Source organism: uncultured Roseivirga sp. (assembly GCF_963973945.1).
In the GTDB taxonomy this organism is placed as follows: Bacteria; Bacteroidota; Bacteroidia; order Cytophagales; family Cyclobacteriaceae; genus Roseivirga.
This window is the reverse complement of sequence record NZ_CAXBBV010000014.1, coordinates 1-95,606: the sequence shown is the minus strand read 5'-3', so window position 1 is coordinate 95,606 and position 95,606 is coordinate 1. Positions and strand designations below refer to the sequence as shown.

At 38.3% G+C, this 95,606-nt stretch carries 89 protein-coding genes, 1 tRNA gene and 1 other RNA gene; 47 read left to right on the top strand and 44 right to left on the bottom strand.

Annotation, left to right across the window (positions count from 1 at the left end; all coding sequences use genetic code 11):
• Positions 1 to 209: 209 nt before the first annotated feature.
• Positions 210 to 734, bottom strand: a complete 525-nt coding sequence (locus tag AAC026_RS17670) for an NAD(P)H-dependent oxidoreductase (RefSeq protein ID WP_062593864.1) — start codon at positions 732 to 734, stop codon at positions 210 to 212.
• A 161-nt stretch (positions 735 to 895) separates the two neighbouring features.
• Between AAC026_RS17670 and AAC026_RS17665 the strand changes: the two genes are divergently transcribed.
• Complete coding sequence (locus tag AAC026_RS17665; protein ID WP_339700842.1) at positions 896 to 1,714, top strand: purine-nucleoside phosphorylase; 819 nt, start codon at positions 896 to 898, stop codon at positions 1,712 to 1,714.
• A 139-nt stretch (positions 1,715 to 1,853) separates the two neighbouring features.
• On the opposite strand, the gene AAC026_RS17660 is transcribed toward AAC026_RS17665, so the two are convergent.
• Positions 1,854 to 2,168: a YbjQ family protein gene (locus tag AAC026_RS17660; RefSeq protein ID WP_062593868.1), complete on the bottom strand. Its 315-nt coding sequence runs from the start codon at positions 2,166 to 2,168 to the stop codon at positions 1,854 to 1,856.
• Between the two features lie 92 nt (positions 2,169 to 2,260).
• On the opposite strand from AAC026_RS17660, the gene AAC026_RS17655 reads away from it, so the two are divergent.
• From AAC026_RS17655 to gldG, 3 genes are read left to right on the top strand one after another with little or no spacing between them, the layout of a single operon-like run.
• Complete coding sequence (locus AAC026_RS17655; RefSeq protein ID WP_339700839.1) at positions 2,261 to 2,962, top strand: SDR family oxidoreductase; 702 nt, start codon at positions 2,261 to 2,263, stop codon at positions 2,960 to 2,962.
• Positions 2,963 to 2,985: 23 nt separating this feature from the next.
• Complete coding sequence (gldA, locus tag AAC026_RS17650; RefSeq protein WP_339700836.1) at positions 2,986 to 3,912, top strand: gliding motility-associated ABC transporter ATP-binding subunit GldA; 927 nt, start codon at positions 2,986 to 2,988, stop codon at positions 3,910 to 3,912.
• Complete coding sequence (gene gldG, locus AAC026_RS17645; RefSeq protein WP_339700833.1) at positions 3,896 to 6,301, top strand: gliding motility-associated ABC transporter substrate-binding protein GldG; 2,406 nt, start codon at positions 3,896 to 3,898, stop codon at positions 6,299 to 6,301. Before gldA ends, gldG begins: the two co-directional genes overlap by 17 nt.
• 46 nt (positions 6,302 to 6,347) lie before the next feature.
• Here gldG and AAC026_RS17640 read toward each other — a convergent pair whose 3' ends face one another.
• The 10 genes from AAC026_RS17640 to AAC026_RS17595 all read right to left on the bottom strand — a co-directional run bounded on the left by AAC026_RS17640 (position 6,348) and on the right by AAC026_RS17595 (position 17,568).
• A complete protein-coding gene (locus AAC026_RS17640; RefSeq protein ID WP_062593876.1) occupies positions 6,348 to 6,665 on the bottom strand; it encodes a rhodanese-like domain-containing protein in 318 nt (105 codons plus the stop codon).
• Positions 6,666 to 6,735: 70 nt separating this feature from the next.
• Entirely contained in the window at positions 6,736 to 7,311 is a 576-nt protein-coding gene (locus tag AAC026_RS17635; protein WP_339700829.1) for a bifunctional precorrin-2 dehydrogenase/sirohydrochlorin ferrochelatase, read from the bottom strand.
• Complete coding sequence (cobA, locus tag AAC026_RS17630) at positions 7,301 to 8,074, bottom strand: uroporphyrinogen-III C-methyltransferase (protein ID WP_339700826.1); 774 nt, start codon at positions 8,072 to 8,074, stop codon at positions 7,301 to 7,303. Before cobA ends, AAC026_RS17635 begins: the two co-directional genes overlap by 11 nt.
• A complete protein-coding gene (locus AAC026_RS17625; protein ID WP_339700823.1) occupies positions 8,074 to 10,218 on the bottom strand; it encodes a HEPN domain-containing protein in 2,145 nt (714 codons plus the stop codon). The genes cobA and AAC026_RS17625 overlap by 1 nt, the downstream gene beginning before the upstream one ends.
• 168 nt (positions 10,219 to 10,386) lie before the next feature.
• The gene (locus tag AAC026_RS17620; RefSeq protein WP_339606307.1) at positions 10,387 to 10,797 is read right to left on the bottom strand and encodes a response regulator; all 411 of its coding nucleotides are present in this window, start codon (positions 10,795 to 10,797) and stop codon (positions 10,387 to 10,389) included.
• Between the two features lie 6 nt (positions 10,798 to 10,803).
• On the bottom strand, positions 10,804 to 13,191 hold the full coding sequence (locus AAC026_RS17615) for a PAS domain-containing protein (protein WP_339700820.1): 2,388 nt from the start codon (positions 13,189 to 13,191) through the stop codon (positions 10,804 to 10,806).
• A gap of 143 nt (positions 13,192 to 13,334) precedes the next feature.
• Complete coding sequence (locus AAC026_RS17610) at positions 13,335 to 14,645, bottom strand: dihydrolipoamide acetyltransferase family protein (protein WP_339700817.1); 1,311 nt, start codon at positions 14,643 to 14,645, stop codon at positions 13,335 to 13,337.
• 76 nt (positions 14,646 to 14,721) lie between these two features.
• A complete protein-coding gene (locus tag AAC026_RS17605; RefSeq protein WP_339700814.1) occupies positions 14,722 to 15,969 on the bottom strand; it encodes a competence/damage-inducible protein A in 1,248 nt (415 codons plus the stop codon).
• Positions 15,970 to 15,978: 9 nt separating this feature from the next.
• A complete protein-coding gene (locus AAC026_RS17600; RefSeq protein ID WP_339606311.1) occupies positions 15,979 to 17,157 on the bottom strand; it encodes an aminotransferase class I/II-fold pyridoxal phosphate-dependent enzyme in 1,179 nt (392 codons plus the stop codon).
• 90 nt (positions 17,158 to 17,247) lie between these two features.
• Positions 17,248 to 17,568, bottom strand: a complete 321-nt coding sequence (locus tag AAC026_RS17595) for a hypothetical protein (protein WP_339700811.1) — start codon at positions 17,566 to 17,568, stop codon at positions 17,248 to 17,250.
• Positions 17,569 to 17,708: 140 nt separating this feature from the next.
• Between AAC026_RS17595 and AAC026_RS17590 the strand changes: the two genes are divergently transcribed.
• From AAC026_RS17590 to AAC026_RS17570, 5 genes are all read left to right on the top strand, one after another.
• The gene (locus AAC026_RS17590; protein WP_339700808.1) at positions 17,709 to 18,488 is read left to right on the top strand and encodes a DUF6503 family protein; all 780 of its coding nucleotides are present in this window, start codon (positions 17,709 to 17,711) and stop codon (positions 18,486 to 18,488) included.
• A 310-nt stretch (positions 18,489 to 18,798) separates the two neighbouring features.
• Positions 18,799 to 19,272, top strand: coding sequence for a nucleoid-structuring protein H-NS (locus AAC026_RS17585; RefSeq protein WP_339606314.1), 474 nt, complete (start codon positions 18,799 to 18,801; stop codon positions 19,270 to 19,272).
• Positions 19,273 to 19,343: 71 nt separating this feature from the next.
• Complete coding sequence (locus tag AAC026_RS17580; RefSeq protein WP_339606335.1) at positions 19,344 to 19,883, top strand: hypothetical protein; 540 nt, start codon at positions 19,344 to 19,346, stop codon at positions 19,881 to 19,883.
• Entirely contained in the window at positions 19,880 to 20,713 is an 834-nt protein-coding gene (locus AAC026_RS17575; RefSeq protein WP_339606315.1) for a hypothetical protein, read from the top strand. The genes AAC026_RS17580 and AAC026_RS17575 overlap by 4 nt, the downstream gene beginning before the upstream one ends.
• Positions 20,700 to 23,132, top strand: coding sequence for a hypothetical protein (locus tag AAC026_RS17570; protein ID WP_339700806.1), 2,433 nt, complete (start codon positions 20,700 to 20,702; stop codon positions 23,130 to 23,132). Before AAC026_RS17575 ends, AAC026_RS17570 begins: the two co-directional genes overlap by 14 nt.
• A 193-nt stretch (positions 23,133 to 23,325) precedes the next feature.
• On the opposite strand, the gene fabF is transcribed toward AAC026_RS17570, so the two are convergent.
• Positions 23,326 to 24,570, bottom strand: a complete 1,245-nt coding sequence (gene fabF, locus AAC026_RS17565; protein ID WP_339700804.1) for a beta-ketoacyl-ACP synthase II — start codon at positions 24,568 to 24,570, stop codon at positions 23,326 to 23,328.
• Entirely contained in the window at positions 24,567 to 25,172 is a 606-nt protein-coding gene (locus AAC026_RS17560) for a TetR/AcrR family transcriptional regulator (protein ID WP_339700801.1), read from the bottom strand. The genes fabF and AAC026_RS17560 overlap by 4 nt, the downstream gene beginning before the upstream one ends.
• 134 nt (positions 25,173 to 25,306) lie before the next feature.
• Here AAC026_RS17560 and AAC026_RS17555 point away from each other — a divergent pair, with 134 nt between their 5' ends.
• From AAC026_RS17555 to AAC026_RS17545, 3 genes are all read left to right on the top strand, one after another.
• Positions 25,307 to 25,852: a DsrE family protein gene (locus AAC026_RS17555; RefSeq protein ID WP_339700797.1), complete on the top strand. Its 546-nt coding sequence runs from the start codon at positions 25,307 to 25,309 to the stop codon at positions 25,850 to 25,852.
• Between the two features lie 77 nt (positions 25,853 to 25,929).
• The gene (locus AAC026_RS17550) at positions 25,930 to 26,472 is read left to right on the top strand and encodes a DsrE family protein (protein WP_339700794.1); all 543 of its coding nucleotides are present in this window, start codon (positions 25,930 to 25,932) and stop codon (positions 26,470 to 26,472) included.
• Between the two features lie 507 nt (positions 26,473 to 26,979).
• Complete coding sequence (locus AAC026_RS17545; protein ID WP_339700791.1) at positions 26,980 to 29,367, top strand: ABC transporter permease; 2,388 nt, start codon at positions 26,980 to 26,982, stop codon at positions 29,365 to 29,367.
• An 84-nt stretch (positions 29,368 to 29,451) separates the two neighbouring features.
• Here AAC026_RS17545 and AAC026_RS17540 read toward each other — a convergent pair whose 3' ends face one another.
• Positions 29,452 to 30,489 (bottom strand): zinc-dependent alcohol dehydrogenase family protein, encoded by a 1,038-nt coding sequence (locus tag AAC026_RS17540; protein ID WP_339700788.1) that lies wholly within the window; start codon positions 30,487 to 30,489, stop codon positions 29,452 to 29,454.
• A gap of 42 nt (positions 30,490 to 30,531) precedes the next feature.
• Between AAC026_RS17540 and AAC026_RS17535 the strand changes: the two genes are divergently transcribed.
• Positions 30,532 to 31,059, top strand: coding sequence for a cytochrome B (locus AAC026_RS17535; RefSeq protein WP_339606326.1), 528 nt, complete (start codon positions 30,532 to 30,534; stop codon positions 31,057 to 31,059).
• Between the two features lie 51 nt (positions 31,060 to 31,110).
• Here the strand turns inward: AAC026_RS17535 and AAC026_RS17530 are convergent, their stop codons facing one another.
• The 4 genes from AAC026_RS17530 to mscL form a co-directional block, all read right to left on the bottom strand.
• Entirely contained in the window at positions 31,111 to 32,568 is a 1,458-nt protein-coding gene (locus AAC026_RS17530; RefSeq protein ID WP_339700785.1) for a M20 family peptidase, read from the bottom strand.
• Between the two features lie 40 nt (positions 32,569 to 32,608).
• Positions 32,609 to 33,481 carry a cation diffusion facilitator family transporter gene (locus AAC026_RS17525; protein ID WP_339700781.1) on the bottom strand — a complete coding sequence of 291 codons (873 nt, stop codon included), beginning with the start codon at positions 33,479 to 33,481 and terminating at the stop codon, positions 32,609 to 32,611.
• Between the two features lie 6 nt (positions 33,482 to 33,487).
• The gene (gene rluF, locus AAC026_RS17520; protein WP_339606329.1) at positions 33,488 to 34,222 is read right to left on the bottom strand and encodes a 23S rRNA pseudouridine(2604) synthase RluF; all 735 of its coding nucleotides are present in this window, start codon (positions 34,220 to 34,222) and stop codon (positions 33,488 to 33,490) included.
• Between the two features lie 150 nt (positions 34,223 to 34,372).
• Positions 34,373 to 34,798 carry a large-conductance mechanosensitive channel protein MscL gene (gene mscL, locus AAC026_RS17515; RefSeq protein WP_053224599.1) on the bottom strand — a complete coding sequence of 142 codons (426 nt, stop codon included), beginning with the start codon at positions 34,796 to 34,798 and terminating at the stop codon, positions 34,373 to 34,375.
• Between the two features lie 320 nt (positions 34,799 to 35,118).
• On the opposite strand from mscL, the gene paaN reads away from it, so the two are divergent.
• Positions 35,119 to 36,780 (top strand): phenylacetic acid degradation protein PaaN, encoded by a 1,662-nt coding sequence (paaN, locus tag AAC026_RS17510; protein ID WP_339700778.1) that lies wholly within the window; start codon positions 35,119 to 35,121, stop codon positions 36,778 to 36,780.
• Between the two features lie 234 nt (positions 36,781 to 37,014).
• Here paaN and AAC026_RS17505 read toward each other — a convergent pair whose 3' ends face one another.
• Together AAC026_RS17505 and hemA are read right to left on the bottom strand one after the other, a co-directional pair.
• Positions 37,015 to 39,189 carry a WG repeat-containing protein gene (locus AAC026_RS17505; RefSeq protein WP_339700775.1) on the bottom strand — a complete coding sequence of 725 codons (2,175 nt, stop codon included), beginning with the start codon at positions 39,187 to 39,189 and terminating at the stop codon, positions 37,015 to 37,017.
• 109 nt (positions 39,190 to 39,298) lie between these two features.
• The gene (gene hemA / locus AAC026_RS17500) at positions 39,299 to 40,531 is read right to left on the bottom strand and encodes a glutamyl-tRNA reductase (RefSeq protein ID WP_339700772.1); all 1,233 of its coding nucleotides are present in this window, start codon (positions 40,529 to 40,531) and stop codon (positions 39,299 to 39,301) included.
• A 243-nt stretch (positions 40,532 to 40,774) separates the two neighbouring features.
• Here hemA and AAC026_RS17495 point away from each other — a divergent pair, with 243 nt between their 5' ends.
• The 3 genes from AAC026_RS17495 to AAC026_RS17485 all read left to right on the top strand — a co-directional run bounded on the left by AAC026_RS17495 (position 40,775) and on the right by AAC026_RS17485 (position 43,665).
• Positions 40,775 to 41,728, top strand: a complete 954-nt coding sequence (locus tag AAC026_RS17495; protein ID WP_339700769.1) for a helix-hairpin-helix domain-containing protein — start codon at positions 40,775 to 40,777, stop codon at positions 41,726 to 41,728.
• Complete coding sequence (locus AAC026_RS17490; RefSeq protein WP_339700766.1) at positions 41,725 to 43,233, top strand: NAD(P)H-hydrate dehydratase; 1,509 nt, start codon at positions 41,725 to 41,727, stop codon at positions 43,231 to 43,233. Before AAC026_RS17495 ends, AAC026_RS17490 begins: the two co-directional genes overlap by 4 nt.
• A gap of 96 nt (positions 43,234 to 43,329) precedes the next feature.
• The gene (locus AAC026_RS17485) at positions 43,330 to 43,665 is read left to right on the top strand and encodes a T9SS type A sorting domain-containing protein (protein ID WP_339606700.1); all 336 of its coding nucleotides are present in this window, start codon (positions 43,330 to 43,332) and stop codon (positions 43,663 to 43,665) included.
• Positions 43,666 to 43,759: 94 nt separating this feature from the next.
• On the opposite strand, the gene asnS is transcribed toward AAC026_RS17485, so the two are convergent.
• Positions 43,760 to 45,205: an asparagine--tRNA ligase gene (asnS, locus tag AAC026_RS17480; protein ID WP_339700763.1), complete on the bottom strand. Its 1,446-nt coding sequence runs from the start codon at positions 45,203 to 45,205 to the stop codon at positions 43,760 to 43,762.
• Positions 45,206 to 45,466: 261 nt separating this feature from the next.
• On the opposite strand from asnS, the gene rpoN reads away from it, so the two are divergent.
• From rpoN to AAC026_RS17465, 3 genes are read left to right on the top strand one after another with little or no spacing between them, the layout of a single operon-like run.
• Positions 45,467 to 46,927, top strand: coding sequence for an RNA polymerase factor sigma-54 (gene rpoN, locus AAC026_RS17475; protein ID WP_339606702.1), 1,461 nt, complete (start codon positions 45,467 to 45,469; stop codon positions 46,925 to 46,927).
• Between the two features lie 2 nt (positions 46,928 to 46,929).
• Entirely contained in the window at positions 46,930 to 47,547 is a 618-nt protein-coding gene (locus AAC026_RS17470; RefSeq protein ID WP_339700760.1) for a phosphatase PAP2 family protein, read from the top strand.
• Positions 47,548 to 47,550: 3 nt separating this feature from the next.
• Positions 47,551 to 48,330 (top strand): enoyl-CoA hydratase-related protein, encoded by a 780-nt coding sequence (locus AAC026_RS17465; RefSeq protein ID WP_339700758.1) that lies wholly within the window; start codon positions 47,551 to 47,553, stop codon positions 48,328 to 48,330.
• A 73-nt stretch (positions 48,331 to 48,403) separates the two neighbouring features.
• Here AAC026_RS17465 and AAC026_RS17460 read toward each other — a convergent pair whose 3' ends face one another.
• Positions 48,404 to 49,111 (bottom strand): porin family protein, encoded by a 708-nt coding sequence (locus AAC026_RS17460; protein WP_339606705.1) that lies wholly within the window; start codon positions 49,109 to 49,111, stop codon positions 48,404 to 48,406.
• A gap of 129 nt (positions 49,112 to 49,240) precedes the next feature.
• On the opposite strand from AAC026_RS17460, the gene AAC026_RS17455 reads away from it, so the two are divergent.
• The 9 genes from AAC026_RS17455 to AAC026_RS17415 all read left to right on the top strand — a co-directional run bounded on the left by AAC026_RS17455 (position 49,241) and on the right by AAC026_RS17415 (position 55,037).
• A tRNA-Arg gene (locus AAC026_RS17455) sits at positions 49,241 to 49,314 on the top strand.
• A gap of 141 nt (positions 49,315 to 49,455) precedes the next feature.
• The gene (locus AAC026_RS17450) at positions 49,456 to 49,872 is read left to right on the top strand and encodes a hypothetical protein (protein ID WP_339700755.1); all 417 of its coding nucleotides are present in this window, start codon (positions 49,456 to 49,458) and stop codon (positions 49,870 to 49,872) included.
• A gap of 59 nt (positions 49,873 to 49,931) precedes the next feature.
• Positions 49,932 to 50,474 (top strand): GNAT family N-acetyltransferase, encoded by a 543-nt coding sequence (locus AAC026_RS17445; RefSeq protein ID WP_339700752.1) that lies wholly within the window; start codon positions 49,932 to 49,934, stop codon positions 50,472 to 50,474.
• 123 nt (positions 50,475 to 50,597) lie between these two features.
• The gene (locus AAC026_RS17440; protein ID WP_339700749.1) at positions 50,598 to 51,284 is read left to right on the top strand and encodes a DUF2064 domain-containing protein; all 687 of its coding nucleotides are present in this window, start codon (positions 50,598 to 50,600) and stop codon (positions 51,282 to 51,284) included.
• Between the two features lie 166 nt (positions 51,285 to 51,450).
• Positions 51,451 to 51,786 carry an arsenosugar biosynthesis-associated peroxidase-like protein gene (locus tag AAC026_RS17435; protein ID WP_339700747.1) on the top strand — a complete coding sequence of 112 codons (336 nt, stop codon included), beginning with the start codon at positions 51,451 to 51,453 and terminating at the stop codon, positions 51,784 to 51,786.
• A 3-nt stretch (positions 51,787 to 51,789) separates the two neighbouring features.
• A complete protein-coding gene (gene arsS, locus AAC026_RS17430; protein WP_339700745.1) occupies positions 51,790 to 52,845 on the top strand; it encodes an arsenosugar biosynthesis radical SAM (seleno)protein ArsS in 1,056 nt (351 codons plus the stop codon).
• A gap of 3 nt (positions 52,846 to 52,848) precedes the next feature.
• Entirely contained in the window at positions 52,849 to 53,820 is a 972-nt protein-coding gene (arsM, locus tag AAC026_RS17425) for an arsenosugar biosynthesis arsenite methyltransferase ArsM (RefSeq protein ID WP_339700742.1), read from the top strand.
• Between the two features lie 136 nt (positions 53,821 to 53,956).
• On the top strand, positions 53,957 to 54,517 hold the full coding sequence (locus tag AAC026_RS17420) for an RNA polymerase sigma factor (RefSeq protein ID WP_339700739.1): 561 nt from the start codon (positions 53,957 to 53,959) through the stop codon (positions 54,515 to 54,517).
• Entirely contained in the window at positions 54,507 to 55,037 is a 531-nt protein-coding gene (locus AAC026_RS17415; RefSeq protein ID WP_339700736.1) for a hypothetical protein, read from the top strand. The genes AAC026_RS17420 and AAC026_RS17415 overlap by 11 nt, the downstream gene beginning before the upstream one ends.
• Here AAC026_RS17415 and AAC026_RS17410 read toward each other — a convergent pair.
• The 4 genes from AAC026_RS17410 to AAC026_RS17395 all read right to left on the bottom strand — a co-directional run bounded on the left by AAC026_RS17410 (position 55,024) and on the right by AAC026_RS17395 (position 57,129).
• The gene (locus AAC026_RS17410) at positions 55,024 to 55,734 is read right to left on the bottom strand and encodes an ATP-binding cassette domain-containing protein (protein WP_062300118.1); all 711 of its coding nucleotides are present in this window, start codon (positions 55,732 to 55,734) and stop codon (positions 55,024 to 55,026) included. The genes AAC026_RS17415 and AAC026_RS17410 overlap by 14 nt on opposite strands.
• A 3-nt stretch (positions 55,735 to 55,737) precedes the next feature.
• Positions 55,738 to 55,941, bottom strand: coding sequence for a hypothetical protein (locus AAC026_RS17405; RefSeq protein WP_053224804.1), 204 nt, complete (start codon positions 55,939 to 55,941; stop codon positions 55,738 to 55,740).
• A 52-nt stretch (positions 55,942 to 55,993) separates the two neighbouring features.
• The gene (gene fsa, locus AAC026_RS17400) at positions 55,994 to 56,650 is read right to left on the bottom strand and encodes a fructose-6-phosphate aldolase (protein ID WP_053224619.1); all 657 of its coding nucleotides are present in this window, start codon (positions 56,648 to 56,650) and stop codon (positions 55,994 to 55,996) included.
• A 116-nt stretch (positions 56,651 to 56,766) separates the two neighbouring features.
• A complete protein-coding gene (locus tag AAC026_RS17395; RefSeq protein ID WP_053224620.1) occupies positions 56,767 to 57,129 on the bottom strand; it encodes a hypothetical protein in 363 nt (120 codons plus the stop codon).
• A gap of 222 nt (positions 57,130 to 57,351) precedes the next feature.
• On the opposite strand from AAC026_RS17395, the gene ssb reads away from it, so the two are divergent.
• Positions 57,352 to 57,690 (top strand): single-stranded DNA-binding protein, encoded by a 339-nt coding sequence (gene ssb / locus AAC026_RS17390; protein ID WP_339700732.1) that lies wholly within the window; start codon positions 57,352 to 57,354, stop codon positions 57,688 to 57,690.
• Positions 57,691 to 57,921: 231 nt separating this feature from the next.
• On the opposite strand, the gene AAC026_RS17385 is transcribed toward ssb, so the two are convergent.
• Positions 57,922 to 58,428, bottom strand: a complete 507-nt coding sequence (locus AAC026_RS17385; protein WP_339700730.1) for a hypothetical protein — start codon at positions 58,426 to 58,428, stop codon at positions 57,922 to 57,924.
• A gap of 207 nt (positions 58,429 to 58,635) precedes the next feature.
• Here AAC026_RS17385 and AAC026_RS17380 point away from each other — a divergent pair, with 207 nt between their 5' ends.
• A complete protein-coding gene (locus AAC026_RS17380; protein ID WP_339700727.1) occupies positions 58,636 to 58,902 on the top strand; it encodes a hypothetical protein in 267 nt (88 codons plus the stop codon).
• Between the two features lie 358 nt (positions 58,903 to 59,260).
• Here AAC026_RS17380 and AAC026_RS17375 read toward each other — a convergent pair whose 3' ends face one another.
• The 3 genes from AAC026_RS17375 to ffs all read right to left on the bottom strand — a co-directional run bounded on the left by AAC026_RS17375 (position 59,261) and on the right by ffs (position 60,814).
• Positions 59,261 to 59,389 (bottom strand): hypothetical protein, encoded by a 129-nt coding sequence (locus AAC026_RS17375; RefSeq protein WP_260310861.1) that lies wholly within the window; start codon positions 59,387 to 59,389, stop codon positions 59,261 to 59,263.
• A 489-nt stretch (positions 59,390 to 59,878) separates the two neighbouring features.
• Positions 59,879 to 60,673 carry an MIP/aquaporin family protein gene (locus AAC026_RS17370; protein WP_339700719.1) on the bottom strand — a complete coding sequence of 265 codons (795 nt, stop codon included), beginning with the start codon at positions 60,671 to 60,673 and terminating at the stop codon, positions 59,879 to 59,881.
• Positions 60,674 to 60,716: 43 nt separating this feature from the next.
• Positions 60,717 to 60,814: signal recognition particle sRNA small type (gene ffs, locus AAC026_RS17365), an RNA gene on the bottom strand.
• 197 nt (positions 60,815 to 61,011) lie between these two features.
• Between ffs and AAC026_RS17360 the strand changes: the two genes are divergently transcribed.
• From AAC026_RS17360 to AAC026_RS17350, 3 genes are read left to right on the top strand one after another with little or no spacing between them, the layout of a single operon-like run.
• On the top strand, positions 61,012 to 61,182 hold the full coding sequence (locus AAC026_RS17360; RefSeq protein WP_339700717.1) for a hypothetical protein: 171 nt from the start codon (positions 61,012 to 61,014) through the stop codon (positions 61,180 to 61,182).
• Positions 61,183 to 61,191: 9 nt separating this feature from the next.
• The gene (locus AAC026_RS17355; RefSeq protein WP_339700714.1) at positions 61,192 to 62,895 is read left to right on the top strand and encodes an ATP-binding protein; all 1,704 of its coding nucleotides are present in this window, start codon (positions 61,192 to 61,194) and stop codon (positions 62,893 to 62,895) included.
• Positions 62,888 to 63,517: a response regulator transcription factor gene (locus AAC026_RS17350; RefSeq protein ID WP_339700711.1), complete on the top strand. Its 630-nt coding sequence runs from the start codon at positions 62,888 to 62,890 to the stop codon at positions 63,515 to 63,517. Before AAC026_RS17355 ends, AAC026_RS17350 begins: the two co-directional genes overlap by 8 nt.
• Here the strand turns inward: AAC026_RS17350 and AAC026_RS17345 are convergent.
• The 4 genes from AAC026_RS17345 to hemF are packed head-to-tail and all read right to left on the bottom strand — an operon-like array spanning position 63,514 to position 65,740.
• Positions 63,514 to 63,768 carry a hypothetical protein gene (locus tag AAC026_RS17345; protein ID WP_339700709.1) on the bottom strand — a complete coding sequence of 85 codons (255 nt, stop codon included), beginning with the start codon at positions 63,766 to 63,768 and terminating at the stop codon, positions 63,514 to 63,516. The genes AAC026_RS17350 and AAC026_RS17345 overlap by 4 nt on opposite strands.
• Positions 63,765 to 64,277 carry a hypothetical protein gene (locus tag AAC026_RS17340; protein WP_339606720.1) on the bottom strand — a complete coding sequence of 171 codons (513 nt, stop codon included), beginning with the start codon at positions 64,275 to 64,277 and terminating at the stop codon, positions 63,765 to 63,767. Before AAC026_RS17340 ends, AAC026_RS17345 begins: the two co-directional genes overlap by 4 nt.
• Positions 64,274 to 64,834, bottom strand: coding sequence for a phosphatase PAP2 family protein (locus tag AAC026_RS17335; protein ID WP_339700707.1), 561 nt, complete (start codon positions 64,832 to 64,834; stop codon positions 64,274 to 64,276). Before AAC026_RS17335 ends, AAC026_RS17340 begins: the two co-directional genes overlap by 4 nt.
• Positions 64,835 to 65,740, bottom strand: a complete 906-nt coding sequence (hemF, locus tag AAC026_RS17330; protein ID WP_339700846.1) for an oxygen-dependent coproporphyrinogen oxidase — start codon at positions 65,738 to 65,740, stop codon at positions 64,835 to 64,837.
• 128 nt (positions 65,741 to 65,868) lie between these two features.
• Between hemF and AAC026_RS17325 the strand changes: the two genes are divergently transcribed.
• Entirely contained in the window at positions 65,869 to 67,968 is a 2,100-nt protein-coding gene (locus tag AAC026_RS17325; RefSeq protein WP_339700705.1) for a thiamine pyrophosphate-dependent enzyme, read from the top strand.
• Between the two features lie 64 nt (positions 67,969 to 68,032).
• Here AAC026_RS17325 and AAC026_RS17320 read toward each other — a convergent pair whose 3' ends face one another.
• Positions 68,033 to 70,516 carry a BamA/TamA family outer membrane protein gene (locus AAC026_RS17320; protein WP_339700703.1) on the bottom strand — a complete coding sequence of 828 codons (2,484 nt, stop codon included), beginning with the start codon at positions 70,514 to 70,516 and terminating at the stop codon, positions 68,033 to 68,035.
• Here AAC026_RS17320 and AAC026_RS17315 point away from each other — a divergent pair.
• A complete protein-coding gene (locus AAC026_RS17315) occupies positions 70,507 to 71,244 on the top strand; it encodes an RNA methyltransferase (protein ID WP_339700700.1) in 738 nt (245 codons plus the stop codon). The genes AAC026_RS17320 and AAC026_RS17315 overlap by 10 nt on opposite strands.
• Here the strand turns inward: AAC026_RS17315 and AAC026_RS17310 are convergent.
• From AAC026_RS17310 to AAC026_RS17285, 6 genes are read right to left on the bottom strand one after another with little or no spacing between them, the layout of a single operon-like run.
• A complete protein-coding gene (locus AAC026_RS17310; protein ID WP_339700697.1) occupies positions 71,241 to 72,041 on the bottom strand; it encodes a queuosine precursor transporter in 801 nt (266 codons plus the stop codon). The two genes, AAC026_RS17315 and AAC026_RS17310, sit on opposite strands and share 4 nt — an antisense overlap.
• Positions 72,042 to 72,052: 11 nt before the next feature.
• Entirely contained in the window at positions 72,053 to 72,976 is a 924-nt protein-coding gene (locus AAC026_RS17305; protein WP_339700694.1) for a ribonuclease Z, read from the bottom strand.
• Between the two features lie 9 nt (positions 72,977 to 72,985).
• The gene (locus tag AAC026_RS17300; protein WP_339700691.1) at positions 72,986 to 73,369 is read right to left on the bottom strand and encodes an STAS domain-containing protein; all 384 of its coding nucleotides are present in this window, start codon (positions 73,367 to 73,369) and stop codon (positions 72,986 to 72,988) included.
• A 4-nt stretch (positions 73,370 to 73,373) separates the two neighbouring features.
• Positions 73,374 to 74,318, bottom strand: a complete 945-nt coding sequence (locus AAC026_RS17295; protein ID WP_339700688.1) for a phosphoribosylaminoimidazolesuccinocarboxamide synthase — start codon at positions 74,316 to 74,318, stop codon at positions 73,374 to 73,376.
• A gap of 42 nt (positions 74,319 to 74,360) precedes the next feature.
• Positions 74,361 to 75,677, bottom strand: coding sequence for a toxin-antitoxin system YwqK family antitoxin (locus AAC026_RS17290; protein ID WP_339700686.1), 1,317 nt, complete (start codon positions 75,675 to 75,677; stop codon positions 74,361 to 74,363).
• 54 nt (positions 75,678 to 75,731) lie between these two features.
• Complete coding sequence (locus AAC026_RS17285) at positions 75,732 to 76,910, bottom strand: acetyl-CoA C-acyltransferase (protein ID WP_339700683.1); 1,179 nt, start codon at positions 76,908 to 76,910, stop codon at positions 75,732 to 75,734.
• 329 nt (positions 76,911 to 77,239) lie between these two features.
• Here AAC026_RS17285 and AAC026_RS17280 point away from each other — a divergent pair, with 329 nt between their 5' ends.
• The 3 genes from AAC026_RS17280 (at position 77,240) to AAC026_RS17270 (ending at position 83,374) form a co-directional block, all read left to right on the top strand.
• Positions 77,240 to 81,784, top strand: a complete 4,545-nt coding sequence (locus AAC026_RS17280) for a PAS domain-containing protein (RefSeq protein WP_339700680.1) — start codon at positions 77,240 to 77,242, stop codon at positions 81,782 to 81,784.
• Positions 81,771 to 82,433 carry a response regulator transcription factor gene (locus tag AAC026_RS17275; RefSeq protein WP_339700677.1) on the top strand — a complete coding sequence of 221 codons (663 nt, stop codon included), beginning with the start codon at positions 81,771 to 81,773 and terminating at the stop codon, positions 82,431 to 82,433. The genes AAC026_RS17280 and AAC026_RS17275 overlap by 14 nt, the downstream gene beginning before the upstream one ends.
• Positions 82,434 to 82,591: 158 nt before the next feature.
• Positions 82,592 to 83,374 carry a hypothetical protein gene (locus tag AAC026_RS17270; RefSeq protein WP_339700674.1) on the top strand — a complete coding sequence of 261 codons (783 nt, stop codon included), beginning with the start codon at positions 82,592 to 82,594 and terminating at the stop codon, positions 83,372 to 83,374.
• A 4-nt stretch (positions 83,375 to 83,378) separates the two neighbouring features.
• Here AAC026_RS17270 and AAC026_RS17265 read toward each other — a convergent pair whose 3' ends face one another.
• A complete protein-coding gene (locus AAC026_RS17265) occupies positions 83,379 to 84,326 on the bottom strand; it encodes a hypothetical protein (RefSeq protein WP_339700671.1) in 948 nt (315 codons plus the stop codon).
• Positions 84,323 to 85,294 carry a VWA domain-containing protein gene (locus tag AAC026_RS17260; RefSeq protein WP_339608665.1) on the bottom strand — a complete coding sequence of 324 codons (972 nt, stop codon included), beginning with the start codon at positions 85,292 to 85,294 and terminating at the stop codon, positions 84,323 to 84,325. Before AAC026_RS17260 ends, AAC026_RS17265 begins: the two co-directional genes overlap by 4 nt.
• Before the next feature lie 329 nt (positions 85,295 to 85,623).
• Here AAC026_RS17260 and AAC026_RS17255 point away from each other — a divergent pair, with 329 nt between their 5' ends.
• The 8 genes from AAC026_RS17255 (at position 85,624) to AAC026_RS17220 (ending at position 95,289) form a co-directional block, all read left to right on the top strand.
• Entirely contained in the window at positions 85,624 to 86,076 is a 453-nt protein-coding gene (locus tag AAC026_RS17255; protein WP_339700668.1) for a hypothetical protein, read from the top strand.
• 340 nt (positions 86,077 to 86,416) lie between these two features.
• Positions 86,417 to 87,007, top strand: a complete 591-nt coding sequence (locus AAC026_RS17250) for a hypothetical protein (RefSeq protein ID WP_339608667.1) — start codon at positions 86,417 to 86,419, stop codon at positions 87,005 to 87,007.
• Positions 87,008 to 87,224: 217 nt separating this feature from the next.
• Entirely contained in the window at positions 87,225 to 87,686 is a 462-nt protein-coding gene (locus tag AAC026_RS17245) for a hypothetical protein (protein WP_339608668.1), read from the top strand.
• A 99-nt stretch (positions 87,687 to 87,785) separates the two neighbouring features.
• Positions 87,786 to 88,349, top strand: coding sequence for a hypothetical protein (locus AAC026_RS17240; protein ID WP_339608669.1), 564 nt, complete (start codon positions 87,786 to 87,788; stop codon positions 88,347 to 88,349).
• 625 nt (positions 88,350 to 88,974) lie between these two features.
• Positions 88,975 to 92,076 (top strand): SusC/RagA family TonB-linked outer membrane protein, encoded by a 3,102-nt coding sequence (locus AAC026_RS17235; RefSeq protein ID WP_339608670.1) that lies wholly within the window; start codon positions 88,975 to 88,977, stop codon positions 92,074 to 92,076.
• A gap of 9 nt (positions 92,077 to 92,085) precedes the next feature.
• Entirely contained in the window at positions 92,086 to 93,660 is a 1,575-nt protein-coding gene (locus tag AAC026_RS17230; protein WP_339700665.1) for a SusD/RagB family nutrient-binding outer membrane lipoprotein, read from the top strand.
• 12 nt (positions 93,661 to 93,672) lie between these two features.
• Positions 93,673 to 94,587, top strand: coding sequence for a hypothetical protein (locus tag AAC026_RS17225; RefSeq protein ID WP_339608672.1), 915 nt, complete (start codon positions 93,673 to 93,675; stop codon positions 94,585 to 94,587).
• A gap of 294 nt (positions 94,588 to 94,881) precedes the next feature.
• On the top strand, positions 94,882 to 95,289 hold the full coding sequence (locus tag AAC026_RS17220) for a TonB-dependent receptor plug domain-containing protein (RefSeq protein ID WP_339608673.1): 408 nt from the start codon (positions 94,882 to 94,884) through the stop codon (positions 95,287 to 95,289).
• The last annotated feature ends 317 nt before the right edge of the window (positions 95,290 to 95,606 follow it).

The following is a 95,606-nucleotide window of genomic DNA, read 5'->3' as shown; positions in this document are numbered from 1 at the left end:
ACTGCCTTTACCGGTGGGAGAGTAGGTCGCTGCCAATTTATTATCAAAAACCCCTTGCGAATAGCTTGGGGTTTTTTTATGACCTATTTTTTTGGGGGAGGGAAAGTAGAGCTTACTAAGTACTGATTCAGCATCAATACTCAATTGATTATTGAGCTACAATTTATTCACCGAATTGAGGAAAGTAAGAGGTTAGCATTAGAGTTTGTTTAGAATTCAATAAACTTATCTATTTGAGTATTAATAAGTTCGTTATATAGTTGGTTTATGACCTTTCCATTTGAGAAGTTTCTTTCAATACCGGCTAGTTTAGGTTTAAGAGCAAATACATGCATCCCTAAATAATTAAAAATGTCTGTGAGGTGAGACATGGCAAAAACTCCGCCTTGTACGCCTGAGGAAATGCCCACTAATGCAGCCTTTTTATCTCTAACTCCTTGAGGATATTTTAATCCATCGATGAATGTTTTAAGTATACCAGGGAAGGAACCGTTGTATTCAGGGACGATGAAAATTAGCTTTTTAGCACTTTGGACTTTATCTCTCATCGTATTGAAAATAGCGTTATTTCCATTGTTTTCGTAAAGAGCCGTTCCAGTGAAATCATGAGGTAAGTCAACGAGATCAACAATTTCGGCAGTAATGCCTTTTTCTTGAATAATGGATTGATAGTAATCTGCGACTTGTCTACTAACTGAATTAATACGATTGGTTCCTACTACAATTGTGATCATACTGTGATTTGATTTCAATTCGAAATTAAGGTCTTTGTCTGAAAGAGCATAGGACTATAAGCTTTTATAGAAGTATGATTATGGAATTAAGTTTTGACTTCTAAAGTTCCTCTCAAAATGAAATCTTTTGCATCTTTGAAATTGAATTAAGCATTGACACTATGGACTATACCAAACGAATTTTTGAAGCGCTTAACTACATTCAATCCGAAAATGATTTTCAACCTGAATTTGGTATCATATTGGGGACTGGTTTAGGGGCTTTAGTAGATAAGATTAGAATTGAGCATACAATTGAATATAGAGAGATACCTCACTTTCCCATTTCAACGGTAGAGAGCCATAGTGGTAGGCTGATTTTCGGAGAACTTTCTGGAAAGAAGGTTGTAGCTATGCAGGGGCGGTTTCATTATTACGAAGGCTATGACATGAAGCAGGTAACTTTTCCTGTCCGCGTATTGAAACTCTTAGGGATTAAGAAACTTTTTGTTTCTAATGCCGCAGGGGGATTGAACTTGAATTTTCAAGTGGCCGATTTAATGGTTATTGAAGACCATATTGATTTGGCTAAGGAGAATCCGTTAACAGGTGCTAACCTTGATGAATTTGGAGGACGCTTTCCTGATATGAGCGAGCCTTACGAACGTAATATGATCGATCAAGCTTTAGCGATTGCGAAGGAGGAAGGTATAAGATGCCATGAAGGTGTATACGCTGGGGTGAGTGGCCCTAATTTGGAAACAAGAGCCGAATATCGTTTTCTGAAAATCATTGGTGCAGATGCTGTAGGAATGTCTACTGTACCAGAAGTAATTGTGGCTCGACATATGAATTTGCCTGTATTTGCTATTTCTGCTATTACAGATTTGTGTGACCCAGATCACTTGGAAGTGGCCGAACTTTCTAAAATATTGGCAGCGGCAGCAAAGGCCGAAAAGGGGATGACTATTCTATTGCAGAAGTTGATTGCGCTACAGTAATTGTTAATTACTACGTTTTTCAAATTCTTCTCGATTGCGCTGATAAATTCTCTTATTAATACCGAAAGCTATTCTAACAGCGATTATAACCCAAAATGTAATCGCTGTCCAAATTATCAACTCGGCCATTTGAAGTAAATTATTTCAATTTGACTGCTGTTCCATAGGCAAGTATTTCAGCTGTTCCTTGCATAATCATAGCGGTTGTAAATCGAACATTGATAATAGCATCTGCTCCTAGTTTTTCAGCGTCCTTCGTCATTCTAAAAATTGCCTCTTCTCTTGATTCAGCTTGTAGTTGGGTATATTCATCAATTTCGCCCCCAACTAAATTTTTAAAGCCAGCGAAGATATCCCTACCTACATTTCTAGCTCTTACAGTACTACCTCTAGCAATACCTACGATCTCTATAATTTCTTTATTCGGAACAAAGTCTGTTGTTGATAGTATCATTTTCTTTTTTTTGAGAAGTTACTAAAAAATCGTTTTAAGATTAACATTGCTCTACAGTTCCATAATCAGTTTTAGCTTGTTAATTTCACACTATGGATATTCAAGGGAAAGTGGCCATTGTTACTGGCGTAAGTAAAGGAATTGGTTTGGAAGCGGTGAAGCAATTGTTGGAAGGTGGAGCCATTGTAGCAGGATGGGGAAGAACTTCACCCAAATTAGATGATCCTAATTTCCATTTTTTCAAGACAGATGTTTCTGATTGGGATAATGTTCAGGCTTCCTATAAAGCTACTTCTGATAAGCTTGGTAAGGCAAGTGTTTTGGTGAATAATGCTGGAATGGGTTATCAAGGGCTTATTCACGAAATGGATGTGGCCGAATGGAGAGAGATGTATGACATTAATGTTCATGGATTGTTTTATTGTATTAAAGTAGCCGTACCTAGCATGATAGAATTGGGAGAAGGTCATATCGTTAATATTTCTTCCATTGCAGGAACAAGTGGAATTAAAACAATGTCAGGCTATGTGGGAACAAAACATGCGGTTCGAGGAATTTCACATTCTATTTTTCAAGAGCTAAGAGAACACGGGATAAAGGTGACGACAATTTATCCAGGTTCAACCAATACCAATTTCTTCGATAGTATTGAATTGGCAAATGCCAACGATAATATGATGCGTCCGCAAGATGTAGCAAGTTCAATTGTTCAGTCTGTTCAAACTTTTGCAAATTACCATGTGGTGGATGTAGAAGTTCGCCCATTATGGCCAAAAGGAAAGCCCAATAAATAATATTAGGCCTCGTTAAGGATTCAATGTCGATACAGGTAAAGCAACTCACCAAAGTTTACGGACAACAGAAAGCTGTTGATGGAATCTCTTTTGAAGTAAACAAAGGAGATATTCTTGGTTTTCTGGGGCCTAATGGTGCGGGTAAGTCCACAACAATGAAAATTGCGACAGGTTACCTACCACCTTCCGAAGGCGAGGTAATTGTGAACGGGTTTGATATTGTGAAAGAGTCTAAAAAAGCGAGAGCCATTATAGGTTATTTACCAGAGCACAATCCGCTGTATTTAGACATGTTTGTTCACGAGTATCTGGCATTTATTGCTTCCCTTCATCAAATAAAAGGAGATAAAAGGAAGCAGCGGATAGCTGAAATGATTCGGCTTTGTGGTTTAACACGTGAGCAGAATAAGAAGATAAGCTCACTTTCAAAAGGGTACAGGCAAAGAGTAGGGTTGGCTCAGGCATTATTGCATGACCCTGAAGTGCTTATTCTCGATGAACCCACCACTGGCTTAGACCCCAACCAACTTGCTGAAATCAGAGGTTTAATTAAGCAAATCAGTAAAGATAAAACGGTAATTCTTTCGACTCATATTATGCAAGAAGTGAAAGCTTTGTGTAATAGAGTGGTGATTATAAATCAGGGTAGAATTGTGGCTAACGATTCGGTTGCTCATTTGACTTCGGGTGTAAAACAGGTTTTGCATGTGGAATTATCTAAACCAGTTGATCTTAAAGCTATTTCTGAAATTAAAGATTTTCAGTTTAAAGATTTAGGCGCAGGAAAATACCAGGTTACATCAAGGGTGAATAAAGATATTAGAGAGCGATTTTTTAAGCTGGCTTCGGAAAGAAACTGGGTGATTTTAGAAATGCAACTGATTGAGCAAGACCTAGAACAAATTTTCTATGACTTAACTAACCAACAGAGCAATGTGGGCGATTTATAGAAAGGAGGTTCAGCAGTTTCTGAATTCGTTGATCGCTTATGTTGTGATCGGTGTTTTTCTTACTGGTATTGGGTTGTTGATGTGGGTTTTCCCTGAAACCAGTGTAATTGATTACGGTTATGCCCAGCTCGATACACTATTCTCATTAGGCCCTTTTGTATACATGTTTCTTATTCCAGCCATTACCATGCGGATGTTGGCTGAAGAGAGAAAAGCAGGCACTTTAGAATTGCTGCTTACCCGACCATTAAGTGATTTTCAGATCATTTTTGGGAAATACATGGCTGCTTTTTCTTTGGTGGTTTTCTCTGTGCTGCCCACGTTGGTTTATTATTACTCGGTTTATCAGCTCGGAAACCCAACTGGAAATTTAGATACACCGGGCATTATTGGGTCTTATGTAGGTCTTATTTTATTAGGTGGTGTTTTTACATCCATTGGGCAATTTGCTTCGGCACTCAGCGAAAACCAGATAGTAGCTTTTATTCTAGCCGTGTTCTTTTGCTTTTTTATGTTCACAGGCATAAGTGCCCTGTCCGATATTTTCACTGGTCAAACTGCCCTTTACATTGATGAAATGAGCCTTTCATTTCATTATGACGCCATGAGCCGTGGTCTGATTGATTCCAGAAACTTAGTGTATTTCTTAAGTACAATCACTGTGGTTTTGCTGCTTACTTCGCTAAAATTTGCTGCGCGAAGAATGTCCTTCAAACCCCATAGAGTGAAGGCTATTAGGGTATTCGCACTGGGGCTTTTCATTGTATTTGCAGTTAATGTAGTTGCTGCCAACTTTTTTTGGAGGTTCGATTTAACAGAAGAAAAACGATATACGCTTCAAGATCCTACTAAGGAACTATTGGGAAAACTGAATCAGCCTTTATATGTGGAAATTTTATTGGGAACCGATTTACCAACCGAATTTCAGCGTTTTCAGAAATCCATTGTAGAAACTGTAGAAGAACTAGGTATTTACAGCAGTCAGCCTATTTACTATTCAGTTAATGATCCTGGAGCGGCTGATACTGAAAGCGAACGAAATAAAAACTATCAGGCTTGGATAGATGCGGGGCTTTCGCCTACCAGAATATTTGATAATGATAATGGAACAGATGTTCAGAAACTTATTTTCCCTTATGTGGTGCTTCGCTATGGAGATCGAACTTCGAGTGTATTATTGCTGAAAGGGAATCAAGGAGCATCATTTGAAATGAAGCTCAACCAATCGCTTGAGGGTATTGAATACGAATTAGCCACTGGAATTCAGCGCATTGCGGATGTTGACAGAAGGCGTATTGGCTTGCTTCAAGGGCATGGTGAACTTGACTCGTTGAACATCTATTGGTTTGCGCGTGATTTTTCTGAGGCATTTAATATTGTACCGGTCAACTTGAGTGAGACAACGGAGTTGAAAAACTTCGATGTGATTATTATGGCAAAGCCTACCAAGGCTTTTTCTAGGGAAGATAAGTTTAAAATTGATCAGCATTTGATGCATGGGGGCAAGGCTATTTTTATGGTAGATGCCCTCGGGGTAGACATGCGACAAGCAGGCGGAGTTGGTACTTTTGGCTTGCCCTACACGCTTGATTTGGATGATCTGTTTTTTCGTTATGGAATTAGGCTGAAAAATGACTTCATCTTGGATGTGCAAAATTTTGGTCGATACCCGGTAAGGATGGATGACTCTCAAACAATTACCAATTTACGCTGGCCATTTTTCTTTGGTGCTTCGTGGTTTAGCGATCATCCAATTACTCGTAATTTGGATGCCGTTTACACACGTTTTACTAGTACAATCGACACTGTTGCTGCTGAGGGAATTAAGAAAACTCCATTGATGTTTACTTCTCAATATACTCGAATTTTGAATGCGCCAGCACCTGTTTCGTTCGAAGAAATTGCAGCAGAGAATGACCCAAGTCTATATCAAGGAGGACAACACCCTATTGCTTATTTATTGGAAGGAGAATTTGAAAGCCTTTTTAAAAATAGAGTTTTACCGAAAGGAGGAGTGAATACCAGCGATTTTAAAGCCGATAGTCCCGATACGAAAATCATTGTGATTGGTGATGGAGATATAATCAGAAATGAAATGCAGCGAGGAGTACCGCTCGATTTAGGGTTTAATCCATATGCTGAAGGTGAAGAAAAAAAGGTGTTTGCCAATAAAGACTTTATGATGAATGCGCTGACTTATTTGATAGACGATGATGGGTTAATTCAGGCAAGAAATAAAGAGATTAAGCTACGGCCTTTAGATAGAATTCGAGCGCAAAAAGAAAAGTTGAAATGGCAGATGATTAACCTTGTTGGGCCAATTGTTTTGTTAGTGCTCTTTGGAGTGATTCGCAACTTTATTCGCGTTAGAAAATATAGCCGTTTCTAGGTTTTTCAGAAGGTTGAAGTTTATTCAACCTTCTGAAAAAATCAGCTTAATATTTCGTTAAGCTATTGTCAATTTCATCGGCATAGGCCAAAATTCCACCTTTAAGGTTATAGAGGTTTTCGAAACCATGGTTTTGCTCTAACCAGTTGATTACATCTCCACTTCGTTTTCCGCTACGGCAATGGATCACCACTTTTTTATCGCGACTAATTTTATCTACGTTTCCCGGAATGGTGTTCATAGGAATCAATTCTCCACCAATTTCGGCTATTTCAAATTCATTTTGTTCTCTTACATCAATCAACTGAAAGTCTGCTCCTGATGCTTTTAGTTCTGCTAGTTCCTTTACGGTAGTTTCTTTCATAACACTATTTAATATGGAATTGAAAATTAGTGAATTAACATTGAATATGAGGACTATGTTGCTAATCCTTTTATTTGCTTATCAGGTGTTCAGTTAATTTATTGAGTTCTTTTACTTTGTAGTCGAAATCTCCTTTCATGTTGTTTCGAACCATTTCCATGTTTCCGATCAGGGTGTCAATTTCATCTGGAAGTAAATCAGTGAAAAGCTCTCTTAATCGTTTGGCAATGGTTGGGGATTTTCCATTGGTTGAAATTCCAATTTTTAAATCGCCCTTGGTAACTATACTGCCCATGTAGAAATCACATAATTCGGGGGTGTCGGCTACGTTTACCAAAATGCCTCTCTCTTTGGCTTCAGCCTGTATAGTTTTGTTCAGTTTTTGATTTTCAGTTGCAATAATAACCAACTGCATTTCGGTCAAATCTTCATTAAAAAACTCTCGTTCTATTAGCTTTACATAAGGGTGATTTTGCACTGATACTTTTATTTCATTCTTTATTTCTTTTGCTACCAAAGTGACTTTAGCATTTGGGCTACTTTTTAGCAAGAAGCTTATTTTCTCTAGCCCAACCTCGCCTCCGCCAACAATGAGCACATCAAAAGCATGCACTTTAAGAAAAATTGGGTAGAGTTCATTGACCATGAGCAAATACTTGTTGTTGAATAGAAGAGAGCCTTTGGTCTTGACGAAGGTTTACAGTCTCCCCAATAACAATAATGGCAGGTGAGCCAATTTCATTTTTTTCAGCCTTTTCTTGAATGTCGTCAATTGTGCCTACTACAATTTTTTCGTTCGGTAATGTGCCATTCTGAATAATTGCAATTGAGGTGTTTCCCTTTTTCTCGTCTTGAAAAACTTGACAAATCTCGGTTAACTTTCTGGTACCCATTAGAATTACTATTGTGGCTGATGATTGGGCCGCAATGGTAATGTCTGGCGATAATTCGCCTGTGCTGGTAGTGCCAGTGGTTACCCAGTAACTTTGGTTTATGCCTCTAGAAGTAAGGGGAATGTTTTGTAGCGCAGGCACGGCATGAGCACTGCTGATACCGGGAACCATAGCGGTAGAGATGCCATGTTTTTGAGCATAGGCAATTTCTTCATAGCCACGACCAAAAATAAAAGGGTCTCCTCCCTTTAAGCGTACTACATGCCCTTTTTCTTGAGCAAAGTATACAATCAGTTCATTGATGGCATCTTGAGTGTGGCTGTGTTTTCCTACCCGCTTTCCCACATAGATAAGTTCTGCTCGCTTGGTGGCATAGGTTAACAACTCTTTACTGACCAACGCATCGTAAAGAATAACATTGGCATCGGCAATGGCTTTAATTCCCTTTACGCTGATTAAATCTGGATCGCCCGGGCCTGCGCCTACAAGGGTCAATTTTGGATGTATACTCTGCATTAGGCTTTATAGAAATCGGTGATTACGGTTTTGTCTACACCATTTGCATCAGCCAATTGCTGACTTCTGTAGGTGTTGGCTTTTATTAGAAATTGTTCTGAAGCATTGTAAAAGCTGTTGGCAAACTCTTCTGATGGTTCATTCTTGTTGATTTGGAGTACGAAATCTTCAAACGAAGGCTCAAACTGAAAAGGAGCTTTGGTTTGAAAGGTTTGATCAAAGCTCTGGAGAATACCAATTTGAGTGTTACAACTTACGTCTTCACTAAGCAACAGTGCCTTGGCCGCAATCACAAAGGCATTGTAGCTATTGTAAATGGCATCGGCATAAATACCTTCCTCTAAGCCTTCTTTAGACCAATCCAGTCTTTCTTTGGCTTCTTCAATTACCGTTTGAATTACGTCTAATGTTACGCTGGCGCATTCGCCCACACCAATTTCTGGACTAAAGCTTTCTGATTTCCCCCAATCTACATAGTCCGAAGCTTCGAGTGCTTGTACATCCGTCAATGGCTTGAGCAAATGATAGAAATGCATTTTCCCTAAACGTTGATAGAAGTCGTTAAAATATTCGCCTTCATTGGCTTTTTCTTCAAACTCATGAAGTATAAAAGATAGCGCCAAAGGGATTTTCTTAGTAGGTACTTTTATTACTTTTTCTGCAATAAAGCCTTCCCCATTAGGAGAAATACCACCACCAATAACTACTTGCATGGCAGGAATAACAAGTGCACCATTTTTTATTGAACTACCGTGAAAACCAATGTTAGCTGCCATATGCTGACCACAGGCATTCATACAACCACTGATTTTGATTTTGATAAAGGATTCATCAATCAAATGTTTGAACTCATTGTTAAGCATGTGTTCGAGGGTTGTAGACAGGGCGGTGCTATTGGTAACAGCTAAATTACAAGTGTCGGAACCGGGGCAAGAAGTAATGTCGTGCGTGGAATTGAACCCAGGTTTTGCTAGGCCGAGCTCAGTTAATTTTTGAAAGAAGAATGGTAATAATTCTTTCCGAACATATTTAATAAGTAAACCTTGGTTTACAGTAACTCTAATATCGTCTGCCGCATATTTTTGAACCAGCTTGGCCAATAGTTTAGCGGTAGAAGAGTGAATGTCTCCTAAAGAAACTCGTACCCAAATACCAAAATAGTCTGATTGCTTTTGCGGAAATGCATTGGTGCGTTGCCAGTCTTCAAACTGTTGCCAATCTTCAATAGTTACTTGTGGAATTAAGAGTTGGTCAGAAAGCGAGACTTTTTCATGGTCATGATTCACTTCAAATGATTTTACCTTTAATGCTTTTTGTTCTTCGGCCACAAGCTTTAACAATTGAGCAAAGCCAATTTTCTTCACCAAAAACTTCATTCTGGCTTTGTTTCGATTGGTGCGCTCTCCGTACCGATCGAATACCCGAATTACGGCTTCTGTAAACGGAATGAACTGATCGGCTGGCAGGAATTCATGCGCAGTTTGAGCGGTCATTGATACTGCTCCTAATCCACCTCCAAGCACTACTTTAAAGCCTTTGATACTTTGTCCGTTTTCTTCCTTCAGTTTAGGTATGAACCCTATATCATGAAAATAGGTGTAAGCAGAGTCTTTATCATCTGATGCGAAGGCAATTTTGAATTTCCTTCCCATATCTTGACAAATGGGGTTTCTAAGGAAATAATGGGTTAACTCATGCGCATATGCCGTAACATCAAACGGTTCGTTTGGATTGATGCCTGCGTCTGGCGATGCAGTTACATTTCTAACTGTGTTACCGCAAGCACCACGCAATGTAATTTGCTCTTCTTCTAATTCAGCCCATAGCGCAGGGGAATCCTGCATTTTAACAAAATGCAGTTGAATATCCTGACGTGTGGTTAAGTGTAAATTACCCGTTGCGTATTTATCAGATACCTCAGCAATTTTAACTAGTTGATTTGAGGTTACTTTCCCATATGGAAGTTTAATGCGCACCATTTGAACACCAGGTTGGCGTTGGCCATAAACGCCACGCGTTAAACGGAAGAGCTTGAATTTATCTTCTTCAATTTTGCCTTGTTGAAATCTTTCAATCTTTGCTTTGAGCTCAATGATGTCTCTTTTGGCGGCTTTGCTTACTTGTGTAGAAATGTTCAGATCCATACTTTGAGTTTTAGTGATTTGATTTCTGGTACAAAGAAAGAGAAAGAATATAAAATCTACCAAATTAGTAGGGTAATAATTTTAAAAAGATTTTGGTAAGAGGAAAGAAGGCCTGAAGTATTGAAATAAGAAAGCGGTGTTAGGGTGGTATAGATTGGCTAGTTATAGTTACTTACTGAAGTATTTCTCACGAATTTCTTCTAAGTACTCTGTAGTGAGCGGTTTGCTGGTGAATTCGCTTACCTCTTCCAGTTCGTTTGCTTTTTTTACATATTCTGGATTTTTGGAGGTAGATAACATTACTACAATGATGCGATCGTTTTTTGCTTTATCTAGTTTGGCATATTCTTGTAAAAATTCCCAGCCATCCATTCTGGGCATATTGATGTCTAGAAAAATTAAGTCTGGAGATGTTCTTTCACCTTTTAGGCTTAATTGAAGATATTCTAGGGCCTCTTGTCCTCCAGTTACTGATACTACTTCTTCTGCAAATTCAGATCTTCCTATTACAATTTCGTGATAGAAGTTATCCGCTTCATTGTCGTCAATTAATAAAATGCACTTAACTTTTTGTTTCATACCTATTTAGTTTGGGATAGAAAAATAAAATGTGCTGCCTTCATTTGCAGTGGATTCTACCCAGATTTTTCCACCATGCAGCTCTACAATTTTTAAGCATCGAGCTAGGCCTATACCAGTTCCTTCATACAAATCTTGACTATGAAGGCGTTGAAAAATAGAGAATATTTTCTCTTTATAATTTTCTTCAATGCCAATCCCATTGTCTTTTACCGCAAATACCCATTGCTTCTTTATTCTATTTGCTGAAATACTAATTTCGGGATTAGTGTCTGGTTTACAAAACTTTATGGCATTGGAAATGAGGTTTTGAAACAGCGAACGCAACTCATGTTCGTGCCCTTTAATTTGCGGCAGTTTCTCTATTTTTAGTATTGCTTTTTTCTCTGTCAGCTGTGCAGATAAGTCATTTTTTACCTGTTCAATAATATTGTTACAATCAACTTGAGCAGGGGGGGTATTATATTTCCCTATGCTGGTGTATTCCAATAGTTCATGCAGCAAATCTCGCATACGATCTACCGACCGTGTAATATAGCTGAGGTACAGATTGGCGTCATTATCAAGTTTGTCGTGATATTTCCAGTTAAATAGCTCTACATAATTAGAAACTGTTCTGAGTGGCTCTTGTAAGTCGTGTGAGGCTATGTAGGCAAATTGATTTAGTTCTTTGTTTTTTTGTTCTAGTAACTGGAGGTGGTGTTGGATAGATAATTCAGTTTTTTTACGTTCGGTAATGTCTTGAAATGTGCCTGTTACTTTTACAGTATTCCCGTTTTTAGTAATGGGTCTGCCACTGGCTCGAACCCATAAGTGATTTCCTTTTGCTGTTATAAATTTAACTTCCAAGTCAAATGGTTCTTTTAGGTGAATGGCGTTGTGAACAGCTTTTTCAATTTTAGGCCGATCATCAGGGTGGTAATATTTAATTCCTTCTGATAAGTCTGGTTTTTTATTTGGGTCTAATTCATAAATAAAGTATGTCTCTTCTGTCCAATCAATTACCAATGAGTTGACGTCTAGTTCCCAACCACCAATCTTTGCCGTTTCACTCATTCTAGCTAATAAAGCTTCATTTTTTCTGAGGTCTTCTTCGGCCAGCCTTTGTTTGGTAATATCATAAACAATGCCTTCGCGAAACATTACTTTTCCAGCTGTATTGCGTCTAATGTAGGTGGTGTCGAGTACCCATTTAATTTCCCCATTTTTAGTGATAAGCCTATATGGCTCATGATGGTACATGTTATTGTTGTTAACTGTATTGGCTTGAGATACCTCAAAACTGACACGCTCTCGATCTTCCGGATGGATAATATCATCATAACTAATCTGTTTGTTTAAAAAATCTTCAGTTGAGTATCCAGTAAGTTCCAAAACATTTTTTGACACAAAATCGACAGGTAGGTCTTGAATGTTTTCCCATCTGAAAACAACTGCTGGGCTCCGGTTAATTATATTGTAGGCATAGTTGAGAGCCGCCTCTGCTTCTCTGCGTTCTGTAATATCTTGCATGGTACCTCTAGAGCCGTTAAAGTTATTATTGCAATCGTACTTGGCTTCGGCTATGAGTTCTAGATGTAACCATTTTCCGCTGGTATGTTTGGCCCTAAACTCAAACTGAGTTTTTTCATCATTGACAAGTGACTGTACTAACTTTTCAAAAGATGGCTGATCTTCGGGATGAAGTAATTTGTAAAAGCTATCTCTCTGAGGTGTGAAGTTATCGGGGCTAAGCCCAAAAAGGGTGTAGAGCTCATTGGACCACCATATTTCTTTGGTTGAATGCGTAGTATCGAAACTACCAATTCTCGCAATTTTCTGTGCTTGGTTAAGATTGAATTCATTCTTTCTGAATTGCTCTTCATTTACAATGCTATCTTGGGCTTCTTTACTTCCAGTTATTTCAACTTGAATTGAAGTATATCCTTCTATCTTCCCTCGTTTGTTTTTAAATGGAATAATCGATGTTTGTACCCAGTAGGCCTCGCCCGATTTATTGAGGTTACAAATTTCGCCTTTCCAAGGCCTTCCATTCGAAATGGTCTGCCATAAAGATTGAAAGAAGTGGTCTGAGTGCTGTTTAGATTTAAGCAAATTGTGATTCTTGCCTAAGAGTTCATTTTGAGAATAGCCAGATATATTACAGAAGAGTGTGTTTACAAAAGTGATAATGCCTTTACTATCTGTGATTGAAACCGCAGCAGTGTAGTTTAAGGCTTCTATCAGCAAATTTTGCTGGTCGCCTTTTCCAATCTTTTCATTAACACTGTCAACTTTTGAAATCACTTTTAATACTCTATTATGATGTAGCTGTTTGAGGAATTTGAAATTATAATAGCTCGCTTGAATATTTAATGCTTCTGATAAGATACTGAAATATATACTAAAGACCATGTTGATCTCTTTATATCTACATTTTTAAGTAGAACAAGTAATGTTTATTATTTATAGTATAATGTAGTATTAAAGCAGAAGGGTGGAACGAAAAAAGCCCCAATCATTGCTGATTGAGGCTCCAAATTTATTTTAGATTGCTCTTACAAAGATTGCTTAGCATCAAATCTTTCCAAGAAATCGGCTACTCTTCTTACAAACATTCCGCCTAAAGAACCATCAACAACCCTGTGGTCGTAAGAGTGTGAAAGGAACATTTTATGACGTATGGCAATGGCATCACCTGAAGGTGTTTCAACTACAGCTGGTTTTTTAACTACAGCTCCCAAAGCCATAATAGCTACCTGAGGTTGCATAATGATTGGTGTTCCCATTACGTTTCCAAAAGAGCCTACATTTGAAACTGTAAACGTTCCGCCTTGTAAGTCGTCTGGTGTTAGCTTGTTTTCACGTGCTCTTTTAGCCAAATCATTCACTTTTTTGGTAAGCCCAGTCAAGTTGTATTGATCGGCCCTATGTATTACAGGAACAATAAGGTTTCCACTTGGAAGGGCTACTGCCAAACCAATATTGATGTCCTTTTTCTTGATGATTCTAGTGCCATCTACTTGCACGTTAATCATTGGATAATCCTTAATGGCCTTAACAATGGCCTCTATGAAAATTGGAGTGAAAGTAATTGGCTCACCTTCTCTTTCCATAAAGCTGTTTTTTACCTTGTTTCTCCATGAAACTACTCCTGAAACATCAGCTTCAACAAAAGAAGTAACGTGTGGCGAAATGCGTTTAGAATCTACCATACGTTCTGCAATCATCTTACGCATTCTGTCCATTTCGATGATTTCGTCTTCACCAGAAATAGAAACAGGCATTTGCTTAGGAGCAGATTGTACTGGAGCAGAGGCTGTAACCTGAACTGGAGCTGCAGCAACACCTCCTTGTGGCCTGTTTTTCACATAGGCTAGAATGTCTTTTTTAGTAACTCTATCCTCTCGGCCTGTACCAGGTACTCTCTCCAATTCGCTCATTGTTATCCCTTCTTCACGGGCAATATTCATTACCAATGGAGAATAGAATCTATCGCCAGCAGGTTTTTCTAAAACGGCTACGTGTCCATTTGAAGAAGAGTTAGCTGGTTTATCGTTGGTTTGATTATTTGAAGCTGTTGCTTTAGGTGCTTCTGCAACTGGGGCTGAATCTCCTCCAGCAGAGGCTTCGGTTTCAATTCTGGCAATTGGAGCACCCACAGGAACAACATCACCTTCCTTTACCAATATTTCTTTCAAAACACCTGCATGAATGGCAGGAACTTCAGTGTCAACCTTATCTGTGGCTACTTCAAGTACGGATTCATCGGCCTCAATTGTATCGCCTTCTTGTTTCAGCCAAGTTAAGACTGTTCCCTCCATTATACTCTCGCCCATTTTAGGCATCACCATTTCTACAAGTGCCATATTGTTAGTTTTTATAGATTAAAAACGTTTGCGTTCAAAGGACAAAAATAGCATTAAACCAAATATTATCAATGTCTTATTGGTTCAAACTTTTTCTAACCAAATTTAGTACTGCTATTTCTGTTAATTCGATATTTAATATTCTATTCTGTGTTAATTGAAGCCTTTTGGTTATGGTTTGTTTGTTGTCAGCATAAGCAATCCATACCGTACCAACGGGTTTTTCTTCTGAACCACCACCCGGCCCAGCAATTCCGCTACTGGCTATGCCGATATCGGAGTTAAATTTCTCCCTTACTCTTTCAGCCATTTCTGTCACACACTCTTCACTTACAGCTCCATGTTTTTCAAGAGTGGAAGCTTTAACACCTAACACATCAATCTTAAATTGGTTGTGGTAAGGTACAATTCCACCTTGAAAGTACGCGGATGATCCAGGGATTTGAGTGATTTTATGTTGAATAAATCCACCCGAACAACTTTCTGCCAAGGCAATTGTCTTCTTTTGAGCTAGAAGAAGTTGGCCAATGGCCTCTTCTAAGCTTATTTCGTCATAGCCATATATGTATTTCCCTGCCAAGGGAAGGAATACGTCAATCAATTGCTGTACTTCCTTTTCTAATAATCCTCGGTCTTCACCAATGGCGGTAAGCCTTAGTTTTACATGGCCGATACTCGGAAGGTAGGCCAAGCGAATGTGCGGAGGTAGGGCATATTCCCAATCTTTGATTTTTTCTGCTAAAAAAGATTCGCCTATACCGACTGTTTTTATCACTTTATGGTAGATGACGGGAGTTTGGAAGAATTCACGAATTTTCGGAATCACAAATTCCTTCATTATGTTCTTCATCTCATGTGGTACACCAGGCATGGAAACGAAAATTTTTCCATTTCTTTCATACCATGTACAAGGAGCTGTACCTAATGAATTATGAATTACTTCGGCAATTTCGGGCACTAGGGCCTGCCTCTTGTTCATTTCTGTAAATTCTCTTCCTCTTTTTTCGAAGAAGTCTTTTACATGGGCAAGTACACTTGGGTTTTCTACAATTTGGCAGCCAAAATATTTGGCCAAACTAGGCATGGTAAGGTCATCATTGGTTGGCCCCAATCCGCCAGTAATTAATACTAAATCTGCACGACCTTCGGCTTCTGTAAATGCGTGAAGAATGTCAGGTTCATTATCGCCTACGGTAGTTTTTCTTACCACTCTCACCCCTAGTTGATCTAGGGCGTAACTCATCCACTGGGCATTGGTGTCTAGAATTTGACCATAGAGAATTTCATCTCCAATGGTCAAAATTTCCGCAGTTATATTCTTCATGCTAAGAAACTATTGGGCGGCTTTTAAGGCTTGCTCAATATCTGTTATGATGTCTGTAATGTGTTCTAAACCTACCGAAACTCTAATCAGTTCCGGAGTAATTCCAACCTTCATTCTTTCATCTTCCGAAAGTTTTGCGTGCGTGGTAGAAGAGGGGTGGGTTACAATAGTGCGGCTATCGCCCAAATTGGCAGTAAGCGAACATGTTTTAATGTTGTTCAAAAATGTTCTTCCGCTTTCCAGCCCTCCTTTGATACCAAATGCTACCATTGCTCCGCCTGATTTCATTTGCTTTTTTGCTACCTCATACATGGGGTGCGACTTTAAGAAGGGGTATTTGACCCATTCCACAAACTCAGATTTTTCTAAAAACTCAGCTAATTTAAGCGCATTCTCAGAGTGGCGATCCATACGAATTGCGAGGGTTTCTAAGCTTTTAGAAATTACCCAAGCATTGAAGGCTGATAACGCAGGGCCAGTACTTCTACTAAAGGCGTATATTTCATCAATCAATTCTTTTTTCCCCACAGTAACTCCACCCATTACTCGCCCTTGGCCATCCATAAATTTGGTAGCCGAATGAATTACCAAATCGGCACCATATTGAATAGGCTGTTGTAAATAGGGAGTAGCAAAGCAATTGTCTACTACTAAAATGAGCTTATGAGTTTTGGCAAAATTACCTAGCCATTCTAAATCTATGATGTCTACAGCTGGGTTTGTAGGAGTTTCTATATATAGAATTTTGGTATTGGGCTGAACAGCTTTATCCCAATCGTTAGTGTTGTCAATGTCTACATAAGTAGTATCGATTTTCCATTTGGGTAGTATTTTACCAAAAACGGTATGTGTGGAACCGAATATGGAACGGCAGGAAATAATATGGTCGCCTGACGAAAGTAAGGCAGCGAAAGTTGAGAAAATAGCCGCCATTCCTGAAGCAAAGGCATAACCTGCTTCTGCGTTTTCCATTTTGCACACTTTATCTACAAACTCCTGAAGGTTTGGGTTACTAAAGCGGCTGTAAATGTACTTATCATTTTCACCAGCAAATGCAGCACGCATTTCTTCTGCATCCTCGTAGGTGAAGCTAGAAGTAAGATACATTGGAGTAGAATGCTCCTGTGCATGAGTGCCTTCAATTTGTGTGCGAATGGCCTCGGTTTCGAATTGCTGTCTGTCTTTCATTCAAATCATTTCTTGCCCAAATATACATTTCGAAACAGCTAGAGAAAAGAATTCTGACATTGTTTACAAAAGGAGCGAATAATGATTTTACTACTTGAGTTCTTTTCTCATCTGGTTCAATGCAATTTCAGCTAACATTGGCCATTTGTTTGCTTCCTCAAAGCTTATCACAAACCAGTCCTTCAGTGGAGGTTTAACCTTAAAAGGGTTGAGTAACTCATATTTATGAATACCTTCCGATTCAGGCTCAAAATCTCTTCCTAGCCTAACAGCAAGTGATTTTTTATAGAAAAAGGCAAAGTTTTTACCTTTCAATTGAATTCCAGGAGATGCCATCATTGTACCCTCAGTTACTTCTGCATGATTGGAAACGATGTTGTTTCGTACTTGACTGAATAGTTCTTCTTCCATAGCGAAATAATTTTGTGGCTCATATGATTCTGAATGCAGATTCTTATCATTCCTAACTAAGTAATGACTTTGGGTAAGCCAACTGACGTTGAAAATCTGTAAATTCATGAACTTTACCGTTGAATTTAATCAATCTGAAAATGAAAAAGTATCTAATAGTTTTCCTTATGACGCTTCTGATGGGCTGTGGAGGGACAAAAACTGAGAATAAAATTGAAGAAGTGAAAGTGACTCCTCCAAAAACGGAGCACCATTCGGCTAGTATCACTAAAGTTTTTGATGCTCATGGCGGTTTTGGCAATTGGTCTGAAATGAAACAGCTTTCTTATGACATGTCGAACGGACAGCATCATTTGATTGAACTTCAGAATAGATACACGCGAGTAGAGTCCGCTAAAGATACCGTTGGTTTTGATGGCAACGAAGTATGGGTTATGCCTGCTAGCGCAAATGCCACAAGAGCGCGAATGACCTATAATCTCTATTTCTATTTTTATGCATTCCCGTTTGTTGTAGGTGATCCTGGAGTTATCTATGAAGATGTAGAACCAATGGATATTCTTGGTACAACTTACAATGGCGTTAAGGTTTCTTATGAGAATGGAGTAGGTGAATCTTCTAAAGATAATTACATCATTTATTCCGACCCAGAAACGCATGAAATGGCTTGGCTAATGTATACGGCCACATTTGGCGGTGAAGAAGCCAGCGACCGCTGGAATTTGATTAAGTATGATCAATGGCAAACTATAAATGGAATTACAATCCCAAAATCTCTGCAATGGTATCAGTATAAAGATGGAGAAGTTGGTGGGATGAGAAATGAGGTGCTTTTCGAAAATGTAAAACTTTCGAAAGAAGCCCCTAGTATGGATGATTTTAAAATGCCAGAAGGCGCTCAAATTGCTCCAAGGGGATAACTTTTAAACGCCTTTTTTAGAAATGTCGTAAATGAGCCAGTTCATTTACGACATTTCTATTTATGCCCTGCGACCTTTTACCACAGGCTTATATAGAAATGACAAAGAGATGTGTCATTCTTTCCCCATATTTGTCCGCTTACAGGATTCTTGTTTTCATTTTGACAGCAATTTTCTCTATTCGAAAGTAAGGCCAAAACAAAAGTGACCTTAATTGCTGTTTTAAATAAAAAATATTGTTTTGGAACAGAACTTGCTCAATCGGAAAACGTTAAACGAAGCCATATATATGAAACCAAATTCACACAACATGAAAAGCATTTTTAAATTAGTGCCAGTCTTCTGTGCATTGCTGTTTGTTTTATCTTCTTGTAAGAGTCAGAAAGCAGTGGTTGATGCAAATCAAGAACCAGAAGAAGTAATTGAAGAAACTACACCAGAACCAACTCCTCCCGTAAAGGAAGAGCCAAAAGTTGACCCAGAGGCCGCAAATAGAGCGCTTGATGCTAGGCTGTCTAACTATTTTGGACAAATCGCCAATGCTTCTTCAGTTACCGCAGCAAATAATAATATCAGAGAAGCCGTTGGAATGTTTAGTAATGGAGAAGCTCCAGTACTGATTATTTTTTATGCAGCTAATGGAACAGAAGACTTTGATGAGCCAACTACAATTACCAAGTATCTTAATTATTTGAAGGACCTTAAGAAGGCTCCACACAAAGTGAAAGAAATGGTGATGGATTCTCAAGGCAGAATCAAAGAATTAGTATTGGTAAAGAAATAGTCGAAACACCCTAACACAAGAAAATTATGAACAATCAAATATTTAAAAGACTTTCTTACGTGGTTGCTATAATGGCGTTTTTTGCTATTTCAACCCAAGCCCAAAGTCCTGTAGACCCTAATCGCGAAAAAGCGATTGATTCACTAGCCTTAGAAAAAGTTAAAGACTTAGGTAAGTACATTGCAATTATCGGAAACAAAGACACTCCATTTTCAGAAGCGAACCGCGTTATGGACAGGGCCGAAGAATTATTCGCCCCAGGTAGCGAAATGGGCGTTTCATCGCTAGCTTCAGAGGAGATCAAGTACTACAAGGTACGCGAGTATTTCCAACGACTGATGGCACTTAACTATGATAAGGTAAATATTGAATGGTATGATGTTCAATACATATCTGATCTTGAAAGACAGCCTGATGGCCGATATGTTGGTGTAGTTACTATTTATCAGAAGTTTGAAGGAACCACAGCAGATAAAATGAGCTACAAGGACACTACTAAAAAGGATATAACCATTTACGTAGAAAAGAAAAAGACTCAGATTGCCGGCAGAACTATTGAGTTTTGGGATGTAATTTTGGGCGATATCCGAGTATCTGAAACTTCAGTATGAACCGACTAATTCTTCTTTCACTTTCATTCTTCTTTGTGTTTACTTCATATTCTTCTGCCCAAATTGTGGGCGAAAACTATGAAATCGAGCAGCAACTGTTGGCAAGCACGAAGCAACTCAACCAGTTTTTTAAGCGCTTTAATGGAGAAGAAGATGTAAAAGGAAGAACCTTTGAGCCTGATGATAGGCAATATCGCAACGAAAGATTGCGTAAAAAATACCTCAGTATCCTCTTCGATGAGGAGGATACTGATATTTCTTCTCAAACCAAGAGTGATTTTATTGAAAGAGTAACACGAGGTGATAACCCAGAGTTTTTGAATTTACATTCAAAAGATTGGTTTGCTGTGGTGAACACTACTTTTCTGTACAAGGGAAAAGAGCTGCCTCTATTGCTTTATATGAAAATTCAGCAAGAAGCACTTGGCTACGAATGGGTAATTGCAGACATCGCTTTTGAACCTTACAAAACGATGTTTGATAAACAAAGAGGCGAAACAAAAGTCTTTTTACACCCTATGAGCCATGAGCTTGACTTCATGAATTTAAGAAAGGCCCTCACAAAAGGAGGTGTTCCAGAATCATATACCTTGGCCGACTATAAGCCTGATTTATTGACCGTTTTTCTGTATGAAGTAAAAATGGGGACACTTCAATTTCAGACCGTAAACCGCATGAACTATCATTTCTTCGGTGTTGATGGCTGGTATTTCTCCCTCTCTAATTTTAACCGTGCCAACGACAATTCGGGGTGGCTAATTTCAGACTTGCTTCAAGTCAATGCTTCTCAAAAGGAAGATTTGTTAAAAATAATTTATGAGAAGAAATAGACTCATATTATTGCTGATTCTTTTCAGCACAAGTGCCACGTTGTTTGCGCAATCTCCTGTTTTACCCGACTCTGTGTTGGAGAAAAAGAAAGAGGGAGTGAAGGAAATTATTAGTGCGCTAGAATATTACCTCAATGTAATTGGTGCGGAACGCACTGCTGTAAGCGAGAAAGAAGTGATTATTAGCAGTAGCTATGCAAAGCTTTTTGTCGACCCTAAAGTTCAGGTGGAAGATGATTTGGAGGAAAATAGATCAACTCCAATTTTTAAGGACATTCAAGCCTATTTAAAAGACATTGATTTCTTTTTCAAGAATGTGGTTTTCGATTTCGAAATCGCAGAAATATTGGTAGAAACCAAAACTGATGGCACGCCCTTTTATAAGGCGGAGTTAATAAGAAATCTACAAGGAACTTCCCTAGGTGGAGAACCAGTAAACAGTAGTCAGAAGCGGTTTATTGAATTAAATTTAGATGCTAAAAAGAGCGAACTAAAAATAGCCAGTATCTACACAAATAAGTTGAGCAGAGATAAGCAGCTTAGAGAATGGTGGTCTTTGCTAACCTTAGGGTGGAAGCAAGTTTTTAAAGATAAAATCAAGTTTGAAGGCGACAGTATGACCAATCAGGATTTGGCTCGCTTGGCATCGATAGACTCTTTGGACTTATCGGGAAATGACTTTGTGCTCAACCTTGATCCCATTTATCAACTCACTAATCTGAAGTATCTAAAAATAAGCAATACATGGGTTAATGATCTAAAACCTTTGCGATCTATCAATACATTAAAATCGCTTGATATTTCTAATACTTCCGTTTTCGATCTTCAATACTTAAAGTATCACAACGAGATTGAATCACTTAATCTCTCAAATTGCCATGTAGAAGATTTCTCTTTACTAAAGTCATTCGAAAAGTTAAAAAAGCTGAACCTTTCAAGAATTAAGCAGATAGACTTGTCGTTTATCGGTGACCTTGTTTTTCTGGAAGAATTAAACCTATCGGAAGCAGAGCAGATAGGAACGGTAGACTTTTCTAGGTTAAGTAAGCTTAGGAAACTCGATTTGTCCGCAAGCGACATTACTGAATTAAAAGGCTTTGAATCCGCTTTGGCTTTACAGGAATTAAACCTTGAGCTAACCAATGTTAAAGACCTAACACCTCTTTCTAGCCTTGGCAAATTGAGTGTATTAAACATTACCAATACTAAAGTAGAATCACTTCAACCGCTTACTCAAGTTAGGTCTGTAACCAAAATATATTGTGATAATGCACCATTGGAAGAAGCGAGTTTAGAGGCTTATATGGAAGCTAACCCAAGTGTTTTGGTTGTGAGAAATACCCAACAATTAGAGCAATGGTGGGGAGCAATGTCGGATATGTGGAAAGGCGTATTGACTAAATACATGGATACGCCTAATCCAGGAAATGAAGACTTAATTCAGCTGCTAAGAATAGATTCTTTGAATTTCGAGGGGGCAGGTATTTCAACTTTGGCGCCATTGGCGCAATTGAAAAAAATAGCACATTTAAATCTAGACTCTAATCCGCTAAAAAATCTTCAAGGGTTAGAGGCATTGGAGCGATTAGAGACGCTAACCCTCAATAATACGGCTGTAGCTGATCTTTCACCTTTGTCTAATCTTTCGAACTTAAGGCATATTGAGGCGGAAAACACAAAAGTTAAGAATATTACCGATTTAGGTCGATTATCAAAGCTCAAGTACTTGAATGTGGAAGGAAGCAATGTAGATAAGACAGCAGTTTCCTTACTGTTAGATAAGAAAGAAGACTTAACTATTATTTTCCAGACCAAGGCCTTAAATGCTTGGTGGGGAATATTAAGTGAGCCAATGAAAAGAGCCTTTAAAGAGAATGTGGTAATGGCTGGTCAACCTACGGCTAAGCAATTACATCAGCTCGTTTCTCTTGAAAGGTTGAATATCCAAGGCTCATCTATCACCAGTTTGACTGAGTTGTCGGAGTTCTATAGATTGAAAGAACTAGGTTTGAACAGGCTTGGAATGAGAGATTTGAACTCATTGCCAGACCTAAAAACTTTAGAATCTTTGAGTTTTACGGAAATGCCGGTTGCAGACTTACTATCCATTTTGAAATTCAATAACCTTAAGTCATTGAACTTTAGCAATACAGCCATAGATGATTTGCGCCCGCTCACAACGATGACCAAACTAGAGCGAATCAATTGCTCTGGAACGAATGTGAGACGTTTTACGGGGCTAGAAGGACTATCTAACTTAAAGTGGATTGATTGTTCCAACACTAAAGTATTCAAGTTCGACCGACTGACTGAGCTCAAGAAACTAGAAACCGTGATTTGCTTCAATACCTCTTTGCGCAGCAATGATATTGAAAAGCTGAAAAGCGCTCTCCCGAATGTGGAGGTGGTGTTTTATTAACTTTGTGAGAAACTAGAGCTTTCCAAAAGTTTAGAACTTTTGGAAAGCTGATGAATTACTAAACTTCAGGTTGAGTTTGGGTCGAAAGAATAAGGTTTTGAAAAAAAAAAACTATCAACTCACTCATTTACAAAACGTTTCGCTCTAACATCTAACATCTAACATCTAACATCTAACATCTAACATCTAAGATTTAACCTTCAAACCTCTTAAACACGGCACTGGCCATATGCCCACCAAAGCCAAAAGTGTTGCTCAATGCATATTTCACTTCTCGTTTTTGTGCCGAACCGAGGGTAAACTCAAACTTACCGTCAAATTCTGGGTCTACATTTTTCGTATTAATCGTTGGTGGAATAATCCCTTCTACAATGGCCATCACACTTGCAATAGCCTCTATTGCGCCTGCTGCACCAAGTAAGTGACCTGTCATAGATTTAGTGGCTGAAATATTGAAGTCTGGGTTCGTTCCAAAGAGCCTTTCAACTGCGATCAACTCACTTGGATCACCAACGGGGGTGGAGGTGGCGTGCATATTGATATAATCAATGTCTTTTGGCTCAATACCCGCATCATTGAGGGCTTCTTGCATTCCTAAAAAGGCTCCTTCTCCTTCTGGGTGGGTTCCAGTTAAATGATACGCATCGGCTGCCATTCCACCACCCGCTACTTCCGCTATAATGGTAGCGCCTCTGGCGATGGCGTGTTCGTAAGATTCTAAAATTAAAGTACCAGCGCCTTCACCCATTACAAAGCCGTCACGACTTATGTCAAATGGCCGACAGGCAGTTTCTGGGTTGTCGTTGTTCATTGACAGTGCGCGAGAAGCTGTAAAACCACCCAAGCCAGCTGCGGTAATTGGGGCTTCCGATCCACCCGTAATAATCATGTCGGCTTTGCCCCATTTAATATAGTTAAAGGCATCTATAATGGCAGTGGTAGAAGATGCACATGCTGAAATGGTAGTGAAATTCACGCCCCTTAACCCGTATTTGATAGAGATAATGCCCGAAGCAATATCGGCTATGATTTTAGGAATGAAGAAAGGAGAAAAACGAGGCGTTTCGTCATTTTTAGTATACTCAATCATCTCTTCAGTAAAGGTCTGAATACCGCCATTGCCCGAACCCCAAATCACCCCAATTCTATTCCTGTTCAGAACATCGAAATCAATCTTAGCGTTTTTGATGGCCTCTTCTGTAGCGATTAAGGCGTACTGCGTAAAAGGGTCCATACGTCTGGCTTCATTTCGCGGAATATAATCTTCTACATTGAAATCTTTCAGCTCACAGGCAAAGTGGCTTTTGAATTTTGTTGTGTCGAACCTCGTAATGGGGCCACCGCCACTTTTTCCAGCTTTTAAATTTGCCCAGTAAGTTTCTAAATTATTTCCAATTGGGGTTAATGCCCCCATTCCTGTAATGACTACTCTTTTCATGTTGTTATTTTTAATTGGTGATTGACCAATGATTTCAAGTTTTCTATAATGTTAAAAAAAGCTGTAGGGTCGTTGGTAGTTTTTGCAATGAGAATACCACCTTCAATGGAGGCTATATAGAAATTTGCAAAGTCTTGCGCTCGAATTTCTGGTTTGATTTCGCCCGAACTTTGCCCTTCTCTAATTACGCTGGCAATTTCAGATTTCCAGTTCAGTAACATGGTTTTCGCTTTTTCTTTAAAAAAAGGATGGAAATCATCTGCTTCTACTGCCACATTCATTAATGGGCAGCCACCATTGTTGGACACTGTTTCAAAGTTTTGCTCGTAAAAATTGAGCAGGCCAGTTAACTTGTCAATGCTGGAAGGATGCGCTGCCCAAGTCATTTGTAAACCCTTCTGTAAGAATTTTACATTATGGTTAAAGCAGGCTTCAGCCAAGCTTTCTTTGTTTCCGAAGTTGCCGTATATAGCACCTTTGGTTAGACCAGTGGCATTGGTAATATCTGATAAAGCAGTACTCTGATAGCCCTTTTTGTTGAAAATAGGTGCTACTGTTTCAATGATTCTTTTCTTTGTTCTTTCAGATTTAGCAAAAGGCACATGCAAAAATATACCAATCGGTATATTTTTGCAAAGAACTTATGTGTTAATTTAAGGCTCGTCTGTTTTTTTACTTCTACGGTTTGAATTTGCTGCTTGGATTATTGTAATTGAACTGGTCTAAAAACTCGCTTATGAAACGTACAATCTTTATTGTCTTCTCTTTATTGTTGGTTACCCACTTGAGTTTTTCTCAAGAAAAGAAATGGGTAAACCCTATCATCAAAAACTACGGTCGAATTTTGGAATTGGAAAAGGTGGATGTAGCGCCAGATCCAACTATGGAATACAAAATTCTGATTGAGTTGGTGCATAAACTCGATAAACCTGAAAGTGCGGCTTTTGCTACAACAAATGTGGCGCGTCTGATTAATCTTCATGGAGTAGGAGGGGTAAAACCTGAAAACCTTAAAGTTGCCGTAGTTATTCATGCCGGAGCCACCAGCTCTGTATTGGGTGCTGACGCCTACAAAACGAAGTATGAAGTAGAAAGCCCTTATGCCCCCTTATACAAAGAACTCATGGAAGCAGGTGTTGAAGTGATAGTTTGCGGCCAGTCGTACTCTATGTATGGTAACAAGGTAGAGGACTTAATGCCAGGTGTGAAAATCGGCACTTCGGCACTCACCACCATAAGCACCTATCAGCTTAAAGGTTACTCTTTTTTTAAGTGGGATTAGTCCTTTGCCAAAAGATTGATTGATTTATTCTTTGAAATTGTGTCTATTGGGTTCGATTGTAAATAACCCTGAATAGCATGACGAAACTGAATAAATACCTCTTTGCTTTTGCCGCATTGTTAATCGTTAACATAGGTTTTTCACAAGAAAAAATTAACCCAATTATTAAAGGATACGGTGGAATCATCGATGCTCCTTTTGCAGAGGAAAAGCCTGATCCGAAACTGGAGTATAAAATAATCATTGACATAGCAACAGGCGATGCGGATCCTAAAGCAGTAATGTATTCCTTAGAAAATGTAGCTCGACTTTTGAACTTGCATGCCATGGGCGGAGTGCCTGCCAAAAACATGAAGGTGGTGTTGGCTATTCACGGCCAAGCAATTTGGTCTACATTAGACAATGAGACTTACAAAGCAAAATACGGAGTAGACAATCCACATATTCCGCTTTTCAAAGAATTAGAAGGAGCGGGAGTGAAGTTATTTGCTTGTTCGCAGTCTATTTTGGGACGCGATATTGATCATACAAAACTTGCACCGGGAATCAAGGTGGCTACTTCCATGTTGAGCACGCTTACCACCTACCAATTAAAAGGCTATGCGGCCTTGAAGTTTTAAGCTTTTAAGGAAGCTGTCTTAGTGTTTCCCAAAGCACTATGGCAATAGTAATGATAATGGCCAGCCCAGTAAAGAACATAAACCTTCTATTGGCGCTGGCTTTTTTTGCGCTTTTTTTTTCTTATAGAGAGTAACTCATCAAAGTTAGTAGTCACTAATTGTGGGTCAGAGGAGTTGAGAATTGGGGCGTTTTTCATTCTTTTTCTGAAAGCCTTTTGCTCTTTTTCAAAAGCAATTTTTGGCTGATTGTTGTAAACTTGATGTTTGTTGTCCAGTGCAGGCTAGTCCATGGTTTTTAATTATAGTTTCTAAAACGAGACAGCCTATGTTTGGGTTTTTATCAAGGTTGAATGGTTGATAAGTTGATTTTCAGAGATTTATAAAAGGCTATTATATGTTAATTCATTTTTAAAGACGGATTTTTTATAGAACTTTAATGGTGTTCAAGTCATCCATGTGTTAACCATAATTTTTTGATGCGCCTTTTTTCATCCTTAAACCATTCCAATGAACTATCATTTTAAATTTGCTAGTAGAGATATATTAAAAAACCGACTGATTACTACAGGTAGCCTTATCAGTATCGTTGTAGGTGTTTTAAGTGCTTTTCTAATTTATATATGGGTAGATTCTGAGTTGCAAACGGATAGGTTTCATTCGGAAGTTGACCGCATTTATATTCCAGTGGTTCAGCAAAGTGCGGTGGATAATATTAATCCAATCAGTGCGGGCTTATTTTTTAGATTAGACTATAATAAATACCCGAATGTAAAGAGTAAGCTCTATACGGCTTTTTATACGCCAGAGCGTATTAAATTGAAATTTGATAACAATGAATACCGAGGAGGAGGCTTAATAGCCGACAGCACCTTTTTCGATTTTTTCGATTTTAAGCTTTTGGTGGGTGAACCAGATGAAATTTTAGATGATCCTTCCCATATCGTCTTGACCAAATCTTTCTCCGAGAAAATTTTTGGAGACCATGATCCATTAGGCGAAACTATTTATTTGGAGTGTGATCAGAAGGGTTACTATCAAGTAGCTGGAATTTTGGAAGATGTTCCTTCAAACAGTACGCTGTCCTTCGATTTTTTAGTGCCGAGCCAATCACAAAGCTGGTGGGGTAATTCAGGTATGGAGTTTATCCTTACCGATGACTCTTTCGATCAATCAACTTTTGATGCGGAAGTTAAAGAAGCAGGCAGAAGCCATCCGCAATTTAAAGAGAGTACGTTGTCTACTGTTCCATTTAAGGATGTCTACTTTCATCATAACTTTTCTACACCGCTGCTTGCAAAGCATGGTAACTTGGATGAGGTAAATACCCTGCTCTTAGTGGCTTTTGTTATCCTATTGGTGAGTATTTTGAACTTCACCAACATGCAGTCCACATTAATGCTTTCTCAGTTAAAGACTAAAGGTATAAAGCAAGTAAACGGAGCCACCAAACTTGATTTCTTACTTGAATTACTGGCTTCAAGATTACTGTATGCATTGTTGAGTGTGGTAATTGTTTTTGGGCTCTTTATGTTAGTAAGAGATTCTTACGTAAGTTTTTTGGGGCTTACATTCGATAAGTCGTTTATAGAAATTTTGATTTTAATTGTTGCAGGAGTTTTCTTGTTCACTCTCATTTCTTCAATTTTTTCACTAGCTCAATCTTCAAAATTTGTAACCTCACAAGCTTTGATGGGGCAATTGAGCGAGACTAAAAAGGGATCGGCAGGAAGGGTACTAACCACTATTCAGTATGTGTTTGCTATTGCTTTGATTATTGCTACTACGGTAGTTTATAAACAATTTAAGTTTATGCAAAACAAAGACTTAGGCTACAATCCCAGTGGACTGGTATCTATTAAATTTTTCGATAGACTGCCCTATAATTTCGAAGACCAAGAGGCCTATAAAAAGGACATGGAAACTCAGAAGAGTAGCTATGAATTGGTGAGAAATGAGTTACTAAAAATACCTGGTATAATTTCTTATTCTCAGGCGACAATGCCTTTTGATGGGTCTGCAAGTACCATGTCTTGGAAACTTGCTGGGAGTGATTTTGAGTATACTGAAACAAGCCTAATGACCATAGACCCAGATTACGCTAATATGCTCGGACTTGAGGTGGTGAATGGGAGGTTCTTCTCAGACTCTTTGGATGTTTCAAGACAGAATAAAGTGGTGATTAACAAGGCAGCGATGGATTATTGGGGAATTACAGACTTATCTGATGTTAAGTTGGCGAGTAGTTCTTGGGACGGAGAAGATGATCCTTGGAAGGTAATCGGAGTAGTGAATGATTTCCACTATGCACATTTATCTAAGAAGATAGAACCAGCCATTATGGTTTTCTTCAGAGATGTTGACAAGGAGTTTTCCATTAGAATAGACCCTGAGCAGTATAAAATTACATTGGAGCAATTGGGTGCGTTATATGAGTTGGTAAACCCTAATCAACCATTTAATTATATGATTTTGGAAGACAAGCTTCAAGCACAGTATGAGCGTGAGAAGAAGCTTTCTGAGGTATTTATGTTATTCACTATAGTCGGCTTAATGATTTCATCCATAGGTCTGTTTACTTTCGCTCTTTATGAAACGAGAAAACGAATCAAGGAAATTGGTATTCGAAAAGTGGTGGGAGCAAGCGAAGGTCAGGTAATTGGCTTATTGACAACTCGATTTTTGAAGTGGGTACTTTTAGCGTTTGTGATTGCTTGTCCGATAGGTTGGTATTTTATGAATGAATGGCTCGCCAACTTTGCTAACCAAACAGAACTGAGCTGGTGGGTTTTTGCCATCGCAGGAGTCTCCGCAATTGTTTTAGCAATATGCACAGTAATAGGGCAGTCTTATGTAGCGGCCAAGCGTAACCCTGTGGAGGCACTTCGGTACGAATAATATTTAAGTTGATTAGAACTCTCCAAAAGTTGGTTTCTTAGAACTATAGGTGAGAACTTTTGGAGAGTTTCGTTCTTTAGTGGCTTAAAACCTATTAATCACTTTCACACCTACTCCCTGAAATTCATTCATTTTGGGAAGTAGGTGTGTTGCTTCTTCTAAAGAAATTAATTCGCCAATCAGTTTTTCGGGTTGAAGTTTTCCTGATTTAATCATTTCCATCATTTCAGGATAAGCATGGGCTTGCATACCATGGCTGCCAATTACTTCTAGCTCATTGGCCACTACCAAATGCATTGGGATTTCAGGCAGGTAGTCGTTGCCAGCCATTAAGCCTACTTGAATATGCTTGCCTCTTTTTCTAAGGTTGGCAATGGAGTTGAAACAGGTGGTTTTACTCCCGAGTGCATCCACAGAAACATGTACACCTCCTTTCGATATTTCTTTGACCGCCTCAACCACATTTTCTTTTGCGCCATTTATGGTGTAGTGCGCACCAATGGTTTTGGCAAATGCCAGCTTGCTGTCGTCAATGTCAACAGCAATTACTTGGGCACCCAAAGCTTCGGCAATCATAATGGCAGAAAGCCCAACACCACCGCAACCATGCACTGCGACCCAATTTCCTCCAGTTGTTTTGGCTTGGTGCGCTACCGCTCTAAAGGAAGTAATAAACCTGCAACCCAAACTGGCTGCGGTTTCAAAGCTTATTTCATTGGGTAAATGCACCAAATTAGTGTCTGCATAATGAATGCCTACATATTCAGCAAAACTTCCCCAGTGGGTAAAGCCGGGTTGAAACTGATGGTCACACACTTGCTGATTGCCTGAATTACATTGCTCGCATCTGCCACATCCACTCACAAAGGGAACGGTTACCCTGTCTCCAATTTTGAATTTGTTAATGCCTGCGCCAAGCTCTATTACCGTTCCAGCCAATTCATGTCCTGGTATATGGGGTAATTCAATATCCGTATCGTGTCCCATCCAGCCATGCCAATCACTTCGGCACAAACCAGTGGCACCAACTTTTAGTATTACTCCTCCTTTAACAGCTTTTGGGTCTGCTACGGGTTCTATTGAAATCGGGCTTTGAAACTTGGTGTAGAGTGCTGCTTTCATGAGGGAAATAGTTCTGTTTTACTCTCCCAAATTAGGTAAATCATGGGAATCTCTTCCGTCTATAATCAGCGACTGGTCTTTTTATTTTATGATGCTTTTGTGCTTACTTTGTTGAACACTAACGGAAGCAATATGTACAACGGATTATTACACGCGCACTCGGGTTTAAGGTGGATCGTTCTGATCTTATTATTAGCCGCTATTTTTAATGCCTTTTCTAAAAAGAAATCGGGCGTATGGACAGCCAAAGACAAGAAGCTTTCAATGTTTGCTATGGTTTTTACCCACATTCAGTTCTTAATTGGCTTGGTGTTGTATTTTAAGAGCCCAAAAGTAAATTTTATGGAAGGCTTTATGAAAGATGATGTACTTCGGTTTTTCGCTGTTGAGCATATATCTATGATGATAATAGCTATTGCTCTCATCACCATTGGCCATAGTAAGTCTAAAAAAGCTGTGACGGACGCTAAGAAATTTGGTGCAATTGCTACTTTCTATCTTTTCGGACTCATTCTGATTTTGGCATCTATTCCTTGGCCGTTCAGAAATTTAGGAGGCAGCTGGTTCTAAGAGCACATTTAAAAGAGAACTATTTGAAGCAGAAGCAGCCCTTCTGCTTTTTTATTGCCCTTTACTGTTCAAAATCAATTGTCTATAAAAGCGAATGGCATTCTTGTAATCTTCTAATGGAATGCGCTCGTCAATACCGTGGAATGTGCTGATGTTGTCTTCATTAATATGGTAGGGCACAAAACGATAGATGTTTGGGCTGATGGCGCCAAAGTGCCTAGAATCTGTGGCAGCAATTACCAAATTAGGTGCAGTTAATACACCATCGAAAATTTCTTTTATAGACTGATTAATTGCATTGTAACCACTGGTTTCTATTGGAGAAACTGGGGATGGCTCTGAATTGAAACCAAAGAATTTGGTTTTGACTCGTGAATCGTCAATGGTTTGATTTACATGGTTCAGCACATCTTCGGAAGTTTCTCCCGGAATAATTCGGAAGTTGATCAGTGCTCGGGCTTGTGTTGGAATGATGTTCTCTTTAATCCCCGCATTAAAAATCGTTGGGGCTGTGGTGGTTCTGATCAAGGCATTCCCCGCTCCGCCTGCGCTTTCATAAGTGCTTAGTACCAGTGGTTTGAAGATAGAAAGGTTAGCGAAAGCCATTCTGTTTACAAAACCCATTTCAGGGCCAATCTGGTTGATAAAGCCTTGCATTGGTTCTGAAATCATTCCTTTGGATGGATTGCTTTTCACCTTAGCTACTGCTTTGGCTAATACATCAATGGCTGTCTCAGGGTCGGGGCGAGATGAATGACCGCCTTCCATATCAACCGTAAGTTCAATGGTAGTAGAACCCTTTTCAGCTACGCCAATAAAGGCCACATCAGAATCTACGCCCGGTACAAGCTTTTGGGTGATGGCATATCCTTCATCCAAAACATATTCGGCATGAATTCCCTCGTGTTCAAGGTATCGGGCAATGGCTACAGCACCTTTTTCTCCACCGACTTCTTCATCGTGACCAAAAGCCAAATAAATAGTTCTTTCAGGTTGGACACCTTCAGAAAGAAGCATTTCTACAGCTTCTAAAATACCGATTACCGAAAACTTATCGTCAATAGTGCCACGTCCCCAAATCACTCCATCTTTCACAATTCCACCAAAAGGGTCGACCGACCACTTTTCAGGCGAAGCAATAGGCACCACATCAATATGGCCCATCAAAACGATAGGCTTAAGCGTTAGGTCTTTTCCCCTCCAGCTGAACAAATGGCTGTATTGGTTAAAGGTTTTGTGTTCTAAAACAGAATCAATTAGAGGATAACGGATTTTAAGAAATTCATTGAACGCCTCGAAAGCGGTGGAATCAAAATTGGCGGGGTCTTCGTGGGAAATGGTTTTTATTCTCAAAGCCTCTGTAAGTCTTTGAATAGAAGAATCAGGGATGTCAATTTTTGAAACTGGTTCAACTTCTAATTGTTTCGAGCTAAAAGTAAAGGTTTTGAAAAGCACATAGGCCACAAAAATGAGGAGGAGTACTAGTATTGCTTTGAGGAATTTCTTCATGTTTAAATGAGATTAAGCCTAAATATAAAAATTGCTGGCTTTATTCTTCGGGTTCGATGTGAATTAGCACATCGGCTATTTCGGGCATTTCGTTTTGAATTGCATTTTTTACATCATGGGCTATGTCATGTCCTTTTTTAACTGAGATTTCACCTTTAACTGTAAGGTGTAAATCTACGTGGAATGACATACCTGTTTTTCTAACAAAGCATTTTTCTGTGCCCTGAACCCCAGAAACGGTTTCGGCTACTTTTCTGATGTCGACAATTAAATCATCATAAACATGCTCATCCATAATTTCGCCAAGGGCGGGGCGAAAAATCAGAAATGCATTGTAGATAATAAAGCCAGAAGCGAGTAAAGCAGCCCAATCATCTGCCGTTTCATAACCTTCACCCATATAAATCGCTATGGAAATTCCGATAAAGGCCAATAGGGAAGTGATGGCATCGCTTCTATGATGCCAAGCATCGGCTTTTAAAGAAGTGCTTTTAGTTTTGTCGCTTTTTTTAGAAACAAACCGATAGAAAATCTCTTTTAGAATGACGATGGAGGCTAGAACGACTAGCGTAAATTTTTCTGGAACTTTGTGTGGCGTGCGAATATGCTGAATGCTTTCATAAGCAATTACGGTGGCTGAAATCACTAAAATTCCAACCACAATAAAAGTAATAAGTGGCTCCGCCTTTCCATGACCATAGGGGTGGTTTTCATCCGCAGGTCGGGTAGAGTATCTTAACCCGAAAAGAACTAGTAATGAGGTAAATACATCTGTGGTGGACTCGATGGCATCGGCAATCAGCGCATAGGAATTGCCAAATACGCCTGCAATTCCTTTTGCAATGGCCAAAAATGCATTGGCAATCGCGCTGAAAATAGCTGTGTTGATGGCTGTTCGTCTATTCGATTCCATGATTCATTAATCATCATGAGTTTTGGAGGATGTAGAAATCAATCGGTTGATTTCAGCCATTTCTTTTGGAGTAATGTCGCGCCAAGTACCAACAGGCATATCCAATATCACATTCATGATGCGCACCCTTTTTAATTGTCTCACTTCATAATCTAAGTACTCACACATTCTTCGGATTTGACGATTGAGCCCTTGTGTCAACACGATCCGAAACTTGAGTTTGCCGATTTGTTCTACTTCGCATTTACGAGTAACCGTATCTAAAATAGGTACACCATTACTCATTTTTGAAATGAAGTCTCGTGTGATGGGCTTGTTCACCGTAACGATGTACTCTTTTTCATGATTGTTTCTGGCGCGTAAGATCTTGTTCACAATGTCTCCATCATTGGTAAGGAAGATGAGGCCTTCACTGGGCTTGTCTAATCGACCAATCGGGAAAATTCGTTTAGGGTAGTTGATGAAATCAATGATATTGTCTTTTTCCACTTTTACATCCGTAGTACAAACAATCCCAACAGGTTTATTGAAAGCAATGTAAACAGGCTTATCTCTTGGCTCGACCACAGGTTTTCCGTCTACAGCAACATTATCTTCTTTTGTGACTTTAGTGCCCATTTCGGGTACTGCGCCATTGATGGTTACCCGCCCTTCTTCAATCAGTTTATCGGCTGCTCTGCGCGAGCAATAGCCAATTTCACTTAGGTATTTATTGATTCTAACAGGCTGGTCAGTAGTCATTCGTTAATTATTGAGTGCTGATGTGTCTGGGTTGAAATTCAACCATGCAGTATTTTGACGCAAATTACAGAATTCTATTGGCAGAGACGCATAAAAAATACCGCCTCTGCAAAAGCAAAAGGCGGCATTTTTATATTTTCAATTCCTGATTTACTTCTTTAATAAATCTCTGATTTCTGTTAAGAGCACTTCTTCCTTAGAAGGTGCAGGAGGAGCCGCAGGAGCTTCTGCTTCTTTCTTCTCCATTCTTTCTTTCAAATGGTTGTATGATTTCACTACCATAAAAATAGCGAAAGCTACTATTACAAAAGTAATGATGGTGTTAATGAACACTCCGTAAGCAATAGCCACCTCGGCAGTAGCATCACCAGCACCAGCAGCGGTTTCTGCAACGGCTTCTTGTAAAACCAACTTCATTTCTGAAAAGTCAACACCGCCTAGGAGGATTCCGATTGGTGGCATTAAGATGTCATTCACAAATGACTTGACGATGGCGCCAAAATAAGTGGCCATAATTAAACCCACGGCTATTTCTAGTACATTTCCACGGATAAGGAATTTCTTAAATTCTTTCATGTTTAGCTGTTTTGTTTAGTGATTAAGGATGATACAAAAAACGATTTATCCTTCAGTTTGCTTAAGGTCATAAAAGCAACCAGCGGGGTAATCGTGAAATAAGATAATAATTTTTGAAATCGTAAAACCCAGTTGGAAGGAGAAATGCACGAAATACATCAGCGCATTTATCCAAGATGCTCAGTGTGCAGGTTATATCAATGTTGGAATGAGGGACTCTAAGAGTAGACCTCTTAGGGGCTGCAATATAAGAAGATTCGGCTTTGCTTTCTGTTATATGTGAATCGATTCCATTAAATTCGACCAAACAAACGTTCGTTATGGGATTGACCACTGCACAAAAAGACATATTAGATAAGGCGGTAGAAGCCTTACATACTCGTGGGTTTCACTCACAATACCCTGAGCATCCTGCACCAGCCATTTATGGTGAAACAGCAGATGCTGATGGAAAGGAGGCTTTCAAAGCCTTAAGAAAAAAGAATTTTGAAGAACTAAAGCAAGAAGGAGCTACTTCATGGATAGGTGAGGAGCATTCTCCTTATTTTGACGCACCAGTAGGGCCAAAGTATCCAGCCTTCAGTACTGAAGAATTAATAAACCGTGCTGAAAAGGCTTTTCATTCTTGGAGAAAAGTGAGCTTAGACGATAGAGCGGCTGTGTTGATTGATGCACTTGATCGTTTCTCTAAGCGCTTTTTCGAGAATGCTTATGCGACAATGCACACCACAGGCCAAGGTTACATGATGGCTTTTCAAGCTTCTGGCCCACACGCTGCCGACCGCGCATTAGAAGCAGTTGCCGCGGGTTATGACGAATTGAGTCGTTTCCCTTCTAAAGCCACTTGGGACAAACCAATGGGTAAATACAATTTGGTAGTGAACAAAGAGTGGAGGGCAGTGCCAAAGGGAATTGGTTTGGTGATTGGTTGCTCAACTTTCCCTACATGGAATTCGGTTCCAGGTGTTTTTGCCGATTTAATTACGGGTAACTCTGTATTGGTGAAGCCACACCCTGGTGCTATTTTACCAATGGCCATTGTGGTAGCTGAAATTAGAAATGCATTGAGAGATGCTGGCTTCGATGCTGATGCTTGTCAGCTAGCGGTTGATGTGCCAAGCACACCAATCACAAAAGAATTGGCTGAACACCCCAAGGTGAAATTAGTAGACTTTACTGGCAACTCTGAGTTTGGTAGCTATTTAGAAAAACTTCCAAAAGCGGTGTTTACAGAGAAAACGGGGGTGAACTCAATCATCTTAGACTCTGTAGTTGATATCGATAAAGTGATTCAGAACATTACCTTCTCGGTATGCTTGTACTCTGGTCAAATGTGTACCGCACCTCAAAACTTCTTTATTCCTGAAGGCGGAGTGAAAACGCCAGATGGTGTGCTATCATTCGATGAGGTGGCTCAAAAATTTGCTGACTTCACCAACGGTTTGATTGATAACCCTAAGGCGGGACCATTTGTATTGGGGGCTATCCAAAACCCAAATACAGGTGAAAGAGCTAAAAATGCAGCCAAAGAGTTGGGTGGGAAAGTTTGGTTAGAATCTAGAACTATAGAGAACCCAATTTTCGCTACTACAAGAACACAAACACCAGTGGTAATTGAGCTAAACTCTGCTGATAAGGACAAATTCGCTACTGAACTATTTGGCCCAATTGCATTGCTGATTAAGACAAAAAATACGGAAGAGTCTGTGGCTTTGGCTAGAGAATTGGCGGAAGAGCATGGCGCTATTTCTTGTGGTGCATATACTACTGATGAGGCCATGAAGGAACATATTGCTGATCAAATGTCGTTGGCTGCTACGCCAGTTTCATTCAATTTGACCGGAGGTATTTTCGTGAATCAAAACGCTGCATTCTCTGATTACCATGTAACGGGTGGAAACCCAGCAGGTAATGCTTCATTTACTAACCCTGGTTACGTAAATGGAAGATTTACTTGGGTTGGAATGAAGGAGTTGGCTTAAAAGTCATAACTCTTTTTGAATTTCAATCATAAGTGATTGAGGTTGTCAATCTGTGTCTTAATTACCTCCTTGCCCTCCTTAAGTAGGGTACTCTAGTGAAATCATAAAGTTAGACTAGGAGTAAATTTGACGTGGAGCTGTTCCCCTCTATTAAGAGGGGCTAGGGGAGTGTCGACTGATTATAGATATTGATTAAAACCACCTTAGGGTGGTTTTTTTTATGCAGAAATGGTTTTACTTGTTGGTTTTGAGTTCAATCCACCCTTGCCTTTCCATGGCCAGAAAAGTGTCGCCTGATTGTTTGATTACATCAAATGCAACTGGTACACGGTCGCGGCCTTCAATATCGACTACTCCATATTTACCATTTCGACTGACGATAAAGTTAATGCTGTCAGTGGTTGTGATGGAGTCAAATTGAGGTGTTCGAACTAATGTGCCTTCATGATTTGCAATGCCGAATAGCTTGTTTTTTTCAAGCAGAATAAAATCTTCTTTTCTAATCAGTTGATCATAAACCGCATTCAATACAAAATTCCCGTTGAGATCAATGAGGCCATACAAATCGTTGGTTTTCACTGTTGAAAGTCCATTCTTAAAAGATTCAACGAATTGAAAAGTGGGTTGAATTGTGATTTGATCGTCTGTATTAATAAAGCCCCAGTTGCCGTTGATCCTGATTGCAGAAAGCCCCTGTGAAAAGTCTTTGGCTTGTTGGTATCGGTTGGCAATGGTCAATAATCCTTGCTCCGAGACAAAGCCCCATTCGTTTTCCATCATTACCGAAATTAGGCCTTCATTATACCCCCGCACCTGTTGTGTTTTTGAATCGAGTTTGAAGGTTTGAGTCGTTGAGATTTGAAGTAATTCAAACTTGTTTTTCGATTTCAAAACCAAGAAATCGGGTGTTATCTGGTATACTGAATCATATGTGTTTGGGCTGAATTGGTTTGCATCAAAGTCGTAAACTTTATAACCGTCATCTGTTCGCTCTGAAAAAACATTTTGATATGGAGTAATAGGGTCAATACTTCTGAAAATCTGTTGCTCGAATAAATCATAAACTCCATACTCTGTTCCCTGTCTATAGAAAATTCGTTTGCCTATAATTTGAATACTGTCTTTGTATGGAGTAATTAACCAGTTGCCGTTGGGTTTAATGATGCCTTGATTTCCCTGATATTCGGCAATAGCAAAGCCTTTTTCAAAGTCATAAATTTTATCGAAAATGAATGGAGTTTGCTCATACCCTTCAGCATCTAACAGTCCAACCTTTTCATTTTTTAGAGCCAAGAAAGAGCCATCTAGTTTTTGAGTGATTTTTTCATAAAACTGAATTCCAATCCGCTTTCCACTGAGGTCATACGGAATCCAGTTTTGATTGTCTTTTCTCTGCGATTTTGCAAAAAGTACCGATTTGAAGAACTGAATGGAGTCAAATTGATATGGAAGTATATTCTTTCCTTCTGCATTGATTACACCTTCGAAACCATCTTTTTTAACCACAATCAATTCTGACTGATTATGTACAACTTGCTGTTTTTGTGCATAATGTTCAAAAGTGTTTTCATTGGAAATGTCTACTACTCCCATGTTTCCATTGGTTTGTATGGCTACCAAGTTTTTGTTAACCAACCAAAGATCATCATGGGCCAGGGTTTTCGGGATCGAGTCTAAGGTAAATACTGTCCATTTATTGAACGGAAGTACCTCGGCTTTCCCATTTCGTAGGTTTAAATTTTTGTACTCGGGTGGAATTATTAGTGCGCCCTTTCTATCAATCAGGCCTTCTTTATTATAATACTTTATTCTGAAGGTGTTCTCATCGTAACGCAGAATTAGTTCATATAAAAAGTCTGATAGCGGTTTGCCTTGTAATGTATAAAGCGCATATAATCCTTTGCCGTTTTTGACCGAAAGCGTTTGACTGTCAATCCTTTCAATATGACTGAACTCAAGAGGCAGTAGTGTGTTTCCGTTTTTGTTCAATAAACCAAACTGGCTTTCTTTTCCAGTTTTTTTAGACACAATTAATACGTCATTAACAGGTTCAACCCATTGATAATCAGAAGGAACAATGATGTTGCCTTTCGAGTTAATAGTGCCGTAGTCATTAAGTATAGAGAAGCGACTTCGTTCACCAATAATGAAAATGTTATCGGTAAAAGGGTAAAGTTCAGAATAGAGGTGTCGGGTTATTTTTGAGCCATCGATATTAGCTAGGGCCCAGCGTTCATTTTGCTTGATACCAATAGCACCACTTGATACTTTGAGATTTCCCTTAGACCAGCCAACATCATCATAAATTGCTTCAATGATTACTTGGTTGGTGGTGCTGTTTCGGAGTCCGACCTTACCGTTTTCTGAGAATTTCTCATAGATATCATTACCCAAGATGGGCTGAGTCAAAAGAAAAGTTAGAAGTAGGGTGAATAAAACGCGCAATACTCAAAATCAAAGCGCAAGCTTAATAAATTTTGAAGCGAATTAGAAGGAGGAGTAAGGACTTTCGCCTTGATTATTTTTCTTTCGGAGTATTTTCCAGATCGAAAAGGTCGTTGAGTACATCAATCAAAGAATCTGCATCGCCACGTTTGCAAGCCGCTTTTAGTTGCATTACTGGTAGTTTGATAATTTTTTGAGTGATACTCTTAGAAAAACGTTCAGCAAACTCTTGAACTTCAGGTGAAGCATTTTTAATGTGCCTCGTCATTTCTTCCTGACGAATTTGCTCTAGTGCATTCTTAAGTTTGTGAATAGTTGGAGAAACAACCATTTCTTTTGACCAATCATTAAAGTCGGCAATCGCTTCTTCAATAATGGCTTCTACCAAAGGAATAGAAGCTTTTCTTTTTTCGACAGCAGCCGAAGCTTTGTCGTTAATTTCGTCAATATTGAATAAGGTAACACCGCTTAATTTCCCTACTTCAGGGTTAATACTTCTAGGAATAGAAAGATCTACAAAGAATTTAAATCTGGTATTATCTTCTCCTACCAACTCTGTGTCAATAATTGGGTTACTGTGCGCTACAGAGGAAACAATCAAGTCATATTCTTGAACAGCTTCTTTTAGTTCGCTGAAAGGAATTATACTGAGATTACATTCTTGCGCTAAAAGTTCAGCTTTCTCTTTGGTTCGGTTACAGATAGTTACCGTCAACTCAGTTTCTGAAAGGTGGCGACAAACATCTGCACCAATTTCGCCAATGCCTAAAATAAGTACTTTAGGTTCTATAATGGTAGAGGCTAAATTTTGAACCAGTTCGGCAGCAGCATAAGAAACACTTGCAGCACCATCTCTAAAAGAGGTTTCTTGAACAACTCTTTTGCTACTAAAGAAAATAGTGTGCATTAATCGGTGTAAAAAGGGGCCAGCTAAATTTGCATCTGCTGCCCATTGGTAAGCTCTTTTTACTTGATTAGAAATTTGAAGATCACCAACAACCTGCGCCTCAAGCCCTAATGATACTCTAAAGAGATGATTTACAGCCTCTTCATCTTCAAATGAATTGAAATAATTGATGTAGGCATCTGCATTTGCAATCCCTTTTTTGATTGCAATCAATTTGATGATTTCAAGGTCTAGTTTCTGTTCTGCTGAATAGTAAACTTCAGTTCTATTGCATGTAGAAAGAATCAAAGCTTCTGTTAAAGACAGAACCTCTGAAATTTCGCTAAGAATAGATTTGATTGTGAGCTCATCAATGGAAATGATTTCCCTGATTTCAACTGGTGCCTTTTTGTAAGACAAACTTATCGCTCTGAATTTACCCTGCATTATTGCTTTCGCCTTTCCTCTAAATTCTTGAGTGCAAAAATAGCCTCTAAGAGTGTGTAAAAAAAGTGATCAAAATCATGTTTTGCTATTTAGAATCAGTTTAAACAACTCCGCCCTTCAGGAGTGGTTATTTAAATATTTGATTCCAAAAACAATATAGTAATCTTATAGTAAGAATTTATTATATTAATTTTTAATTTAAATAAAAACACTCTGATGTTGAGATTAAAACGGTTGGTCAGAAATTACTTTGGGTTCTCCAAAACCCAAACCAATGGTTTTATGATTTTGGCACCACTTATTTTTGTTCTCCTTTTTGTCCCCGGTTTTTATCGCAACTTAACAGAGGTTGAATACAATGAGTTCGATTCTGATAAAGTTCAACTGGATAGCCTGGTTGCGTTGTGGAGTAGTAATGAAAAAACAGGTATAACAAGGCGTGTAATTCCTGAAACTAGCTTCCGTCTTACTTTTTTTGAACCCAATAAAGCAAATCAAGAGCAATTGATGGCGCTGGGCATAGACCAGCGTTTGGCCAATCGGATTGGAAATTATGTAAATGCTGGTGGAAGTTTTAAGGTGAAGTCGGACTTGAAACGTATTTACGGATTTTCAGATAGTCTCTATCAAGTGCTTGAGCCCTACATTCAGCTACCAAATGAATTATCCTACCCAAAGAATAAAGTAAAGGAGTCTTTTGAAAAGTTTTCAAATAGTGAGCCCCAACCATTTAAAGAAGCAGAAGGGAGCTCTTCAGTAGAGAGTTTTTTTGTGTTAGACATTAATGAAGCTGATTCTATAGATTTCCAGAAACTAAAGGGGATTGGCCCAACTTATTCGAGCAGAATAGTGAAGTTCAGGCAATTGTTAGGAGGCTTCCATCATGTTGATCAAATCAAAGATGTGTATGGAATATCTGATTCATTGTATCAAGTTTTAGAAGCTCACTTTATAGTAAACGCAGCGTTTAAGCCCCAACAAATCAAAATCAACTTGGCAACTTTCAAGGAAATAAATGCGCATCCATACATCAGTTATGAACAGACTAAAGAAATAATGGATGCTAAAAGTAGGTATGGTAAATTTAGATCACCAGCCGACTTAAGTCGTTTAACCTCATTTGATTCAATTCAAATCGTTAAATTGACTCCATATCTAGAGTTTCAATGATCAAAATTTTAAGTGCCGAACAAATCCGTAAATGGGATTTATTTACAATCAAGAACGAGCCAATCTCTTCTATCGATTTGATGGAACGAGCTTCAGAAGCCTTTGTACAGCTTTTTCTTACTGAAGTGGAAAGCAATCATGTGATTGATTTTGTCTGTGGTCCTGGAAACAACGGTGGAGACGGTTTTGTCATTGCCAGATTATTGACTAAAAAGGGATTGAAAGTCAACTGTCATTTGATCGATTTTGGTTTGAAGCTTTCAGAAGACTGTCGCAAAAACTATCGAAGATTTTTGGACATCAATCAGGTAAACCTTGTTAAACAAGCTAAGGATTTAAACCTTACCGGAGGTGTTGTCATTGATGCAATATTTGGATCTGGCTTGAATAGACCCGCAACTGGGCTTGCGGCAGAAGTCATTCAACTGATTAACCAGAATGAAGGAAAAACTGTATCTGTAGATATGCCTTCTGGCCTTTTTGCAGATAAGGTGAACCTGTCAGGGAAAATAGTTGAGGCGGATTGGACCATTACTTTTCAAATTCCTAAGCTTTCGTTCCTCATTCCAGAAACAGGGTTTTATGTGGGAGAATGGTCTGCTGTAGATATTGGTTTAGATTCTGAATTTTTAAAGACAGAGGCCACTGACTATTTTATTTTTGACAAGAGTGATATAGATCATTCTCTTTTTGATCGGAAGAAATTTGATCATAAGGGTAAATATGGTCGAGTACTAATTGTAGCAGGAAGTTTAGGTAAAATGGGAGCTGCTTTTTTGAGCGCAAAGGCTGCCCTTAGATCTGGAGCGGGTCTTCTTACCGTACATATACCGCAAGTAGGATACGCCTCAATGCAAACTTCATTGCCAGAGGCAATGGTTTCTTTGGATTCTGAACATGAATGTGTTTCAGAAATGGGTAAAGTTGATGAGTTTGATGCGATTGGGATTGGGCCAGGTTTAGGTACCGACCCAAAAACAGGAAAATTACTTAAGCAGCTATTCACATCTTTTAACAGGCCTATGGCAATAGATGCGGACGCTTTAAACCTAATTGCATTAGATAAAGAATTACTCAATTTAATACCTCAGGGCTCTGTACTTACACCCCACGTAGGAGAGCTCAATCGGTTGTTCGGAGAATGCGAAGATGGATTGGAGAGAATTGAGAAAGTGAAGTTAAAAGCAATTGAGAAGCAATTGGTAATAGTATTGAAAGGAGCGCATACTGTAATCGCTACACCAGATGGTAAAATACATTTCAACTCCACAGGGAATTCAGGAATGGCAACCGCTGGTTGCGGAGATGTGCTAACAGGAATCATCAGCGCATTGATGGCACGAGGAGATGACGCTTCGACTTCTGCAAAAGTCGGAGTTTGTATTCATGGATGGGCTGGCGATTTAGCTGAAAATACAGTAGGGAAAACGGCATTGATGGCATCAGATTTGCTTTCTGCATTACCAGAAGTTTTTCGCAACGTAGAGAATAGTGATTTTATTTGAAAAAACTGTAACTTTAACTAAACCTTAAGAGTAACTTTGGGGTCTATATAGACAATGAATCTTTTAAACCGAAACATATCAATCTCTAAAACATTAATGATTCTGTCGTTAATGTTGTTTTCGGTATTGGCCAATGCTCAAAGTGAGACCTTGGCCAGTTTGAAGATGAACAATGATCCAAAGGTTAAAGTAGAAGTTTTCCCCAACCCAACATCTGACTTTCTAACAATCGACTTGTCCAAGTTAGATTTGAAAAAGCCAAAAATTGAAATTCGGAATATTATCGGAAGTAAAATGGAAATGACTTCTGAAGACCTTGGTGATAAGAAGCATCGCGTAGATGTAACTTCATACCCAAGAGGTTATTATTTGGTATTGGTGAAAGATGACCAATCTAAATTTCAACAGACAATTCGTTTTTCCAAGAAGTAGATTTAGCAAAAGAAATTCGCCAATGGAAACATGGCATAAAAAAAGGTTTGAACTTATTAAGTTCAAACCTTTTTTTGTTACGGCCTTGGTTCAATTAGAACTCTGCATTTCCAGGAGTCCTAGGGAAAGGAATTACATCCCTAATGTTGGCCATACCCGTAACAAAAATAATCAGTCTCTCAAAGCCTAGTCCGAAGCCGCTATGAGGTGCTGACCCATACCTTCTAGTATCTAAATACCATTCCATTTCGTGAGTAGGGACACCCATTTCGTTCATTCTGCTCACCAGTTTGTCAAGTCGTTCTTCACGTTGCGAACCTCCCACAATTTCACCAATTCCAGGGAAAAGAATGTCCATTGCGCCTACCGTTTTTCCATCTTCATTCATGCGCATGTAGAATGATTTAATGTCTTTAGGGTAGTTGGTTAGTATCACTGGCTTTTTAAAGTGTTTCTCTACCAAATAGCGTTCGTGCTCCGACTGAAGATCTGTGCCCCAACCTTCAATTAAGTATTGAAATTTCTTTTTCTTGTTCGGGTTGCAGTTTCTAAGAATGTCAATCGCTTCTGTATAGGTTACCCTTTCAAAGTCATTTTCTGCTACAAACCTTAACTTCTCAGTTAAAGTCATTTCGCTTTTCTCATTGGCGGGCTTGTTTTTTTCTTCGTCTAACAAGCGCTGTTCAAGAAACGCTAAATCATCTGCACAGTTTTCTAAAGCATAACTGATTAAGTATTTTAAGAACTCTTCAGCCAAATCCATATTGTCTTGAAGGTCATAGAAAGCCATTTCAGGTTCTATCATCCAAAACTCAGCAAGGTGCCTTGTAGTATTAGAGTTTTCTGCCCTAAAAGTTGGCCCAAAGGTGTAGATATCTGAAAGTGCCAATGCACCTAATTCACCTTCTAATTGACCTGAAACGGTTAGGTTAGTTTCTTTTTCAAAAAAGTCCTCTTTAAAGTTAACTGAGCCATCCTCTTTCAAAGGAGGATTTTTGGCGTCTAAAGTGGTTACACGAAACATTTCTCCGGCACCTTCTGCATCAGACCCCGTGATGATAGGGGTTTGCAGATAGAAGAATTTCTTTTCATTAAAGAAATTGTGGACAGCAAAAGCCATGGCGTGACGGATTCTGAATACAGCACCAAAAGTGTTTGTGCGAGGTCTTAAATGTGCAATTTCCCTCAAGAATTCCATTGAATGCTTTTTGGGCTGCAACGGATATTTTTCTGGGTCGGCAGCGCCAAGAATTTCGATGTGCTTTGCATTGATTTCAAACTTCTGTCCAGCCCCTTGAGACTCCACAAGAGTTCCGTTCACGGCAATACATGCTCCTGTAGAAGCCAGTTTAAGAATGTCTTCAGAAATCAAATTTGGGTCAGCTACTATTTGAAGGTTATTAATGGTAGAGCCATCGTTAAGGGCAATAAAACTTACATTTTTGTTGCCTCTTTTGGTTCTTACCCATCCTTTTACAGTCACGTCAATGTTAGATTGACTGCTTTTTAATAACGCTTCAATTTTGATTCTTTTTGTCATAGCAAACCCTGAATTGGTCTTTAGTAAAAAAAACGAATGCAAAACAAGTCTTTTTTGAAGTGATTCACAACGTGAACACCAAAAATAAGCAATGAGAATTTATTCCGAACAATGTCGTTATCTATGCGTAAAACCTCCTTGAATAAGTTTTTTAAGCCGTTTGTTAAATTTGCATGATTTTTGTTAAAAAGTCGGCTGATCTCATTTGTTCCTCAATTCTTTATTCTAAATTTGCTTATAACCAATAGGATTTTTCTATCAATGCAAAAACTTAGTCTAAATCAGTCTCTTAGCCAAAAGCTGTCGCCACAGCAAATACAGTTTATTAAACTGTTGCAGGTGCCAACTGCTGAGTTGGATACTAGGGTTGAAGAGGAATTGGAAATTAACCCCGCTTTGGAAGAAGGCAGAGAAGAGCCAGAGGCTCCAACTACAGAAGAGGATTTTGATGAGCCTTCTGATGATATTTCTTCGACAGAGGATTTAAATGTTGAGGATTATTTGGGTGATGACGAATATGCTGGTTATAAAATGCAAGGTGACGGCAATTACTCTGAGGATGATGACCGAGAGATGCCTGTGGCAATGCAAAGCTCTCTGAATGATCAATTGGATATGCAATTGGGGTTCCTTGGCCTTGACGATCGTCAGACTTTAGTGGCTAAACAACTCATTGGAAGTATTGAAGGTGATGGATACATTAGACGAGAGCTAGATGCTATCGTAAATGACTTGGCCTTTGCCCAAAATGTAGAAACAGATGTAGATGAACTTGAAGACTTACTTCGTGAGATCCAACAGTTTGATCCTCCTGGCATTGGTGCAAGAAATTTAAAGGAATGCCTTTTAATTCAATTGGATAGAAGATGGGAGGAAGACGACCCTGATCCAGCGGTAGAAATGGCGAAGGACATTCTTTCCATTTGCTTTGAAGAGTTTACCAAGAAGCATTACGATAAGATTATAAAAAAACTCAATATTGAAGATGAGGTGCTGATGAAAGATGCGATTCACCTCATTACTAAATTAAACCCGAAGCCAGGAGGCGTTTCGGGTGGGATGGCTAAAACTCAGTATTTAATCCCTGATTTTATTCTTACCAATAATGATGGTGAATTCGATTTAACATTGAATTCAAGAAATGCACCTGAATTAAGAGTGAGCCAGTCGTATTCAGATATGTTTTCGGCTTATGATAAGAGCGATAAAAAAGACAAGAAACTGAAAGAGACGGTTTCTTTTGTAAAGCAAAAACTAGATGCAGCCAAATGGTTTATTGATGCCATAAAGCAGCGTCAGAATACGCTCTTACGTACCATGGATGCGATGGTGAGGTTTCAGTATGAATTCTTTTTAGAAGGCGATGAAACCAAGCTTCGACCAATGATTCTGAAAGACATTGCGAATGAAATCAACATGGATATTTCTACGGTTTCGCGTGTTGCTAATTCAAAATCGGTTCAAACCGACTTTGGCATTTTTCCATTAAAGTACTTTTTCTCAGAAGGAATTTCTACAGTTTCTGGAGAAGACGTGAGTAGCCGAGAAGTGAAAAATATTCTAAGCCAACTAATAGATAATGAAGATAAGAGCAAGCCTCTATCTGACGATAAATTGGAGAAGTCGCTGAAAGCAAAAGGCTATAACATCGCCAGAAGAACGGTGGCCAAATACCGAGAGCAATTGAATATTCCTGTGGCAAGACTAAGAAAAGAACTATAGGTTTGAAGTTACTTGCTCAAATTGTATCTGTCGTTTTCCAGCCATTGTTAATGCCGTCTTTGGTTTTTTACACTTACCTGTTTCATATCGACAATAGTTCAAACCTTACAGAAAAGGGCAGAACTACGGTGTTGGTTTTGATATTCTTAACCACCTGTGTGATTCCAGTGTTTATTGTGTTGCTTTTTAGGTTTACCAAAGTGATAAAAGACTTACATATGAAGGAAAGGAGAGAAAGGTATCTTCCCTTTGCTTTCATATCAGTTTTCTATATTCTAGTTACCTATTTAATGAGTCGTCAAGTTTGGTTTAATCCAACAATGGCAGTCATTATGATTTCAATGACAACTGTGGTGATTACTACCAACCTCATAACTTACTTCTGGAAAATAAGTGCACATGCCGCTGGTGTGGCAGGCTGGTTAGGCTTTATTGTGGTGTTCTCAAGAATATATTCAAATGGGAATACATTGTTTTGGCCACTAATTATCGCTGTTATGTTAACAGGAATAGTGATTTGGTCTCGATTATATTTAAATGCACATAAGCCATCTGAATCATTTGCAGGTTTTGTTTTGGGCTTTTTAGTTTGTTTCAGTTCTGTATTATTGTTTGTTTAGCATATGTACGAGTTTATAAAATTTGAAAAAGAGAATGGTGTAGCTACGCTCACTCTAAATCGACCTGATGTGTATAATGCACTCAACGATGAAATAACTTTTGAAATCCAAGCAGCTTTGAAAGAAGCAAAGCGAGATCAAGAGGTTAGAGTATTAGTGTTGACTGGGGAAGGAAAGGCATTTTGTTCCGGGCAAGATTTGAAAGCGTCTGCAAAGCACCCAAATCGTTCTTTTTCAGATTCATTACACAAAAGATACAATCCAATTATCAAGGCAATTACTGAAATGCCTAAACCTGTAATTTGTAGATTGAATGGGGTTGCGGCTGGAGCAGGTTGTTCCTTTGCCTTGGCTTGCGACTTAATTGTGGCAGGTGAAAGCGCAAAACTGATTGAAGTTTTCGTGAATATTGGCTTGGTGTTAGACTCAGGTTCGTCTTATTTTTTACCCCGATTGGTAGGGAGTTCTAAAGCATTTGAATTAGCCACTATGGGTACTAGGGTTTCGGCTTCTGATGCCGAAAAAATAGGGCTTATATCCAAGTGTGTTCCAGATGAAGAATTGGACAGAGCTGTAAAAGTATACACCGATTATTATGCTTCGGCCCCAACAAAGGCAATTGGTTTAATGAAAAAAATGTTGAACAAGTCGCAGAGTTCTAGCTTAAAAGAAATGCTAGAGTATGAGGCTTATTGTCAAGATATTGCAGGAGCTACTTATGATTATAAAGAAGGAACTACTGCTTTCTTAGAAAAAAGAAAAGCAGCATTTAAGGGAGAGTAACCTAAAGAAATTGAGCACAAAAAAGGGAAGATTATCTTCCCTTTTTTGTGCTCTTATATTTTTGAATCCAGAATTAGAAGCCCGTAAGCGAAATTCCGAATGACAAACCTTGTGTGTCTACCCCACCAGCAGGAGCGATGTCAAATTTATCAGAAAGTTCGTAATACCCGAAAAGGCTAAACCCTCCAAACCCCACTCTGGCTTGTACTCCATATCTAAATTTTTCGAAACCAAGGTCTTGACGATCCTTGATCATTCGTTTGTCAGCTGCATTATCTTCAAACTTCACTTTAGTGAAAGAAGAGTAAAGAACACCAACTTTGGCACCTAATGCTACCCTGAACCCACGGCTCATGTTGTTTTTACTTGTGTAATATCTGAACTCCAACGGAATGTCTAGATAGTTTAAGCCAACCTTCGATTTATCAAAAGTATTTGCTTGAGGATAAACCGTTGCCAAATCAGCTACAGCTACACTTCTTACGTTCGAATTGTTTACACTGGTTCTAAGTGTTTTTCCATCTTCAAGAGTGAATCTTTCCATTCCTAAACCAATACCCGGTGTAAAAGTAAAGCCATTATCACCAATTGGTAAGTCGTAGTAATATATTACGTTAACAGTTTTCGATCTGAAACTATTAAGGTTAACATCGGTTGGGGCGCTTAATAAAGTGTTCAAACCCCAGTCAACAACAAGACTTCCAGGAAGATCTGGTCTTTGAGCTCTGGCAATTGATCCTAGTGTTAAAACTCCTATAAGTAGTATTCCTAATTTCCTCATGTTTATTCGCTTTTTTGAGCTGGGCAAAGATAGTATTTTTTGAAAGTATTAATAACTAGCTTTTGCAAAGTAGAAGAATTAATTACCTTTGCAGACCAATTTTAACGGGATTTAACGAATCTTAGTTTTGGCCTCGTAGCATAACTGAATAGTGCACTTGATTACGGCTCAAGAGGTTGCAGGTTTGAATCCTGCCGAGGTCACATAAAAGCCCTTTCCACTTACATGGAAAGGGCTTTATTTTTTAATAGATTTTGGAAAAATCTCCGATTATTTTTTCAACTGAAGTGCTTGAGTATATGTAATTATACTATTTTTGATTTTGATAATTAATTGAACTTGGTATGAGAGTTACTATTCTGTTTGTAATGCTTTTTGTTTCCATGTCATTTAAAACTTTTGCTCAATTTGGAGTGAGTGTTCATCAGACTAACCTTCCTTTTGTTGGCTTTAATTATGAACTGAAGGATAAGTATATGGGTGAACTTCGTTTTTCTACCGATAATTTTTTTGAAGACATTTCTCCAGAGCTTGTTTTCACTAGGTTTATTAAAAAGGATAATGACTACAATTTCTATGGAGGGTTGGGAGCTAGACTGAATATCTACGAAGGTTTAGTGATTCCTTTAGGAATTAATGTTTACCCGTTCGAGAAGAAAAATTTCGGATTTCAGATGGAGTTGACTCCAATAATTGGAGATGATGCGCTTTTGAGAGGAACATGGGGGATACGTTATCGTTTTGGAGATAGATCAAAGTAGCTTATTGGAAAAGTAAGTTGAAAGTATGTTGTCGTAACAGTATTTCATACTTTTCCTCTATGATTCACCTTCAGAGCGCGAGACTTGATCTTCACTTATTATCCTTAGCAGATTTACAGCAAGTTCATGCACTTCATAGTATTCCAGAGGTAGACAAATTCAATACGCTTGGTATTCCGCAAAACATAGCGCATACCCAATCAATCATTCAACCTTGGATTTCAGAACATCAAAAACTTGACGCCAAACAGTATACATTTACAATACGGACAAAAAAGACTGATGATTTTGTAGGCCTCATTGCTCTGAAATTGGGAAATGTCAAATTTCAGAATGGCGAAGTTTGGTTTAAACTTCATCCTGATTTTTGGGGTAAAGGATATGGTACTGAGGCTTTAAAATTAATATTGGACTTTGCTTTTGGTGATTTAAATCTACACAGAGTTGAAGCGGGCTGCGCTGTAGATAACGTGGGTTCTGCCCGAGTTTTAGAAAAAGCAGGAATGATTAAGGAGGGAAGGAAGAGAAAAGTGCTGCCATTAAAAACAGGCTGGTCCGATAATTTCGAATACGCAATACTGGACACGGACTCTAGACTTTAGTTGAATACTCTTTTTACCAGCGAGAACCTTTAAAAGTATTTTGTACGACATTGTCCCGAGACTTTTCTAAGTTGGGTAAATCTTTTTGACCGAAAACGAGTTGATAAGCTCAAAGGAAACTGAATGTCCCAAGTCAATAACACTGCTATTCTATTTTTTTCAAGAAACCTCAAAGAGGAATTCTTGACAAAGCATGTTGGCCTGAACGTTCAGCAGTTTTCTAATTTGTTTAATCTTCTGGTCAAGAGAACTCAGAGAACGATTGATCAAACGAAGATTCCGGTAAAAACACTCTTTTCTGATGAACAAATTGGAAGTTCATTTGGAGAGCGACTCACAAACGGTATATCGAACTTATTCTCAGAAGGTTTTGAAAACGTAATCGTTGTTGGGAATGATGCTCCAGAGCTCACTTCAGAAGACTTACTTTGGGTTAAGAATAAGCTCGAAAATGGGAAGAATGTTTTAGGAAGAGACAACCATGGTGGAGCTTATTTAATCGGTGTTTCAAAAAAAGACTTTAACCCTAGTACATTCCTTCATATTGATTGGAATACTGGGTTGGTTTTCGATCAACTTAAATCACTTTTGTCTTCAGAAGAATTAGAAAGGCACCTGATTGACTTAAATAAAAGATCTGATTTTCAGAGTATACTTAAGCAAGGGCTATACTTGTCGAAAACGTTCAAGCAAATTCTGAAAGGAATTTTCGGAACTTATACTTTACATACTAATTTCGATTTCACGCTTCCAAAATCTATTTGGTTTCAACTGACGGAGCTTAGAGGGCCACCCTCATTCGTTTCTTAGCCACTCTACACTTCTCTTTGCAATTAGTATTTGTCGAAGAGAAATCATTTTTAATCAATTTATACAAAGGAGCCCAATTTCAATGTGCAATGTTTTTTATGTCGAATGACTTGAAATGACTTCTGTTTTGAAATTGAAAAGGGCTTTCTACTTAAGAAATAATACCATGCCTAAAAAATATTACAACCCAAGCGACCTTAAAAAGTTTGGAAACATAACGGAATTCCAACCTGAAATGGGAAACAAATTCTTCGATTGGTACGGCAGCGTTTTCGAAGAAGGCGCATTAACCGCTAGAGAGAAATCACTGATAGCCTTGGCGGTGGCTCATGCTGTTCAGTGCCCTTATTGCATAGATGCTTATACCGACACTTGTATGAAAAAGGGGGCCGATGAAGAACAGATGATGGAGGCGGTACATGTAGCTGCTGCTATAAAAGGCGGGGCGGTATTGGCCCATGGAGTGCAGATGATGAATCAGGTGAAAGAGAAATTAATGTAGTCTATGACTTTACAGACATTAAAAAGACAACAACACGCACTTTCTATTGCTAAAAGGCAAATTAGAATCTTGGATGATCATGATGCCATTGGTATTGATTCTTTCGAGCAGAAAATCGATCCCATTGGGATGATGCCCTTAAAGCCTATTTCTGTAGAGGTATTTCAGATCAATGTTGGCAAAATGTGCAATCAGGTTTGTAAACATTGCCATGTTGATGCTGGCCCTGACCGAAAGGAAATCATGACGCTAGAAACAATGCAGCAATGCTTGGATGCGCTTAAGATTTCTAAGGCCACTACGGTGGATTTGACGGGAGGTGCTCCAGAGATGAATCCTGACTTCCGTTGGTTCGTGGAGGAGATTTATAAGTTGGATAAGAACATCATAGTTAGGTGTAACCTTACCATAATTTTAGCCAACCCGAAATACCATGATTTGCCTGAGTTTTTCAAAAAGCATAAGGTGAATGTGGTGTCTTCATTGCCATCATTTACGGCCAGAAGAACCGATGCTCAACGCGGTGATGGTGTGTTTGAAAAGTCCATTAAGGCGCTTCAAATGCTGAATGAGATTGGCTATGGAAAAGAAGGGACAGGTTTAAAACTTGATTTGGTGTATAATCCATCAGGTGCATTTTTACCAGACGATCAGGCGATGTTGCAAAGTGAGTTTGAAAGAAAACTCAAAGAGAATTTCAATATCGTTTTCAATGACTTGTATGCGATAACCAATCTGCCAGTGAGTCGATTTTTGGATTATCTCGTCAATAGCAATAATTATGAGGAATACATGAACGAGCTGGTGAATGCCTTTAATCCTACTGCCGTGGCAGGTGTAATGTGCCGTTCTATGATTTCAATTGGTTGGGATGGCTATTTATATGATTGCGACTTTAATCAAATGCTTGAAATGAAACTGAAAAATGATGCGCCAGATCATATCAGGGATTTCAACCTAGATAAATTAATGGCGAGGGAAATAATGATCAACCAACACTGTTTCGGCTGTACGGCAGGTGCGGGCTCAAGCTGCGGAGGAACCACAACAAAAAATTAGCAAATGAACGACTACTTAAAAACGACTAAAGATATATATAAGGCAGCAGCCGAAACACCAGATGTTGGGCTTTGTTGCACCACTACTCCAGTGTGGTCATTTCCAGGTTTGGAAATCCCTAAAATCATGCTTGAAATGAATTACGGTTGTGGCAGTACTGTCCATCCAAGGGATTTGGTCAATTCACCCAAAATACTTTATGTAGGTGTGGGCGGAGGAATGGAGCTTCTTCAGTTCTCGTATTTTAGCCGTCAGAAAGCGGGAGTTATTGGGGTAGATGTGGTGGATGAAATGCTTGATGCTTGCAGGAAAAACATCAAGGAAGCAGAATTGACCAATGATTGGTTAGATGCTTCTTTTATTGATGTCCGACAAGGCGATGCGCTAAACTTGCCTATTGAAGATGCTTCAATTGATGTAGCAGCACAAAACTGTCTGTTTAATATCTTTCATGAAGAAGACCTGAAAAAGGCACTTCAAGAAATGTATAGGGTTTTGAAACCTCATGGCCGATTGGTATTATCTGACCCAATAGCGGAACAAACCATGCCCGAAAACCTCAAGAATGATGATCGATTGCGCGGACTTTGTTTGAGTGGTTCGTTGCCGTTAAAAGACTACATCAAAATGATTACTGATGTCGGTTTTGGCACGGTGGAGATTAGGGCGAAAAGGCCGTATAGAATTTTGCATCCCAATCAGTATGATACTGTCGAACCAATATATATAGAGAGTGTAGAGGTTTGCGCGATTAAGGATCCAATGCCAGCCGATGGGTCGTGTGTGTTTACGGGCAGAACCGCAATCTATTACGGAACAGAAACCCATTTCGATGATCACGGTGGTCATATTTTATTGCAGAATCAACCACTATCGGTTTGTGATAAGACAGCAGGAAATTTAGAAGCCTTGAATAACTCAAATATTTGGGTTTCGCCTTCTACCTATTTCTACGATGGTGGGGGCTGTTGTTAGGAGTTAGGGTGAATTAGGGCATTAAGGGAACGTCTAGAAGATTAGCCTCCTATTCCTCCAAAACTTCTTTAATTTTTTTACCTTTCCTAAGCAACCCTCATACAAGCGGGCTGTCTTTAGCGCAAGGATTAGAAATTTGGAACCGAAATATCAAAATCTTCATCAAAAGGTAATTGATCTGTGTATGCTGGGCGACCGACAAGCGCAGTATCAGTTGTACAAGCTTTATTCGAAAGCCATGTACAATGTATCTTTTCGGGTAACCCAAAATGAGCAAGAGGCTGAAGATGTACTTCAGGAATCGTTCTTAAGTGCTTTCAAAAACATTCATAGCTATAAAGGAACAGCAGCTTTTGGCAGTTGGCTGAAGCGAATTACACTTAATAACGCCATTAACCTAGTCAAGAAAAGACGTTTAGATTTTGAGTCCGTAGAAGACTATGGAGACTATGATGATCGTTTCGAACATGAAGAAAAAGATGATCGCGATTTCAATGTAAGTCAGGTCAAAAAAGCGATTGAGCTTTTGCCGGATGGATACAGATTGGTGCTCACACTTTATTTGATTGAAGGGTATGACCATAAAGAGATTGCAGAAATATTGAACATTACAGAATCGACTTCTAAGTCGCAGTTTAATAGATCAAAAAAGAAATTGAGGGAAATATTAAAAGAGGAATTTCAACATGCAGGATAAGCTAGAAGATTTCATAAAAGAAAATAAAGAACAATTCGATACTGAAGTACCAAGAGCTGAGGTGTGGAATAAAATCCAAAAAGGGCTTGACAAGAATGATAAAGCTACCGGAACTTCGACTCTTTGGTTTTGGAAAGTAGCGGTTGCGGTGTTGCTTATTGCGGTAGCTTATTTGGGCTCCGAAAAATATTTTGGTGCCGATGTTAATAAAGAAAGCACTGCTATGGAAGAGTTTAAAGAGCTTGAAATTTTTTACACTCAGATGATTTCTGATAAGAAAACGAAGCTGTCGGAAGAGGTGGAGGCAGGTGAGTATTTCAGCTTTTTGGAAGCCGATATTCAATCCCTAGATCAGAATTATGAAGAGTTGAAAACTACATTTGAAAACGGACAAGAAACACCTCAACTTAAAAGTGCATTGGTGCATTTGCTCAAACAAAAACTCTATTTAATCGAAAAGCAATTGGAGATTTTGGAAGAAACTAAAAGTAAAACCTCAGAAGGTGTTAGCTCACTTTAAATAAACTCAATTCAACTTCATTAGAATCGAGAATACTTCCCTTTTCGCATTTAAGAACACGCTTAGGGTAATTTTTAATAAGGTTATAATCATGCGTGGCCATCAGAATTGAGGTTCCACCTTTGTTGATTTCCATAAAAGTCTGGAAAATACCATCTGAAACTTCTGGGTCTAGATTTCCAGTAGGTTCATCGGCAATTAAAAGTACAGGATCGTTAATTAAGGCACGTGCAATTACCACCCTTTGTTGCTCACCGCCAGAAAGTTGATGTGGCATTTTATTAGCAACCACTCCCAAACCAACACGCATAAGCACTTCGGCCAACTTACTTTTCATCTTGGCTTTGTTTTTCCAGCCAGTGGCTTTCATTACAAAGTAGATGTTTTCAGCAACCGAGCGATCGGGGAAGAGCTGGAAGTCTTGAAATACAACTCCTAGTTTTCTTCTTAAAAGTGGAACATCCTTTCGTTTGATATTCTGAATGTCATGATTAGCAATTCTGATTTTACCCAAACGAAGAGGTAAATCGGCATAAAGCGTTTTTAACAGAGAACTCTTTCCACTTCCTGTTCTTCCAACCAAATACACTAACTCTCCTTTATTAATGGAAAGAGTAATGTTGTTCAACACAGTTTTATCGTCTTGAAAAATGGTGGCATCCTCGATGCGAACAATGGGTTCTCCTGAAAAAGGCATAATTTAAATATCCAGTTTTTGAAGTTTACCGAAAGGTAAGTTATTGATTACTTCTTGCAATTCAGTTTCTTTCCCTTCAAGGTCATACTTTTCTAACTTTTTTAACGGTCGGTCGGCACGAAAGTATGCTATGAGCACGAAATTCTCGTCTCTTAACTGAATGTAATCTGGGATTTTAGCTTTCCCTTTTACTTTAATGATATACATATTCCTAAATAACTTCGGGTCATTTGCATAACCCGAAGTTGGAACTAAAGTTTTATCCATTTGCTTTGGCGTGGTCGGCAAGAAATTGTGCCAAACCTTTGTCTGTTAGCGGATGGTTCAACAAGCTAGTGATAACCTTCAACGGGCAAGTTGCAACGTCTGCACCAATTTCGGCACACTGCAATAAGTGCATTGTGTGACGTACTGAGGCAGCCAGTACTTCGGTAGCAAAACCGTAGTTATCGTAAATCTGGCAGATTTGCTCGATAAGCTCTAAACCATCATACCCAATGTCATCAAGTCTTCCAATAAATGGAGAAACATAAGATGCACCTGCTTTGGCAGCCAATAAAGCTTGGCCAGCAGAGAATACTAATGTACAATTGGTTCTGATGTCTTCAGCTGTAAAGGTTTTAATCGCCTTAATACCATCTTTAGTCATTGGCACTTTTACAACGATTTTGTCATCGATTTGAGCCAATTCACGACCTTCTTTCAACATGCCTTCGTAATCGGTAGCAATTACCTCGGCACTTACGTTGTCGTCTACAATATCACAAATCGCCTTATAATGGGCTATTACGTTATCGTGGCCAGAAATGCCTTCTTTAGCCATTAAAGAAGGGTTGGTGGTTACACCATCTAACACGCCTAAGTCGTAGGCTTCTCTTATTTCATCAAGATTCGCGGTGTCGATAAAGAACTTCATTTTGATCTATTTTAGATTGATTTGCAATGCATTACAAAGCTAATGTTTTTGTTTGCTTGAAGCGCCCTTATAAACACAACTTTTTATTGACGGCAGAAATTATCTTGAAACTAAACCTAGTTCAGTTCTTCGAGCTTTTTTACCAAGGCAAAAGTATCGCCCTCTAATGGCAAGTAGCCGTATTCATAGCAAAAGTAATAGGTGGCGCCTGCTTTTGTAGTGTAAGTAGAAGTGTGATAGTTAAAGTCGAATCCCTTTTCTATGAGTTTGTTTCTGGTGGTTTTCGATTTGCCATCAGGATTGAGTTCCTCCAAAATTCGCCTGTTTCTTCTCAATAGGTTATGGACGTTTCGTACATAGTTATTTGAATCACTGTTCTGTCGATTATTGAAGGTATTACGACACTGATCTGAGCAAAATTTCTTGTCGATTCTGCCGTACATCGCGTCTCCACACTCTAAACATTGTCTTTCTTCCATGCTGAAAAATCTAAAAAACGAAAACTACCACTTTTCCGAGTTGGAAGTTAAGTTATTGTAAAAGAGTGATATATCCAATTGTAAACGTTTACAAACGAATGTTACCCGACTACAAACGCTTAGCAACCGACTTTACTTTTCGACCTGCTGTTACTTTGCCATTGTCAATTCGGAAATACAAACCGAGAGGACAACAAACTTTAAAATTAAACAATTTATATCATGAGAAATTTAAGAAACAGTGTACAGTTGATCGGAAGATTAGGTCAAGATCCAGAAGTGAAAAACTTAACATCAGGTAAAAAACTTACTACGTTTTCATTGGCCACTACAGATGCCTACAAAAATGCAGATGGAGATAAAATTGAAGACACGCAATGGCATAATATTATTGCCTGGGGCAAGGTAGGAGAGATAGCTGCTGAGTATTTAAAGAAAGGTGCGGAAGTTTGTATTGAAGGAAAGTTGGTGCACAGGTCGTATGAAAACTCGGCAGGTGAAAAACGATTCGTGACTGAGATTAATCTAAACGAATTGTTGATGATGGGCGGGAAGAGATGAGGTAAAATAATTTGTCTTTCTTGGCACACAGTTGGCAAGGCTAATTGTGTGCCTTTATATTACCCGTGTTAATGGATGAAATTTTTTAGGGGGAACACTAACATGTAGCCTTAGCTGATTTCTGAACTGATGTATTGCAGGTATAGGTTTTTTAAAACAATAGAGACATACAATAAAAAAAACAGATCATAAGACCTGTTTTTGGATAAGTAGAAGCTAATTATTGTATAACTACTTAATGCACTTAATTCTCTCTGAGATGTTACCAGAATATTTCTTCTTGATTTCAAAGTCGATAGTTGTTGATGTCATGTAAATTCTAACCCCTTCAACCTTGTTGGCTTCTAGTTTTCTCATTTTTTCTGACGTAAGAAAATAAGAAACACTTCCTGTTTGGCTATCCGAAAGAGCATCTGAGTAAGCCTCTGAAATAACGTTATCCAATGATTCTATTTCAATTGTTTCTCCATTTTCAAACAATATAACGGCTTTATCACCCTTGTAAACGCTCCATACGTCATGTATCCCGATTTCAAATCGTATGAAACGAATATCATTGTCAACATTTCCCAAAGTGAATATAAGGGAGTTTGTAAGCCCTCCATGCAATAAAGCCCGTTTTGTCTCCTTAATTTCTTTTTTTGTGAACTTGTCTACTTCATTTATTGAGTACTTGCAGTCCTGAGATAGTGCTATGCCCGATATGAGCATGAATGAGATGATTAAAATGTGTTTCATGTTGGCTTTGAATGTTTTTGGGCTAATTTAGGATTTAATCTGAATATGCCTAGAATTAAATTTGAGCTTTTGAATATTGATAAAGAAGATGAGACCTCGTTTTACGTAAAAAACCGCTAGGAACTTCCTTATTAACCAATAAGGATTATATATTATTTTACGTATAAAAGTATATTTTTAACTAATTACTATATATAAGAATATAATATGAGCAAAGAATTAAGTTTTGATAACATCGTTTTAAAATATAAAGGAGTTGAATACGATACTGATGACATCTATAGAGATGTTAAATTATTCTCTCCTATTGTAAAAATAATAAACTGGAAAGGAGCCTTCACAATCTCAAGCGCATTTAACAATGAAGGGGCTACATTAGTCATTGAAACAATGGATTTAGTTAGCTTTAACTTTTCCATTATTGGAGCTAGCCAAGAGCTTGAGAAGGATTTCGTCAGACAATTCGGTTCTTGATTTTTTTGTAAAATTTATTTGTAACGTGTTTAGCTCTATCATTCAATCTTTTGTCTACAATTCCTATATATCAAGGGTATCAAGGTTTGATATTCTATGCCCAATACTTCTGACTCGTAAGAGTGCGCTAACCATCTTATCTATTAAAGCATACTTATCTCGTTTTTTAAACGGGGTTTAGAGTTCAGTTTATTCTGTTTTTTTCTGATGAAAAACGATTCGTGACAGAAATTAACTTAAAGGAATTATTGATGATGGGTGGGAAGAAATGATGCCCAATTCCCTTAAAACAGAAATGCATAGACGGTCGGGGATTGTCTATGCACTTTTTAATTACTCTACTTTTTAATTTTTCGGCTTAGCCTATAATTCCTGTTACTGAAATGAGTGTTTGGTAAGCAATGAAGGTTACGAAAACAGCAACTACTAATTTTGTTAATGAATTGGTTTTTTTAGAAGTGGTAGTTTGTGTTGTTGCAGCTTTCATAATTTCTGTATTTAAGTTCGGTAGTAAGTATCCAAATTGAGTGCCAGTGCCCTGAGCGGGTTTAAACCTGCTTTTTCTTGTTGAGATTATCCCGAATTGGGAATTAGCTTGGTCTGTGGGAATGAATAAGCCTTCTAAAAACGCAGAAATGCATAGAACAAGAAATTGTTTATGCATTAATAATCCTTAGTCGATTTTTTGGCTTAGCCAACCAGCCCAGTTACAGAAATAAACGTTTGATAAACGATGAATGCTGAAAGAATACAAAAGGTAAGTTTGATAAAGGAATTGGATTTTTTTGAAGCAGTTCTTCTTACTCTTGCCTGACCCTGGTTTTGTAATGTTGCAGTTCTCATAATACTCATGTTTATATACTGATATTGAGTATTCAAATGGAATGCCATTACGTTTAAATGATTTTAACGAGGTTTTTGGCTTAAATAGAATCCCATTTTGGGATTGCTGTATAAGTTTTGAAACCGAGAGTTGCTATTTTTTCTTTGCCTCTTCTGCAATGGCGTAAGCAGTAACTAGGACACTACTTACAATACAAGCCCATGTAAGTATTCCTGTTTTAGCATTGAAAGCTAACTGATACAAACCTGCACCAAGCCCTCCTCCGATAATTGGGCCCACAATGGGAATCCAAGCATAATTCCATTTCGAACTCCCTTTTCCTTTTATTGGCAATATAAAATGAGCCAGTCTTGGGCCAAAATCTCTTGCAGGGTTAATAGCATACCCAGTTGAGCCGCCTTGCGCCATGCCAATAACAACGATGAGTCCGCCAACAACTAAAGGGTTTAAGCCTTCTACAAACTGATTAGCACCAATCATTAGTAAGCCAAAAATCAACACCATTGTGCCAAGAACTTCACTCAATAAGTTAGCTCCTTTTTGGTCAATGGCTCCTCCTGTACAAAAAACTCCTAGTTTCGCGCCTTTATCTTCGGTTTTATCCCAGTGTGGTAAATACTGTAGCCAAGTAAACGAAGCACCTGCCATTGCGCCAAGTACTTGGGCAATAATATAACCAGGCACTAAATTCCATTCAAAATCACCAGTCATGGCGAGTGAAAGAGTTACGGCAGGATTGATATGTGCTCCACTAATTTGGCCAACTGCGTAAATGCCAAAAGTAACGGCTAGGCCCCAGCCAATTGTGGTAACAATCCAGCCTGAGTTTTTAGCGTAAGAAAAATTTAGTGTAGTGGCAGCGTTGGTTCCATTCCCAAAAAAGATAAGGATGGCCGTGCCCACAAATTCTGCGAGATAAACGGACATAATCAAAAAGTCTAGGAAGTAATAATACGATAAAGAAGGGGATAAAAAAAGGCATCAGGATGTCGCACCGCTACAACCGCTTACCCTTGCTCTGTTCCCAGCCTGGGGGAGTTCAGCGGGAGCTGGTCGCACCCCTCTGCCGGGCGCAAAGGTATTAAGAAATTGCTAATAGGAAAACTTGAGAGCCGAAATATTAAATTATTATTCTCACTATTTCTGGGTATTTACTTCCTAAGCCCATTATGCTTATTTTAAGCTTGAATCTGGCTTGTTTCCCTCATAGAAAAGTAAGAGATTCATTGTGTGTATATTTTATCTTCAATCAAAAAAAGTGTGATATGATTAAAAAAGACAAACAAACCTTGACACAACAGCCATTTGGCTTTATGTTTAACCCATTTGGAGTGGCTTGCAGAAAGCCAGACCCAGACGATGACCCAACAGACCCTACCGATCCAACAACGGATCCTGATGAGGACCCTCCAGTTCATCCTCCAACCCAAAATTGATAATTGAAGGTGAGGAAGTTTTTTGTTTTAGCTGGTTTTTTTCTGGTTATCATATGCCAAGTATTTGGTCAAGAAAATCAATTTGAATCCAAAAAATCATTTGATGACCTAGTTATTAAAGCAGATCGACTTAAAGCCGAATCGAAATACGATTCGGCTTTGGTCATTTTTAATTTTCTAAAAAATAGGGCCGAGCTAGAAAATGATACGCTTAATATAATCAGATCTAATTTAGGAATTGGAGCTGTACTGTTCTTGTTGAAGGAAACAGATGTGGCTCGCGATTATTATAGAAAGTTAATTTTGATGGCTAAATCGATTAATGATTCATCTTATATAAACAAAGGTTTTTATGGAATAGGGGGGACGTATCAGATTGATGGAAATTTGGATTCAGCCTTTTATTACTATGAAAACACCTTACCTTATTTCATTGGGAAGAACCAGTATAAGGATGCTGGTTTGATTTTGGCGAATTTAGCCTCTATCTACTATTCAAGAGGAGAACTTGATTTATCCATAGAGACCTCTTTAAAGTCATCTGAGTTTGCTAAAATGGCTGATTCTCCTCAGCTGGAGGGCAGCAACTTACGGATGTTGGGTATGATTCATAGGGTTAAAAAAGAGTATGACGAATCACAGAAATATTACTTTAATGCTTATAGAATTGCAGACGCGAATAATTTTTTAAAGGACAAAGGTGATGCACTCTATGGACTGATTAAGCTAAACCGAGATCAAGAGGATTACGATAAAGTTATACGGTACTATGAGAATTATATTTCTGTGTTAGAAGATATTTACTTGAAGGGTGAGAACGATCAGATTTTGGATTTAAAGGAAAAGTATAAAACAGCATCTCTTAAATTGGAAAATGAACGCCAAAAAAACTTCGCTTTTCAACAGCGCAAATACAAAACCATTACACTAATTGTGTCAATAACTCTTGTTGTAGCAGCTTTCATAATTATTTATGTGATTGATCAACGTAGAAAGAATATAAAGGCTCTGGCAGAAAAAAACGAAGAGATCAACAGACAACAAATTGATGAACTGCTTCAAAAACAAGAAATAGCTTCACTACAAGGAGTTTTAGAAGGACAAGAAACAGAAAGAAGAAGGGTGGCTATAGATTTACATGATCGCCTTGGGGGTATTCTTTCGATGGTTAAATTACATTTTAGTGTAGTGACAGAAAGCTTGAGTAAGGATGATCAAGCGCATGCCAAGTTCATGAAAGCATCTGATTTACTAGACCAAGCCACTGGCGAAGTAAGAAGTATTTCACATAACCTGCTTTCTGGTGTTTTAATGAAGTTTGGGCTAGTTCCAGCTTTAGAAGACCTGAAAGATAAGATTTCGCAGACAGGAAAGCTTAAGGTGACCCTGTACTCTAATGAATTAAATAATGTGCTTAGTGCTGAACAAGAACTGCAACTGTACCGTATTGTTCAGGAGTTGATTAGCAATATTTTAAAGCACTCACAAGCAAAAGAAGCCAATATTCAACTTACAAAAGGGGATGAAAGTGTGAACCTAATTGTTGAAGACGATGGGATAGGTTTTGACTTGAAGGCTGTAAACAAGAAGACTGGAATAGGCTTAAGTAACTTAAAAGCAAGAGTGGCCAAACTCAATGGTAATTTCCATATTGATTCGGGAAGAGGGGCAGGCACTACAATTTCAATTGATATACCAATACACCATGATTAGAGTTCTTTTAGTTGACGACCACCAAGTGGTGATTGATGGCATATCCTCAATACTTGAGGATGACACTTCAATAAAAGTAGTAGATAGCGCTTTGAATGGGCCAGATGCGCTACGTAAACTTGAACACAACGCGGTAGACGTTTTGCTGCTGGATATCAATATGCCCGAAATGGACGGAATTGAAGTGGTTAGACAGCTGCAAAAGAAGAATATTGAGGTGAACGTACTTATTTTAACCATGCATAATAATGCTCAATTTACTAAGCAATTAATTGAGCTTGGAGTGCAGGGCTGTATCTTGAAAAACTCTGGTAAGAAGGAATTAATATTTGCAATTAATGAGGTGTCAGAAGGTAGAAGAATTTACGGAGATGATGTAACTGAGTCACTTTTTGATAGTTTGGAAAAGACTCAAAAGGCTGTAGACCAAGTACAATTAACAAAACGTGAGGTGGAAGTGATTAAACTGATTGCCTCAGAGCTTACCACCAACGAAATTGCCGAACAACTCTTTATCAGTTCCTATACAGTAGAAACTCACAGAAAGAATATTGTAAGTAAATTGGGTGTGAAGAACCTCGCAGGCTTAGTGAAATTTGCATACGAGAACCAGCTGGTTTAGCCCTCTTTCCTTTCAAAGAAGTCTTTTTTCATATAGAGTTGGAACTCTAATGGACTACTTTCTTTGAAATTATCTTCGGCTAAGTCATCATAAATTTCTTCGTCAAAATTCATTTCAGTTTTTTCAACCTTTCCATCAGGGTGAATAATTAATTCTGTACCAGAGAAGTCAATTGGGTTTACAGAAACAAGTACCTGATAGTCTTCAAAAACTCGTTTGAAATACTTAAAAACAATAGCGTCCTTTTTCATGGTTTTTTTATTAACACAGCTTTCTGAATATTTCTGACTTTTTGAGCCTTTACTTCTGGAGAGTTATCTTCTCCACCAGTAGTAAGCGACTGACTTTCAGTAGTTGTAATAGTTTCAAAATGAATTTTCCCATCGATTAACTCATAGCTTACTAGAAGCTCGCTTTGCATTACCGTAAACCAACTATAAAGTCCTTGGTTAACATGGCTTAGGTAAAGTTGAATGGAGTTTTGTTCATCCAAAACATATTGATTTGGATCAGTTTCATTCTTGTAAAGAAGATAATCCCTTAACTGTTCCTGTTCACCAGAACCATAAATGATTTGCCACTTCCAAGATGAGTCTGACTGCGATATAATGTTCAGCCCCATATCAACAGACTGCTGCAACCCTTTCTCATTATAAATTTCGAGTTTTCCACGCCATTCACCTTCCCAGCTTTTCGAAAGTTGGGCATGGCTGTATAATAGAAAGCTAAAAAAGATTAGCCCAGTATAGAAGACTTTCATGCTTTGAAGTGATTGCTAAGTTTTTTGAAAAAATGATAGGAGATAAAGGCAGCTAAAAGGCCAATGATTGCTCCCATAATTACATCGCCAGGAAAGTGAACGCCTAAATAAACCCGACTATAAGCAATTAAAGCGGCCCAAGGCAGCAAAAGCCAAATGTATTTTAGCTTGTCTTTTAAACAGAACCAACAGAAAAAGGCAAGGGCAAACATATTTGAAGAATGGGACGAAGCAAAGCCATATCTTCCACCACAGCCATCGGGTATATGCACCCAATCCATCATTTCAGGATCGTGACAAGGCCTAAGGCGAGCTACCCAAGGTTTTAAAAGTCCTGATGCCGTTTGGTCACTTATCAATATGAGCAAACCAAGCGAAAGAGCCATCCATCCGTAATTCTTATTGTACTTAAACAGCCAGTAAAGAAGGAGTATATAAAGTGGAATCCAGATAAATTTATCGCTGGCCCAAGTCATTATAAAATCACCAAAGCCATTATGCGCACCGTTAATAATGCGGAACAAAGCCTTATCCCATTGTTCTAATTGATCGATCATTTAAGGTTTTAGCCAGTTAATTCCTTTTTGTAACAAAGCTTGAGTTTTTGCCTCTTTGCTTCCTTTTAGTGGTTGAAAATCATACTCCCAGCCAGCCTGTGCGGGCAGGCTCATTAAAATTGACTCAATACGTCCATCCGTTTCCAAACCAAAACGAGTGCCTCTATCGTGTACTAAATTGAATTCAACATAGCGACCTCTTCTGAGCATTTGCCACTCCTTTTCCCTTTCACCGTAAGGAAGTTTTGAATTCTTACGCATTAAATAAGTGTATATAGGAGCAAAAGCCAGCCCAACATCTTTAACGAATTCCAGACGGTCCGATTTGCTAAAGGTTTTATCTTCTCCCAAATGATCGAAGAAAATGCCCCCAATTCCTCGAGTTTCTTTTCTGTGTTTAATGTAGAAATAATCATCTGCCCAAGGTTTAAACTCATTATAATAGGTTGCGTGATGCTTGTCGCATACAGCCTTTAATTTCTCATGGAAAAACTGAGAATCAGACTTATCTACATAATGAGGTGTTAAATCAATACCTCCGCCAAACCAATATTTTCCATCCGACATTTCGAAATAGCGAATGTTCATGTGAATGATAGGAACCATTGGGTTTTCTGGGTGAAGCACAATAGAAACCCCCGTAGCAAAAAAATCGCCTTCTGTAAGCCCGAACGAGCTCAATATTTTTTCGGGCGTTTTTCCATGCACAGCAGAAAAATTGACACCACCTTTTTCAATAATGGTACCATGGCGCATTACGCGGCTGATACCACCACCTCCACCAGGTCGTTCCCATTGATCTTCAATAAAGCTGCCTGTGCCATCACATTTGGTGATTTCTTTACAGATATGATCTTGAATATTTCTGAAAATTCGAGTAATCGAATCTCTGTCTGTCATTGCCATACTGCAAAAGTAAAACAAACCGCTGAAAGGCAATTCCGTATCGGAAATAGATTGCCTAACGATCGGTAGGTTTTTTAGTACAACGTTCAAAAATATTGGCTATTTTTGAATTTGACATAACCACAAATATGGGAGTTATCAAGACCAAGAAAATTTCAAAAGAAGAGAATAAAGAAATATCCATAGCCAAACCATTGTTCGAAAAGGCCTACAGATTAATGCACACCGCCATGAACATGGCGCAGACCTACGAAGAGAACAAGGCTATTTGCAGTAAATATGTTCATAGTACATCCAGAGGGCACGAAGCTATTCAATTGGCGGCAGGCCTTTCATTAGAGGCTCATGATTTTGCAGCACCATATTATAGAGATGAATCTATTTTATTAGGAATTGGTATGCAGCCTTATGAGTTGATGCTTCAGCTTATGGCGAAAAAGGATGATCCTTTTTCGGGAGGTAGAACTTACTATGGTCATCCATCTTTAAAAAGAGAAGGCTTTCCAACAATACCTCATCAAAGTTCAGCCACAGGAATGCAAGCCATACCAGCCACTGGAATGGCGCATGGTATCCATTATTTGGAGAGCCAAAACCTTCTGAAAGGAAATAAAAACCCTGTTGTACTATGCTCGTTGGGCGATGGGTCTGTTACCGAAGGTGAAGTTTCTGAGGCCTTTCAAATGGCTGTATTACATAAGTTACCCATCGTTTATTTGATTCAGGATAATGATTGGGGTATTTCTGCCACTGGTGCCGAAATGCGTGCAATGGATGCTTATGATTTTGTGTCGGGCTTTACTGGAATGGAGCGCATGCGCGTAGATGGGAGCGATTTTGTAAACTCTTATGAGGGAATGCAGAAGGCATTTCAATATGTGCGAGAAAATAGAGCGCCAATTCTTGTGCATGCCAAAGTGCCTTTGCTTGGCCACCATACTTCGGGAGTGAGAAAGGAATGGTATAGAGGAGATTTTGACGAGCACTTGAAGAGTGATCCAATTCCAAGATTGAGAAAGGAACTTAAAAAACGTGGGTGGAAGGAAGCTCAGCTTGTGAAAATTGAAGATGAGGCCTTGGCCTTTGTGCAAGCAGAGTATGCTAGAGCAATAAATGCTGATGATCCAGATATTGCCACATTTATGGATCATGAGTTTGCCCCAACTCCAATTACAAAAGAGAAAGGCCACCGAAAGCCCAGAGGGGCAGAAAAAGTGGTAATGGTGGATGCAGCCTTACATGCCGTTGATGATATTTTAAAGACTCATCCAGAATCTCTTTTCTATGGGCAAGATGTAGGCGGAACTTTGGGCGGAGTATTCAGAGAGGCAGCTACTTTGGCTCAAAAATATGGTGATGACAGGATTTTTAATACACCTATTCAAGAAGCCTACATTGTAGGGTCTACAGCCGGTATGTCGGCAGTGGGAGCAAAGGCCATTGTAGAGATTCAGTTTGCCGATTACATTTGGCCAGGTATTAACCAACTGGTAGAAGAACTTTCAAAGAGCTGTTATTTATCTCAAGGGCAGTTCCCTATTCAATCATTGATTAGAGTGCCGATTGGTGCTTATGGTGGAGGTGGCCCATATCATTCAGGAAGTATCGAATCTACTTTGCTTAATATCAGGGGAATTAAGGTAGTTTATCCATCTAATGCTGCAGATATGAAAGGCTTGATGAAGGCAGCTTTCCATGATCCTAATCCAGTGGTAATGCTGGAACATAAAGGTTTATATTGGTCCAAAGTGCCAGGAACTGAAGGTGCAAAAACATTTGAGCCAGATAGTGACTACATTATTCCTTTGGGAAAATCTAGAATTGATCAAGAAGCGAGTGAGGAAGCCATTGAAAATGGGGAAAGTTGTGTAGTAATTACTTATGGAATGGGGGTTTACTGGACACGTGCCGCGAGTAAGACGTTTAAAGGCCAAGTAGAGATTCTTGACTTAAGAACATTGAATCCTTTGGACTGGGAAGGTGTAATTGCAGCAGTGAAAAGACACAATAAAGCTTTGGTACTTACAGAAGAGCCTTTAATGAATTCTTTTGCTGAATCTTTGGCAGGGCGTATTTCAAAAGAGTGTTTCCAAATTTTAGATGCTCCTGTAATGACTTACGGGGCGGCTAACTTACCTGCAATACCATTGAACGTAGATTTGGAAAAACAAATGCTTCCAACTGCTGAGAAGGTAGAAGGAGTACTTTCAGAATTGTTGAATTATTAAGGAAATTGAATTTTAAATGTGAAGCGACTAATGGTAAATTAGTCGCTTTTTTTATGCTTTAATTTTAGAAGGCATAACCCACTGCAATATTCCAAACCGTTTGATTTTTGTTTTGAAATGGTTTTCTCCAACGCTCACCGTCAGGGTAGCGAGGGTCTCTAATTTTATGGCCCACATCAAAACGGAATACTAAGAATGAAAAGTCGAATCGTAATCCTAACCCAGCTCCTACGGCTATTTCTTTATAAAATCGATTGAATTTAAAGTCGGCACCAGGTGATAACGGAATAGCGTCATTTGGGTCTTTTGGAGCAGTATCATTGAATTTCCAAACATTTCCAGCATCTACGAAAAAAGCCCAATCCACAAAACCAGCAATATTGGCCCTATATTCTGCATTAAGCTCTAAAAGAATTTCTCCTGGTTGTTCAAACCTGTAACTGTCCTTCGAGCGGTCAGGTACTAAGTTGCCTTCAGCATCTCTCACATTGTCTCCGTTTTCATCCAGTAAATAAGGAAAAGCAGAGCCAGGGCCTAGTCGTCTTGGTGTCCAAGCTCTATTGCTGTTACTTCCACCTGAAAAGAAGTATTTTTCATAAGGTAAATCTCTGCCATTATAAGGGTCTGCAACACCGAGGTTACCTCTTACGACTAAAGCACGTTCTCTGCTCAAAGGGTAATATCTACGGTAGTCCAATTGAAATTTGAGGAATTGATAATTCTCTAGTTTATTATTTAATAAGAGACCTTTGCCAGTAATGTTCAGTATGCTTCCTCCAGCCTCAACGAAATAGCGGAAGAATGATGATGGAGAGGTTAGGTTGGAGTAATCATTATTTAGGGTTGCGTTAAATGACGTACTGGTTACAAATGAAGGTTTGAAAGCTAAATTGAGTGTGTTTCCCTGCGATTCGAGCTGATCTAATCTTTCTTGAAAGTCAGTACTGATGAACGGGGTATAAATCAAATTGACATCAGATAAAGTAAGCGTATAGTTTTTATTGCCTTTTAGGTTTTGCCAGTTGTAGGCCAAATTTCCATTAATGTTTTCTCGTTTGTATTCACGCCTGTCGGTATAAGAGTATCCTAAAGACACTGTGGTTCTAGGATTGAAAGTTTCAAGATTCAGCTTTCGCGAAGGGAAAGGGGTAATGAACCTCGGGAAACTGAGTGAAAGATTTCCTCCATACTGAAGATTGGAATTTGATGATTCTGTTGAATTTGATTTTGCGATCCCTTCAATTCCTACAAACCCATTGAGCTCCAATATCTCTAAACCTCCAAAAATATTTCTGTCCTTTAATGAAAGGTTATAGAAGGGGCCAGGGTAGCTAGAATTGGTGTTGTTATTAACGTTTAGTCCTAGTTCTTGCGTAATCTGATACTTCTTTAGCGGGGCCGTATAAAAATTGGTTATCATTTTACCCGGAACTAGAGTAGTATCAAAGTTGATGTTTACATAACGGAACATATCAATAGCCAATAATTGTCGCTGGGTATTAATTACATCGGTGTAATTGTAGAGGTTGCCTTTTCTAAAGATAAGGCGCGTGTCAATCACTTTTGGTGAATAGTAGTTTAAGCCAGAGACGTACGTCACATTTTGATATTCAGTGGTGTCTGTTTGAATGTCGCTACCATTGCTATTGAATATGACAGAATCCATTTTGTATATCTGATGTTTTGGCCTGTCAGATGGTTTGTTGATCACTGTGGCTATCCACAAATCGAGTTGGTTTGGCGTAAAAAATACATCGAACTCAATAAAACCTTTGGTGAAATTGAAGTACCCGTTGTTCTTCATTAAAGATTCAATCCTCTGTCTTTCTTGGTCAATTTTATCTTTGCTATAAGGATCTCCAATCTTAAGAAATGATTCTGCATTAGAAGCATTAATAAGGCTACTTAGTGTCGAGTCGCCCGTTCTCAGGGTTAGGCTATCTATATAGCTTCTTGGGCCTTCTAGTACAATGAACTTCTGATGAATTTTTCTTCGCTTCTCTTCTGTTTCAATATCAATTTCTGCCTTTAAAAAACCATTGTAGTTAAGGTAGGTTAGCATTCTTTCTTTTGAATTAGCAATGGCCACGCTGTCATAAACAGCCAATGGTGTGCCTGTGCGCATAGCAAAATTTCCGTTTCGTAGTTTATTCTGAAACCTCTCTAGTTTTCTTTTCTTATTGGTTTCTAGTTTAGATGTAGATTTCCCTTCTTTTTCTCTCTCTTCAATTTTCTTGTCCATTTTCTCAATGTACTTCCGTCTGTCTCGGTTAATTTCCGCGGTATCGTAGCTGTTTTCGCCTAGCTCATAAATTGCAGCTCCGAGAGGACCTAAGAGCGGAATTCGAGTGTTCGGAGTGAGGGTTATTTGTTCAGAAAGTGCATCTTTGTTGGCTTTTTCAACATCCACAATACTTTGCTTGTAAAGAAGTTTTTCGCCATCTTCCAGATGTCTGACGCCAGTACAACCGCTGATTAGGATGGTGAAAAAAAGGAATAAGAATAAAAGGTTTGCCGACTTCACAAATAGCTTACAATATGCTTTCAAAACGATTGATAAAGTACTTTAAATCTCTTCAATTAAAAAAATATAGACATCAAGAACGTAAGTTTATTGTTGAAGGTGCAAAAGGTGTTTCTGAGGTGTTACAGTCTGATTTTACCATCGACTTTCTTTTAACGACTAAGGCTTATGCTGAATTGTTGCCAGTAGATCAATTATCGAGGGTAAAGGAGGTGATTGAAGTAACTGAAAGCGAGCTTAAAATGGTTGGTACTTTTCAGACAAATAGTGCGGCTTTGGCAATTGTTTCAATGAAGAATGATTCTGACTTTATTCTCCCTGATGATCGATTGGTTTTGGCACTTGACGATGTTCGCGACCCTGGAAATTTAGGCACTATCATTAGAATAGCTGATTGGTATGGTATCGATACCATAATATGCTCTTTAGAGTCGGCTGATTTTTATAACCCTAAAGTGATTAATGCCAGCATGGGGTCTTTTACAAGGGTAAGAGTGTATTACAGAAATTTACCAGAGGTCTTTATGGTAACCAAACTGCCTGTTTATGGCGCGTTGCTTTCAGGAGAGAATATCTACAAATCAGAATTGACCAGCAATGGAATTTTACTGATGGGAAATGAATCGCAAGGGATTGCCCCAGATTTGGAGCAATATATTTCCCATTCGCTCCACATCCCTAGAAGAGGTGGTGCTGAATCTTTAAATGTAGCCATTGCTACAGCTGTTATTTTAGATAATTTCTTTCGCTAGAATAGCTTATCCCCACTTTCGTTACTTGCCTCTTCCTGAAGTTGTTCCGAAATGTCTTTCCCTAAATACCTATCTATAAAATAATGAGCAATATAGAGGAGGGGGGTAAGGGCAATTGCAATTAGAAACTTATAAATATAGTTGGTTATCCCAACGGCTAAAACCTGTTCGATTGGCCAAGAACCCAAGAAATAAAAGGCCACAAAAAGCACAACAAAACTGTCGATCAGTTGAGAAATTAAGGTGGAGCCTGTAGCCCTAAGCCAAATTTTATTGTGACCAGTAATCTTTCTTAGTTTATGGAAGACATAAACATCTACAAATTGACCAATAAGAAAGGCCACAAGTGAGGCAAAAATAATATTCAATCCTTGAGAGAATACCTTTTGAAAAGCTTCATCAATATTGAAAGCATTGCCATTGGCATCTGTAGCATATACGCCCAGCCAAAAGTCTGCGGGAACAAGCTTTATGGCTAAATAGATTACTAAAAAGGCATAAGCAATTAACCCTACCGTGATGTAAGTGATTTTCTTTACACCTCGTTTTCCGAAGTATTCATTGATAATATCTGTAGTGATGAAAACCACTGGCCAAAGCAATACTCCTGCAGTAAGGTTGAACTGGAGCATGAAATCTCCAAACAGAGAAATGTCTAGAGGGTCGAAGCCTAAGGTTTTTTCAAAAGAGAAAATTTTACCACCAATGAGTTCGGCAATCAGGGCGTTTGTGATGAAGATGCCCGCTAGAATTAGAAACAGATTGGTCTTCTTATTTTTCAGAGTCGACTCGCCCATTGCCTATGGATTTAAGAAATGTCGTCTAAGATAAAGTCTTCTCCTTCAATAGCAAGTTGAGAATTAGGGAAAACGGATTGAGCTTCAACCTTAAGTGGTTCTAATTCTTTATATCGAATGGAAAAATGGCCCATTAGCAGCATTCCTACATTTGCTTTTTTTGCAATAGTAGCAGCTTGTTTGGTTGTGGAATGGTAGGTATTTGATGCCCTGTCTTCATGTTCTTCCATAAAGGTGGTTTCATGATAAAGCATATCCGCATCTTGAATAATAGGGATAATGGATTCATCATACTTTGTGTCGGAACAGAATGCGTATTTATAAACTCGCTTTGGTGGTAAGGTCATTTGAGTATGATGGTAAATGATGTTGCCATCACCATCATAAATGTCTTCTCCATTTTTAAGTTTAACTATATTTTTAACCGAGAAATTTTCAGGCAATTTGTCCTTTATAATCCTTCGTTTTTTAGGTTTTTCAGCAAACAGATAGCCAGCGCAAGGGATTCTGTGATTCAAAGGGATAGTATAGACACTAATAAAATCATCTTCATGGATGAGTTTATGAGCCTTTGTATCGACAGGATGAAAATTTACTTGATAGTTAAATACCGTTTCGGAGTACTTAAGCTGAAGGGTGATGATTTCGGCCAAGCCAGAAGGAGCGTATAGATTAAGGGGCTTTTTTCTACCCATTAAGTGCATGGTAGATAAAAGCCCCATAATTCCTAAGTAATGATCTCCGTGTAAATGAGAAATAAAGATATTATTGATTCGCTGAATGGGTATTCTGTACCTTTTTAGTTGAAGCTGAGTACCTTCTCCGCAATCCATCAAATAGAGATGCCCTTCAATAGTAATTAACTGAGAAGTTTGGTTACGCTTGTGGGCTGGAGCGGCAGAATTCGAGCCTAATATCTTTACTTTTATACTCAAACCGCTGAACTAAGCTTCGCCTTCTTCAGCTCCCAATTCTTTTTGAAGTTCGTTCATCATAATGAATTCGATGGCTTCGTGTTGGGTAGGAAGAATCTCTAGAATTTTGTGCAATTGAGAAAGCTCAATTAATTTCTGAACCATTGGCTGTAGGCCGCTAAGTGCTAGAACTCCTTCATTTTCTGTGCAAATTCTGTTTCCTGTAAGAATAGCGCTTAGCCCAGAAGAGTCGCAATATTTGGTAGCGGAAAGGTCTAAGACCAAATTGCTAACACCTTGCGTACTTAGGTTGACAAACTCAGACTTTAAGCCTGGGGCAATTGTTGCGTCCAGTTTATCTTCGTCCAGTTTTATGAGGGTATATTTTTCTTGTTTATCTACTGTAAATTTCATCTTCTTAATTTTTATTTAGGTATCCGAGGATATTATTTTCTATTCTTTTTTCGATTTCTTGAGTAGGGTGTTTTACAAATTTATCCCCAGTTACTTTTTCAAAAAGTTCAATATACCGGTCTGAGATTGATTTAACAACCTCATCGGTCATCTCAGGGATTTGTTGACCTTCTTTGCCTTGAAAACCATTTTCAATCAGCCATTGTCTCACAAATTCCTTCGAAAGTTGCTTTTGTTTTTCATTATTTCGCTGCCTTTCTTCATAGCCTTCTTTATAAAAGTATCTTGAAGAATCAGGTGTGTGAATTTCATCAATGAGGTAAATCTCTCCATTTTTATGGCCGAACTCGTACTTGGTGTCTACCAAAATCAAACCTTGATCAGCAGCTAGTTCTGTTCCTCTTTTAAAAATGGCTTGAGTATATTTTTCAAGTTGTTTGTATTCTCGCTCAGATACCAACCCTTGTTTTAATATTTCTTCTCTTGAAATATCTTCATCATGTCCTTCTTTTGCCTTGGTAGTTGGTGTAATGATAGGGTGAGGTAGTTTGTCATTTTCTTTCAAACCTTCTGGTAGCTCAATTCCGCAGAGCTTTCTTTTTCCGAGACGGTATTCGCGCCATGCATGACCAGCCAAATAGCCTCTAATGACCATTTCTACAGGGTAGGTTTCGCACTTCAATCCAATACTCACGTTTGGATCTGGTGTGGCCTGTATCCAGTTGGGAACAATATCTTCTGTGGCTTTTAAAAACTTTGAAGCAATTTGGTTCAATACCTGTCCTTTGTAAGGAATTGCCTTAGGTAGCACCACATCAAAAGCTGATATTCTATCTGAAGCCACCATGGCTATAAAATCGCTAAAGAAATAAATGTCTCTTACTTTTCCTCTATAGAAATCAGACTGATTTGGAAAGCTGAAATTGGTTTCTCTAATACCTTGGATCATTTGGCAAAAATAGTCAAAAAATAATCTTGCTTAATGATTGGTTTAGTTTTCTGATGAACTGATTAATTTGCCCCTAGAATAGACTTCTTTTTTGGTCACATCTCCGTTGCTATTATAGTACTGCCAAGTTCCCTCGCGCATGTCATATCTATGATTTCCCTTGATTTTCATCTTTCTTCCATCAAAATACTCAGTATAATTTCCAGACTTTGAGCCATTCACATAACTGGTTTCACTCTTTACTTTTCCGTTTGGGAAGAACATGGTTTGAATACCTGTATTTCGTCCATATTGATATGGCGATTGCTTTTCAAGATAACCTTCGTTACTGTACTCCTTGTAAAAGCCATTTACTACTCCGTTGCTATAAGGGGTTTCTGATTTCTTTTGCCCATTTTCATAGAACTCTACCCAGGTTTTGTTTGGAGAAGCGTTTACATAGTATTGATTTTTCTTTGTGTTTCCATTCTCATAAAACTCCTGAATGTTTACATCTTGAGTAACTCGCGTGTAATCTTCTACTTTCTTTACCTTGCCGCTTTCGTAGTAAGTATAGTTTTTGCCCACTTTGGCTCCTTTGTCGTAGGTGAATTTTTCTTTGAGAGCCCCATCGAGATAATAGCTTTTTACTTCGCCTACATATATGCCATCAAGATACTTTCCCTCGTCTAACAAGCTTCCGTCTCCATCAAATCTTTTGAATGGCCCATTTTTATAGCCACCAACATATTTATATTCCCATTCGATTTGGCCGTTTTTGTAGTAGGTAAGGTATTTGCCTTCAATTACACCTTGTTTGTAATTGAATTCAGAAGAGATTTCTCCAGTTTGATAGTAGGTTTTGGCCGGGCCATGCTGAGTTCCGTTATTGTATTCAAACTCTGATTTTAGGCTTCCTGAAGGGTAGTATTCTTTAGCCCATCCTATTGGAGTACTGTCATTAAATTGGGTTTCTGTCTTTTTGGTACCGTCTTCATAATATGCAGTCACCAGACCGTTGAGTTCACCATTCTTGTATCCCCCGTTTTGAATCGGTTTTCCTGATCGGGATAAAATTTGGAATGGGCCTGTTTTTTCTCCTTGATCAAAGGTTATGGTGCTTAGTTTTTTTCCGTTTTCATAGAATTCGTTGAATACGCCATTGGGTTTTCCGTTTTCAAACTTACCCTTCATGGCTATTCCACCTTCTTCATAATACTTAATGTAATCACCATGAATTTTGGTGGTGTCATTATCCAGAATGTAATATTCTTCTTTGATGATCTTGTTTTCTGGTGGGTAGTATTTTACCACCTTTTGCTGGCCCAGTAAAGAGATAGAGCCGCTGATTATCAGTATGATTGAAAATAGATGTTTCATAAAAAAAGCCTTACGTAAAGTTACGAAAGGCTTTTTGGTTTAGTATAATTGATGTTATAATTTTTCTATTACCATGGCCGATGCACCACCACCACCGTTGCATATTCCGGCTACTCCAATACTACCTCCTTTTTGATGTAGCACCGAAGTAAGGGTAGTTACAATTCTACAGCCAGAGGCACCTAGCGGATGCCCCATTGCTACTGCACCACCGAATACATTTACTTTGTCGGCATCTAAACCAAGCTCTATGTTATTGGCTAAAGCTACTGCAGAAAATGCTTCATTGATTTCATAATAGTCAACTTGCGACTTATCTACACCTGCCATTGCCATTGCTTTAGGAATTGCCTTTGAAGGAGCTGTAGTGAACCATAATGGATCTTGAGCAGCATCTGCAAAACCTATGATTCTAGCAATTGGCTTAATGCCCAATTCTTCAGCCTTTTTCTTGCTCATTAATACCATTGCCGATGCACCATCATTAATAGTTGAGGCGTTGGCAGCAGTAACGGTTCCTTCCTTGCTAAATACAGGTCTTAATGAAGGTATTTTTTCGAAAATCACGTTGTGAAATTCTTCGTCTTCATCCATAATTATTGGATCCCCCTTTCTTTGCGGTATTTCAACTGGAATGATTTCATTTTTGAAATGGCCTGCAGCTGTAGAAGCGGCTACTTTTTTATAAGAATTGATGGCAAACTCATCTTGTTGCTCTCTTGTTATGCCCATTTCTTTGGCGGTATTGTCAGCGCAATTCCCCATCGGAAACTGGTTGTAAACCTCCCAAAGGCCATCGTGCAACAAGCCGTCTATTAACTCACCATTTCCATATTTATATCCATAACGAGCCTTAGGAATGTAATAGGGTACATTACTCATGCTTTCCATTCCGCCAGCTACAATTACATCCTGCGCACCAATCATGATAGACTGAGCAGCAAACATAGCGGCTTTCATACCAGAAGCACACACTTTGTTAATGGTAGTGCATGGCACGTTGTCTCCAAGACCAGCGCCAATTGCAGTCTGTCTTGCCGGAGCTTGACCTAAGCCTGCAGAAATTACATTGCCCATAAAGACTTCTTGCACATGCTTGGCGTCTAAACCAGCTTTTTCTAAAGCACCTTTAATTGCAAAAGATCCAAGTTGTGTAGCTGAGAAACCAGCCAATTTACCTCCAAAGCTACCAATAGGAGTTCTGGCAGCCGATACTATATAAACTTCATTCATATTGAATTATTTAATTGCCTAACGAGTGTTAGCAAATGTAAGAAATACTGAGCCAAATAGGAAGGGAAGTACGATGTGAAAGTGAGTGAATAAAGAGTGAAGGGTTCTCTATGCATTTTATTTGTTTACATATCGCAATGAAACCTTGAGATAAACCCTTAATTTAATGACTAGGTAGATCGCTTAGCTTTAAGAAAATAAATTCATTCATATTTGACGGTTTCACCTAGGCTACTCTTTTAGGTACTTTTTCTGCTAAAGAATGTAGTTTGTTTTTTTCATACTAAGTTGAAACAAGAATCAGTGAAAACATTAAGGAGATTGTGAGAATGGCAGACAAGAGGGTATTGAAAGGCAATAACTGGCTTAATGAAAAGGAGCAATTGTATAGCGCAATTGAGGGCAATAAATCCTTGATTGAAATACTGTTCAATACTAATGACTTCGGGATGACTCTGTCGAGCGAAGCGGGGTATATACTCGTATTCAACGATCAATTTATTGAGCTAATAGAGTCTTCTGATAAAGGGATTGAAGGCAAGAAATTGGCTGATTTCGTAGATTCAAATTCTTTAAAACTTTTTAAAAAGAAGCGCAAACAAATATTTAGTGAGGAGTTGATTGAAAGCATCGAGTATCAACTCATTACAGAAACAGACTCCATTTTAGATATTAGCGAAACAACCAAGATTGTAACTATTGGTAATGGCAAATACTTATTGTCAAGCTTTAAGAACCTTACGGAAGAAAGAAAAAATCAGCAAGAGCTAAATAGTTTGTATGCAGCGATTAACAAATCTTCTAATGCGATTGCGATAACGGATACTTCTGGAGTAACCCTCTATGTGAATGATGTTCACGAAAGCTTTACAGGGTTTAAGAGGGAAGAGTCGTTGGGTAAGGTTGTCACATTATTAGACCCTAAGTTTATTGATCCTGAAATTATCAAAGAAATTAAGCTCAGGTTAAACGCAGGAAAGCAATGGAAAGGAAAATATACTTCACAACGTAAAAGCGGAATTTTCTTTGATATTCAGATTACCGTTTCACCAGTATTTAATGATAATGGAGAGATAGATGTCTTTTTATTTCACTCTGAAAATATTGAGATAGAGGAATATATTCATGATCGGAAAATTCAGGAACTGGATTTACTGAATACTAAAGAGCTATTATCTAGAACAGAAAAGATTGGAGGCATAGGCTCGTTTGAAATGGACCTTAAAACAGGTAAAATTGTTTGGTCAGATAATATATATCATCTTTTAGGAGTACCCGTTTCAGCCAGTCCTTCTTTAGACTTTTTTGGCAGAATAAAGGAAGAAGACAAGGGCGTGATTTCCCAAGCGTTCGAATTAAAATCTGGTCAAAGAACAAATTTTAGCTTCAGAATAGACATAGAAGGAGAAGATAGGTCTTTATACTGCGAAATAGAGCGAATTGGGGATGATTTGATGGGAATGATAAGAGACATTACCAGCGAAGTATTTTCTAATCTAGCGTTGAAGGAAAGCGAAGAAAAATACAGATTTCAATCAGAATCTTTGCCCCACATGCTTTGGCTGGTAGATGTTCAAGGTAATTTATCTTACCTGAACAATAAGGGAAGAACATATTTTGGGCTTTATGATAATGCATATTTGGGTTTAAAGTGGTTGGATTTTCTTCACCCTGATGATATTGTTCTAATCCATCGAAAATGGAAAGTCGCCAATAAAAATAAGACTACTTTTTCTGAACAGGTACGAATTAAAAACTCAACCGGCATTTACAGGTGGTTTATGGTTTCTATATCACCCATGCTAGATAGTGCAGGCAATATTACTTCACTAATTGGTATTTCTACAGATGTTCATGACCAGTACCTTATTCAGTCCAATTTAAAAGAAAACGAAGAGAAGTTTCGTACCATTTTTGAGCAGAGCAATGACGCTATGATCATTCTAAAAGATGGGTTTTGTTTGGATTGCAATGTTAATGTTAAATCTATTTTTGGAGTAGCTCAAGAACAGTTGAAGAATGAAAAACTCTGGAAATTTACGCCTGAATATCAGACCACAGGTCAGCTTTCAGAAGAGTTTTTGTCTGATCAAATCGAACATGCTTTAAAGAATGGACAATCTAGTTTCTTTTGGGATGTAAAGAAGCTAAATGGAAAGATCATCTACTGTGAAGTAAACCTGAGTAGAATTATGATCGATGGTGACATCTTCATCTTTGCAGTTTTTAGAGATGTTACAGGCAGGGTCAAGGCTGAGAAAGAACTACTGGATAGTAAGCAAAAAATGGCATTGGCCATTGAGTCGGCTAGAATAGGCACGTGGGAATTGAACTTGAAAACAGGTAAAACTAAGTTCAATGAATATTATGCTGAAATGCTGGGGTATGAATTCCATGAAATTGTACATGAGCAATCATTTTTTAATGATCGGGTACACCCCGATGATCTTGAGAAAATTGAAGCTTCACTTTATGATGATAAAGTTAAAGACAGTGGAGGATTTGAGCTTTTGATTCGAGTAAAAGGGAAAGATGAAAAATGGCGATGGATCTTAGATCGAGGTAAGATTATAGAAAGAGATAAGGCTGGTCAACCACTCATAATTTACGGTACTCACATAGATTTTACCGAATTCAAAGAGAAGGAGATGGCAATTCTGAATGCCAATCTTAAATACGAGTTAGCAGCAACCACCGCTAAAACAGGTGTTTGGGAATGGGATATGGTTTCTAATCATCTTGTTTGGGATAAAGGCATGGCTTCAATCTATGAGAGAGAATTAGCTGATAGTAGTCAGATTGAACTTTCTGATTGGCTGAATTACGTTCAGCCAGAGCACAAAGACCAACTGACTCGAAATTTAGAATCCCTGGTGAATGATAGGGGAGTGTTCGATGTAGAATATGAAATAAAGACTGAAACGGGTAAAACAAAATACTTAAGGTCTACAGCTAAGATTTTTAGGATTAGTGAGGAAGAAGGAGATAAAGTGATTGGCCTAAATTTAGACATCACAGATTCGTACCTTAAAGACCAAGAACTATTAGAAAATGAAGAAAGATTAAAACTAGCATTTGACGGTGCCAATATGGCCTTAATGGATTGGGACTTAGAAACTAATACCGTTAGTGTAAGTGATAATTATCTGGAGATTATAGGTCAGGAAAAGGGGCGATATGATCCTACAAAAGATCAATTTATGGATTCAGTACTGCATCCAGATGATAGTGAGAAAGTGAGAATGCTTTTCAGTAAACTTAAAGTAGGTAAACTTCGACACTATGAACTTGAATACAGAGTACTGACTCAAAACAAAGAATTAAGGTGGCTGAAATCCAAAGGAAAAACTTTTCTTGACACCAACGGAAGAGTACGAGTGATAGGGCTAACAATGAATGTAACAGCCACTCGGACTGCTCAAGAACAGCTTATGGAGAGCCAAAGGGTTTTGAACCTTGCTATTTCTGGCACTAAGCAAATAATTCTTGATTGGAACATTAAGGATGATGTGCTTGAATGGAATGATAATTACTATGAACTTATAGGGAGATCTAAGTTTGATTTTGAGAATAATGTCTCCGATCACATCAATAAAAGCGTGTACACAGAAGATGTTGAGTTGGTGTTAGAACTAGCCAAAAATCTAAAATCTGGAATCATCAACGAAATGGATGTGATGATAAGGCTGGTAACTAAAGCTGGTGATTTAAGGTGGATGAGGGCGTTAGGTAAGAATGTAGAATTTGATAAATCCAACTTACCAAAAAGGCATGTGTGTACTTTAATGGATGTAACCAAAGAACGAAACTTAACCCTTGATCTAGAAAAATCATATGCCCAATATCAGTCTTTAGTTGAAGATATTCCAGGGCTTGTGTATAGTGCCAAATATCCATCTAAAGAGTTTGTGTATGTAAATGCATACTGTAGTGAACTGACGGGTTTTACAGCAGATGAACTGACAAAGGAAAATCGACTGCAATACCAAAAACTGATTCATCCTGATGACAAAAGATTTGTTGAATCAAGCCTTAAAACGGCAATAGAAAATAAACAAGCCTATCGATTAAATTATAGAATTCTTGATAAAGAAGGAAGAATAAAATGGCTTTCAGAATTCGGTCATGGTATCTTTGGCCAAAATGGAGAGCCTTTATCTATTGAAGCCTCGGTTTTTGATATAACCGATAGAGTGAGGTCTGAAGAAAAAGTATTGGCTGCGGTTTTAGACGCTGCGGATGAAGAGCGAAGTCGTATCTCTAGAGAGATTCATGATAGCTTGCAACAAACCCTGACTATCGCTTCGCTCAATTTAGAGTTCGTGAAAAAGGAAAAACATCTGTTGAGTCAAAGGGTGCTAGAACGATATGAGCGAGGTTGGCAAAACCTGAGAAAATCTCTAGACCAAACGCGCGAAATAGCACATAGATTAATGCCTAAAGCTATTGAAGACTTTGGTTTAACTGAAGTAGTAAAGGATTTAGTTGATGAATTGAATGCTACTTCTGCTGTGAATTTCGAATTCATTACTAACTTAGAGGAGGAACGACTTAATGTTAGTACTGAAACCAGCTTTTATAAAATTATTCAGGAGTCTATTACCAACATTATTAAGCATGCTCAAGCTCAAAGTGTTTCAATTCAGTTGATAAAACTACCTTCTAGCATTCAATTAATTATTGAAGACGATGGACAGGGGTTTGATATGGATAATATTAACTTCAATTCTTCAGGATTTGGCTTGGCAAGCATGAAAAACAGAGCTAGTGCTCTTTCAGGTGAATTTATTCTCGATTCTTTTCCAGGAAAAGGCACCTCATTAATTTTAAATGTCCCATTGGGTAACTCTAAAGTAGTATATGAAAACGATTAGAATATTTCTGGTTGATGACCATAAAATGATTCGCGATGGTATTAAGTTTTACCTTGACGAAGATGAAAGGTTTGAAATTGTTGGTGAGGCCAATAATGGACAGGAAGCGCTCTCAATGATAAATAAGAACAGCAATTTTGATGTGCTCGTAACAGATATTGTTATGCCCTCTATGGATGGTATTGAGTTGGTGAAAAACTTGATTCAAGGAGCAACCATTGAATTCAAGATTTTAGCACTCACCATGTTGAGCGAGACACAGCACATTAAGAAAATGCTCAATTACGGTATTCAAGGCTATATTTTGAAAAGCAGTGGAGAAGAGGAAATTAAGAGGGCAATAACAGAAGTGGCTGCAGGTAATACCTACTACTCGCAAGAAGTGACAACCATAATCATGAACAACCTAAGGGGAGATAAGTCGCGAGGCTCCAGAATGGCACTGGATATTCCTTTAACCAAAAGAGAAAGGGAAGTGCTTCATCTTATCGTCAAAGAATACTCGAATCAGGAAATTGCCGATGAATTATTTATTTCTGTTCGTACGGTTGATGCTCACAAGAGAAACTTATTAGAAAAAACTGGAGCTAAGAACATGGCGGGCTTGGCCGTTTATGCCTTAGAAAAAAGACTTTTTGACGACATCTAATAAGTGATTCACCTATTTATTAGGTGATACTTTGATTGTTATTTATTAGGTGATCACTTCATATTTTACCTATAGTTCTCAATTAGTTTTATAACTAAGAACAACCGCCTGTCTTTATTTTAACTAACACAAGTAAAGACAGGCACATTCACCTAAATATGGACGCCAATAATCAAAAGGTACATGAAGGTCTTCCCTTCAATGGTACATGTTTTCAGCCTTTTAGTTTCAAACTCTCAAACATTCTAAGCCGGAATTATAAAGGTTCAATTTCGGCAATAAAACTCAATACGGAACTCATTAGCCGCATAGCAGGAAGCTGTGGGGTAAATGAAGGAGCCGTGAAGGGGCGAGTGCGTGAAATATTAAGTCAGGCAGAAAGTGTAGGAAACATAGTAGACGATATGCTTTTGCTTTTAAGAATGGAGCACCAAATGCTCGACCAATCCAAAGAAGACTACAAAGTATTAGAAATCGAAAATCAATTAAATATTTGCTTTCAAGAATATTCAGCCTGTAAAGAACATAGGATAGAAGATTATCTTAAGGACGTGTATGTGAATACTGATTTTGAAAAAACAGTATGGGCTTTTGATAGATTGATCAACTTAATGAGGGATTTCCCAACGGGGAATAAACCAGAACTTATGGTTAAGCTAAATCAGAGCTTTGTGAATGTAAATATCAGTATGGCATATAACGACAGAAAAGATTGCGCTGAATGGGAGTCTTTTTTTTCAAATCGCGTGAACTTCACTGACAATGAAAGAATGAGTATGCTTTCACTCAGACTCTATGTAATTAAGAAGCTTTTTAACTTATCAAACTGTCAAATAGAAGCTTCGAAATCGTCAGATAAGATCACCTTTGCTATTGCCTTACCATTGGCACATAGAATGTTATATCAGAAATCCACTCAAATGAAGTCTGATGCGGCATAAGGGTTTACCAATCTGGTTTGCTTGAATCTTTTTTCTTTGTAGCCTTTCTTTTATTTTGTTGAACATACTGAATTTCATTGTTCTTCATGGCTTCTAAAATCATCTGAGCCTTTTCAGGGCTCATGTTCATCTCTTCTAGTTTTTCTTTCAGCTTTTCAAGAGGATCTTTTTCCTGAGGTTTTTCTTGATTAGGGTCTTGCTCGTCTTTGTTTTCTTGCTGATCCTTCTTCTCTTGGTCTTTATTCTCTTGTTTTTCCTGGTCTTTCTTTTCTTGCTCGTTTTTCTCTTGTTGATCTTTTTTGTCTTTCTGCTCCTGATCCTTTTTATCTTGATCTTTCTTCTCCTCTTGATCTTTGCTGTCTTCGTTGTTTTTCTCCTGCTGTTCTTGTTCCCTTATCAGCTTTTTCAAAAGCTCATAGTTATATCTAGCAGATTCATTTTCAGGATTTTTCCTCAACGAATTTTTGAAATCATTTAAAGCCTGATTAGTTAGAGATTCCTTTTCTTCAGCTTTTGCCGCCTCACTTCTTTTATAAGCTATAATTCCCTTTTGATTAAAAGCACTTGAAGCAATTACCTTATTTTTTGCATTGCTAGATAGTTCGTCATAGTTGTTGCTAGCAATACTGGCATATTTTAAGCTTTCACTAGCCATTCCCACAGCACTACTGTCTAGGTTGTCAGGGTTTTTAGAAGCTTCATTTAGAATACCCAATGATTCCTTATCGCCATAAGCTAAAAGGTAAGCAGCGTTGGCCATATTGAGTCTGGCATCTTCATCACCAACTAACATAGAGTCCAAAAGATTGGCATAGGCAGAAATTGCCTGTTCGTAGTTTTCTTTGTCGTAGAATGCTTTGGCCTCTTTTTTTAAGGCATTGGATTTAGCAATTCTAGTTACTGGGTCAGTAATACTAGTGAATACTAGAATGAGTGTGATTAAATATTTCATAAACGTAATGTCTTTCTCCTTATTAGTGCATCTAAGAGTAGCAATATGATTGCAGCACCTAGAAAATAGTAGAACTTATTAGCTGAAGCATCAATCTGGCGAGTGTCTCGTACTTCACCTTCTACTTCATTAATAGCTCTTATCAGTCTTTTAACATCATTTTGATCTTGATTAATTTCAAAATAACTCCCGCCAGTATCGGCTGCCAGCTTTCTTAACGACTCAGAGTTTAGCTTTGTTATTACTTCTTGTCCGTTTCTGTCTCTTTTAAAAGATCGCCCCTCTGGAATTTTGGCCCCTTTTTCAGTTCCAACCCCAAGAGCGAAGAGCTTAACTCCTGTGCTCACCACTTTTTTAGCAGCCTTGTCAGTTTCATCTCCAAAATCTTCGCCATCACTTATCATTAATACAATTTTCGACTTTTGTTGTGTGATAGGGCCTTGAGCAGCTAGGTCAAGCTTTTCCATAGCAATATTTAATGGAGCGCTAAAATCTGTTCCTGCATTAGGTACCAAGTCAGTTTTGAGTGTGCTAATAAATAGATTGATTGCACTTTGATCGTAAGTCAGGGGGCACTGTATAAAAGCTTCAGATGAAAATATAATCAACCCAATGCGGTCTGAGCTAAAGGCCTCAACGATATTATTGAGTTCAAATTTGATTTTTGAAAGCCTAGACGGTTCAACATCTTGCGCGTTCATTGACTGAGATAGATCGACAGCAATATAAATGTCTTTGCCTTCCGACTTTACTTCTTTGGTTGTTTCTCCAAAAGATGGTCCCATCAGCGAGAAGATGATTAGAGCAAAAGCCAAAGTACGGAGCAACACCTTCAGTAATAATGGCCTGAAGCTAGTTTGTAACCTTTTTGCAATTGTTGTAAGACGGAAAATGTATGCGAGATAGGCGACAACAAAAAGCCCAATAAATATCGCCTCTGTCGTTCCTATAGATTTAAACCAAGTCATGTATTTTTTAGCTAATCAACAAAGATAGTAATCCTTTGACGTCTAGGTTAACCGTTTGTCAAGCGCTTTCTAAAAAATGGCTGTTAAAGATTGTTAATATAAGGCTGTAAGAGGTGTTTTAGGTGAAATGCGTAAGAAGCTAAGTGAATGTATATATCAAAGTAGGTTAAAATCTATCCTATCGAAAGGTATATCACCTACATGTTATGATTACTTCAATCTCTAATCTATTTAAGTAAAACAGATATTTTTCATATTAGGGAACTGACCCAGAAGATCGGGCCGCCATTCAATGACCTTTGGAATACAGAACAATTAAATCAAAAGTCATGAAAAAGTTAATCATCATCGCGATGTTGCTCGTTGGTAGCAACTCAGTTTTTTCTCAAACCTATTATAAGGCAAGGTATGAAAAGCCTTTCACCTTTCAAGTAGCTCCAACCTATTTCAATTATGGAGGCGATTTGTTTGGATATCAGATAGGTGTCAATTTTAAAGAAGTCTTTAACCTCAGTTATTTCCACACAAGGGATTACGATTTTGGTGAACGATACATGGACGATCGCTTCGCTGGAATTCACAGTAGTATAATGTTGCCAGTAGGTGACTATATGCAGATTGGACCATCGGTGAGATTGGCTACTTACAATTCAGAGTTTCAGGCGCTTTTTATTGCAGGAGAAGCTAGGTTTGACCTAAGCGAATCTTGGAAGTTAGGCTTTGAATATGGAGTGGGGGAGAAGAAGGGTTTTGGTTTGAAGTTTATTTGGAACATGTATTAATAAGAAATCATGGAACAGCTAAACCAAAAACATCTGAAATCACGAGGCTTAGAATCTTCAACAGTTTCGTGGAAATCTAAGACAGGCACTGAGTCTACTAACGGATATAAAAGTCGTAGTTACGAATGGCTCTTTGATTCAACAGTCCGAGTGAATACGCTTAACAAATCCATTAACAATGAAATGGATAAGGTTATTAAAGCAAAACAAAGAAGTATAAGAAAGAGGTTGTCACACTGGTCAGTACCGTCCCGTACTTTACGGCCTAAAAGCCAAAGGAGTCCACTGAATAATTTTCTTAGAAATGTAATTGCGTGTCAAAATCAAAGAGCTGAGTAAGATGAAGACTTTGGTATCGTTAATAATACTGCTAGTCACTTTAAGTTCATGCTCAGATATTTATGAACAAAACGAAGTTGAGTATTTGTTGTCAAAAGGGCAGCACACTAGCAGAAGGGTAGGAGGTTTTCCGGGAGATAAGCTCGGGACATTAAAGTCGGAGATGCTGGCTTTTACAGCACGATTTGATGAGACAGTCCGTTACGATCTAGGAAACAAAAATCAAGAAGACATTAATAAGCTAATGGGTTTTTCTGATTGCAACAGTTTGCACCATGAGAATAGTGTAAGATTTGGGTGGAGGTATAGTATAGAAAAAGATTCAGTAGAAATTTTCTCTTATGCCTATACCAGCGGAGCGGTAAGTTATCATCATATGGGAGATGTAGCTATTGACGAAACAGTACACTATCAAATTCAAATAGTTGACAATAAATTTTATCTACTATTGAATGGAGAAGTAAGTCAGGAGGTTGACCGAGGGGCGAGTTGCGATACAGGCTTGTATTATAAGTTGTATCCCTATTTTGGTGGAGATGAAACTGCACCGCATGACATCTCAATTTATATTAAAGAAATATTGAACCAATAAAGATTATCGGTGAGCGTTCATGGCTCATTGGTTAGTTGTTCTGAAGGAGGTCGATCAAGGGTTGGCCTCCATTTTTTTTGTGCCAGACCATGTGATGTTTAAGTAAAATACCTACCGTCTTGATGGTTTAGCCTAAATGTAATGATTCGCTTTTTTCATACTTTATCCCTTTGGTTATCAGCTACTTTTACTTTACAGAATAACAACAACCAAAGCCATGAAATATGCCATCATCATTATGCTAAGCCTAGTATGCTTAGAAGTGTCCTCTCAATCCCTTTTCAAGCGAGCAAATACTCCTAAATACAATATAGAGATATCTCCATCTGCAAATAGAACGGTTTATGGATGGAAATACGGAGTCAGATTAGGGGTCGATTTTAAATCGCGCTTAAAGTTGGGTTACACCAGATTGGAAAGTTTTGATAACTCAGAAAAAGGTCAGAAGACATTTTCTGGATCATACTTTCAATATACTCTTAATCCAAAGTCAAAATTTACTGTGTTGCCAAGTTTGAAGGTAGGGTTTTATGACGGCCGATTTCTAGCAATTCAACCAACGATAGAAGGAGCGTATGCGTTACGAGAAGATTTGTCTTTTAATGCAGGAATTGGCAGAGTTGATGGGTTTGCAAGTTTCGATTTAGGGTTAAGATGGAAACTTAATCTCTCTAGGTAAAAGACCTATAGTGCTAATTGAATTACCTAAAATTATTAATACGAATTATCTCAGCATATAAGAGCCTGTTATCAGCCAACTTTGATTTAAATAATAGTTATGAAAATACGTCAAATACTTTTCGCTTTAGCATTTATCACACCACTATTGACTCTGCCAATAGATGGGTTGCTAAGCTCTCCAGAGGAGTTTGTGGTCTTGAGTCCAGAGGTTAATAATGATTGGGTTCCAGGCAGTGAATGGGTAGATTGGAGAAATGGAGAAGCGTACCCTACCGCCAAATTTGGTGAGTCAGTTTGGATGACGGTTAACTTTAAAGGAGCATCAAAGCAGATGTCGTATATAGAAGCTGAGATGTCTGCACCTGAAGGTTGGAGGCTTCCTACAAGTGATGAATGGAACAAGCTTCTTGAAAGAACGGGGTTCCTATCGGATCCGAATCAGATAATACCAGAGGATTACTATTTGTTCAATTTTGAATCAGAGGGATATAAAGATCCGCTCATGGGTAGAATTGGAGTTAACCAAGTAGGGTTCTTTTGGGTGAAATCTTCAAACAGAGAAATTGGTAATTACATCTCTGTACCGAACAGAGAGCTAAGATATAATCACGGTAAAATATCAATAACTGCTGAAATGGCGGTAAGGTATGTGAAAGATTAATTGAGTACACACACAAATGTTTTGGTTAAAGGGCTTTCAGACGGAAAGCCCTTTTTTTGTTTGCAGTCTATCTAAAGCTTTTTATTCCGTTAGGATAGTTGAGACTGTGAGTTTTACTCGCTCACTTGTATTTCTTCCTTTGATGTTGGTGGTTCTTAATTTTGTTCAACTATTTGATGTAGATGGATGAGATCATAATAATCAGCCAATGAGTGCTTTGAATCCGTACAGGTGAATTTATGTATGGATCTCGATGACGCTATTGTACAATCTTATATTTTTTTTAACTGGCTGTTATTTAGGTGTTTATCCGTTGTTTTTAGTTATGTAGTGCAATATCGGTTTAAAATAGGAAGGTATTGTCTTTGAAAAATAGTTATTAGATTTTTTAATCTAATTGCCAACTTTAATAATCCAATTATGTATCGTTTGGGTGTCTTATTTGTCAATTTAAAAGCTATGTAATTCTGAATGAGGTCGTAAGTAATTAAGAATAAAATGCTCTTTTAAGTCTTTAATAGGTGAAAAAATGTCGTCAATGTTTTCTTTGACCGTATTTTATTTTACATTTGGTAATTCAATCGAATTATTTACTAAAATAATTTTTTTACTAAAACTACTAACTATGAAGAGAGTATTACTGACTTTCATGATGTCAGTGCTTGTCTCCTTATCCACTATTGCGCAAGAGCGTAATATCAAGGGGAAAGTAACTGATGAAACTGGCCAGGGGCTTCCTGGTGTTAATGTCATAATTAAGGGCACCACTACGGGTGTCGCCACACAACCAGATGGTACATATGAACTGTCTGCTCCAGCAAGTGGTGTTCTTATTTTTAGATTCTTGGGGTATGTTACTCAAGAAGTCCAAATAGGGACACAGACTACAATTGATATTCGCTTAAATCCAGATGCAAAAGATTTAGGTGAAGTTGTAGTTACTGGTCAAGGTATCGCGAGAGATAAAAAGTCTCTTGGTTACGCAATAGGCCAGGTAGACAAAGAGTTGCTAGAGGCAAGACCTGAAGCTGATGCTGCATTATTGCTGAAAGGCAAGGTGACTGGCGTTTCTGTAATATCTGCTGGTGGTTTTTTGGGACGACAAGCTAATATTACCATCAGAGGTCAATCTTCAGTAAATGGAAATAACAATGCTTTAATTGTTGTTGATGGAGCTTATGTTGACTTCAATAGATTTCAAGATATAGATCCGAATAACATTGCCGATATTACTGTTCTTAAAGGCTTAGCGGCATCTGCTTTATATGGTCAAGAAGGACGTAATGGTGTTCTTTTGGTAACAACTAAAACAAGCCAAGCAGGTAAGAATGAAGCTGCTTTCACAATGACACTGAATCAACAATTTGTAATGAACCAAGTGTCAAACTTACCAGACTTTCAAAACACTTATGGGCAAGGGGCTGATAATGCTGCCAATGTAACTTTCGTAGGGAACTGGGGAGCAAGGTTTGATAGCAATATTCAAGTGCCTCATCACTATGCCACTGGTGCACAACCTGGTTATGACGTATTATTTCCAGATTTACAGGGGCTTGTGGATTACAAAGCTTTTCCAGATAACGTAAATGATTTCTTTAAAAATAGCTGGGGAACAAACACTAGTGTAAATATAGGTGCCAACGTAGGGAAAACTTCTATTGGCTTCAATACTGGCTTTGTTGACCAGTCTAATTATATTCCAGAAAACAATCAAAGAAGATTTACATTGGGGACTAGCATTAATTCTCAGTTAACTGATAGACTGTCATTAAATACAACCTTCAATTATTCAGAGAATGATACTCGAAATCCTACGTTCAATATTTTTGATAGAATGGTTTATCTACCAAGAAACTTGGATATCCAGGGGCTTCCTTTTGAAAACCCGCTAACTGGTGGTAATATCTTCTATAGAACAGATTTGGAGAATCCACTGTGGCAATTGAAGAACACTTCATTTAAGGATATAAGAAGAGCATTTTTCGGTAAGGTTGGTATTAATTATGATATCAACGATAAGCTTTCTATAGGCTATAGACTTGGACTAGACTCCTACAATACGGTTGGTACTAATAGGGTCAACAAAGGAGGCCTTTCTAATCAAGGAATTGGTAGCCTATCTACTACAAACTCTCAGAGATTGACTTTTGATCATAACATACTGTTTAATGCGCTTGATTTGTCATTGACTCCTGATTGGGTTTTGAATATTAATGCGGGTGCAAGAACAAGAAGTATTAATACTGAAAGTTTTGGAATCAGTAGTACAAATCAGGTAGTTTTTGGTTACTTCAGACATAGCAACTTCACAACATATCAACCAACAGCTAATATTGATAGAAGGACTAACAATGTAAGTGTTTATGCTCAAGCTGAATTTGCCTATAGAGATTATTTATACATAACCTTAAATGGAGCGAATGATTGGGGATCACAAGTGGAAAAAAACAATAGAAGTTTGTTTTACCCATCTGCGTCCGCGGCATTTATACCGACTAACCTATGGGACGACTTAAAGTCTAATACACTTAGTTCCTTGAAAGTAAGACTTGGTTATGGTACTTCGGCTGGCTTCCCAAGTTCATTCCAAACAAGAGCAACTTTGGCTGCAGATGCACAAGCATTTGTTACGCTTAATGGAACAAACATTTCTACCAATGCGGTATCAGGTTTCCGTCCTAACCCAGACCTTCTTCCAGAGAGAGTTAAGGAATACGAGTTCGGTTTAGATACTAAGCTTTTTGATTATAAAGTAGCAGTAGATTTGAGTTTGTATAAGAAAATCAGTGAAGATCAAGTATTAGGTAGGTCTTTGCCTGCTTCAACAGGTTTTTCAAGTACGGTCATTAATGCTGGTAGAATCGATACAAAGGGTTTAGAAGCCTCTGTTACGGTTTACCCAATTAGAACTAACGACTTTACATGGACGATTACGAACAACTTTACGGCTTATGAAACTACTGTAATTGATTTACCTGAAGGGGTAGAGTTTGTGTCTTACGCTAATGGTCTTAATTATGCCATCGAAGGTCAGCCACTAGGTGCATTTAGATTAAATTACGTGGTAAGAGATGAGAATGGTTTAGCGTTAATTAATCCTGATGATGGTACTGTTATTGGAAGTGGAGAAGCTGGATTACCAAATAAGGTAGTAGGTGACCCTAACCCAGATTTTAATTATACAATTATTAATGGTTTCTCATATAAAAACTTCAATCTGAATGTTCAGGTGGATTATACTCAAGGTGGTGATTTTTATTCAAGCACTGTGTCTAACGTTTTTAGAAGAGGAACCACTACTGATACTGAAGATAGAGAAGGTACATACATTATCCCTGGTATTTATGGAGATCCTACTACAGGGTTACCAATTTTGGATGATAATGGTAACAAAATCAGAAACACTATACAGTTAGGTGCTAATGATTTGTACTTCTTGAATACAATGGATATTAATGACAACTTGGTTTTCGATGCTACGGTATTGAGAATTAGAGAGGTAAATTTGAGTTATAGATTGCCAAATCGATTGATGGAGAAGTCTCCTTTTCAGGCGGCAAGCTTTTCATTCAATGTTCAAAACCTATGGTATAAAGCATTCAATTTTCCTCCAGGTATAAACTTTGATCCAGAGGTGAGTTCAAATAATTCAAATGGAAGAGGTTTTGATACGCAGTCGGATCCTACCAGGAGACAATTTTCTCTTGCTCTTAGATTAACGCTTTAAAATATGACTATGAATTTATATAAAAGACTATTTGTGGTTCTTGCTTTTGTGGGAATCGTATCTTGCGACACTTTAGAATTAGATTTGCAAGAAAATCCAGATGCGCTAACACTTGCATCCGCGGACGTAGACTTGGTATTTAATACAATACAGTTCAACTTCAGGAACCAAATGACCTCGTTGGGGTATTTATCTGATGGGCCAATGAGAATGGTGAACTTTTTCGGGACTTATAATCCAGGACAAGGTACAATGAACGGTAACTGGTCACAAATATATAATACTGGTACTAATTTGGATGCACTGAAGAGCTTCTCAGATAATGAAGGTTTCACTTTCCATTATGGAGTAGCGCAAATTATGCAGGCAACAATGTATGTGAATATTGTTGACTATATTGGTACAGCAGTTTTTACTGAGGCAAACAAATCAGGAGAGTTTCCGAATCCAGGATTGGATGCAGGAGCAGATATTTATACTGCTATGTATGACTTGATTGATGAAGGTATTGCTAATATCAACGGCACAGGTAGAGCACCTCTTAATGATTTGTACTACGGTGGTGATGCGGCTAAATGGGTAGCATATGCAAATACTTTGAAATTGAGAATGTACTTACAAACAAGGTTAGTGAATGGTACAGAATCTACTCAAGGGATTAACGCTCTTATTGGGGCTGGAAGTCTTATTGATCAACCTGAGGAAGATTTACAATTCCAATATGGTACTACCCCAACTCCAATTGAAAGCCGTCACCCATTATTTACAGGTAACTATATTAATGGTGCAGGTGCTTACATGAGCAATGGCTTAATGTCTTACATGAAAGATTCAATGTCAGTTGAAGATCCACGAATGAAGTACTATTTCTATCGACAGTCTGATAGAACTGCTGCTGATTTAATTTCTAGTGATATTGTTCGTTGTAATGGTAATGCGAGTTACGACTTCTGTACTATTGGCGATTTCTATTATGGCAGGGATCATACAGATAATGAGGGTGTTCCTGGTGATGCTAATATCAGAACTACTTATGGTATCTATCCGGCAATGGGGGCGTTTGATGAAGGGAATTTAATACCTGCATCTCAAACAAGTGCAACAGGTGAGGGAATAGCTCCTTTACACCTTTCTTCTTGGACAAACTTTATGCTAGCTGAGTCGGCTTTGACTTTAGGAACAACAGGTAGCCCTGCTACTTATTTAGAAGCAGGTATGAGACAGGCTTTACAGAAGGTTAGAGGTTTTTCTCCAGCTAATATGACTACGGGTCAGATTGATGATTATGTGAATGAAGTACTGGCTGAATATACTGCCGCATCTAATACTGAAAAATTAGATATTATTACTAGAGAATGGTACATTTCATCTTATACAAATGGGTTACTTCCATATAATACATATAGAAGAACTGGTTTCCCGTCATTCCTTCAGGATCCGATAATTAACGCTGGGGCTTTTGTAAGAAGTTATTTCTTGCCTGATAGTGAATTGAACTCAAATTCAAATCCAGATTTCGCAACACAAAAATCAATTACTGATCAAGTGTTTTGGGATACTAATCCAGCTAATTTTATTAATTAAAAAGACATGAATATGAAATTATATAAGTATATTCTCTTGGTGTGCGTGTTCTTCATGGCATTTTCTTGTACCGATGAAGACTTGTTTAGGAATGAAGTTCACTTTAGACTTGAAAACGGGGGGTTTGTTCGTTTTGCTGGCCCATTCAATGCATTAATTGGAGCAGATGATCCTTCGTCTTGGTCTTATAATGAACTTGTAGAAGATGTGAATAATAACTTAACATCTTACGATGTGTATGTCATTGGCGGTGGTGATACCACTTTGGTGGTTTCTCATGCGAACCCAACTGGGCAATTTGGGATTGGCCTTACATCAACAAATGTTGCTGCAGCTTTAGGGGTAGATCCATCAACTTTTGAGTTTGGTCAATCTATTAGGTTTTGGGCGACTGCAACAAGAAACGATGGTGTTGTTTTTAACGCTACTCCTTTGAGTGCTGATTTTACTACTGGTGAAGTAACAGGAAATACTCAAGAGCAACTGACAACAACAGCAGGCTATAGAAATGCGCTTACATTTAGTTTGATTATTGCATGTCCTAGCCCGCCAGATGTGTCTAGCTATGTGGGTACCATGAATGTTATAACCTCTAGTTGGTTTGAACTTGGCCCTGTAACTGTAGAGGCTGGGCCTGGAGCTAATCAAATTACTTTGAAGAATCTCCAAGGTGGTAGCAACCGTAGGATTAGAGGGAGTTCTGCGGACTTCGTTTTGACTTTGAACAAAGACCAAACGGTTTCATTTGATAGACAAGAAGGCTGGAATGATTCTGGATTTAATTCACAATACGGTGAGTACAGATTTATTCAAGGTGCTGGTAGTAACTTTACATTCCAATGTGCTAACAACAGAATAACAATTAGAATGTACGCTAATGTTAATGCTGGTAACTTTGGGACAAGCACTATGGTTTTAGAGAAGTAGTTATTTAATGGATGGCCTGATTTGATTCGGGTAGGTTGAATAACAATAAGTTAAAAAACAGTGCCTAACTTTTCTAGGCACTGTTTTTTTATACCTTGTATCTGATTTTGAAATTAGGATGGGAGAAATAAAGGAGTATTAATTAGAAAATCTATTTTAAGTAATTAATACTATTTCTAACTATCTTTAAGGTAGACTCCATTCAAAAGAAATTAAGATACTTGAAATACTCTGGCTTTGAGTTTCAGTCACTTTAGGTCATACTTTTCATTTATATACAAAAAACAACAAACCATGAAAGCAACAGCTACAATTTTACTCTTAGTCTTATGCACTTTTCTTTTTACACAATGTGCATCTCAATCATCAATTGCACAAGATCGAGTTGACCCTAATAAGGGGTTTGAACAATACTCTTCTCTTTATCAAGCACTAAAGTCTATTCCTGGAATAACAATATCGGGAACAGAAAGTAGACCAAACATTGTGCTCCGAGGAGGGGGGGCAGGAGGGATTGCTAACGTTCAACCCTTATTTGTTATTGATAATGTAATGGTGGGTACCAACTATACTCAGGTCAATGCCATGGTGCTTCCTTCTAACATTAAATCGATTAAAGTTCTAAATAGCCTTGCTTCTGTTAATCAATATGGGCAAGAAGGACGTGGTGGAGTGATCTTGATCAGAACTAAAAGCTCGTAGTTTGTTAAGAGCGTTATAGTCAATATAGTTGTGATTTAGAAAATCTAAGAAAGAAATCATAATTGACATTTCAGGTGGTATCAATCCATCGGTGCAGTTAGGTATCCGTACTCATCAAATAGCTATTTAAGGCCGCTCATTGAACGGCCTTTTTTATGTTCAACTGTCTGATGGTGGAAAGCTGTTTGGCTTCATAGCTTTCCAAACTTTTAATAAATTCAATTAAAGGAATGTTGAACTTTTTACAAATTGAACGATGGGGTGACTCGTCCTAAAAAAAGTTTACAGGTTTAACATTTAGTACTGTAATAGATTTA

What these genes read in the sequence shown, in the direction of transcription:
- AAC026_RS17665 (WP_339700842.1), top strand. Translation starts at nt 896, where the DNA reads ATGGACTATACCAAACGAATTTTTGAAGCGCTTAACTACATTCAATCC.
- AAC026_RS17595 (WP_339700811.1), bottom strand. Translation starts at nt 17,568, where the DNA reads ATGGAAGAAGAACTATTCAGTCAAGTACGAAACAACATCGTTTCCAAT.
- AAC026_RS17235 (WP_339608670.1), top strand. Translation starts at nt 88,975, where the DNA reads ATGAAGAGAGTATTACTGACTTTCATGATGTCAGTGCTTGTCTCCTTA.
- asnS (WP_339700763.1), bottom strand. Translation starts at nt 45,205, where the DNA reads ATGACAAAAAGAATCAAAATTGAAGCGTTATTAAAAAGCAGTCAATCT.
- cobA (WP_339700826.1), bottom strand. Translation starts at nt 8,074, where the DNA reads ATGCAGAGTATACATCCAAAATTGACCCTTGTAGGCGCAGGCCCGGGC.
- AAC026_RS17445 (WP_339700752.1), top strand. Translation starts at nt 49,932, where the DNA reads ATGATTCACCTTCAGAGCGCGAGACTTGATCTTCACTTATTATCCTTA.
- AAC026_RS17225 (WP_339608672.1), top strand. Translation starts at nt 93,673, where the DNA reads ATGAAATTATATAAGTATATTCTCTTGGTGTGCGTGTTCTTCATGGCA.
- AAC026_RS17410 (WP_062300118.1), bottom strand. Translation starts at nt 55,734, where the DNA reads ATGCCTTTTTCAGGAGAACCCATTGTTCGCATCGAGGATGCCACCATT.
- AAC026_RS17530 (WP_339700785.1), bottom strand. Translation starts at nt 32,568, where the DNA reads ATGAAGAAATTCCTCAAAGCAATACTAGTACTCCTCCTCATTTTTGTG.
- AAC026_RS17635 (WP_339700829.1), bottom strand. Translation starts at nt 7,311, where the DNA reads ATGGTCAATGAACTCTACCCAATTTTTCTTAAAGTGCATGCTTTTGAT.
- AAC026_RS17280 (WP_339700680.1), top strand. Translation starts at nt 77,240, where the DNA reads ATGGCAGACAAGAGGGTATTGAAAGGCAATAACTGGCTTAATGAAAAG.
- AAC026_RS17435 (WP_339700747.1), top strand. Translation starts at nt 51,451, where the DNA reads ATGCCTAAAAAATATTACAACCCAAGCGACCTTAAAAAGTTTGGAAAC.
- AAC026_RS17255 (WP_339700668.1), top strand. Translation starts at nt 85,624, where the DNA reads ATGAAAAAGTTAATCATCATCGCGATGTTGCTCGTTGGTAGCAACTCA.
- AAC026_RS17260 (WP_339608665.1), bottom strand. Translation starts at nt 85,294, where the DNA reads ATGACTTGGTTTAAATCTATAGGAACGACAGAGGCGATATTTATTGGG.
- AAC026_RS17490 (WP_339700766.1), top strand. Translation starts at nt 41,725, where the DNA reads ATGATCAAAATTTTAAGTGCCGAACAAATCCGTAAATGGGATTTATTT.
- AAC026_RS17375 (WP_260310861.1), bottom strand. Translation starts at nt 59,389, where the DNA reads ATGAAAGCTGCAACAACACAAACTACCACTTCTAAAAAAACCAATTCA.
- AAC026_RS17290 (WP_339700686.1), bottom strand. Translation starts at nt 75,677, where the DNA reads ATGAAACATCTATTTTCAATCATACTGATAATCAGCGGCTCTATCTCT.
- AAC026_RS17575 (WP_339606315.1), top strand. Translation starts at nt 19,880, where the DNA reads ATGAACCGACTAATTCTTCTTTCACTTTCATTCTTCTTTGTGTTTACT.
- AAC026_RS17615 (WP_339700820.1), bottom strand. Translation starts at nt 13,191, where the DNA reads ATGGTCTTTAGTATATATTTCAGTATCTTATCAGAAGCATTAAATATT.
- AAC026_RS17340 (WP_339606720.1), bottom strand. Translation starts at nt 64,277, where the DNA reads ATGAAAGTCTTCTATACTGGGCTAATCTTTTTTAGCTTTCTATTATAC.
- AAC026_RS17670 (WP_062593864.1), bottom strand. Translation starts at nt 734, where the DNA reads ATGATCACAATTGTAGTAGGAACCAATCGTATTAATTCAGTTAGTAGA.
- AAC026_RS17585 (WP_339606314.1), top strand. Translation starts at nt 18,799, where the DNA reads ATGAAAAGCATTTTTAAATTAGTGCCAGTCTTCTGTGCATTGCTGTTT.
- AAC026_RS17655 (WP_339700839.1), top strand. Translation starts at nt 2,261, where the DNA reads ATGGATATTCAAGGGAAAGTGGCCATTGTTACTGGCGTAAGTAAAGGA.
- AAC026_RS17395 (WP_053224620.1), bottom strand. Translation starts at nt 57,129, where the DNA reads ATGGAAGAAAGACAATGTTTAGAGTGTGGAGACGCGATGTACGGCAGA.
- AAC026_RS17300 (WP_339700691.1), bottom strand. Translation starts at nt 73,369, where the DNA reads ATGAAATTTACAGTAGATAAACAAGAAAAATATACCCTCATAAAACTG.
- AAC026_RS17660 (WP_062593868.1), bottom strand. Translation starts at nt 2,168, where the DNA reads ATGATACTATCAACAACAGACTTTGTTCCGAATAAAGAAATTATAGAG.
- AAC026_RS17265 (WP_339700671.1), bottom strand. Translation starts at nt 84,326, where the DNA reads ATGAAATATTTAATCACACTCATTCTAGTATTCACTAGTATTACTGAC.
- AAC026_RS17450 (WP_339700755.1), top strand. Translation starts at nt 49,456, where the DNA reads ATGAGAGTTACTATTCTGTTTGTAATGCTTTTTGTTTCCATGTCATTT.
- AAC026_RS17250 (WP_339608667.1), top strand. Translation starts at nt 86,417, where the DNA reads ATGAAGACTTTGGTATCGTTAATAATACTGCTAGTCACTTTAAGTTCA.
- AAC026_RS17310 (WP_339700697.1), bottom strand. Translation starts at nt 72,041, where the DNA reads ATGGGCGAGTCGACTCTGAAAAATAAGAAGACCAATCTGTTTCTAATT.
- AAC026_RS17625 (WP_339700823.1), bottom strand. Translation starts at nt 10,218, where the DNA reads ATGGATCTGAACATTTCTACACAAGTAAGCAAAGCCGCCAAAAGAGAC.
- AAC026_RS17295 (WP_339700688.1), bottom strand. Translation starts at nt 74,318, where the DNA reads ATGATCCAAGGTATTAGAGAAACCAATTTCAGCTTTCCAAATCAGTCT.
- AAC026_RS17335 (WP_339700707.1), bottom strand. Translation starts at nt 64,834, where the DNA reads ATGATCGATCAATTAGAACAATGGGATAAGGCTTTGTTCCGCATTATT.
- AAC026_RS17440 (WP_339700749.1), top strand. Translation starts at nt 50,598, where the DNA reads ATGTCCCAAGTCAATAACACTGCTATTCTATTTTTTTCAAGAAACCTC.
- AAC026_RS17370 (WP_339700719.1), bottom strand. Translation starts at nt 60,673, where the DNA reads ATGTCCGTTTATCTCGCAGAATTTGTGGGCACGGCCATCCTTATCTTT.
- arsM (WP_339700742.1), top strand. Translation starts at nt 52,849, where the DNA reads ATGAACGACTACTTAAAAACGACTAAAGATATATATAAGGCAGCAGCC.
- AAC026_RS17415 (WP_339700736.1), top strand. Translation starts at nt 54,507, where the DNA reads ATGCAGGATAAGCTAGAAGATTTCATAAAAGAAAATAAAGAACAATTC.
- AAC026_RS17270 (WP_339700674.1), top strand. Translation starts at nt 82,592, where the DNA reads ATGGACGCCAATAATCAAAAGGTACATGAAGGTCTTCCCTTCAATGGT.
- AAC026_RS17640 (WP_062593876.1), bottom strand. Translation starts at nt 6,665, where the DNA reads ATGAAAGAAACTACCGTAAAGGAACTAGCAGAACTAAAAGCATCAGGA.
- AAC026_RS17620 (WP_339606307.1), bottom strand. Translation starts at nt 10,797, where the DNA reads ATGAAACAAAAAGTTAAGTGCATTTTATTAATTGACGACAATGAAGCG.
- AAC026_RS17465 (WP_339700758.1), top strand. Translation starts at nt 47,551, where the DNA reads ATGTACGAGTTTATAAAATTTGAAAAAGAGAATGGTGTAGCTACGCTC.
- AAC026_RS17285 (WP_339700683.1), bottom strand. Translation starts at nt 76,910, where the DNA reads ATGAATGAAGTTTATATAGTATCGGCTGCCAGAACTCCTATTGGTAGC.
- AAC026_RS17230 (WP_339700665.1), top strand. Translation starts at nt 92,086, where the DNA reads ATGAATTTATATAAAAGACTATTTGTGGTTCTTGCTTTTGTGGGAATC.
- AAC026_RS17590 (WP_339700808.1), top strand. Translation starts at nt 17,709, where the DNA reads ATGAAAAAGTATCTAATAGTTTTCCTTATGACGCTTCTGATGGGCTGT.
- AAC026_RS17350 (WP_339700711.1), top strand. Translation starts at nt 62,888, where the DNA reads ATGATTAGAGTTCTTTTAGTTGACGACCACCAAGTGGTGATTGATGGC.
- AAC026_RS17245 (WP_339608668.1), top strand. Translation starts at nt 87,225, where the DNA reads ATGAAATATGCCATCATCATTATGCTAAGCCTAGTATGCTTAGAAGTG.
- gldG (WP_339700833.1), top strand. Translation starts at nt 3,896, where the DNA reads ATGTGGGCGATTTATAGAAAGGAGGTTCAGCAGTTTCTGAATTCGTTG.
- AAC026_RS17580 (WP_339606335.1), top strand. Translation starts at nt 19,344, where the DNA reads ATGGCGTTTTTTGCTATTTCAACCCAAGCCCAAAGTCCTGTAGACCCT.
- paaN (WP_339700778.1), top strand. Translation starts at nt 35,119, where the DNA reads ATGGGATTGACCACTGCACAAAAAGACATATTAGATAAGGCGGTAGAA.
- AAC026_RS17315 (WP_339700700.1), top strand. Translation starts at nt 70,507, where the DNA reads ATGCTTTCAAAACGATTGATAAAGTACTTTAAATCTCTTCAATTAAAA.
- AAC026_RS17275 (WP_339700677.1), top strand. Translation starts at nt 81,771, where the DNA reads ATGAAAACGATTAGAATATTTCTGGTTGATGACCATAAAATGATTCGC.
- AAC026_RS17540 (WP_339700788.1), bottom strand. Translation starts at nt 30,489, where the DNA reads ATGAAAGCAGCACTCTACACCAAGTTTCAAAGCCCGATTTCAATAGAA.
- AAC026_RS17555 (WP_339700797.1), top strand. Translation starts at nt 25,307, where the DNA reads ATGAAACGTACAATCTTTATTGTCTTCTCTTTATTGTTGGTTACCCAC.
- AAC026_RS17385 (WP_339700730.1), bottom strand. Translation starts at nt 58,428, where the DNA reads ATGAAACACATTTTAATCATCTCATTCATGCTCATATCGGGCATAGCA.
- ssb (WP_339700732.1), top strand. Translation starts at nt 57,352, where the DNA reads ATGAGAAATTTAAGAAACAGTGTACAGTTGATCGGAAGATTAGGTCAA.
- AAC026_RS17535 (WP_339606326.1), top strand. Translation starts at nt 30,532, where the DNA reads ATGGGAATCTCTTCCGTCTATAATCAGCGACTGGTCTTTTTATTTTAT.
- arsS (WP_339700745.1), top strand. Translation starts at nt 51,790, where the DNA reads ATGACTTTACAGACATTAAAAAGACAACAACACGCACTTTCTATTGCT.
- AAC026_RS17545 (WP_339700791.1), top strand. Translation starts at nt 26,980, where the DNA reads ATGAACTATCATTTTAAATTTGCTAGTAGAGATATATTAAAAAACCGA.
- AAC026_RS17550 (WP_339700794.1), top strand. Translation starts at nt 25,930, where the DNA reads ATGACGAAACTGAATAAATACCTCTTTGCTTTTGCCGCATTGTTAATC.
- AAC026_RS17600 (WP_339606311.1), bottom strand. Translation starts at nt 17,157, where the DNA reads ATGAAAGACAGACAGCAATTCGAAACCGAGGCCATTCGCACACAAATT.
- mscL (WP_053224599.1), bottom strand. Translation starts at nt 34,798, where the DNA reads ATGAAAGAATTTAAGAAATTCCTTATCCGTGGAAATGTACTAGAAATA.
- AAC026_RS17240 (WP_339608669.1), top strand. Translation starts at nt 87,786, where the DNA reads ATGAAAATACGTCAAATACTTTTCGCTTTAGCATTTATCACACCACTA.
- AAC026_RS17610 (WP_339700817.1), bottom strand. Translation starts at nt 14,645, where the DNA reads ATGGCACTTGTAGAAATGGTGATGCCTAAAATGGGCGAGAGTATAATG.
- rluF (WP_339606329.1), bottom strand. Translation starts at nt 34,222, where the DNA reads ATGACTACTGACCAGCCTGTTAGAATCAATAAATACCTAAGTGAAATT.
- AAC026_RS17525 (WP_339700781.1), bottom strand. Translation starts at nt 33,481, where the DNA reads ATGGAATCGAATAGACGAACAGCCATCAACACAGCTATTTTCAGCGCG.
- AAC026_RS17570 (WP_339700806.1), top strand. Translation starts at nt 20,700, where the DNA reads ATGAGAAGAAATAGACTCATATTATTGCTGATTCTTTTCAGCACAAGT.
- fabF (WP_339700804.1), bottom strand. Translation starts at nt 24,570, where the DNA reads ATGAAAAGAGTAGTCATTACAGGAATGGGGGCATTAACCCCAATTGGA.
- AAC026_RS17485 (WP_339606700.1), top strand. Translation starts at nt 43,330, where the DNA reads ATGATTCTGTCGTTAATGTTGTTTTCGGTATTGGCCAATGCTCAAAGT.
- AAC026_RS17380 (WP_339700727.1), top strand. Translation starts at nt 58,636, where the DNA reads ATGAGCAAAGAATTAAGTTTTGATAACATCGTTTTAAAATATAAAGGA.
- hemF (WP_339700846.1), bottom strand. Translation starts at nt 65,740, where the DNA reads ATGGCAATGACAGACAGAGATTCGATTACTCGAATTTTCAGAAATATT.
- fsa (WP_053224619.1), bottom strand. Translation starts at nt 56,650, where the DNA reads ATGAAGTTCTTTATCGACACCGCGAATCTTGATGAAATAAGAGAAGCC.
- AAC026_RS17495 (WP_339700769.1), top strand. Translation starts at nt 40,775, where the DNA reads ATGTTGAGATTAAAACGGTTGGTCAGAAATTACTTTGGGTTCTCCAAA.
- gldA (WP_339700836.1), top strand. Translation starts at nt 2,986, where the DNA reads ATGTCGATACAGGTAAAGCAACTCACCAAAGTTTACGGACAACAGAAA.
- AAC026_RS17460 (WP_339606705.1), bottom strand. Translation starts at nt 49,111, where the DNA reads ATGAGGAAATTAGGAATACTACTTATAGGAGTTTTAACACTAGGATCA.
- AAC026_RS17360 (WP_339700717.1), top strand. Translation starts at nt 61,012, where the DNA reads ATGATTAAAAAAGACAAACAAACCTTGACACAACAGCCATTTGGCTTT.
- AAC026_RS17605 (WP_339700814.1), bottom strand. Translation starts at nt 15,969, where the DNA reads ATGAAGAATATAACTGCGGAAATTTTGACCATTGGAGATGAAATTCTC.
- AAC026_RS17325 (WP_339700705.1), top strand. Translation starts at nt 65,869, where the DNA reads ATGGGAGTTATCAAGACCAAGAAAATTTCAAAAGAAGAGAATAAAGAA.
- AAC026_RS17220 (WP_339608673.1), top strand. Translation starts at nt 94,882, where the DNA reads ATGAAAGCAACAGCTACAATTTTACTCTTAGTCTTATGCACTTTTCTT.
- AAC026_RS17345 (WP_339700709.1), bottom strand. Translation starts at nt 63,768, where the DNA reads ATGAAAAAGGACGCTATTGTTTTTAAGTATTTCAAACGAGTTTTTGAA.
- AAC026_RS17405 (WP_053224804.1), bottom strand. Translation starts at nt 55,941, where the DNA reads ATGTATATCATTAAAGTAAAAGGGAAAGCTAAAATCCCAGATTACATT.
- rpoN (WP_339606702.1), top strand. Translation starts at nt 45,467, where the DNA reads ATGCAAAAACTTAGTCTAAATCAGTCTCTTAGCCAAAAGCTGTCGCCA.